Source organism: Pseudolactococcus reticulitermitis, assembly GCF_002260845.1.
GTDB lineage: Bacteria > Bacillota > Bacilli > Lactobacillales > Streptococcaceae > Pseudolactococcus > Pseudolactococcus reticulitermitis.
The window spans coordinates 461,374-576,716 of record NZ_BEDT01000001.1; the positions used below are offsets into that span (position 1 = coordinate 461,374).

A 115,343-nucleotide genomic window follows, 5' to 3' on the forward strand; every position below is an offset into this window, starting at 1 on the left:
ATACTACAAGGATTATAATACTTAGGTTTTTTATTATTAATCTTATTTAATATTTTTTCAGAAATCATAAATATTCATATTCCTTTTTTATCTAATTCATTTTGAATAATCTGAAAAATTTGATCTACTGTACCTGCTTCTTCGAATATTAATTTTTCATCCGGAAAATTTATGGAAAATTTTTCCTCTAATTCGACAACAATATTTATAAAGTTAATTGAATCCAGTCCTTTACCAATTAAACTTTCATCGTTTCTTAGCTTACTTGATCTGTCGTCTAATAAAATATTGTTCAAAATTATATCACGAATTTCTTTCTTTAACATTTTACTTACTCCGTTCTGGAAATAGAATTTTAGAGACTTCATTTTTTTTATTTAAATCAAAAACACGTTCTATTGGAGAAATTTCCCATTCCTTAACCTCTGAATTTTCATCCACATAAATGTTTAAATTTATACTGTCATACTCCATTAACTTATTATTACAATTGATTGTTTTTTCACCTAGTAAACAATTGATTAATTTCATTGAAAACTGAACCTTTTCTAAAATTTTTTGTTTCTCTGAGATATCAAGAACACTATCAAAATCAATTTGATTGAATTTATCCGCCAACAACACAATATCAAAAATACGATTCAGTTGAATCTCCTTGGGATCTCCTCCCGAGAATCCTTTATCTAACTGAAAATAAACTGCTTCATTGTATAAATGACAACACATATGCAAAAAATTAGTTATATTATCAAAAAAATATAATTTACCTTTCTTTACAATATGATCCTTAAAATCATTAATTGTTTTGTTATACAAACTATTCTCAAATCCATTCCATGAAAATAGAAAATTAGTATCAACATTACTAAACCATTCTTTTTCTTTACGAACCATGTTATATATCTCATGAGTAAATGTCTGTTGAAATAATATATCTCTTCTTGAAGCTGTAATAATGCTTTTATGAATTGTGTCAGCTTTTCCAAAAACAAAATCTTCTTTCTTTAAAATCTTCTCTACCTTTTTAATATTTGTTTTTTCAATCAATAAATCAATATCACCATAATATCGTATCCATTTTTTAGGATATAGAAATTCCGAGCAAAATATACCTTTTAAAAACACATGGCTTATATCTTTAATCTCAAATTCCTCTGTTAAACGTTCTGCAATTTCCTTATATTTTTCATTGTGTTCTTCATGAATTCTTTTTTTATTATTTAAATAGTTAAACGATTTTACATCTAAATATTTTTCATTACTTTTGAAGAAATAGAGCATATCTATTTTATGATACTCAAGAAATTTTATATCTAATTTACCACTCCATAAATCTTTAATAAATTTTTCCTTTTTTTTATAGCTTTTAAGTAACTCAATTACAACAACTCTTTCTATTCCTCCCATGCTGGCTTTCCTCCACTTTCTCTAACTTCAATTAATTTTAACCATCGTTCCAAGCCACAACCAACACATCCCGAAACAATAGTTCCATCTTCGTCAAAATTAAATTCTTTACTAAAATGATTTGTATGATAATTAAAAGATGCTAGAGATATTTTTTTATTATCATACTCTGCTACCAACTCCTTTTTAAGTGAATTCTTCAATTGAAATTTCTTTTTAATTAAATTGTTCTTACTTGGATAAAAGTGGTCACTAGCTTCTTCAATATAAACATGATCATAAATTTTCTGAGCATAATTCAACAAAGAATTCATCATATCTTCAAGAAAATCTTCTACAAATTTTGGAGTCCCAACAGCAACAAATTCCCTTACAGAAAAATCCCATTGTCGTGTTTTCTTTTCAAATTTACCTTCTTCATACCTATATACTCTAGCAAATGTAGTAATAATTTTATTTTTAATGGGATGTTTTTCAATCATTGGATATAGATGCAAACAAGCTGCAGGTGTTAAAAAATAATTTGGAGAATTATCATAATCAGATATCCTTGGTAACGATTTCTTTTTTATAAGATCTTCTATTTTTTCTCGATTGATGACACTAACTTTTGTTAATTGATTTGGCATAGTTGAAAAGTATCCACAACGTTCCAAAACATCACTCTCTATCAACGCTGGGATAAACCATTCTTCCATTGTGTCTCTTTTTACAATTTTTTTGAACTCTAAATCTAATTTTTTTAAATTTTCAGTGTCATTTGCATATAAACTACTATATTCATCCGTATTAATATTGCCCATAATATCCTCCCGGTCTTATTAATTCGCTATTTTATTTTTTATATTTTCAAAACCATAAGTCATTCTTGGTAATATGCTATCCTCCGACTCCTCAGAACAAATTATTTCAATGAACTTTAAAGAATTAGATTCACATATCTTTTTCAAGTTCAAGAATTCTTTAATACTATAGGTCTCAGTATTACCAAATCCGGAATACTGAGCAATTTTTTTGAAATTCATAGATTTTGCTAAAGTATGCTCACCTCCAACAGTTAGGTTTCTATGATTATTTAATAAAATATAAGTTAAACTTAAATCATAGTAATCTGGAATTGCCAGGGCACCCAAATGCATTAGTAATGAACCATCTCCATCGATAACTATAACTTTTTTTCGATTTCTTAAAATTTTATTTCCTAAAGCTATACCTGAAGCCAATGATAACGTTTCTCCGAGTGAACCAACCATAGGTAAGTGAGTATATTTTTTTTCATCAGTCGTGTATATTGAAAATTCTCTACTTATCATACCTGTTGAAGTAATAATAATATTTTCTTCATCATCACAGTATTTTGATACTTTATTCAAAATACAACTGTAATCCTTGTTTTTCATAAGGGGACTTGATTTTTCAGTAAAAAACAAATCATCAACTAATATTGCAGCGCTTCTACAATCTTTTCTTATTTTTTTTATTATTTCTTCAATAGGGTCAAATGTATTACTTTCAAAATAATCTCGCTTATATATATCAAATTTACAAAGTTTTAGATTCTCTTCTGTATCTTTTCCACTTCTTATATGTTGAGGTGCATCATTGGTACCAGGTCTTCCTCTCCAACTAATTATATATAGCATAGGGTGATTATACACTTCTGGGGCTACTAAACTTTGCAACGGATCCAATATATTTCCTATTCCTGAATTTTGTAAAAATATTACTGGTAATTTTCCAGTAGAAATGCTGAATCCGAACCCCATCGCTACAGCATTACCCTCATTTGGAACAATGAACAAATTCTCTTTAGGGACTTCCGAAGTTAAAGGATATAATAAAGTGTCTGGAACACCAAAAAAACGAGTTATTTTATTTTTTTCTAAATTATTCAAAAAATCTTTTATATTCATACTTCGATTCCTTTAGGGATTAAGTTTAATACTTCATTAATAGAAATTAAATGATGCTCTACATCAGAGGTTCTACCATTTTTTAAGATGCTTACCGCAACTTTTTCCATTGGTTGTATAATCGCACGAAGTAAATGATTAGCATAAATTACTAAGTTTACCCCCCTATCAAATAGTACTTCTTCTTCAATTTCAGGAAATTTAGTTGGTACAGCCACAATGGGAATACTAGGATATTTTCTTTTTATTTTTTCAATCACCTTAAATAAATCATCTGCTTGACGAGTTATACAATGTATTAACAAGGCTTCTGCCCCAGCTTCAATATATTCAATACCTCTGAATACTGCATCGTCTATTCCTTTACCTAAAGTGAGACTCTCTATTCTCGCAATAATTACTGTATCATCATTAATTCTTGCCTTTAAAGCGATAGATATCTTTTTTCTAAAATTTTCTATTGTATCTTGACATTGTGGATTATCCTTTCCATAAAGTGAATTAAATTTTATCCCTATTTTATCTTCAATCACTATCCCATTAATCCCTCTTTCAGATAGAGTTTTAACTGTATAAAACAATTGTGATATATTCCCTCCACTATCAATATCTACAATAATATCTTTCGATGAAACTGATTTAATTTTTTCAATCATTTGTAATCTATCGGAAATGTCAACTACCTCCATGTCAGGTCTTCCACGAACCAAAGAATCACACAATGAACTAATCCATAAACCATCAAACTCTTTATAATCATCATCTAAACTGAAACTCGCCTGACTCGCAATCATACCACTTAATGCATCATGACACTCCATGATTCTCATTTGTCCATTTATCAACTTTTCTAAAAACTTCACTTTTTCTCCTTCATCTAAACAATGGGACAACAGTCGGTATTATATTTAAATCTTCATACTTCAAATATTGCTTTATTATATCCGGTAAATAATAATGATTTAATGGGGGTTCACCGAAATAATCATAAATTTTTTTTAAAACTGATTGTTGCATTTTTTCTTCAATTTTATTTAAAATAAACTTTTTATCTTTTTCGGTCAAACCCTCAACAGAATTGATAATATTCTTTATTACAAACTCCCCATAAGCTAAATCAATTTGCTCAAATAAATTTCTTAAAGAAAGATCTTTACTCATATCAAAATCCTGATAAATAAAAGTAAAATCTCCATTAGATTCCCTTCTTAAGTTTATATTTTGCATATGGAAATCATATGGAAAAATTAACTTGCCATACTTCAAGGAAATATCTACAAAAAAAGATAAATGTTCAGTTATGGGTAATAAGTAATATTTCAATAAATAATCACTTTTTTTCAATTCATTATAATTATCTTGCTCATAAAGATATTCGAAAAACGACTTTTTATCATCAAAAAAATCAGATTGAAATGCTGCAAATAGCGGGCAAGTTAATCTATCAATTTTCTTTCTTCTAAAAACTATATTATTACCTTCTCTCCTAATGTATTTATAGTCATCTAAAATATCAATAAATTTTAAATTCTTCCGATCCTCCAATTCTTTTTTTACTATTGCTGAAGCGAATATACGATTTTCATTTCTTGTTAAACTTCTGATTTTGTTTGAAATTTTATATGGTACATCAATTTTAAAAAAATAACTATTCTTTTCGTTATAAAATGTTCTATGACTTGCAGTAAAATAAAATTTACGTTTTATTAACTGATTCATTTCGTCTTTGATATATTTCGGAGTATCATTTTTAAAATTTGAAAAATAAATATTTTTAAATAAACTATTTTCCACCTTATAGTTTTCTGGTAATTGATTAATATACATTATTGGATAAATTGTATTCTCATACTCTCTGTTACCTAATCTATTAAATAGAGCAAATCTTAGATCATCATCTGACTGATCAATAATATTTCGGCAATTGTGAATACCATTTTCTTGTAAAAGTTTCCTAGTATTGGTATAAAAACGCCGTCTTCCAAGTATGTTATGCCATTGATGTTCCCAGAATAAATTATTCACTTGTGGATATATAGAAGACAAATAACTCAGCGAAATCTCTTTTGTTTCTTGTATTCTATCTTCAAAAAATTTACGCTTATAATTGTAGTCATTAGGATAAAGTCCCCAAATATATAAAGTCGAGATAATTTTTTTACCTTCGTCAATACTGATATTTAAACTACTCCAACTATGATTTGACAAAATGTACAAACTCCTTTTCATTGAAAAATAAATTATTACACTTTACATATTCCAAAATATTTTTGATTTTTTTTTCGTCTAAACCAAGACTATATTTCGAATTTAGGTACTTAATGTTTCCTTCTCCACTAGTTCTATTAACTCCTACTTCCATTGTCCTACCAAGTACTTGTGGAATATACGGTGTAAATACTGATATCCTATTATCATCTAAAATATTTTCTTTATATATTGCTGCCCCATGTGTTCCTGCACATGTAAAAAATGAATACTCTCCAAAACATGGATAATTTTTAGGTATGTCAATTTTCAACTTATTTTGAAGTAATTTTACTATTTTTCTTAATTCCTTCATATGTATATTACTCGACAATTCATTTTTCATATACAGATTTATTAGCAACTGTTCCGTTGAAGTATTTCCACATCTTTCACCTATTCCTAACATACATGTATGAATCCTTTTTGCTCCTCCTTTGATTGCAGCAAGGCTGTTAGATACTGCCAATCCTAAATCATTATGTCCATGCCACTCAATTATAATATTTCCTCTTAATCTCTTTTTTACAAATGAAACTAGCTTTAGTGTTTGTTCATAATCAGAAATCCCCAATGTATCAGCTAGAGCTATTGAATAAACAGGAAAATCATTTATTAAACTGATTATTTTTTTCAAGAACTTTTCATCCATCCTAGTGGAATCTTCGAGGGCGATACTTACTTGCATTTCATGATCTTTAGCAAAATTCAATACTTTAAAGATAGCATCATATATATATATTTCATCCCATCCCTCTATATACATTCTTTTTCTACTCACTCCTATATACAGAAGTGACGATATTTTTATTTCTAGTTTTTTCGATATACAATTAACTTCTTCTAAATCAGATGTTTTCATTCTACATATAACATACGGTTCAATTCTAAGTTGTTTTGATTTAATAAAAGAAATTAATTCAATAATTTCATCATTTTCACGAACTGAGGAATTAATAAAACCAAGGTTACATGCCTCTATTCCTAAACGGTCAAACAAAATAATAATGTTTTTTTTATCTTCAATGCTAAGATTTGAAAAATTGCAACTTTGCAATCCATCTCGTAACGTCTCTTCAAATATTTGAATTGTCATAATTTTACTCACTCAATTCTTCTATGATTTTAGATGATATATATATATCATTATCAAAATCCGTCCATAAAATTGCATTATCCTTTAAAAATTTAGCTTTTGATTCAATAGATTTATTGTTAGATAAATTAACTTTTTTTGTTTCATATGTTAAATCATTATTTAAAACTTTTTGTTCTTTTAATTTCCATGATAACATCAAATCTATTTTTTCTTGAATTTCATAGCCTTGTTTAGGAATTTTCTTTTGAATATTATACAATTCCCTAAGTAAATGTATGATATTTTCAAATTTTTTTCCACCACTTGAATCCAAAAAATTTTTTATTTCTTTAAAAGAAAAATATAATTGAGATTCCCTATACACCTCTCTTAATGAATCTGATGAATGTACAAGATTATATGTCATATTTATTCCCATTTCACGTAACTGTTTAGAATTACATAACTCAGGATTAGTAGGTCCTTTTAAGCTCAATATTTTTTCACATATATTTTCTTCTTCCCCTTCTAAAAGTATCACTACTAATGGTTTTGAAAAACGTGCTCTAACTGCTGGCCAGCCAATGGAAGGGAACACGGATTTTCCAGTTTGTTCATTCCAAGTGATCAGATGCTCACGATAATGTTTAATTAAAATAGATTCATCAATTCTAGGTAATAGTTTTAATATGGCTTTTTTTATCTTTAATGTTGACAATTTTTTCAATATATCTTCCATTGCATTAATAGAGAAAGCCTCATTAGTTATAATAATAAAACCCAAATTTTTATCCATTATGTATCTCCTTTAAACAATCTTCTAATATGGTATAAATTTCGTACAATTGTTTTTGATTAATAATTAGTGGAGGACAAATAGTCACATGATTATTCACACCTATTTCATTGTTTAGTAACATAAGTCCTTTATCAAAACATAGATCTATAAATCTTTTCGAACTAATTTTATTTGAAAAATGTATAGACCACATTAGACCTTTACCACTTATTTTCGAAATAATAGGAAATTCTTTTTTTAAGCTTTGCAAATATTTGCCCATATATTTGCCCATATCATTCACATTTTCGTAAATTTTGTTTTTTTTCAAATACTCTAATACAGCTAATCCGACTGAACAATCAACTGGAGTAGCATTAAATGTATGCCCTAATATTTGACTTGGTTCAATATTATTCATAATTCTAGGGGATACTAAAACTGCTCCAATATTGGCATATCCAACACCTAATCCCTTCGAAATACAAATAATATCTGGTGAGAATTTTTCATTGAACCCAAAACTCGTTCCTAATCTCCCCATTGAAGTAGCAATTTCATCAAAAATAGTAACGCAATCTCCAATTATAGATTTTGATAATAATTTCTCAATGTAATCTTCTTCTATAATCTTTGAACCAATCGGATTTGTAATCATGCTATCAAGAATTAAACTTGAGAAATCATTAAAATTGTAACAATTTTGAAATTTTTCTTGTTCGGTAGGAATGAATGTTGCAGTAGTAGTATACTCCTCATACATATTAATAAATTTTTCATGACCACTTACACTTAGAGCTCCCAAAGTTGATCCATGATAACTCCCTTCAAAACTCATTACTTTAGTCCTTATATCCCCTTTCATTTTATGGTATAGAAAAGCGATCCTTAGAGAAGCTTCGATACAGTCAGAACCAGATGTAGTTAGGTACACCAGGTAATCTCCAATATGTGATGTCATATCATGTAACTCTATTGATAAGTCAATCGCCGCTTGCGTAATTCCCTTTCCTGTATGCATAAAATTTATCGAATTTAATTGTTCTGCTATTACTTTTTCTAACTCATCTACTTTATATCCAAAATTGACATTCATGGAATTTGAACACCCATCAATTATCTTATTTCCTGATTCATCAATCAGATAAATATTGTCAGCATCAACAATTTTATTATCAAACAAATTTCTTTTAATTAAATAGTCCATCAAAAACTCTTCCTTATTTCATTAAATATTTCAGTAGATGATAATTGATTTTTTTTCAATAAAAATTCATAAGTTCCAGTATCTCCAAAGCATTCACCTACACCAAAACTAGTAATCTTTAAGTTGTTTGATTCGCTATTATAGAATAAGCTTTTTAATTGTGAAGCTAATCCACCTATTTTGCTATTTTCTTCAATAATATATATATGATCATATTTAAATATAATACTTTCATATTGAGCATAATCTAAAGGTTTAACTTTGTTAACTAATATTAAGTCAACTTTTGAATTAATATCATTATCCATTTCATAATCTTTTGATATAAGTGCACCAATATAACCAGTAGAAATTATAATTCTAGAATTTTCTCCAAGTAAGCTACGGTCCATTACGTTACTTATCAAATCATTCTTATTGATTCGAATATACGATGTCCTTTCACTCAACGCTGCTTCTTCGATACTTTCCTTAATAGAGTTTTTATCATAAGGACAATATAATTCTATATCTGGAAATGAACTCATTATGGAAATATCATTTAGAAGTTGATGGCTAGCCCCTTCAAAAGAGGATGAAAATCCTGCATACTCTCCTATCAATATAGCTTTTCTTTTATTAAGTAGTAAACTGTCATTAATTTGCTCAAGTGCTCTTAAAACCAAATGCTTAGAAAATAAACATACCACAGGAATAAATCCAACATAATTTACTCCTGCTGCGATACTTACAATATTTGCTTCAGAAATGCCAATATTAAAATATTTTTCAGGGAATTTCTCACCAAATTTATAACTCAATGTTGAGCTCCCGACATCACCTGTCAAAAGAACTATATTACCATTTCTATTCTCAAGATCAATTAATTTTTCAATTACTGTAGTTCTCACGTTTATTACCCTCCATTTTATTTAAACACTTGTTGGCCTCTTCAAAAAGATATATCTTTTCTTCTTTATTTACTCTATACGAGTGAAAATCAGGATTATTTTCCATAAAATGTACTCCTTTTCCTTTTATAGTCTTCGCTAAAACTACTTGTGGTGTATTACATTTCAATCTGGAAAAAGCATATTGAATTTCATCATAGTCATTCCCATCAATTTCAATAGGGTCTACACCTAAAAAGCTTTTGAATTTACACTTTAAATTATCAAATTTAGAAACTTTATCACAAAAGCCATCTAGTTGCATACAATTTTGATCAACTACAAATACTAAATTGCTCAGGTTTAGACTTTTTGAAGAGTACATCGCTTCCCAAACTTGTCCCTCATTCAATTCCCCATCACCAAGTAAAACAAAAACTTTTCTATCTATATTTTTCAGTTTAAGTGCAAGTGCAACACCAACACCAATCGAAGCTCCCTGACCTAAACTTCCTAATCCAAAACTAATTCCAGGAATTGTTGAACTAGGATGTCCTGTAAGAGTAGAACCGTTACTTCTAAATGTAGTAAGTAGTTCTTTACTAATTATTTTTGATTGAGCTAATTTTGCATACAATGCTGGTGCAGAATGTCCCTTTGACAATATAAATACATCGTTACTTTTTAGAATATATTCTTCATATATGTAATTTATTAAATCTATTGATGACAGTGATCCTCCAAAATGACCTGATTCTGCATTAAAAACCATTTGAATAATATTTTTTCTTAGTTCAATTGATTTTTCTCTCAATTCTTCAATATTCATAATTCGATAAATTTCTCCATATTTTTTATAATTTCAGTAGATGTAAACTCTGACAGATATAAATCTTTTATAAAATTAAGCATTCTATTCTGCGTATTATAAACAATATCATTGATCTTTTTAATAGATACAATACCATTTGTTGTTCCTGTACAGAAAGAACTTTCAAATCCTGATAAATCATCTCTACTAATCGAAGATACATGAACTGATATTTTATATTTTTTGCAAATATCAATAACATGCTGCCTAGTAATCCCCTCCAAAATACCTGAATTCAAATCTGGAGTATAAACAATATTTCCTTTTATAAAAAATATATTTGATCTACTAAGTTCACAGATTTCACCATTATTATTAGTATAGAGCACATCATCAACATCATTGTCTCCAAAAAGCTCAACTCTACTTGTTTCATAATTTGCTGGTGATTTAATTTTATATATAGAATGTCCCTTAATTCTCTCAAAAGAACCTATTCTTATGATTTTCTCAATTAAATTTGCATCATTCCTATGATTCGTATCTAAAATTGATATGATTACATCACCTTCAACTTCTTCTAAAAGTTCTGAGCATTCTAAAGAAAACACATTGATTCGTAATGCAGAATTGTCACTGAGAGTGTGATTTTGAATCAGTTTTTTTATCTGATCTACTATCTCAAAATATGAATACCTAAATTTTATATTTAAAGATTGACAACTCTTAATTAATCTAGAATAATATAATTCAAAAGAAAATAAATAATATTTTTCATTTATATTCACTATCTTTGGAGCTTCAAAAACTCCAATCCCGTATCTAATCATATTCGAAGAAATATTTACTAAAAGTTCTGAATTCTTATACAATTCGTTATTAATAATTATCGAATTATTCACTTCTCAGCACCTCATTATATTTTTCAATTCTATCAAGCCTATCTAATCCACCAGCTTTCAGAAAAGAACCATCTGACGCCATTGCTAAATGTGCTATTACTAAATCTGATGTTTCTGAAGTTCTTTGAGAAAATGCTATCCTAATACCGTTCTCTTCAGCAAATTTGACTACTAATAATGCAGAACTGATACTTCCTACTTGATTAGGTTTAACAACGATTCCATCAACATACTTTCCATATTTTATTAACCTATCAATATTAGTTGCAAAAAAATCATCTCCAAACACCATTAATCTTTCCGGTTTTGACTCTCTAAACCTCTTCCAAGAATTATAATCGTTATCTGAAAAAGCATCTTCAATATACGTTAAATTTATTTCTTTTTCCCAATTTTTATAAGTGCTTTCCAAAAAGTCATAACTTCCTTCTTTTTGAGGATCCCAAGGAATATAATATAAACCAGTTGTTTTATCATAATGATCCGTCATAGCAAGATCTAGCCCCAAAGAATACTTTTCTGCATTTTCGGATTCCTCTTTAACTGACTTCCATATATTTTTTATCACAAAATAAAAATTATCGGTTTCCACAGTCACTGCTCCTTGATTAGATACTGTCACAGTATATCCTTGATTCTTCATTCTTTGTTTTAAATTCTGTTTAATATTTGATATTTCCGTTAATGTTTCCAGTGAGATATTCTCTTCAGAGACTAGTAAAAACTCTATCCCTGTTAGAGAGCTTGAAGGATAACCATCAAAAATATTCACTAAATGTTTGACATTATTTTTATGTAATTGTTCATCTCCCATAACAGAATACAGCGGAACTTTATTATACAGTGCCCATAATTTCCATAGTGCATAAGACGTAGCAACCAATACATTGCCATATTCATTTAACTCCCCTTTCTCAAGCATTTCTAATTCAAATTTTTGAATATTCTTCTTATTAATTGTAGTACCAACTAGTAAAGGTTGAACAATTTCAATAAATTTTTCCTTACAACCTATAAGTTCTGGAGTAAAATTTTCACCTTTTTGAAATTTCTCGTGATACTGGATATCAAAATGTCCAGTAGTTGATCCTCTGGGTGCACTTCCCATCGCTTTTGTACCATCAGATAAAATTATCGTTACCTCTACTGTTTGAAAGCCCTTTGAATCTAGTACATATCTACATTCACATTGTTCAATTATCATTATTATTCTCCTTATTTCTTCTCGCCTCAATACTTAATTTAATTATCTTATCACAAAGACTTAAAAAATTAATCCCTATAGTAGCTGCTTCTTTTGGAAGTAAACTAGTAGGTGTCATACCCGGAATACTATTAGCTTCTATAAAATAAATCTCGTCATAATCATCCACTATAAAATCTATACGTGAATAAACTTCAAATCCTAATTTTTTATGGACTTCTATAGCAGAACTCATTAGCTTATTGCATAATTTTTCAGAAATATTTGCTGGACATATTTCCTGTACAACATTTGAAACATATTTTTTTTGGAAATCATATATTCCTTCTCCAACTATAATTTCAATTGGAGGAAGTGCTAAATCTCCTAAAATTCCTACTGAAAATTCTCTTCCTCTTATAAATTCTTCAATTAAAAACTCCTTCTGATCAATTTCTTGAAGTTCCAAAGGTTCTAGTATCAGCTTCACACCAATACTTGAACCACTATCATTAGGTTTTATAATAACAGGTAAATTATCCCCCCCTATCTCTTTGTCATATTCTTTAGCTACTTTAACAGTATTTGAGACAACAATTTTTTTTGAAACTGATTTATTCATACTTATTGCTGTACTAAAAAATCCATTTCCTGTAAATAAAATTTTTTCAACTTCAAGCAAAGCCTGTAATCTTCCATCTTCTCCGATTCCTCCATGCGTGGCAAGAAATACAATATCTGCTAATTTACACAATTTCAATACTTCTTTAGATATCTCTCTCGTATAATCTTTATCACTTAAAAAATTTGGATTTCTTTTATAATCATTATATAAATTGTCAAAATTATTATTTATTTTATAAGTTCCAATCAACTCAAGAGAAATCACTTTATGTCCGATTTTTTCTAGACTATCTTCAATTAATTTTGCTGACTGCTGTGAAACCTCTCTTTCAGGGCTCTTACCACCATAAAGAATAATAATATTCATATCACTAACCTTTCTTATTTTATATTTTCTAAAATCCAATTTAAATATACAATTGGATTTTAGAAAATCATTAGCATACTTCAAATTTTATATTGAAGTTAAACTGTCATTTTACATATCTTTTTCTCCAACATGTCTATTATAATTATAAAACAAAGTAAGCGCTTTCTTATTAGGGGGATTTATTTTTTTATAAAATATATAAAAACAAATATTTCCTTTTTCCATTCATTTTGTGTTGCTGTTAAGCTATCCCTCTCAAAAATATCTTTATTTGCAAATTTTATTATAGTAAATTTATTCGGAATAACCAAAATCAATTACGTTTTTTCCTATTCTAATTCCTAATCAAAACCCAAAAAAGACTGGGATAAAAATCATGGACCAAATTATTTCTAGTTACTTATAAAATATAAAAGCCGTAAGAAATCAGTTTTCAAAACAAATTTCTTACGGCTCTTTTATTGCTGAGACTTTTGTCCCAATTCCTTTTTATTAAATTTTTACACTAATTCATTTTGTAATTAATAATCCTATATTTGACTAGAGCTAGAAAAAATTTAATAAGTCCCCCCTCTTATCAACAATCACATTTTTTTGAATTCAAGTATCAACCATATATCATACCTATGAAGTTATTCTCATGAAACAATTGTAGCAACACCTGGCTGCAGTAATAAATCAAAAAATTCATTTATGTTATCATTTTTTTGATCTCCACTCGGATTATAATAGTTCACAAGGTTTGACCTTTTTTTACAATATGAGAAGGACATATATCTTTTAGCCCTAGATATAGCAACAAAAAATGCACTTCTATCTGCTTCAGGTTGATTTTTAAAATTCCAAAAAGCCGAGTCTTCAAGTCCCACAAAATAAACTGCTTCATACTCTAATCCTTTGCTTTTGTGAATCGTCATTATAGGAATCGTATTTTCCCCTTGAAATTTTTCAATAGCAACTTTAAATCCATCAATTGAATTGTATTCTTTCCAGAAAAGATCTACAAATATATTCAATACTGTTACTAGATAATTCCCTTGTTCATACTCAGGAAATACTCTACAAATTCTTTCTACCTCTATTTTTTTAATAATTTCTTGTACAAGTACAACAAAATCATTTTTATCAGAAATATCATTTAGTCTATTTTGACAATAATAAATCAATTCATTCAATTCCGTTTGAACAGAATCAAAAGTATGTCCTCCAATCCCTTCGGCTAGACCAGTAATTTTCAACCAAAAATTTTCAAGATTCTCCCACTCATCTGCTGTTTGAATTTTTAAACTTACTTTAAAAATATTTAATATCAATAACACTACTGACTGCTTAAGTGAATCTTGAAAGTCATTTTCTATACGTGCTCTAACACCATAACTTTTCAGCAACGTTATAATTTCTGCAGAATACTTTTCAGCTGTTTGTTTCACTAAAATACAAATATCATCTACTTTTACACCTATAGATATTTTTTAACAATATCAGGTACAATCCTCTCTGCTTCAGCTTTTTCATCTGATGATATAAAAAGTTTAATTTCTCCATCATCAAAACTCCAATTATCCGAAGAATGAGCCTCTAATTCATTTTCTCCTAAAGACTCATACATTCTTTTTTGTAGGTCCACAAGCCTTGGTGCTGAACGATGATTCATAATAAGAGATACTTTATCAGAATTAAAATCCCTTTGAAAATCTAAAAAAATTGTTTTTCGAGCTCCAGCCCATTCCATAATTCGTTGCTTATTATCACCAACTGCTGTTACTATTGAATCTCCATTAAGAAAACAGGCTTTTACTAAATCATATTGTAAATCCGTCGTATCTTGAAATTCATCTAAAAAAACATGTGAATAGGTCATTTGAAGTAAGTCTTTAATTTTAGGATTTGTTATGATTATTCTAGTTGCTAATATATTAATCATTTTGAAAGTAAGACATGCTTTATTATATTCACTATCTCGAAGAAGATCTATCCAAATATCTGACTTCATATTTTTATACAGGGCATTATCAATTGTTGATTTCTTTGATTTTTTTTCCAATTGACTAAATCCTTGAAAATGCTTGGAGAAAACACTTTCAATTATATTCTCATCCTCTACTAAATAATTTTTTTGAGGAATAAGTCCCTCAGGCAGTGCAGTTCTAAATTGATCAAGAACCCTTTTTGAAAACGCATCATATGTCAAAGAAGAAAATCTACTACCATATTCATTCCCGTATCTTTTTACAATTCGTTCCTTTAAATTGTCAGCTGCATCTTTCTTAAAACTGATGGCTAAAATTTTTCTAGGATTTTTACTCAAGTTTGTCTGAAACAAATAATCAGTTTTTTGTGCCAAAAGTTCAGTTTTTCCAGCTCCTGGACCTGCAACAACTAGTAAATGTTGATTAGACTTCACTGCATTTTCAGCAGCAGATTCAAGTATAATATCACCTTTTGGTACCCAATCTGATGACTCAACAAATCTATTCATCGGCATTTCTCCCATTCAGCAACAAATTTGCTCTTTTAATTATTTTACTAATAACTTCAGGAGTTGCTGCTTTCAAATCACTAGCCGAAATTTTTGAAAACATAGAAATATGAGTTGTTGGTTTACCACGTCCTAAGAAAAAATAATTATACCAGACCATTAATCTTTTTTGATTTTCAGTGTAGGTACCACCATTCCCTCCATATTCTTTTAACGCTGAGCGTACTGCTGATTCTTTTTTGTCACTATATTCACTCATAGGAGATTCTAGAAATTCTATATCTTTTACTTTTTCTTGTTTACCATTTATTATTACTATCGGTCCTTCATTTGTAGACAAAGTGCTTTTATAATTTTCTTCATACTTCTCAAGCATCATAAGATCAATATCCAAAGGAGAAGAATAGAATACATCGTATTTCTCAAGTCTAGCTACCCATGCATCCATATTACAAACTTCATCTTCTGATCTTTTATGCATATCATTTAATTTATCATCTGATAAAACTTCGTTATCCTGTATTAGCAAAAGTTCCTTTTTATCTTTACCAACATCTATTAGTTGCTCCAAGGCATACTTAATTCTTCCCCATCCTCCACCATTACGCTCTCTATCTAAATCTAAGAGTGTAATATAAGGAATTTCTAAATCTGATAGTAATCTCCAAAAATGATTTACAAATCTTCCGCTTAGAGGTACGATAGATACTTCAGAAACATCAATATTACCAGCATCTAGCTCAAAAAATTTGGATAAAATTAACTCTTCGCTATCCCCCTCACCTAAAATAACTAGTTTTGAAAAATAAAGTTCCGGGTAGGAGCTTACCGCCTCCTTTACAAATTTATATTGCTCTGAAATTTTTTCTTCCTCTGGTAAAGTGATATTTTTAACGGTCGTTGAATGTGAATTTATATCTAATCTAAAAAATCTGATTTCTTCTGGCTGAATTCTCTTAATAATTGCTGGGGAATGTGACGTTAAAAGTACCTGAGCATTTTCTTTTTTAGATACACTTCTCAATTGAGAAATTAGCTTACCTAATAAATGAGGAGCAATATGATTTTCAGGTTCTTCAACTGCAACAATTGTCAGAATTGGTGATGACAAATCAATTGATTTATCATTACCACCTTTCTCTTCATTCAATATCTTTTCTTCTATATCCAATAAACTTTCAATCATTGAGATATAGAAAAGTGATCGTAATCCATCTCCCATTTCATCTATACTTGATTTTCTAACACTTTTTTCTGATGAAAAGACTACCTCGGCTTTCGTCAACAAACCTTCAATATGATCAGAATTAAAAATCAACGTTGCTTCGGAATATCTACTATCTGATTGATAATTTTTCCATTCTTCGCTAATAGCATTTTTTAAAAGAGCAACTCCTTTTTCTTCTGTTGTTGCCTTATTTAATTCTCCAATTAACCCCTTAATGGTAGTCCGAGTACCATCTTGCCAATTGATACTTTTCATTATTCTATGTAATATACTTCCAGATACATTTTTTAACTGAAGATTCGGATTCCTAATTGCTGGGATATAAATTACACGGATTTTGTTTAAAACATTCCTATTAGCATTTTTCTTATCACTCTCAGTAATTTCGTCATTTTCAGAACAAGTGATAAAATAAACCTGAGAATCAATGGCACCTTCTAGTGTTCCATCTTCTATCCAATTAGCCTCTAATCTAATACGTAAATATGGATTTCCCTCTTGAGAATCAACAACATAGCTATTAAAATAGAGAGGAGTTTCATTAGCATTTATTTCTGCCTTAAAAACTGCCTCAATGTACAATTTTCTCTCACTTACAGTTTCTCCGCTATCTAGTTTTGACTGAAAAAAATCATTTTTAAAAATTATTCTTTCGCTTGAATTTTCCGAAAATAATTTACTTAATGCCAATAATGCTGAGGATTTTCCCGAACTGTTAGCACCAATAAATCCATTTAAATCATCAATTTCAATTGTAGTTTCATTTTCAAATGAACGAAAGTTACAAATTTTCATTTTTGCTAATCTCATTTTTTCATCTCCATTAGTAAAATATAATAACAAAACATAGTTAATATGACCAGTATTACCGTAATATTTGAATTGTGGATAACAGATTGTTACCTTTTATATAGATATATAAATACATAACTACTATAATTATATCACTTTTTACCACTTTGATTTATTTGCATCAAAAATCAACAAGCTGATATTGAGGAGTGATTATTTCCCGAATGAAGATATAATGAATAACTTCAAAATACCGTTTTAGGATTTAAAAACAAAAACAAAAAAAATCAGCTCACAACAAGCTGATTCATTCAATCGGTTTACTCTCTTTTTTGGTGCTAAATTTGGTGCTTTTTAAAGCTGATTTTTCATCAGGTCAATCAATTCAATACTTTACAGGTACCAAATATAATTGTGCCATGTTACCTTTACCTTCGTTTATTATGTACTTAATAGTTTATTGACGCATATTAGTTTCTCATGCGCCTAAATTTTTCATCACTAGGAATAAGCATTTAGCTTACAAAATTATATCACTAATTTTTGAATAAAAAAATAGAGAGCAGATATTTTACTCTCTATTATATCATGTTAGCACTCCTTTTTCAGCGATTCTGGATAATTATACCTAGCTTTTAAGAGACAAATATGATGACACTCAGTTTCAGTTTTTATTTTGTTTGCTCCATGACTAAGGGGTTTAGCAATGTCAAAAGCAATTAAATTCTATCCTTTATGCTTCATAGCCATTCTGTTCGCTTAACTTCTTATACCAAAGCCCACTCTTCTTCACGGAACGCTTGTAATCATTCTCTAAGTCCACTCTATAAAAGCCATAACGATTGCGATAGCCATTAAGCCAAGACCAACAATCTATAAAAGTCCATGCATGATAGCCAAAGCAATTGCTTCCCTCTTCGATGCCTTGATGAAGATAGCTGAGATGATCTTTCATAAAATCAATCCTGTAATCGTCTTGTATCATACCAGAATCGTCTATAAATCGCTCTTCATCAGCGATTCCCATACCATTTTCACTCACATACCACGGAAGATTATTATAGTCATTTTTCATCATCATAGCGACATCATAAATCGCTTCAGGGTAAATCTCCCAGCCTCGATAAGGGTTTATTTTCTTCTCTGCCCAATCATAAGGTTGATAAAAATCTTCTAATGCTTTTGCAGGATATGCTGCCATTTCTGGCGCTTGAACTCTGCTTGGCTGATAATAATTTAAGCCGATAAAGTCAACTGTGTTTTCGGCAATAGCTTTTTGATCTTCTGGCAGTGCATCAGGTAATAGGTCATGCTCTTTGAGAAGTGCTATCAATTCTTGATTCATTTTCCCAAGTGCAACTGGATCAAGAAAACTTTTTATATTAAGCAAATCTGCTGCTGCTTTAGCTTTTAAATCTGCTACTGATTCACTACGTGAATAACTTGGTGAAACATTCAGGATAATACCAATCGATCCCTTAGGTAAAATTTTTCTAAATTCTTGAACAGCTTTTACATGTGCCATTAACGTATGGTAACCGACTTGAACTGCCTTTTTCAAATCTACAATAGCAGGATAATGGAAACCTTGTAAATAACCACATTCTATATGAACCATCGGCTCGTTAAAAGTCGTCCAATCTTCAACCAAATCGCCAAAGCATTCAAAAGCTGTTCGAGCATAAAAGCTAAAAGCATCAACTGACTCTCTAGTCTCCCAACCTCCTTTTTCCATTAACCACATCGGCATATCAAAATGAAAGAGATTGATGATTGGTTTGACGCCATTTTCTTTCATTTTTTCAAAGTAATCCCGATAGAAAGCCACTGCATCAGCATTGACAATTTTGCCATCTGGGAGCAATCGTGTCCACTGAATTGAAGTCCGAATAGAGTTTAATCCGATTGCTTTCATCAATTTACAGTCCTCAGAATAACGTTCATAAAGATTTGAAGTTACTTCTGGTCCTTGACCTTCATTAAATTTTTCCGGGTTTTCTTTAAACCAGTAATCCCAAGTAGAAGCTGATTTCCCCTCTTTCAAGGCATAACCTTCCGTTTGTGGCCCTGATAAGGCAGCCCCCCATAAAAAATCTTCTGGAAATTTTTTCATTTTTAACCCTTCTTATTCTTGTGTAAAATTTCTTCAGATTTTATCCATTTCTTTACAGAATCAGAAAAGAGATGAAGATAGCGTTCGTATAGTATATCCAATTGAATTAAAATAGGAATTTGAGGCGATATATTTCCTGTCGATTCTTCATGCGTAAGTCCAGCTGAAATCAATGTGATATCCGCTTGTTTGATCAGATGTGAATTCGGATTAGAAGTAATGAGTGCGATTGGGATATTTTTCCCCTTTGTTATCATCATAGCTTCTAAAAGATTATTGTCCACTCCCCTTAGTGAAGCCACTATAATCATCTCGCCTTCTCGCGCAAACTCGGCTGACATTAAAATGGATTTTTCTTCCGAAATGACACGGACATATTTTCCGAATCGAGAAAACTTAAATGAAAAATCAGCTCCCGTATAACTGTTAAAACCTTTACCAAAGAAATGAATAATATTGTGTTCCTTTATTAAAGCACAAAGCTTATCAACCTCAACCTCGGAATAAGTATTGTCACTTCTGGTTGCTAAGGCATGATAAATCGCAGTCACCACTGATGAAATTGATGGCTCTTCTTTTTTATCTAAAGAAAGATTGTACAAAAACATGAGTTCTTTATAGTTATCTAACCCTATTTTTTTTGCAAAACGTGTGATTGAAGCCTTAGAGACAACTAAAGTTTGGGCAAGTTTATCTATATTCAGAGGGGCTTTTTTGCTTATAAAATAGTTAGCTATTATTTCCTCGACATAGGTTAATTCTAAACGGTGTGATTCAATTAATATAAAAATATCGTCTTTCATGATTTTTCCTCAATCTATGAAATGGACTGTTTTGATTTGTCCTGCTCTAAAATCTCCTAAATCAATTTTACCATTTTTCTGACGTTCAGTTAGAGCTATTCCTTTTAAATCAACAAATTCATAGAAAAGATCTCGAGGTGAAAGAATAACATTCTCTCCCTTGACAACTTCAAAACTCGGATTATAAACCCGTAAGTCCCATCCCCCATAAAGTTTGTTCTTACGAAGTGAACTAAAGACCAGTTCAGGTGCTTTTAAGTTGATGTTTTCTGGAATAGAAATCTCTTCTTTCAAAGTGTTAGAGACAAAGTATTTCAAAGTCGTTGTGAAAAGATTAAGACCCTGATTCTGATAAAAAGGAAGCGATAAAGCATAATCAAGATATGCTTTACCAATTTGGGCTGGATTGTAGTCATGTTCCAAGTTGATGGCAAATTTAAATGTTAATTTCTCTAGTAATTGACTATCTGGTGTTGGGATATATTTAAAGGCATTTCCAGAAGCTACTCCTGGTCTTCTTAATAAATCAGGACGTCCTAAAAACCCAACACTTCTAAATAAAGTTAAGGATAATTGACGATATTCTTCTCCAGTTAATTGATATTCTTTGATACCTTTGGCAAAGATTGTCCAACTGTTATTGCTATCATGTGCATTTACCCATTTCAGCATTGGATAAATAGATGTCGGTTCTTCTCGCCAGCCTATTTCTTGCCAGTCCTTCAGATGCGAATCTTCTACTTCACGTCTAACTGTTCCAAAAGGAGTGTCTGTGTAAGAATATCGATTCTCAAATGGCAGATTAATCACTGCTCGCATCCGATGGTCCATCACTTTATTATCAATCACTAAGTGGCATTCAACTTGTTGACTTCCTTTTTTCAAAGTGACTTTTAATTCGTACGCTTGTTTTTGATTGCATTCTCCCTCTGCGCGAGCGTTTAAATCCTTAGGAAGTTTCCAAAAACCTGTTAAGAGCATTTCTTGATACTGTTCCCCACAAAAAGTTCTAATTTGGCTGTCGTCAAGTGTCAAATCAAATACTCTATCATCGTGAGCAGGTGAGTAATCATAAGTATCTCCCTCATCCCCACCATCCTCAAAGGATAAAATATTATGATAGATTTTCTTCGTTTTCTTATCTAGTAGCTGAATCTGACCAGCAATAAAACTTAACTGATAATTATCATTTTCAATATAATCTTGTTGATCTATCGCAATAACCTCTACCACATTTTTGTTTTCTGAAACTTGATAATTAACAAGACTTAGAGAAGGAATCGTAACCTCCATAGCTAGTTCATGAATATAATAGTATTTATTCGGATCTTTTTCACTTTCTTCTCGACGAATTTCTCCAGAATATTCTTTTACTCTTTTTATAAGATCAAAAGCAACAACCTTATTTTCTGAATCTCTCAATTGAATATTTTCAAACTCTGTTGAAACTTGCACTTTCACTGTCTTCGTAACTTCCAAAGGAAGCGTATTAAAGAGACTGAGTTGATTGTGGCACACTTTTTCCTGTGATTCACTAATTTTTCTGGTCAAATAATCTACTATCGAATAAGAAAGTTGATCCGCTTCTACAAAACGTTCACGAATAACTCGATTGGTTTTGTCGCTATTGCATCCTCCGGCACTATCATGAGCATGGTTTTTAGCCAGTAATTTCCATATTCTATCAACTAACCCTTGTTTATTGGCAATACCAAGCTTTTCAGCCATAAGAAGCAGTGGTTCTACCTGATAGATCATGCGTCTTTCAAGTTTATCATTTAAATATTTGTGATCATAACGTGAGGAATAGATAGAACGGTGTATCTTTGATACTGAACCAGAAATAAATTCTCCTTCAATAGTGTCCAAATCCTCTTTTTCAAGTTCTGAAAAAAGATCATCATAGTTGCTTTCCTTTAATTCATAGTCACTAAGCTGTTGATTGTAAAAATCGATCCTATCACGGAGATTAAAATCAACATAACGTTGATCACCCCCAACGGGTAAAACGAGATTTTGGCCTACAGCACCATCCTCAATTTGAGACATTAAATCTTGTGCTTGGTCACTATAAATGAGCCCAACCCCTACAAAATAACCATCTTTAATATTAGAGGTTAAGACTTTTGAACCATCCTCAGCTTGCCAATAAAATTCTCGATCTCCTGTTTTTTCTTTTGGTAAACCACGCCAAAAGACCGTACGGTCAATTCCCAAACCCTTATAAATTTTTGGCATGTCTTTACTCTGCCCGAAAGAATCTGGAAGATAACCAATATTCATATAGCTTCCTAAATCTTCCGCTAATGCCATACCCAACGTTAAATTTCTAATGATTGATTCTCCACTTACAATCAATTCATCAGTCTGAGTATACCAAGGGCCAATCCATAGTTTTTGAGATTGAACTAGCTTTTTAATTCTCGCTTTTTGTTCAGGAAAGCTTTGAAGGTATTCATCCAAAAGACTCATTTGTCCGTCTAAGAGATAATAAGAAATTTCATTATTTTCCAAGGCGGTCATTACTTCATCCAAATGATATGACAATTGAACGAAAGATTCGTTACTGGTAAAATACCATTCCAGATCCCAATGCGTGTGGTGAATGACATGTACTTTTTTCTTCATTTTTATTTCCTTATTTATTTTTTTCCAAAAGCCAAATCAAGACGATTTGGTCTTTGAATTAGAAATCAATTTTATCAATAATCTCAGTCAGATGATTAGGATTGTTCTCTGACAAAATAGCTTCACGAAATTGGTCATCAATTAATTTCCTTGCAATCAAGCTCAAAAGCTTCAAGTGTTCGGTAGCACCTTCTTCTGGAATCGTCAAGGCAAGAGCTACTTTTACAGGTTTTCCATCCAGTGAATGCCATGGAATTTCATTTGCAAATTTGACAAAAAACATACCTGGTCTTAAATTTGTCTTATGTTTACAATGCGGAATCGCAATGTGATCTTTAAAGCCTGTGGTAGCTTCTGCTTCTCTTTCTTTTAACCCTTCAAAATACTCTAATTCATTGTCCACAGCACCTAGAGAATGTGCAAACTTGGCAATCACTCCGAATGCTTCTTCCTGTGTTTTTGCTGTTGTATCAAAGAGGATATGCTCTTTATTAAAAACTTCTTTATTCATTTTTTCACTTTCTTATTTTGAGCTTACTTTTACTGTTTTTTTAAATTCAAGGCCTCGAGTAAATCCAATGAGCAATGCTGTTGTCAAAACGCCTGCACATACACACAATATCCAAGTTACAAAAGGTATTGGCTGTTCAATGTAACCAATAAACGTTCCGAGTGGTGAGCCAATTCCGCCATAAAATTTCGAACCCGTTGCTGAGATAAGTCCACCTGCTACAGCTGAACCCACAACATTTGAGAAAATCATTCGTACTGGATGTGCTGCCACAAATGGAATCGCACCTTCAGTAACACCTACAATTCCCATACCAAAAGCAGCGCTGGCTGCAATTTTTTCATCTTTTGAAAATTTATTTTTAAATAATATGGTTGCTAACCAGACACCTAAAGGCGCTACAGAAATTGCTGCTTGAGTTGCTGTTCCTGGAACAAAATTTGCACCTTCTATGCCGTATTTCGCCATTGTATCTGTAAATATTGCTGTGCCAAATATTAAGGCAGTTTTATTAATTGGACCGCCTAAGTCAAACCCAATCATTGCGCCACAGATAGCTCCGATAATGATAGGTGCGCCTGCGTAGTTATTATTTAAATTTGTCAGTCCATCATACATGGCATCCATTCCCATTGAAATTGGATTTCCGAGGATATATAAGACAATCAAGCTGATGACAGCAGTTGCAATAAACGGAATAATCATAATAGGTACAATAGGCAGAACGATTTTAGGCCATTTAATTTTTTTCAACCCTTTGACCATGTAACCTACAAGGAATGCAACGATAATAGCGCCTATAAAACCACCGCCTGCTTCAGTCCCTAAGAATTCTGGGTCATTTACTAGATATGCACCAATCATTGCAGGAGCTATAGCTGGTTTATCAGCTATAGAGTTTGCAACAAAACCTGCAAAAAGTGGAATCATCAACTTAAAACCCATTTGTCCAACATAAAATAGTTTCGACATGAGGAAGCCCATTTGAGTCTTAGTGTCAAAGCCCCAGTTTACAATATGTCCTAAATCATCTCTTTGAAATGCATAAAGATTGGCAAGCGTAAGGAGAAGCCCCGCCGCAATAACCATAGGTACCATGTAGGAAATACCACTCATCACGTGTGTCAAAAAGTTTACTTTATCTTTATCATTCCCGATTTGGATATTACCTACTTTACTCCCTTTTTTACCAAAAACTTCTGCTTCATCAAAAGCTTTTTTAATCAGGAATTCAGAATCCTCAATAGCAGGAATAGATTTCGTTACATAGAGAGGTTTACCTGTAAAGCGAATAGGGTCAATCTTGATATCTGAAGCAACAATTACTAAATCAGCATTTTCAATATCTTCTGGCGTTAAGACGTTCTCTGCACCAATGGCACCGTTAGTCTCCACTTTAACTTCATACCCCATTTTTTTAGCCGCTTTTTCAATAGACTCCGCAGCCATATAGGTATGAGCTATTCCAGCCGCACAGGCTGTAACAGCTACTATTTTTTTTGACATTTTGTTTCCTCCAAAATTTTTCTTTTCATTTTTGTTATATTATTAATATAGCACCTCTCATTTTCAAATACAATAGAAAGTTAAGCGCTTTCTTTATTCGGTTTCTATTCTCATTTTTTTCATTAGACTTGATACTTTTTTCACAAAATACTATAACAGACTCATTTTGAACTGATCAAACTCCAGTTATATAACAAATGGAATAAAATTTATTCCCTGACTATTTGAAATAAAGAGTTTGATTGTAAATGATCAAACAAACAAATACAAGCTGATAATGTGCTTGAGAAATTAAAAACAGTTTAATTATTGCTAAAAGCTATCAAAATCACAAAAGACCTATCAATTTGAGAGTTAGTCTTGCTGATAAGATTTGCAATCAGAGTCGTGTTTCGCAGTAAGTTTAAGATACAACCATCAAAAAAACAAGCTATCATCATCTAGATAGTAGCTTGCTCATCTCTTAATAATTATTTCGTCGTCACTTGACCAACTGTTTGGTTTGGTGTCACGGTTTGACCAAGTTCTGTCAAGGCAACATGAGCAACGACATCACCATTCGTGAAAGCAACGATAATATCTGTGCCTTTACCAGCAGCTTTGACGGCTGCAAGGTCCATGATGGCAATTTCGTCACCAGCTTTGACTTCTTGACCCGATTTAACTTTCATTGTGAAAGGTTCACCTTTGAGGTCAACGGTATCCACACCCATGTGTAGCAAGACTTCAAGACCTGTTGGTGTCATAATGCCCAAAGCATGTTGGGTTGGGAAAATGCTTGAAATTTTACCAGCAACTGGTGTATAAATCGTATTTTCTGTTGGTTGAATGGCATAGCCATCACCCATGATGTTCGTAGAGAACACAGCATCCGCAACTTGATTCATTGGAATCATTGTCCCTTGTGCTGGTGAGTAAACATCAATTGTTACGCCAGCAGTCGTTGGCGTAACAGGTGCTGTTGGCGTGACTTTCGTAGCTGAACTAACAGCTGAAACGACACCGCCATTTTGTTGCATTTTGTTCATTTCATCCGCGACGAATTGAACTTCTGTCCCGACGATGACTTGAATATTTTCTTTGTCAATGACACGAACACCTGGCACGCCAGTTGCCTTGATTTTATCTTGATCAGCTTTGGCTGTGTCTTTCACGACAAGACGGAGACGTGTCGTACAGTTATCAATCGACACGACGTTTTCTGCACCACCAAGACCAGCGTAGATGCGAGCTGCTAAGGCTGCGAATTTATTGTCAGCACGCGCCGCATCAAGGTCAGCTTCTTCTTCCCCTTCGCCTTCTTCACGACCTGGTGTCATCAAGTTGAACGTTTTAATGACGAAAGTAAAGACGAAATAGTAAACAACTGCCATGATCAAACCTAAGACAACGAGCATCAAAGGTTGATTAGCGATTGGCACACGTAAGCTCAAGACGAAATCGACCAGACCGGCTGAGAAGTTGAAACCGGCAGTCCAATGGAAGACAGCTGCGATGAACATTGAAATACCAGTCAAGGCTGCGTGTACCACGTATAAAGGCCACGCGACAAACATGAATGAGAATTCAAGGGGTTCAGTGACCCCAGTAAAGAATGACGCAAAGGCTGCCGCAAGCATCAATGACGCGGTTGCTTTTCTTTTTTCAGGACGAGCTTGACGGTAGATGGCATAAGCACCAGCTGGGAGACCAAACATCATCACTGGGAAGAAACCTGCTTGGTACATCCCTGTGATCCCTTTAGTACCTTGGTTAGCCCAGAATTTACCGATATCATCGATACCTGCAGTATTAAACCAGAACACATTGTTCAAGGCATGGTGGAGACCAGTTGGAATCAGCAAACGGTTGAAGAAACCGTAGAGACCTGCACCCACAGCGCCCATTTTAGCAATGGTTTCACCAAATGCGACCAGTGCGCCAAAGATTGGTGGCCAGATAAACATCAAAGCTGCTGAGACAACGAGCATCAAAGCTGCTGTCACGATTGGCACACAACGTTTCCCACTAAAGAAGGAAAGCGCCATCGGCAATTTGACATTTGAAAAGCGGTTATACATGGCTGCTGCTAGTAAACCTGCCAAAATCCCAACGAAAACGTTACCGTTGTTCATTTTTGTAAAAGCAGCATTGACTTTTTCCACATCAATGTGTTGGAACGCCGCAATGGCTGCTGGATTCAAAAGTTGCATTGGTACCAAGAAAGCGACCAGACCAGTCAAGGCTGACGCGCCGTCCTTGTCTTTTGACATCCCAAGTGCCAAACCAACGGCAAACAAGACACCTAAGTTGGCAAGAATTGAATCACCAGCCTTCAATAAGAAGGCAGCAACAATATTATTGGCGCCCCAACCGGTCGGATCAATCCAGTAACCAATCCCTGAAAAAAGTGCCGCAACAGGTAATGTTGCAACTGGGAGCATCAATGAGCGTCCCATTCTCTGCATGTATGCTTTCATAGCATGTGTTCCTCCATTTAATATAAAAATAATTAAAAATGTAAAGCCTTACTTCTTGATCATCCGCAATCGCTCAATATGGATGGCGAGATAACCTAATTCTTCAGTTAAAACTTGATACTGAAAATCCAGCTGCATCAAAATTTGGATTTTTTTCGCAATCGCATAGCTTTCAGGATACTTTTCTTGGACAAGCCCCATAATCTCTTGATCGAGACCCACATAACGTTTCGTTTGAGAACGTTGAATAAATAATCGCAAATGATTAACCAAACGAGAATACGTTAGCGCAAAGTCTTCGCCGTCAAAAGAAAACTGCAATTCATTTTCTATTAAGCGCACAATTTCTGAAATAATCGTAATTTCACGAATACTTTCACTGTTGTCAGAGTTTTTGCATCTAGCGGTATGAATATGGATGGCAATGTAGCCCGCCTCATCAAAGCTATACGGAATATCCAACTCCCGTTTGAGGTAATCGACTGCCCACTGGGCAATTGAAAACTCTTCGGGATAGAGGACTTCAATTTCTTTCAACAACTTATTGCGGACAAAAATATGATTTTGAATATTTTCAGCTGCAAATGCGATATGATCACACAGACCGATATTGATATGAGGATTTAACTTCTCCCCAAGCACTGCCTCTGCACGAACAATAATATCCTCAGTCGCAAAGAAGAACTTTTCATCAATCTGCCCCAACAGCGTTTGTAGCTTTTTAACCCCCTCAGGTTCCATCACAAACAGGCGTTCAATTACCTCTTGCGCAATTGTTTCACCTGGTCTCGCTTTGAAACCAATCCCTTTACCAATTGCGACTTTTGCCTGTCCTTCGTCAAGGACAAGTACCGCATTTTGATTCAGTGCTTTTTGAATTTCCATCATTTTCTTTCTCCTGCAGAAAAGAAATAAAACATCTCATGCAACCATAAAAAGAGGCATGGCGTAGCCGAAATAGGGTTTAAACACCCTTTTTTCAGACTTGTGCCATGCCTAGTATGATCTAGTCACATGAAATCGTTTACATCTGTTAACAATTTTATTTTAACAGGTCTATACCAATTTGTCAAGCGGATTTTTAAATTTTTTAGATATTTTTTTAAAAATGTTGCCGTATTATTGATTCAAGCATTGACATAACGACTTTACAATGCTTAACTTGAATTTTTCCTAAAAGTATGTCAAAATACTTCTATCATAAGAAAAGAGGAATACCATGATGCCATTTGTCCATGTTGATTTATTTGAAGGTCGCACTGACGAACAAAAAATTGCACTTGCGCACGATATCACTGAAGCTGTTATCAAAAATACCGGTGCCCCAAAATCTGCTATCCATGTTTTTATTAACGACATGAAAGTAGGCACTTACTTCCCAGAAGGTGAGATGAAAAAAGCGACGAACTAAAAAATGAGTTCTGATTTTGATGTCAGAGCTCATTTTTCAGTCAATCTATAGTAAACGGCTACTTTTTAACGAGGACATAGCGATACAGTGTCTTCAATTCATTTTGCGTGTCATTTTCCCAAGACATCACTTCTACAAGAAATGTATTGGTGTATTTTTTCCTAACTATTCCTGTTATTTTTTCTGAGAAAGAAATAGGTTGACAATTAATAATACTACCAATTTTGATCTTACCGACACCCTTCTACATGTTATAATTATATTACATATCGTTATTTGTTTTTTGTCAATGACAACCCTATGACAAAACGGTGAATTATATATTTCACTCCCTTTCATTTTTGTGCTATAATAATAAAAATATATGTGATATAATAATGAAAACATCTCTGAAAGGCTTATCATGCGTATTCTTATCACATCTGGTGGGACGACTGAAAACATTGACCAGGTTCGCGGTATTACGAATTTTGCGACGGGCAGTTTAGGAAAGCTCATCGCCGAACGTTTTTTAATGGCAAATTATGAAGTTATTTTATTGGCTGGTCGCGAGGCTGTTTTGCCTGCCCCCCATCCTAATCTGACCATTCAGACCATTTCTGACGTCTCTGATTTGTTGGCCGCTACTGCTAAATGGGTGCCTCAAGCTGATGTTTTCATCCATAGTATGGCAGTTTCTGACTATACGCCAGTTTATATGACTGACTTTGAGACAGTTGCCGCTTCATCAGATCTTCATGAATTTTTAGTCAAGCAGAATACAGAAGACAAGATTTCTTCTCAGGCTGACTATCAAGTCATGTTTTTGAAAAAGACACCCAAGATTATCTCTACTATTAAAAAGCTAAAGCCAAACATTGTTTTATTTGGCTTCAAGCTCCTGGTCGATGTCTCAAAAGAACAGCTGATTGCTGTCGCCAGATCAGCATTGACCCAAAATCAAGCTGACTATGTGCTGGCAAATGATCTGGCGGAGATTACTGAAACACGGCATCACGGTCTACTCGTCAGTCAAGGGGCAGTTATAGCAGCCGATACAAAACTTGAGATTGCTGACTTAATCGTCAGGAAAAGTGAGGAAACTTATGACAAATATCACACTCGCCATCACCGGTAGCATTTCCGCCTATAAGGCTGCCGATATCACGTCTGCACTGGGCAAACTCGGCCATCAAGTGACCGTTTTAATGACAGACGCCGCACAGGCTTTCATCACACCACTGACGTTGCAAGTCCTCTCTAAACGAGCCGTTCATACAGATGTTATGGCAGAAGACAAGGTTGATAGCGTCAACCACATTGACTTGGCCAAAGAGACGGAGATTTTCTTAGTCGCACCGGCTTCAGCAGATACGATTGCCCGCCTAGCGCAAGGACGAGCTGACGATATCGTCTCAGCTGTTGCGCTGGCTCTGCCACAAGGTGTCAAAAAAATCATCGCACCGGCTATGAATACCAATATGTATGAAAATCCGCTCACGCAGCGTAATATTCAAACCTTGCTTGATTTTGGCTTCATGACCATTGAACCTAAAGTTGCCATGCTAGCTTGTGGTGATGTCGGTCGTGGTGCCTTAGCAGATGTCGCTGATATCGTCCAATATGTTCAGGATAGTTGCAAAGGTTAATGTTTTCATCTGACACTCTCTCCTAAGCTTTATTTTATAGAAAGGAATCGAGTTCTGTGACGTATCACTGGCTCGTACGTATATATGACTTCTCAAAAAAACAACTCCAAAGCTTCTGACATCGCAATCCTTAGTATTTTCATTGCCATCATGGTGGTCATTCATCTCCTATCCAAAATTGTCTATACGTTTTGGCCGTTTCCAATCCAACCGACATTGGTGCATATTCCTGTGATTATCGGCTCAATCGTGCTGGGCTGGCGGAAAGGGGCTTTTCTCGGCTTTATCATGGGGATGATTTCCTTCTTAAACTCAACCATGGCACCCATTCCGACGTCATTTTTATTCTCACCCTTTGCGCCTGATGGGAATGGTTGGTCCCTCTTTGTGGCCTTTGTGCCTCGGATTCTCGTTGGCATTCTGCCATTTTTCATCTATGGACTGGCTAAAAATCGATTTGGTGCTGGACTTGCTGGCTTTCTCGGCTCTGCTACCAATACCATTTTAGTCTTAGGCTCAGCTTTCCTATTATTCAATAATCAACTCAATATGACTTTCAAAGCACTGATTGCCTCTATCATCGCGACAAATTCAATCGCTGAAGCCATTGCTGCAACCATTTTGACAGCAAGCATTGTCCCAATTTTAATCAAATTTAGGAATTAAACTTCGGAAAACGTGAAATTCACGTTTTTTTTTGTTAAAATAGTCTTGTATGAAAATGCTTTCTAAAAATTAAATTCTAAATTAAAGATGCTTACAAAGCGAAAGGAAACCACATGTCTTACAAAGAAACTTACCAACAATGGGCTGATTTTGCCGAACTCCCTGATTATCTCAAAGCTGAGCTTGTGACAATGGACGAGCATACGAAAGAAGATGCTTTCTATACATCACTTGAATTCGGAACTGCGGGTCAACGTGGCTTGATTGGTGTCGGCACGAATCGCATGAATATCTACACGGTTCGCCAAACAACCGAAGGTCTTGCCCGTCTCATGGACGCTAAGGGCGATGCTAAAAAACGTGGCGTCGCAATTGCCTATGATTCACGTCATTTTTCACGCGAGTTTGCGTTTGATGCCGCGCGCGTTCTGGCACTCCATGATATTCCATCTTACGTGTTCGAGTCACTGCGCCCGACGCCAGAGTTATCCTTTGCCATCCGAGAATTGAACACCTTGACTGGGATTATGATTACCGCTTCTCACAACCCTGCGCCTTACAATGGTTACAAGGTTTATGGCGAAGATGGCGGACAAATGCCGCCTGAAGATGCGGATCAACTCACAGATTATATCCAAGAAATTGACGATATTTTCCATATCGCACGTGCTGATGAAGCTAGCGACCTCATCACCATCATTGGCGATGATATTGACCAAAAATATTTGGAACAGGTCAAATCTGTGACGATTAACCAAGCTGTCATCGATGAATTTGGTAAGAACCTCAATATCGTTTTCACGCCACTTCATGGGACTGGCGAAATGCTCGGTCGTAAAACATTGGCACAGGCTGGCTTTGAAAAAATTGCAGTTGTTGAAGCACAAGCCATTCCTGATGGCGACTTTCCAACCCTTAAATCACCCAACCCTGAAAGTCAAGCTGCTTTTGAACTCTCAGAAAAACTCGGTCGCGAAGTCGATGCTGACATGTTGGTCGCAACTGACCCAGATGCTGACCGTATCGGTGTGGAAGTTCGCTTGCCAAATGGTAATTACCAACCACTTTCTGGTAACCAAATCGGTGCTGTCTTGGCTAAGTATATCCTTGAAGCGCACAAGCAAGCCGGCACCCTCCCTGCAAATGCTGCAGTTGTCAAATCAATCGTTTCCACAGAATTAGTGACCGCGATTACCAAATCTTACGACGTTAAAATGTTCAACGTCTTAACTGGTTTCAAATTCATTGCTGAGAAAATCCAAGAATTTGAAGAAACCGGTAGCCACACTTACATGATGGGCTTTGAAGAATCATTTGGTTACTTGATTAAACCTTTCGTTCGGGATAAAGATGCGATTCAAGCGCTGCTTTTGATCTGTGAAGTGGCTGCTTACTATAAATCTCTGGGCAAAACGTTGTATGACGGTATCCAAGATATTTACGCTGAATATGGTTTCTATCTTGAAAATACGATTTCTGTTACCCTTGAGGGCATTGACGGTGCAGCACAAATCAAGGCGGTTATGGATAAATTCCGTGGCAATCAACCAGCGTCATTTAACGGTATCAAAGTTGTCTTGACAGAAGATTTCCTTGAAAACACAGCGACTGCTGCGGATGGGGCTGTTGAGAAATTGACAACACCACCATCAAACGTACTCAAATATCATCTTGAAGACGGCTCTTGGCTTGCGGTTCGCCCTTCTGGTACCGAACCAAAAATCAAATTTTACTTGGCTGCGGTTGGCGAAACTGATACTGTTTCTGCTGCTAAACTTGACGCCTTTGATGCTGAAATCAAAGCGTTCATTAAATAATTTAAACTTGAAAAAATGCCCTCCAAAAGTTAGCGCTAACTTTTGGAGGGCATTTTTTGATGCGATAAGCGTTTTAAATACCAATCCACCAGAACACGCCGAATTTGTCGACAATGTCTGCGCAGAAAGTGCACCAAGGTCGAGGGCCTAAATGGAGCACTTTCCCGCCCTCTCCTAAAATATCATGTACTTTTCTGACGGCTTGCTCTGAACCCATGTCATTAACGTTAAATGCCATCGTTTGCCAAGCTTGTCCGCTTGTTCGTTCAGAATCGGCTGGTGCCTCACTCACACACATGAAAAACTTGCCATTGACTGTCAATTCACAATGTTCATAAGTATTTTCGGAAGATTTAATCTGAAAAGCGATTTCAGCACCAAATGCTTGACAATACTTGTCAACTGCTTCACCACTTCCCTTGACATATACTTGAGCACCTACTTTCATATCATTCTCCTTTCATGATAGTTTCATTATAGCATTAAAATAGCTGATACTGCAAGCGCTACCAAACCTATTAATTGCTTAATCGTCAGTTGAGACTCATTAAATCATGCTCGGTCTAAAGTCCTAATTCTATGGACGAGACAACTTTTTTTGAAAAATCCGTTTTTTTTATGGTAAAATAGGACTATATATATTTTTGGCGCTTTTTATTAGTAGCCATTAGAAATTAGGAAAATCTTGAAAAAAACATCTAAACGACTTTTGTTGTCAGGTTTTATGCTGACAGCACTCCTTTTTTTGACGGGCTGTGTGCAGACAAAAAACGGCAAACCAACTGGCGACGGCTGGGTTTATAAGATTCTCGTTAAGCCAATGAGCGCTGCGGTTGAATTCTTCGCCCATAATCTGGGCTTCGGTTTCGGTCTGGCGATTATTTTAGTCACGATTATCGTTCGCTTAGTCATTTTGCCACTTGGTCTCAATCAAGCCTACAAATCTAGCTACATGCAAGAAAAAATGCGTTATTTGAAACCTGTTTTGGAACCTATCCAAAATCGCATGAAGAATGCAACGACCAATGAAGAAAAAATGGCGGCGCAGTCTGAACTCATGGCTGCCCAAAAAGAAAATGGTGTGAGTATGTTCGGCTCGATGGGCTGTCTCCCACTCTTGATTCAGATGCCTTTCTTCTCGGCACTCTTCTATGCGGCACGCTACACTGACGGCATCTCGACAGCAACATTCCTCGGCATTGACCTCGGTAAATCAAGCATTGTCTTAACTATCGTTGCAGGTATCTTCTACTTCGGTCAAAGTTACATCTCAACGATTGGCATTGATGAAGAACAGAAGAAACAAATGAAAACGATGATGTTCATGAGTCCTTTGATGATTGTCTTCTTCTCATTCAGCTCCCCTGCCGGTGTGACCCTTTACTGGGTTATCGGTGGTATCTTCGGTATCATCCAGCAAGTGATTGTGACCTTTATCATCAAACCTCACTTACGTGAGAAAATTGACAAAGAATTTGAAGCCAACCCACCTATTGTCAAAACGGCTGGCTTGAAAGATGTGACACCTCAAAATGTTGCCAAAGCCAAACAAGACTTTAACAGCGCCATTTCAAGTGGTCATAAGAAAAATCGGAATGCTGGTAAGCAACGCAAATAAGCGCTGACTAACACTAAAAAGCGATGTCGTCTGAATAAATCAGATGACATCGCTTTTTAGTGTTAGAAAAAAATCTATCAAAGTCGTTTCACTAAATAATATCTCGACGTCCCCACATAAGGCACGTCTTTTAATTCGCCAAAGACTGTAAAGCCAAGTTTTTCATAAAATCCCCGTGCTTGGAAATCTTGCGTGTTGAGCGTTATAGTCGTCACATCTTGTTCAATCGCTTTCTCTTGTGCAACCATCATCAATTTTGTCGCTAACTTTTGATGACGATAGCCTTTTTCAATCGCTAATAGACTGATATGCATGACATCATGCCAAATGGTGCAAGTCAAACCACCCGCAAACTGTTCTTGGACATTGATGCTCCAAGCATATTTTTCAGTAACACTTGGCTCATGCCCTGTTTGTTCAACTTCATAAGCTTCAAGTATTTGCATTAAGACACTTTCTGTTTGTTCAAAATCTTGCTCATGTATCAGCATTTGCCCTCCCTCATCAAGCCAACTTATCCAATCAGTCCAATGTCTCAAAACTCAAACTAGGTCGTGCATTTAAGTCTAGTCCTGCTAGATGGCCTTGGTTGTACTCGCAGACACTGGCATAGGCTATCATGCCCGCATTATCGCCACACAGTCTAAGCGGTGGAATGACCACATCAATGTCTGTGATTTCAGCGGCTAAACGTTCACGTAAGCCATGATTTGCTGCGACGCCACCTGCGACCACTAGCATTTTCACTGGAAATTGCTGTAAGGCTGTTTTCGTTTTAGCCATTAAAACGTCCATGACCGCTGCTTGAAAACTTGCGGAGAGGTCTTTTTTATCAAGGGTCTGACCCTTTTGCTCCGCATTGTGGACGGTGTTAATAAAGGCAGATTTGAGACCTGAAAAGCTAAACTCAAGGGCGGGATCGTCGTGTTTCATCATGGCACGCGGAAAATTAAAGACATCTTGACCTTGATGCGCCAAGGCATCAATTTCTTTCCCTGCAGGATAAGTCAAGTTCATCACCCGACCAACCTTATCATAGGCTTCGCCAACGGCATCATCACGCGTTTCGCCAATAATTTTATAATCACCGGGTGCTGCCACATAGACAAGCTCGGTATGACCGCCACTGACAAGCAAAGCCATGAGCGGAAAGTCAAGCGGTTTAACCTGACGCGCCGCCCATAAATGTCCCGCCATGTGATTGACTGGGACAAGGGGCAAGTGATTGGCCCAAGCAAAAGCCTTGGCTGCAGCAACACCCACTAAGAGCGCGCCAACAAGACCTGGCCCTTCAGTAACGGCAACCGCTGTCAAGTCAGATGGTGTGATCTCAGCTTCTGCCAAGGCTTCATTGATACAGGCTGTGATGACTTCGACATGATGACGGCTGGCCACTTCTGGCACGACACCGCCAAAACGTTTGTGACTTTCGATTTGACTCGCAATCACGTTGCTTAACAGCTCTTGACCATTTTTCAAGACCGCAACACTGGTCTCATCACAGGAAGTCTCAAAAGCTAATATATACTGTTCTGTCATTTTTCTCTCTTCATTAAAATCGCATCTTCTTGCGGATTTTGATAGTAATCCTTTCGCTGATAATAGGCTTCAAACTCAAATTTTTCATATAACTTGCGGGCTTTTTCATTTGAGGCACGAACTTCTAGGAAAACTTTGCCGTCAAGTTCTGCCAGTTGTTCAAGTAATAAACTGGCAATCCCTTGCGACTGATAGGCTTTAGCAACAGCGATATTGGTAATTTCAATCTCATCCATGACGACTGACAGCGCTAGAAAACCGAGGACTTTCTGATCTTCTGAAAAAGCCAGATAATAGACCGTCTCTTCACGTAAAAGATCCACAAAAGTCTGCTCAAATGTCCAAGGAGAAACGTCGTATAACTCATCTAAAATTGCCTGAATCTCTACCGCAAAATCGCGATAACAGTCTGTCAAAAAATTAAGTTGTCTAATGCTAATCATACAGCTCGTTTATCACTTGTCGGCGCTAATGCCTTAACCATCCACAGTCCGTCTAGTTGATTGTCATAGTAGCCGGGTAAGATTTCTTTTGTCTCAAAGCCTAACTTCCGATACATGGCTTGGGCGGGTAGATTATCTCTTTTCACTTCTAACGTCAGTGAGTCAACGCCCAGTTGTCGCATCAATTCTGCCAGTCTTTTGACAAGATTTGACCCGATCCCTTGACGTTGGTAGGCGCTATACACGCCTAGATTTGACAAGTGAACCGAATTTTTCTCAGGCACGACACGCGCCCCGATAAAGCCAACGATTTTACCGTCAGCTTCAGCTGTGAGAAAAATCGCCAGATCATTGGTCATAATCTCATGCTCAAAATGCGAAAACGTCCACGGTGTGTCACCCGCATAGACATCGCGCTCAATCGCCAGAAAACTCACGATATCCTCACGCTCAGCAATCCGATAGCGCGCTTGCCCCATCACCACATCCAAATCAACATCATCAAAAGCGCGATACTGCCGAAAATCCTGACCTTCAAATTTTTTGGATATAGTGTGTATCATTGCCTTGATTTTCTGCATGTGTCTCCAACCATTTTTCTTCTGCTTCTACTTTTTTCAAATATTCTGGGACAAATGCGTCCACATTGACTGGCTCATAACCTGCGCCCAAGCGCGCGATTTGATAGGCGTTAGGCAACCTGCGCTCAGCATTTTCCACAAACTTGGCTTGCGGTAAGATCTGTGCAATCAGCTCCCGAAAGTTTGCCAGCTCACCTGTAAAGTACAGGTCTTGCTCGTTTTTCAGTGTCTCCAACAACTGTTCTAATGCCATATGCTGCTCTTGACTGACGCTTGTCCCATTTTCATAAATGCCAGCATAGACATTCTGCCGTCTGGCGTCAATCAGGGGAACAACTTTGCCTGTGACAGTAACATTTGCCGCAATCGCAGCTAGGCTTGACACGCCAACAAGGTCGATGCCAAGGGTGCTAGCCAAGGTTTTAGCCGTCGTGACGGCAATCCGGAGTCCTGTATAGCTGCCGGGGCCTTGTGCCACAGCGATTCTGTCCAGTTCTTCGGGCCGAATCGCAGCGTTTGTCATCAGAAAGTCAATCGCTGGCATCAGCGTTATACTGTGATTTTTCTTGATGTTTAAATCAATCTTCCCAAGCAGGTGCTCGTCTTCTGTCAATGCGACAGACAACGCCTGACTTGAGGTGTCAAAAGCTAATAGTTTCATTTCTTGCGGTGTCTTCCTAAGGTTTACAGCCTGACTTATCGTGTTAATCTGGTTGAGATGTGTGCAGGTTGAATATATTACTATTTTATGCTAAAATTTAAGTAATTGCAATAATGCGACCTGTATTAAAGGTGCACCTGTAAAAATATACAATTATACTGGAGAAAAAACATGCTTTTCAAAGTCTTTTATCAAGAAACTAAAAAACGTAGCCCTAAACGCGAAACAACACACTCACTCTACTTAGAGCTTGATACAACTGACGTGCGTCAAGGTGTCATTCAAGCCCGCGAAATTATGCGTGACAATACCGATTGCCATGTTGAATTTATCGACGCCATCAGCGATGCACAAGCCGCATACGAGAAAGAATCTGCAGGCTTTAACATCACAACCTTTTAAGCAACCTTACAACTTGTGAGATTCGTCACAAGTTTTTTCATAAACCCAAAAATATATCATACAAAATAAAAAATTAGAAAAGAGAAAGATGACTACTAACAGCTACACCACTCTAAACATCAAACCCGATGAAGTCGCGGTTTTCGCCATTGGCGGACTCGGCGAAATCGGTAAAAACACTTACGGTGTCGAATACCAAGATGAGATTATCATCGTTGATGCCGGCATCAAATTCCCAGAAGACGATTTGCTCGGGGTTGACTATGTCATTCCTGATTACAGCTATATCGTTGAAAATCAAGACCGTATCAAGGGTGTTTTTATCACCCATGGTCACGAAGACCATATCGGTGGCATTCCTTTTCTGCTTAAACAAGCCAATGTGCCGATTTATGCTGGCCCCTTATCCCTTGCCTTAATCCGCGGTAAACTTGAAGAACACGGTCTCTTGCGTGATGCCAAACTCTTTGAAATTCACCCTGATGATACGATTGCTTTCAAACATTTAAAACTGTCATTCTTCCGCACCACTCACTCAATTCCTGAGCCTATCGCCATGGTCATTGATACACCGCAGGGTAAAATCGTTGCCACGGGTGACTTTAAGTTTGACTTTACACCCGTTGGCGAACCTGCTGACTTGCACCGTATGGCTGCGCTTGGCGAGGAAGGCGTGCTCCTGCTCCTTTCTGACTCGACAAATGCTGAGATTCCAACTTTCTCACATTCTGAAAAAGTGGTCGGCGCGTCTATTCAAAAAATCTTTGAGCGCATCGAAGGTCGGATTATCTTCGCCTCATTTGCCTCAAATATCTTCCGTTTACAACAAGCCGTTGAGGGTGCCGTTAAGACTGGTCGTAAAATCGTTGTCTTTGGTCGTTCAATGGAGAAAGCCATTGTCAATGGGATTGAACTTGGTTATATCAAAGCACCAAAAGATACCTTTATCGAACCTGGCGAGGTCAATCAATACCAACCCCATGAATTACTAATCATGTGTACTGGCTCACAGGGTGAACCAATGGCTGCGCTCAGTCGTATCGCCAATGGCATGCACCGTTTTGTGACCTTGCAAATGGGCGACACCGTTGTCTTCTCGTCTAATGCCATTCCCGGCAATACCCATGGCGTTAATCAGCTGATTAACCGTATCGCTGAGGCGGGTGCTAAGGTCATCTATGGTAAGATGAACAATATTCACACGTCCGGTCATGGTGGTCAGCAAGAGCAGAAACTCATGCTCCGCTTGATTAAGCCGAAATATTTCATGCCCGTCCATGGCGAATATCGGATGCTGAAAATCCATGCTGGGCTTGCCCAAGATACGGGTGTGCCGAAAGACAACTGTTTCATTTTTGAAAATGGTGATGTTCTGGCACTGACCGCTGATTCTGCACGTCCTGCAGGTCACTTCAATGCCCAAGATACCTACGTCGATGGCAATGGGATCGGCGATATCGGCAATGCTGTCCTTCGCGATCGTCATGAATTGTCAGAAGATGGTGTCGTCCTTGCCGTTGCGACGGTTGACTTCAAGAGCAAGATGATTTTAGCGGGGCCTGATATGCTCAGCCGTGGCTTCATCTATATGCGTGAGTCTGGCGATTTGATTCGCTCAGGCCAACGTGTCTTGTTCAATGCCATTCGTAAAGCCATGACTGATGAAAATGCCAATGAGGCTAGTGTGGCACGCGCGATGACTGAAGCGATTAAGCCTTTCTTCTATCGTGAGTTAGAACGTGAACCGATTATTATTCCGATGGTCTTGACACCTGATAAGAAATAAGTGATAACAAAAGCCCTACAAACGTCTGATAGGTTTGTAGGGCTTTTTATTGGCTTTTGTTGACCTTGGCAATCCTAACTCATCAAGCCTTTCAGAGCCATCAACTACGATTGGTTTCTCTTACAGAGATTCAATTTTTCACAAGACCAGTTTTATAACTAGCTTTACTCAGTGGCTTTAAGTTTTATGTCTCAATTCCTTTAATGCCAAAGCAAAATTACCTAACGTTGCAGCACCATTATTGGCAATTGATGTGACTTGTAAATAGTCTTCCAGTGGTGGCGTCATAACATAACCATTTAATAAGGCTTTGAAGTGCGTTCTGACACGTGTCATCATATGCTCTTGTGCCATCACACCGCCACCAAAAATAAGCTTGCTTGGTGCTAAAGTTAAAGTTGCTGATATAGCTGCTTGGGCAATATAATAAGCTTGAATGTCCCAAACTTCTGAATCCAGTGCAATATCTTCGCCAGAAATACCCGTACGTGCTTTAAGACTGGGGCCTGAGGCGACACCTTCTAAACAATCTCCATGAAAGGGGCAAATTCCTTTAAATGCCAAATCTTTTGGGTGGCGTTTAACAAATTGATGCCCCATTTCTGCATGGGAGATGCCACCAATGAATTGACCTTGCTGAATCGCCGCCGCACCGATGCCAGTTCCAATAGTAAAATAGACCAAATTTTGGATTCCTTGTGCAATCAGCTCGCCATAAGCAGAGGCATTAACGTCTGTTGTAAAGTACATTGGCACAGCCAATTGAGATTTCAAAAAGCCCATAACATCCGTATTAGACCAATGAGGTTTAGGGGTTGTCGTCATATAGCCGTAAGTTTTTGACTCACGAATCATATCAATTGGACCGAATGAGCCAACCCCAATCGCGGCAACGTCATATTGTTTAAAATAATCAATGGCTTGCTGTAAAGTCTCCCCCGGCGTAGTTGTTGGAAAGTTAATTGAGTTTTGCACTTCAAATTTTTCATCGCCTACCGAGCAGACGAATTTTGTACCACCCGCTTCAATACTACCTAGTAACATTTTTCACTTTTCCTCCTAGTTATCACAGCCTATTACTTAAAAATGATCAATACGCTACTTCTCCATCTCAGAATCTGAAATCTCAAGACTTGATGTCTTCGAAAGTTCTCTAAAAAAATAGGCTGACTTTTTCAAAGCCTTTTCTTGCGTATGGTAATTAACAGAAATTAAACCATAACGATTTCGATAGGAATTACGCCAGCTAAAGCAATCAATAGGGGCCCAAAGGTGGTAGCCAAAACAATTTGCGCCTGTTTCTATCGCCTGATACAGATAGTAAAGATGTTCTTTAATAAAGGTTATCCGATAGGCATCGTGAATCATCCCATCCTCAGCTAAATAGCGTTCTTCTTGACTGACCCCCATGCCATTTTCTGACACAAACCAGGCGATATTACCATAATTTTCTTGAATATTTTGAGCAATATCGAAAAGTGCTTTAGGATATATTTCCCAACCTTTATCAACGTTCATTCGAACACCACGTTTGTCATAGGCTTCAAAATATTTATTGGGTAACCAATCAACAGCAAGCGAATCTGATGAATATCTGGGTGCCTGCGCCCTATTGGGATGATAAAAATTGATGCCTAAATAGTCCACTGTGTTTTGCCGAATGATTTCTAGTTCCTCTTTCGAACTGGTCCAGATAACCTCATCCCTTGTTAAAATATCGACTAGCTCTCTTGGAAATTCGCCATTGACCGAAGCATCCATAAATAACCGATTTTGCCATAAATCTGCAAAATGGGCTGCAGCTTGGTCACTTTCAGAAGTCGTCGCAGGATAGTTAGGGGTGAGATTAAGGACAATACCGATTTTCCCGTCAGGATGCTGATTAACCTGACGAAATGCTGCAATAGCTTTTGAAGAGGCAAGCTGCAAATTATAGGCAACTTGTACAGCTTTTCGGCCATCGACAATATCTGGATAATGAAATTGATAGAGGTAACCACCTTCAACCACCACCATCGGTTCATTATGTGTCACCCAATCCGATACCCGATCAGAAAACAGGTCAAAACATTTTTCTGCAAATGCCACATATAGCTCAACAACCTGTTTAGACTCCCAACCTCCATAACGATGCAGAAGTGCGACTGGTAAATCAAAGTGGTGCAAATTAATAACAGGTCTAATCCCATTTTTGATAAATTCATCAATGACGGCATTATAAAAACTGACCGCTTCTGAATTGACCGTCCCTGTTTCTAAATCATCAATGAGTCGTGTCCATTGGATTGATGTTCTGACGGAATTTAAGCCTGCTGCTTTCATCAGGGCAATATCTTGTTTGAAATCATGATAGAAATTTGATGCTGTATCTGGACCAATACCGTGCCAAAAATGCTCTGGAAATTTCTCAAAATCATAATCAAAGATATTGGCATGTGACTTCTGAAATCGACCTTCTGTTTGTGGGCCAGATGTCGCAGCACCCCACCAAAAGTTTTTTGGAAATTCAAGTCTTGTCATACATCTTCTTTCTATTTTGTTTGATATGAGGCGATTGATAACGTTAGTCTTCCTTTATTTTATCTACCATCATCAAGAACGGTAGATAGATTAAACCAACGACAATCATCTGCACAATTTGAAGTAGACTTCCCATGATTGAATTGGTCGCAAGAAATCCTGAAATAACTGCTGGCATTGTCCAAGGGACTTGTGCCCCAGTTGTCAGTGGGACAATACCTGAGGCAAAGCCGGCATAAGCAATGATGACTGATACAATCGGCGCAAGCAACCATGGAATGAATAGTGAGGCATTCATAACCATTGGTAGCCCGAAAATAACTGGCTCATTGACATTAAATATTCCTGGTGCAATGGCTAAGCGTGCCACTTCTTTATACTGTTTCTTGGTCATAATGATCATAATCAAAATCAAGACAATCAAGGTTGAGCCTGAACCGCCTAATGATACTGTGAAAGTATCCATAAATGATTTTGTGACAATGTGACCGTGTTCTTGAAGGGTCGCATTTCCTTTTTTAAGTAATTCAGCATTATCAAGACCATTTGTTTGCCAAAATGGCTCAAAAACAGAGTTGACAATAACCTGACCATGGAGACCAAAAAACCAAAGAAATTGAACAAAGAAGATGGCAATAACTGTCCCGACTAATGATGTCCCAAGACCTGTCAGTGGTTTTTGGATGATATTGTAAATCACATCATGCAAATTTGTATCAAAAACACCAATCATCACGGCATTCCCAATTAAAAATGGTAAAAGTGTTCCCAAAACTGGAATCAGGGCTGAAAAAGATTTAGCAACGGCAGGCGGTACACCATCAGGCATGGTAATCACAAGACCTTTTTGGGTCAAGTAAACATAAACTTTTGCCGCTAAAAAGGCTGCAATCATACCCAGAAACATCCCTTTAGCGCCAAGTCTATCTAGTGATAATAAACCAGTCGCTTGAATTTCTTTTTTCCCATCCATAACCGTCATGAAAAAGGGTGTTAAAATCAGAAATGATGCGAGTGAAACGACTGCGCCAAAAATGGCTTCAACTTCTTTAGCTTTTGAAAAATAATAGCCTATCCCTAATGTGACAAATACGGTCATAATTGACATCGTCGCATTTTGACCATTACCAAACAAATTTGAAAACTGTGTTTTAACTGAATCCGACCAAAATGGTAAATTGTTAAAGACGACGATAAAGGAGCCAAACATTGTGAGTGGAAAACTGAGCATAAAAGCATCTCGGAGTACCGTCAAATACAGGTTAGCACCGATTTTTTGAGCAATTGGTGCTATTTTGGCACCGAGTGCATCCATAAAGTGATTCATAAGAAACCTCCAACATTATTTTATGTCCTCATGATAACGCTTTCAAACTCGGATTGCAATAGCATTTTTTATAATGTATAGCTCTTATGGCAGTATTTTACTGTTAAAGATAGGTTTTCCTACTCCAATGTATAGATTAAATTTTGCGTGTCAAGATAACTTCTAGACTAAATTCTTCACCTATATGTGTGACCCTTGAATATTCAAATATTTGTCCTGTTAAAAATCGTGCGGTCTGTGTTGTTAAAACAACGGGTTTGCCAATCTCCATTTTCAGCAACTCCGACTCTTGTTCATCCGCTACATGAACCGCAATTCTTCTATGAGACTCTTCAATAATATAACCTAACTGTTGTTCAATATACTCATAAATGGAATTTTCCACATGCTCTAATTTCAAATTTAGAATCAGATTGACTGGCATCCACATTTCTTCAAGAACAAAGGGCTTATCATCCTTGCTCCTCACGCGTTTGATATGGTAAACTGGCTCATCTGCTGTCTTAAAATTTAGCTTTTGCCGAACCAGCTCATCCGCAGAAACAATTTCAAAAACCAACACATTAGAGATGACCTTTTTATCTGCAAACAAAGCTGTTGAGCCTCTAAAATAATTAATTTCCCGTCTTCTATCTAGCGATGCTTTCGTAAAATCATTGACAAACGCACCTTTTGCCTTGACTTTTGTAATCAGTCCCTCATCCATTAATAAATCTGTCGCCTTTTTTACCGTCATTTTAGACGCCTGAAAAGTTTCAATCAGTTCCCGTTCATAGGGTAATTTACTTTTAACTGGGAATTCCCCCGACAGTATTTTATTTCTGAGAATGTTTGCAATCGTCAAGTATTTTTGTATTTTCATGCTTTAATTTTAGCATAAATTTCAAATATTTTTTACATACATCTGCCTATAAACTCAATTAAAATTCTTTCGCCAATAGCTCACGCTGCTCCTGCGACATGAAACTTGCCTCAAAGGCATAACGCGTAATCTGGCGAAAGTCTGTTTCACTCAAGTCATACCAGTCTGCAATTTTTTCATATTCATCATTCAAAGTTGTATCTGAAACCGTCCGGTTATCGGTGTTAATCGTTACCCTGACACCCGCATCAAACAGTTTTTTGAAGGGATAGTTGGCCAAGGTATCCACCGCCTTGGTCTGAAAATTAGAGGTTGGTGCCATTTCAATGGTAATCTTGTTTGCAGCCAAATCTGGCCAGCTTTCAGGGATGTCTTTTAAGGCCACACCATGACCGATTCGACTGGCACCCGCCTTAATAGCCCCTAAAACATTTTGGGCACAGCCACATTCGCCAGCGTGCAAGGTCAACGGAATCTGTTCAGACCTGACCTTTTCTAAGACTGGGGCGAAATGCTCTGGAAAGCCATCTACCTCTACTCCCGCTAAATCAAAGCCCGCCAGATGCGTCAAGCCACCGTCTGCAAATAACTCGACGACCGTCAGAATACTGTCGACAGATTCGTGACGCATGCCGCAAAGCAAGGCATTCGCTTTAACCTGAAAATCGCGTTCGCCTGCGACTAAGCCACGTGTGACTGCCGCAACGATTTGGGGTAGCGTCAAGCCACCTGCCGTGTGCAAAGTTGGGGCAAAGCGGATTTCCATGTAGCGGATATTGTCTTTTTGCGCTTGCTCGAGAATATCATAGGCCGCCAGTTCAAGCGCTGCTTCAGTTTGCAACATGGGCAAGACGAAGTCAAAGGGCGCTAGATAGGCCAGCAAATTGTCAGCATCTTGAGGGGCTGTGATTTTTTGGCGCAAATCATCATCTGAAACAGGCAACTCAATCCCTGCCTGTTGCGCTAAACGCCGAATCGTTGGCATGGCAATCGACCCGTCCAGATGACAGTGCAACTCCACTTTAGGCAACTGCTCAATTTCTAATCGTGTTATCCGCATGCTCGCAGCACTCCTCTCATTCACTTCATTTTTTGACCAACACCTGTCAGATAATCAATCTGATAGCCGGGCTGAACGTTGAAAATATAGACATTGATATCACAGGCTTTGCCATCATCTTCGATTGATTTCGCCATCAGCTGCACGCCACGCGGCAGCAACTCCTTGCCCTGATAAACCGGCGTCACCTGATAGCGCACGTGTAATTTCTTATAGTACAAGACATCCGAAATCTGCGTCTCGAAGTCCTGCATGCCTGGCGAATTCATCGCCCGCGTGCCCGTCACCAGATTTTCCTTGCTCCCCGCATCGCCCGAAAACATCCACGCCACCAAATGACTGCGATTATAAAGCGTGACCTTGCCACCATTAAAATCAATCTGCTGATTATTTGATCGACCATTGTAGGCCCAACCCGCAGGATTATTGGGAATTCTCGGTCGAACCATGGTTTTGACTTGCATATAGCGATCATAACTCAGGCGTGCATTGGCTTGATTGGCTCTGCCTAGGCTATCAAGGGGCGAAAACTTCAGCCAGTCATCCTGATTGGAATCCTGTGATAATGCCGCAGCTGAAAAGGTTGATTTACCACCATTTATCTTGACAAAATAACGATCAGAACCATCCCATTTGAGTTTGAGCAACTCCCCAGCATTGGTCGCCTTAATGATCTTTTCTTGTGAAGATAGGTTATGACCACCTGACTGTGCGAAGATAAAGTAGCCTGCAACACCAATGACTAGCACAACTAAAACGATCAGTTGCTGCGTTTTTGTCAGACGATTGAACACTTTCTCGCCTGATTTGATTAATTTTTTCTGATCAGATTTTTTCAATGCTGACTTCCTTTTCTATCTCGCGTTAAGTCTAATTGTAATTTGCCACGACATTTGCCACAGCGATATTTTTTCAGATTAATCCGCCGCCGTCTGAGGTAGCTCTGACCACATCTTACACAGTGATAGCTTAAGCTTTGAACATCTGGCAAGGGTGGCGCAAAGCGTAAGCCCCCTACTTGTGCGAGCAAGTTTTTAAAATCTTGATTGCCATGTTTATAGCCCCGTCCCTCACGATAAAGATGGTAATGAACCAGTTCATGCTGGACGATTTGCCGAAAAATATCCTCTGAAAAAGCATCATACATCTTTTCATTGAAGTCCAGATGTAAATCTTTTGGAAAAAATCGGCCACCTGTTGATTTCAGTCGACCATTAAACTTCACGTCATGCTCAAAAGGTTTGCCAAAATCTGTTAGCGAGACCCATTTCACAAAGGCCAGTAGTTCATCATTTTTGTTTGTCATTTGTTTCAGGTAAGTCTTTTGGTTCAACCATTGACAAGCCAACTTTGCTGCCACGGCTTTGGTCGATTTGGTAGACCCAAACGGTTACGATTTGCCCAACAGCGACGACACTTGACGGATCTTTGACGAATTTTTTAGCCATGCGAGAGACATGGACCAAGCCGTCTTCTTTAATGCCAATGTCAACAAAGGCACCAAAATCAACGACATTACGGACAACACCCTCTAGTTTTTGGCCGACACGCAAATCTTTGACAGATAAAACATCCGAGCGCAAGATTGGGGCATCAAAATCATCCCGCAAATCACGACCGGGTTTCAGCAGGTCTGAAATGATGTCTTTCAGTGTGGCTTTACCAACTGCCAGTTTATCCGCGAGTTGATTCAGGTTTGCTTTTTCCAGTTTGGCACGCGCTGCATCGTCCAACTCCTGAATGCCAAATTCTGCGAATAATTGGTCAACAACCTTGTAAGACTCTGGGTGAACGCCTGTGTTGTCAAGGATATTAGCACTGTTTGGAATCCGCAAGAAACCAGCAGCCTGTTCGAAAGCCTTAGCCCCCAAACGTGGCACTTTATTGATTTCCTTGCGTGACTTGATGACGCCATTTTCTTCTCGGTAGGCCACGATATTTTTGGCAATGGTGGCATTCAAACCTGCAACGTGTGACAGCAAGCTAGCGCTTGCCGTATTGACATTGACACCGACTTGGTTGACCACTGTCTCAACGACGAAATCTAGATTTTCTGTCAATTTTTTCTCAGACACATCGTGTTGATATTGTCCGACACCGATCGCTTTTGGCTCGATTTTCACTAATTCAGCTAGTGGATCTTGCAGACGACGGGCAATAGAAATGGCTGAACGTTTTTCGACGGTCAAATCAGGAAATTCTTCTCGCGCCAAGGGACTGGCTGAATAGACAGACGCCCCACTTTCCGACACGATGACGTATTTGGCAGATAAGTGATTGTCTTTGATAACGTCTGCGACAAACTGCTCACTTTCTCGCGATGCTGTCCCATTGCCAATGGCAATCATTTCCACTTCGTAATCTGTAATCAGCTTCGTCAGCTCCACTTTTGCCAGCTCAATCTGCTTAGCAGAGGCTGGTTTGACAGGATAAATCACCGTCGTCATCAGCATTTTACCAGTTTTATCGACGATGGCGATTTTAGCGCCCGTTCTAAAGGCAGGGTCAAACCCAAGGACAACCTTGCCTTTCAAGGGTGCGACAAGCAAGAGATTACGCAGATTTTTACCGAAAGTTTCAATCGCGCCGTCTTCCGCACGCTCTTTCAGCTCAGCCCGAACATTGCGCTCCATGGCAGGAATAATCTTCGATTTAAGCGCCTCATTAATAGCCGTTTTCAGGTAAGCGTTGGTCTTAGCATTGTAGCGACTCTCAAACATGAGCGTCATCTTGTCGACATTATGCTCAAACTTGACCGTCAAAATGCCGAGTTTTTCGCCCCGATTAACCGCCAAAACCCGATAATTCGGAATTTCAGACACTTTATCCGAAAAATCATAGTAAATCTGAAAGACATTCTTCTCATCCAGACTGCTATCTTTTTCAGACGTCGTCAGGCGTGAGTTTTGCTTGATTTCATTGAGCACCCAAGCCCGCATCTTCACATCTTCAGAAATGGCCTCAGATAAGATATCAAGCGCACCTGAAATCGCATCGTCAGTTGATAGCACCTCCTCGTTTAGATAGCCCTCAGCACTCCTTGCAACATCACCATTTTGCATGATGACCTTGGCCAAGCCAAACAAGCCACGCTCCTTAGCAATCATCGCTTTGGTTCGGCGTTTGGTTTTGTAAGGCAGGTAAAATTCTTCAACTTCTGACAGTTTTTCAGCCGCTAGGATATTTTTCTTGAGATCATCTGACAGCTTGCCCAGTTCTTCAATTTTCGTAAGAACTGCTGTTTTACGCTCATCTAGTTTGATAGCACGGTCATTTTCGTCCACAATCGCCTTGATTTGAACCTCATCCAAATCCCCCGTTGCTTCTTTCCGGTAACGTGCGATAAAGGGAATCGTATTGCCCTCACTCGTCAGGTCTAGAACTTGCTGGATTTGCTTAGGTGAAATTGATAGTAAAGCTGAGATTTTCTCGATTTGTTCATTAGTTTTCATTGGTTTATTATACCAAAAAAAGACGTTTTTTGCCTTTTATCTGCTGCTATAAGTGTCAATGAATTATGATATGATTCTATATCAAGCTTAAAATATATTAACACATCAATAATTTATTGATTATAATACTTCTCTCCTCAGCACCTACAAAAGGGTATTTTTTATGCACTGATTTTTTCAATAACTTTAGCATCCTAACATCATTTTATGTAAAATGCTGATTTTGAAAAGCAATTAAGATGAATTAACTATCATAGTATACACCAAATGTTTTAATATATATGGTATTTACTATCTCTTATTCTAAATGCAGAAGGTGTTCCCTCTAAAATATCCTGAATTTTTTTGTTAATTTCTTTACTCTCAATCCCTCCTGAAATATAGCTGAATCTATTTTTATTTTCTTTATCTATACTAACGTTTATTACCAACTCTGCATCAGAAACTACTGCTAAATTTGGATTATGTGTTACCATAATTATCTGTCTTCTTTTCTTAGCCCTTTTGATATATGGTACAAGAATATTAGCAACACTTTGATTATCTAAATTATCTTCTGGCTGGTCTATTAGCAATGGAGAAATATCCTTATCTAATAGTAAATAGAATATTAGCAACACTGCTCCCCTTTCTCCAGGAGATAGCTGTTCTAATTTCTTTTCCCCCAATCTTAAATCAAACTCGTTGTTCACGTATTCTAGACCAAATATATAATCATAGAGTACTTGCCTATCATTGACAAGTGTCGACAAATCTGTTTTTTGTTTCCCTTTTCCTTTATCTACAAATTTCAAACTCTCAACTAATTTATCTAGTAAAACATCTATCTGTGAAAAATTTGAATCTTCGCTCAAATAGTTATCAATTAATTGTTTAAGATATTCTTGTCCATCAACTGCACCTTTGTAACAACTTACTACTCTTTGATTAATTTCAAATAAAAATTTTTTCGAAAAATCTAAATTAAAAAAGAAATCATTTATTACCTTTATGCTATTTTCCCTATTTTCATTCAAAGTATCTTGCAGTGAATTTGTAGTTACCTTAATTTTATTTAAAATCGTCAACTTTTCACTCATTATTTTTATAGAAAGGGTTTTACGTTTATTTTCTAAAACAGCTAAATCACGATCCAATTCTTTTTCTATATAATCAATTTCTCTAGTCAAATAATTTATAGTATCTTCATTTGGCTCTTCAACTGTTCCAGTTAACTGTTCTTTCTTAAGTTCCCACTTATTATATTCATTTTCTAATCTTTTGGACTCTCTGACAGCTTTACTTTCTTTAGATAGAATCTTAGAAATTTTTTCCTGACAATATGAAATTTTTCCTTTAAGAGAATTCCCTCTATATTCTGTTCCTTGAGATTCTTTATCTAGATACTGATTATATCTATTAATTTTTATTTCAAACCCCTTCTCTTTGTCAATTAACATATTTTCATTGAAATTATACAAAAACAATTTTTGAGGGTTGATATCAACATCTTCAAGAAAGTCCATATTTAAAGAAATATATTTTTTTAGTTCGTTAATTTTTTCTGTAAGTTCAAAATTAAATTCATTAATTTTCTGTCTTTTTATTGCAATCTTTGTTAATTCCTCTAAAATGTCTTTTTTAAAATCCTCTAAACGTTTCAATCTATATTCAAATTTTTCTAACTCTGATTCAACAACTTGACTATCTTTTTGAACCTCTGCTTTTATAGGTTTCTTCTTTAAATGCTCTTGTAAGCTTTTCTTCTTCTCTTCTAAATCTGCTTTTAACTTGTCAACCCTCCTACTATCCGAACGGTTTTCAAGACTAATTATTTTTGAATTTAAAATAGATATTTCCTTTTGTATTCCTTCAATCTTACTTTTTTCAATAACACTTAATGATTTTCTATACTCTTTAAATGATTTATGCCCCATTTTTTCAACATCTGACAGATATTGAAATATTACATTTTCTATCTCTAATCGAAATTTTTCTACTTTTTCAACTTCATTTGTTATATTTTCAAAGTATGACTGTGGTAAATATTTAACTGATTCCGTTTTTTCTTGTACAGAATCCGCCAAACTTTTTTGGGAAGTTTCAACATTGTCTCTATAAATCAATTTAGCAAATGTTTTCCTAGCAAAAGAGGTATTCTTAAATTTATTCAAAAACACAAAATCACTAGTTTTATCTGAATTACCACACAAACCAATTATATCAGCTAAAGCCGTTTTCCCTGCTCCTTTATTACCAATAATGACATTCAACTGGGGATTTAATTCTATTATCTCATCACTAAACCACTCATTATCACTACTATTCTTTAGTTTGAATAGCTCAATATTTTTTATAATTTTTCTGGATTTTCTATTATTCTATTTAATACAGATGGTCTCTCTCCGATAAAAACTCTATCTTCTGGATCTGTCAAAGTTTGTTTTAATCCATCAAATGTAATTTCTGATTTGATATAACAATATCTTTTAAGGTCAGGTTCAAATACTTTTTCAAGACAGTGGGCATCAGAACCATGAAAACAAGGCATTACTCCCCCATACTTACTTCTCATTTCTTCTGTTGTATCCGCTTTCTTTCCTAAAAAGTAATCAACATCGTTTGGATTTCCAGAAAAAATAGCATCTGCAATTGTATAAATTGCTTTTCTTGTTCCTTCAAATTGACTATTTTTTAGCCCCGATACACCATCAGTTTCATTATTTGCTACAACCCAAATAGTATTTTGCCGTAAATCATCATCTTTTAACATATCTTGCAAACAAGATAACTCAATTACAAAATTTTCTACACCTTTTTCTAAAGCTTTATTATCATCTTTTATTTTAGAGTCAATACTTTTTCCAAGAGCAATTAGCTCTTTTCGTGTAGCAGAGTAGTCTCTTCGTCCATCATTAAATTTAAGTCGCGAAAAAAATCTATCCTCTAATTCATCTACAATATCAGGATTAAATATACAATGAATATTTATAGGTGTTTTTCCACCTTTTAAATTTAGACGCATTTCAACATTAGGTAAAATCAATTCTATTGACTCAGGAAGTTGCTTATCCTCTCTAACTTTAATATAATTATCAATTGAAAGATAGTCTGTCACACCAATTGCTTTTATATTTTTCTCGGGAATATTAGTATCTATATATTCATTTATACGTTTGTAATACTTATTCCACTGCTCATCACAATTCTTTCCTTCAAACTGAGAATTTTTCTTAGTTTGAGGAGTATGTATATGTAATTCCCATCTATACCATTCTGAACCGGCCACTTTAAAACCTCCTTGATGAAATCAAAATTTATTTAATTATGTTCTTTGACATATATCTAGTATCTTCAGATTGTTTAAATATTGACTATTCAACTACTTTTATAAAAATAGCCTTCAATAATAAAAATCTCATGTTTACTAGTGTATCAACATTTAAACTCATACTCACTGTATTAAAATCTCACATATTGTATTATATTTTTTAAGTTTAGTAAAGTTATTGAGATGTTATATAAAAAATTTTGCTATATTAGTTATAATAGAAACAACATTGCTCGCAACACCAGTGTATTTAGACAATGTTTCAATTATTTTATTTTTATCCTTCTCTGTAGTTTTTCCTTGCGAAAGTTTGTAAATAAAGCTCTCTACATATATTTTATCGTTACTTTCAATATTAATATCATTTAAAAAATTTTTTAGTTGGTTTATAACTACTTCTGTATTGTTATCATTTTGATATACATTATTATTTTGATTCCCCACCCCATTATGAGTGAAATTATTTATAACTGATTTTCTTATTTCAGCAACTTTGTAATATACTCTAAATTCCATTTTATAAAAAGCTTCTCTTTCTCCGCTACTAAAAATTTTATTTGTCACAATACTATATGTTGCTGTATCAGTTACAACTAATTTATCATTAATATTTCCTCCCACAGGGAACATTTGGTACAGAACATTCAACTTGTTCTTTTGCCAATAATAATAATTTATTCCATAATAAAATTTCCCATAATCGTCTGCTCTTTTCTTCAACTTTTTATATAATTTTTCTTTGGAATATGTTTTTTTAAAGTCTCTTTTTTCTAACATTTTTTCTATCTTTAGTATAACCAAAATACTCACAACTCCAAATACAATAATTCCCACAATAATATACCAATAATACTTCTGAAATTTTTCCATAAATCACTCTCCTTTTTAATTATTATATCAAAAAGATACATCTTTATGTGTTATTTACCAGTTTCTGTTGTCAATACAATATATACAAAATTATTTTCATCATATTTCAAATTCTTGAACAATGGTACTTCTTAAGTACTCCACTACTTCCTATAATAAATCAATTTATCAGATCAATTTTCCACTTTATATTCAATTTATGAAGACAAATGTAATTTTCATAATCACCAATTTCATTCTTCATTTTCATTTTTTTATTCTTCTTTCCATCTTAGTGTCAATTTGATTAGTTTTATATTTTAAAAATAAAAAAAACGCTGTTATACCAACGTTCTTTACCACATTTGTATTCTACCCCACAGACCCTTCCATTTCATAACTAATCAAACGGTTCAACTCAACCGCATATTCCATCGGGAGTTCTTTTGTAAAGGGTTCAACGAATCCCATGACGATCATTTCTGTCGCCTCAGATTCTGTCAAGCCACGACTCATGAGGTAGTAGAGCTGTTCTTCAGAAATTTTAGAGACTTTTGCTTCGTGCTCAAGCGCGACTTGCGAATTGTGAATCTCATTAAACGGAATCGTGTCAGATTTCGAGATATCATCCATGATAATCGTATCACATTCAATATGGCTGACAGATTTCTTGCTGGCTGGATTGAAGGTCACCTGACCACGGTAGTTGACCTCGCCACCACCTTTGGCAATGGACTTAGACACAATCGAGCTGGATGTATTTGGGGCATTGTGGATCATTTTAGCCCCAGTATCTTGGATTTGTGACCGATTGGCAAAGGCGATAGATAACATGGTACCGCGTGCGCCAGGGCCATCCAAATAAACGGCTGGATATTTCATGGTAATCGCAGCACCTAAGTTACCGTCAATCCATTCAACAGTCGCATTGCTCAAAGCACGCGCGCGTTTGGTTACCAAGTTATAGACATTATCCGACCAGTTTTGGATCGTTGAGTAACGCACGTAGGCACCGTCAAGGGCAAAAATTTCAACGACTGCCGCGTGAAGCGAGTTACTGTTATAAGTCGGTGCGGTACAACCTTCGACATAATGCACACTGGCACCTTCGTCAACGACAATCAACGTCCGCTCAAACTGACCTGTATTTTCGTTGTTAATCCGGAAATACGTCTGCAACGGAATATCAACTTTAACGCCTTTTGGTACATAGATGAAAGTCCCACCTGACCAAACCGCTGAGTTAAGGGCTGCCAATTTATTATCGGTTGGTGGTACCAATTTTGCGAAATATTTCTTGAAAATTTCAGGATATTCTTTCAAGGCTGAGTCCGTATCGGTAAAGACGATACCGAGTTTGGTGAACTCATCTTTCATGTTATGGTAGACCACTTCTGACTCATACTGAGCAGAAGCCCCTGCCAAATAAGCACGTTCTGCCTCTGGAATCCCAATCCGTTCAAAGGTTTCTTTGATTTTCTCAGGGACATCATCCCATGAGCGAGCTGGTTTATCAGATGCTTTTTGATAATAAATAATATCATCAAAATTGACACCTGATAAATCTGGTCCCCATTTAGGAAGGGGTAATTTATGATAAGCGTCTAAAGCTTTCAAACGGAAATCAAGCATCCATTGTGGTTCTTCTTTTTCAGCTGAGATTTCACGAACGACTGCTTCAGTCAAGCCTCGACCTGTCGAATAAATCGGTGTCACGTCATCGTGAAAACCAAATTGATAGTCACCTAAGTCGACTTCTTCAATGTTGGGTTTGATAATATCTTCTGCCATATTTTTTGGTGCCTTTCATTTTTTAATTTAGTGGTTTATTGCCATTCTGCTGGACTGGTATAGAGAAAATCGCGAGCACGTTCCTCGCCATAATAACGAACTAAAAAGTCACGTTTATAAGCCCAGAAAGCAGCGTCCGATTCGTTTAATTTCTGACGAATCTCTTCTACTGTTCTCACCACAAAGCGTTCATTATGAATACTTGCAAGGACCATGCCCGTCACTTCATTTGCCTTAAACAAATGGCGGAGATAGGCTTTGGTATGGTTCTCACAGGTATAGCAATCACAATCGCGATCAAGTGGTGTGAAATCTTCTTCAAATTTTTTGTTCTTAATGTTGATGCGACCGTCATAGGTAAAGATAGCACCATTTCTGGCTTGACGGGTCGGAGCGACACAGTCAAAAGTATCACAGCCGTATTCAACACCGAGGAATAAATCCGCAGGCTGTGCCCCCATCCCCAATAAATGTCTGGGTTTCCCTTCTGGTAGGGTCTCATTAATCCAAGTTAGCACATCTGGCAATTCCTCTGGTTGAAACGTCCCGCCAATCCCGAAACCGTCAAACTGCTCACCATTTTCAAGGGTTAAGCTGCCTAGAAAACTAGCACTTTCGCGGCGATAGTCTGCTTCACGAGCGCCTTGGACGACACCGAAGAGAGCCTGTTGGCATTCATTTTTTTCGGCGTGAATCGCATTCAGCTCCGCATGACGGCGCAATGAGCGTTCTGCCCAGGCGTGTGTCGTATCAAGCGCAGATTTGATCTGCTCACGACCCGCTAGAGGCGAGGTCAGCTCGTCAAAGGCCATGTGAATGTCGGCAGCTATTTTGTGTTGCAACTCCATGGAGTATTCTGGCGTCATGAAAATCTTATCGCCATTGAGGTGACTCTTGAACCAGACGCCTTCTTTTTCAACCTTGGTCAGCTGGTCTGCGCTCATCACGGCATTTTCAGCTGCCCCCTTAGTCGTATGACTGGTCGCATCCAAGCCTTTTTTAAAAGCCATACCGAGTGAGTAAACCTGAAAACCACCTGAATCGGTGTACATGGGCTTGTGGTAATTCATAAATTTGTGAATGCCACCTGCCTTAGCCAGCAAATCAGCACCCGGACGTAACATCAAGTGATAGGTATTTGACAAAATTGACTGGGCGCCAAGCGCGTCAATTTCGGCATTGGTCAAGGTTTTCATGGTTGCGGCTGTCGCAGCGCCAATGTAGGCCGGCGTTTGGATCTCACCGTGTGGGGTTGAAATCGTGCCACTCCGCGCCAAGGTATTGGGAATTTGACGTTTGATAGCAAACGATAAAGCTTCTTTATTTTGCGTCATTTAAATTTCACAGTGTCCTGATAAATTGGCAACTTCAGAGCTGCCGTTCGTATTTTCTAAGGCTTTTTTCAAAGCGTTCCATGCTAGCGTTGCGCATTTGATGCGTTGGGGGAATTTGGCAACGCCAGATAATAAAGCACCGTCGCCCAATCTTTCCTGACGGTCATCGGTTTTGCCTTGCACCATTTCTGAAAAAATATCAGCCAGTTCAAAGGCTTCTCCTGCTGTTTTACCAATCACAGCATCGGTCATCATCGACGCTGAGGCTGTTGAAATGCTACAACCTGAACCATCAAAGGCGATGTCTGTAATCGTATTCCCGTCCAATTTCAACGAGAGTCTCATCACGTCGCCACAGGTTGGGTTATTCAAATCTACCGTTTCACCGTCCTGTAATTGGCCGTGGTGATGCGGGTGACTTGAATGATCAAGAATCACCTGACGATAGAGGTTATCTAATTTAGAAAGCGCCATGGTTACTCCTTTGGTAATAGGCTAGCATTGTCGTTTGGTAGAATCTGTTTAAGTATTGCACCCTCAAACGCCAAAAAATGCCTTGGTTAATTTAATCGCTTCGACTAACTTATCACAGTCAGCAAAAGTGTTATAAATGTAAAAACTAGCACGTGCTGTCGCAGGCAAGCCAAGATGATCAATCAAAGGCTGCGCACAGTGATGACCTGCACGGACAGCCACACCTTCCATATCAAGCGCAGTCGCGACATCATGGGGGTGCAAGCCCTCTAGATTAAAGGCAATCACACCGCCACGGCGTTGATTGTCTTCTGGCCCATAAATCGTTAAGCCCTCAATTTCACGCAATTTAGGCATGACATAATTCAGCAAGTCTTGCTCATGTTGGTGGATATTATCAAGCCCAATTTCAGTCAGATAGTCAACCGCCGCACCCAGTCCGATAGAACCTGCAATATTTGGCGTTCCCGCCTCAAATTTCCAGGGTAATTCTTTCCAAGTCGCACTTTGTTCATAGACAAAATCAATCATCTCGCCACCAAACTCAATCGGGTGCATCTGATTGAGCAAGGCTTCTTTGCCATATAGCACACCGATACCGGTAGGTCCCGCCATTTTATGACCAGAAAAAGCGAAAAAATCACAGTCTAGGTCTTGCACGTCTACCGTCATGTGGGGTGTCGATTGGGCACCGTCTACGACCATGATTGCCCCATGTTCATGAGCAATCTGGGCAATTTCCTTTACAGGATTAATCACACCCAAGACATTCGAGACATGGGTCATGCTGACAAATTTCGTCTGAGCTGTGACCTTAGCCCGCAAATCAGCCATATCCAGTTCGCCATTTTTCAGGTAAACGAATTTCAGGACTGCGCCTGTTTTTGCTGCCGCTTGTTGCCAAGGAATGAGATTAGAATGGTGCTCCATGATTGAAATCACGATTTCATCGTCAGGCTGTAAAATCTGCTCCGCAAATTTTGCCACCCAGTTCAGGGCAGTCGTTGTGCCACGGGTGAACAATACTTCCTTACGCGAGCTGGCATTGATGAAAGCACGTACTTTATCACGGCTGGCTTCATAGTCAGCGGTTGCCCTTTCTGCTAAGGTATGCACCCCACGGTGGACATTCGCATTATCGCGCTCATAATAAGCCCGAATAGCGTCTAAGACTTGTTGAGGTTTCTGCGTTGTTGCCGCACTATCCAGATAAACCAAAGGCTCATCGTTGACGATTTGATCCAGAATTTTAAAATCTTGTCGAATTTTTGCGATTTCTATGGTCATCTTGCCTCACTTCTACATTGAACAACTTAACGTTTATCTAGCTTACTTTCAATCACATCAATCATTTCTTGACGCACAGCCTGAACCGGAATTTCACCGATAACCGCGCCCAAGAACCCACGAACGACCAAACGCTCAGCCGTATCTTGATCCAGCCCACGGCTCATGAGGTAGTACATATCTTCTGGGTCAACTTGACCGATCGACGCCGCATGACCTGCCGTCACATCATTTTCATCAATCAAAAGAATGGGGTTAGCATCTGAACGTGCCTTATCTGACAACATCAAAACGCGTGATTCTTGTTGCGCATCCGCACCTTTGGCACCGCGGATGATGTGGCCAATGCCGTTAAAGGTCAAGGTACCGGCTTCTAAAATCACACCATGTTGTAAAATATGCCCAATCGAATGTGGCGCATAGTTGGTCACACGCGTATCAATCCCTTGAATTTGTTTGCCTGAAGAAATCGCCACAGCTTTGAGTTCTGCGTGACTACCTTCACCGACCAAGTCACTGTCAAAATCAGCAACGACATTGCCCTCGTTCATGACGCCAAGGTTCCAGTCGATTTGTGCATTCTTATCTAAACGCCCACGACGACTGATGAAAGTTGTCAAATTGCTACCTAAGCGGTCAATGGCTGAAAACTTCACTTGAGCACCCTCAAGCGCCACAACTTCAACTGCAATATTAGCGGTGTTTTTAACGCTATCTTGGCCAAGGCTTTCAAAACGTTCTAAGTAAGACAATTTTGAATGTTTCCCAGCGATAATCAAGACGTGCTTGTTAAAAGGTACCGCTTCATCAGAATTTTGATAGAAAAGCCCTTCGATTGGTACATTGACTTCAACATTATCTGGGACATATAAAACGGCCGCAGAGTTAAAGTAAGCGGTATGGTAAGCTGTTAATTTGTCTTCGTCAAAAGGCAAGGCTGTCCCAAAATACTGCTCGACGATTTCTGGTATTTCTTCTAGGGCTGAATAAAAGTCTGTGAAAATCACACCTTGATTCGCCAAATCTGGTGATAGTTGTTCAAAAACAGTGGTCGTGCCGACTTGAATTAACTTGGGATTTTTTCCCAAGTTTGTAAAATCTGGCACATTTGAACTGTCAAGAGATTCAGTGATGTCGTTATTACCAAAGTGCCAACGGTCAAGCTTGACCCGCTGAATCACTGGGAGTTTTAAATCACTGATTTTATCAAATGCCGTTTGACGGCGCACTTGCAACCATTCTGGCTCCGCATGTGCCTGTGAAAAAGCAATAATATTTTCTTTCGCCATATTATGCTCCCTCTTAGACTTCTTCTTTGTACTCGATACCAAGGTCTTTCGCGATGCCATGGTAACCTTCAGTTTCCAAGCGTGCTGCTAATTCAGGGCCACCTGTCATCACGACGCGACCTTCCATCATCACGTGGACAACATCTGGTGTGATGTAGTTCAAGAGGCGTTGGTAGTGGGTGATAATCAAGGCACCGAAGTTTTCACCACGGATGGCATTGACACCTTTAGACACGACTTTCAAGGCATCAATATCGAGACCTGAGTCGATTTCATCTAGAATCGCAAATTTGGGTTCCAGCATGAGTAATTGGAGAATTTCATTGCGTTTTTTCTCACCACCTGAAAAACCTTCGTTGAGATAGCGTTCAGCCATGGCTTCATCCATATTGAGCAGTGCCATTTTGCTGTCCAATTTTTTCAAGAAGTCCATGACCCCAATTTTGTCATCTTCTTCACGGCCAGCATTCATGGCAGCACGCATAAATTCAGCGTTGGTAATCCCAGCAATTTCACTTGGATATTGCATGGCCAAGAAAAGACCTAAACGCGCGCGTTCGTCTACTTCAAGCTCTAAGACATTGATACCGTCCAGCAAAATTTCGCCTTGTGTCACTTCAAAATTAGGGTTACCCATAATGGCAGCAGAAAGGGTTGACTTCCCGGTACCATTTGGCCCCATGATGGCATGAATCTCGTTAGTATTGATTGTCAGGTTCACACCTTTAAGGATTTCTTTTTCCTCAACACGGACGTATAAATCTTTAATTTCTAATGTAGACATAGCTTCCTCCAAAATAATCTTCTTCTCACTATTCTAACAAAAAAACAGACAAAAAAACATGATTTTGTCTGTAAACTTTTACATTTTTCGGCGTTTTTTGACTTCTTGACGATAGTCACTATTGCCGATAAATTTAACGATGTTTAATAATGGTGTTCGATTTTCGCCTAGCACGCCAATTAACTCAATCAACACCTCTAACCCAATCAGACTAAAAATCAGCAAGAAAGTGCCACCCCAGCGCGACGAAACGTTGAGAATTAAAGCGATAAAGGAGAAAATACCTGCAATCCCATAAATCACTAAAACCGCCGCGTGCTGCGTCAATCCTAAGCTCAACAGTCGATGATGCAAGTGCATCCGATCCGCCTCGACCATACTGCCGCCATTAAGCTTGCGGCGAATCATCGCCACGACCGTATCGGTCAATGGCACACCTAAAATCAGCATCGGTGTGACGACAGCCACAGCTGTCGCATTTTTCAAGCCTTGTAAAGATAAGACAGAAATCATGAAACCTAGGAATAAAGCACCCGTATCCCCCAGATAAATAATGGCAGGTGGAAAATTATAAGGGAAAAAGCCCGCAATAGCAAAGACCAGCACAAAAATGGTAATTGGCAGATAAACGTTAGTCGTACCCAAGAAGAAATAGGCGACTAATCCCATGGTTGTCAGACTAATAATCGACACACCACTCGCTAAACCATCCAGTCCATCAATCAGATTGACCGCATTGGTAATCGCTAGAATCCAGAAAATCGTAGCTATAAAAGACAGCCAATCTGGAAAGACCAAAAGTGGCCCACCAAAAGGGATTTTGAAATTATCAAAATGACTGGTCGTGAGAAACCAGATCACACAAGCACCCGCGATTTGTCCTGCTAATTTACTTTTTGCCCCAAGCTCCATGATGTCATCAATTAAGCCTGTCACAGCCACGATACCGCCGCCTAGAACGAAAGGCCAGACATAGTCAAAATACGTCTCATTAATACCTTTATAATTTGGTAAACCGACAAATCGTGGTAAGACGAGTAAAGTAATCGCTGAAAACGCCACAAAAATCGCAACGCCACCAGCTGATGGCATCGGTTTGACATTAATGCGGCGCGCATTTGGATTATCGACTGCCCCGATTTTTCGAGACACCACGACCATAATCGGCGTCAAAATCAAGGCAATGATTGCCGTTACTAATAAAATAATAATATATTTGACCGTAAATGGAAATTCAGATAAGTTATGCATATTAGTATTATTATATCATATTCTTTAATTTTTATAGGGGTCAATTTATTTTCAGAAACCCTATTTTAATAACAGACAAGGCTTAGCTTTCCCAGCCATATGAGGACACAAAAAATAGCGATAACTCGCTATTTAACTGATAATACGTCATCAATTTAGACCTGTTGCAAATTCTCAAGCGCTTCTTCTCGGAAAATCGTCTGCGCATGTTCCAACAAAGCTTCCCGTGAAAAATCAGATGGCTCACCGTATTCTAACATTCTGGCACGTAACAGGCTCACTTCTTTAAAGCCTTTACGTTTTTGATTATCAAGAATCGTCAGGTAAAAATGGTCTTGGAATTGAAAGAGTTCTGATTCTTCCACATCGTCAATCACCGCCTGACTCAGCTTGACGGCATCCGATATTTTGTTGAATTTGAGGATAAAATAGACAAAGTCTGCATGGTCATCCATGACATCAAAGTTCGGTTTACTTGCCAGATTATCCATCAGACTTGCCATATCGCCCATCTGCTCCATGGCTTCATCCATCATTTCCTGGAGACCTTCTGACCCTTCAGGAAACTGCATGTTATCCATGTTTAACTCCTCAGTCACGAGCAAATCCACACCTTTCGGATGCGGGCGCACTTGGAAAGTCATCATGCCTGTATTGGCAAATTTATCTTCAATTTCTAGCTCACTGACCAATTCATAAAATAACTTTTCAACCATGCCTTGATTGACCAGAAAGTCACTCATTTTAATATCATGCGCCTTCAAATCTTCAAATGTCAGGGAAATTTTTATCGTTTTATCATTAATTTGTTTATATTCCATCGGACTAACCTCTCGTTTCGTTTCAGAGCAAGTCAAACTATCCCCTGAACTTCTATTATACCATAAAAGCGCTAAAATTAGCGCTTTTATGTGATTGCGATACTCATTTGGTTCTTATAAAACTTGAGCCAGAAAATCCTGTGTCCGCTGTTCTTTAGGATGTTCAAACAGCTCAGTTGGCGTGCCACTCTCGACGATTTTACCGTCTGCCATAAAGATCACGCGATCTGCTACTTCCTTGGCGAAGCCCATTTCATGCGTCACGATGACCATGGTCATCCCATCTTTTGCCAAATCTTGCATGACATTTAAAACGTCCCCGACCATTTCAGGATCGAGTGCGGATGTCGGCTCATCAAACAGCATGACGTCAGGGTTCATCGCAAGCGCTCTGGCAATGGCGACCCGTTGTTGCTGACCGCCTGACAAACTTTGAGGATAGGCCTCAGCTTTTTCAGACAGACCAACTTTAGCTAGTAACTCAATCGCAACTTCAACCGCTTCTTCTTTAGATAATTTGCCAGTCGTAACTGGTGCTAAAATCAGGTTATCAAGGACTGTCATGTTTGGAAAAAGATTAAACTGTTGGAAAACCATGCCCATTTTTTCGCGGTGTTTAAAAACGTCAACTGACTTATCCGCAATATTTGTACCCTCAAAATAAACCTCGCCTTTGGTCGGCGTCTCTAATAAATTCATCGTCCGAAGAAAAGTCGATTTACCTGATCCAGATGGGCCAATCATGACAACCACTTCGCCGCGTTTAATCTGGATATCTAAGCCTTTCAACACTTCATTTTTACCGAAATATTTATGTAGGTCTTTAATTTCAATCAAATTATGTGTGGTCATTTTGCATAGCCTTTCCCTAGTTTTTTCTCAAGGAGATTGATCAGACGACTGGTGATAAAGGTTACCACGAAGTAATAAACAGCGACCAGTAACCAAGGTGACAGACTTTGATAAGTCGTTGAGCTGGTCGTTTGGGCGCCATTATAAAGTTCCATGACCCCAATCGTTGCCAGAAGCGAACTATCCTTGATGATGGTCACAAATTCATTCCCCAAAGCAGGTAAGATATTGCGGATGGCTTGTGGTAGAATCACTTTCAGCATCGTTTGATGTGGGCGAATCCCGAGTGAAAAAGCTGCCTCTGTCTGTCCTTTCGGGACAGCGTTAATCCCACCACGGACGATTTCAGCGACATAAGCGCCTGAGTTCATTGACAATACGATAATTCCTGGCACTAGGCGTGACAAGTCCTCTGTCAAAATTCCTAACTGAAATTCTGGTAATGGCATTTTGCCTAGGATTTGGAAACCAATCATGATTTGCACCAACATCGGTGTCCCACGAAAAACTTCAACGTAGATATTCGCCAGCCAACGTAAAAATCTGACCTTCGATAATTTAGCTAAAGCAATCAAAGTCCCTAGCACAGTCCCAATCAGGACGACAAAAGCTGAAATCATCAAGGTCACAAGCAGACCGTCATTAAAATAAGGCAGGAATTTATTAATAAAATTAAAACTCATAAGATTCTACTTTCTGAAAATAGTGATATTTCCTATTATATCACAATATGCCAATCCTTTATTTAAATTCTCCGAGATAAAATTCAATTTGACTGCCAGCCTTGACTATCGTTTCTGTCACACCTTTGTCCGCGAGCTTACCATTGACCTTAAAGAGCCAGTAGCGATTAGCTGACTCGATTTGGGAAACGTTGTCGATTTCCGTGATAATGCCTGATTTTAGAGTTACTCTCGCTTTTGATTCTAAGAAGTCCAATACCGTTTCGTCGGTTTTGATTGGCACATTTTCATAAGTTTTAACTGTTGCCTTATCAAATTTGACGATTAAAGTCGCTGTGCCATGCTGTTCAGATTTAACAGCCTTGTGGCAAGATGCTAGAACGACAAGTGATAGAAGCAAAAATAAACTGACTAAAAATTTTTTCATAAGCCTATTTTATCAAAAAATGGAGTTGACTACTAACGATAGAAACCATCATCTAAAAAAAACGCCATTGGCGTTTTTCAGGAAGATTCAATTTAACCGATAATGCGTTGTTCAGTCTCGAAATCAAAGAAATGGCCTTTATTGACTTTGAAAGTCAAGTCAACTTCATCACCCGGTTGACGGAAGTCACGGGCATCGACTTTCGAAACAAACTCAGTATCACCAATCTTAGAATAGAGCATCGTTTCAGCACCCAGCAATTCAGAAACGACAACTTCCGCTTTCACATTTTGATTCGGGAAGACTTCTTGGACGATGCCATCAGCTGAAATATCTTCCGGACGGATACCAAACCAAACTTTTTTCTTATCGTATCCAGCATTTTTAAGGACTTTTTGTTGGCCTTCTGGAATGGCAATATCAAGACCAGCACCATTTGTCATGCAAGCCCCATCAACTGTGACTTCAAAAAAGTTCATGGCAGGACTACCGATAAAACCAGCGACGAATTTGTTAGCAGGTTCGTTATAGAGTTCTTTCGGCGCACCGATTTGTTCAATACGACCAGTTGTGCCGTCAGGGCTCTTAGACGCACTCATGATAACAATCCGATCCGCAAGGGTCATCGCTTCTGTTTGGTCATGGGTAACATAAATGGTTGTTGCCCCAATCCGACGGTGAATTTTCGCAATTTCTGCACGCATGGAAACCCTAAGTTTAGCATCCAAGTTGGACAAAGGTTCGTCCATAAGGAAGACTTTGGCATCACGGACAATGGCACGTCCCATGGCCACACGTTGGCGTTGACCGCCGGACATATCAGCTGGTTTACGGTCTAGAAGCTCAGTCAAACCAAGGATCGCTGCCGCTTCTTCGACACGTTTTTTGATTTCATCTTTTTTGTATTTGCGCAATTTCAGACCAAAAGCCATGTTGTCGAAGACAGTCATGTGCGGATAAAGGGCGTAGTTTTGGAAAACCATGGCGATGTCACGGTCTTTAGGTGCTACGTCATTCATCCGCACACCGTCAATCGTGAATTCACCACTTGTGATGTCTTCAAGACCTGCAATCATCCGAAGGGTTGTTGATTTACCACAACCTGAAGGTCCGACGAAAACGATAAATTCTTTATCTTTCACATCCAAATTGAAATCTTCTACGGATTTGATTTTGGCGTTGGGATATACTTTGTCTACATGTTCTAATTTAAGGGTTGTCATTGTGTCTACCTCTTTTTTATTTGATAGGTTTATTTTAACGCAAACGCTTTCATTATATGATAGACAAACTGCACACTATTTATATACAGATTGAACATCAAAATTTTTATCTAACAAAAAACGATCTAATCTGCAACGACTAGATCGTTTTAAATGTTCAAACTTCAACCGAAGTCTCACCCTTTCTTCGTCTCCTTAGCTTTCTCATTGCCAATAGCAAATATATAAGGAGCAAAATCACGAGTAGACTGAGACCAAACCATAACCAGAGATGATTGGTTTTCTTGCTTGCTTGCATCGCTTTGACTGCTTTTAACATGCTCGGCGTGAAAGGGACACGTTCTCCCGTTACCAACAAGCGATGGCTATTGATTCCGATTGGGACGCAAGTGACCAAGGTCGTTTGATCTTTGTCTGCCTCATGGCGAATGGCTGTGGCATTATCTGCCGTAACTTTGCTGATTTTAGAGACCTTATAGGCTAAGTAGTTGCCTGCAACCTTGTAAATGATGAGTTCTCCTTTTTTGAGTTTCGGTACCTCATTAAACAAGGTTGCACTGGGAATACCGGAGTGACCTGCGACAACGGAATGATTGCCCGTCCCTCCAGAAATCGGACTGCTTGTCGCAAGCCAAGTCGCCCCAACTTGTAGAAACTGCTCACTGCTATTATCGAAAATCGGCAGATATTGCTGGATTGTTGGCAGATAAATCTCACCAATCATGTGCTTGACATAAATCGGTAGGGTAATCGGATCATAGGTCAGTTCATTCAGACTTTCTTGCGAATAGGGATCTTCTAGCGAATTTTGGCGTGCCACTTCTTGACGTTTAGCCATCTGATCACTAATTTCTCGCGCACTTTTTTGTTGCCTTTCCTGAACTGACATCATCCGTTCAACCAGCACATCATTAAGGCTATTGCGCACCATAGGATAGACGAGGGAACCGACACCAACTAAGACACAGATGACAATCCCAAGCGTCAGCAAGAAATCCTGAAACCTTTTTTTAGATTGTGTTTTTGGCGTCTTTTGGGTCATCCTCCCCAACCTCCTATTCCTTTAAGTTAAGCTGCTTCCTGCGCGTTTTTACGTTTCAAGTAGTAGAGCACACCGGCACCGCCCAAACCAGCGACAGCAACAAGACCAAAGATGGCAAAGCCACGACCACCGGTTGATGGCAAGAAGTTGTTAGGTGTGTTATAAATGTTGTGGTTAGCATCTGTTTTATTGCCATTCACAGCTAAGTCAGTGCCAGAATCATAAATATCTGACTGATTCGGTTGGAAAGCGATAGATGGTTCTAAGAGACGATAACCAGCTGGCGCAGTCACTTCTGTTAATCCATAGACCAAGTCTGGGTCAAGACCTAGCAAGGTCAAGGTCCCATCAGAACCGACTGATAATATATCAACACCAGTTGCACTCGCTGTTACCATATAAACCCCGCTACCTGAAGTCCCAATTTCTTTGAACCTCAGATTACCTGTCACACCATCACCAACTGAGAAAGTTGCCCCAGTCAATGGATAACCTGTGTTGGCATCATTTTTTTGGAATTTATATTTGGCAGTGATACTCTTGACCTCCCCTTCATCAGGGACGACTTCAAAGCCATTATCTTCTGTCACTTTATAGTTGGCTTTGTTTTTGATGTCCATCAAGATATTTTCTGGATGGGCTTCAAAGTAAGCTTCATCCAACCAACATGCTACTGTAAAGGTCAAGGTTTTGCTCGCAAGTTCAGCCCATTTTGTCGTATCACCACTTGGTGTCATTGGAGAAATCGTCAAACTAGCTTTTGACCCCCCATCTCCTACAAGGCTTGTTGTCGGATTAGCGACTGCTGTCAAGTCATATTGTGACAAGAAATCGTTCAATGATTGTGTCTTAGTCCCATCATTGACCAGCGTTGTCGGCTCATCGTAGCCACCGAAAATCAAGCCTAAACCTGGCATTTCATTGACCGTGAATGATTTGTACTTGAGATTTCCTGTCGCAGCAATTCTTTCACCCAAATCGCGTGGTAATTTAAGGGAAATGTCATAAGAGATGTGTTGTGCCAGAGAAACATGCGCGTCATTTGAATTGGTAAAATCTTTGGTTAATTGTCCGACTTCATTTTTAGGATAGATGTTAATTATCGGCTCAGTCCCATTCAAGGGCATAGCAACCAATGTTGGAATGGTACCGATAACATTTGACCCGACTTCTCCAGCACCGATAGTGGTCACAGTATTTTTAGGTCGTGTCGTTTCGACTACGGCATAGATGGCATCCTTACCACTACTTGTTTTGGTTGGCAGGTCTGCAAAGGTCACTTGACCATCTGCAATCCCATCAGCGTTTTTACCTGTCGCTGCATCGACTTTTTCAGTCCCGACAATTGTACCACGTGCCTTAATTTCAGCATTACTTTCATGTTTAATCAGATTAAAGTAATCACTGTAAATTTGAGCTGGTGTCTTGCCAATCCCAGCTGGCGAAATAGCATAAGTATAGTATTTTTCCGATACATCAACAATTGTAAACCCTGCACCTGGCAGATAATCACCGATTAAACTGCTGGGTCTCGTATTCCCATTATTTTCATGAATGGTGTCGTCCCCATTCTCAATCTTGTGAATGACCAAATCTTTGGTCGTCGTCCCATTTCCTGCCGCCTGTACGACATGTGGTAGGACAGCTAAACTCCCTAGGGTTACTAGCGACAGCGCTGTCAAGATGACCGCTTTTTTTCTTACTCTCGTTTCCATCGTACCTTCTCCTTTTAAGATGCTGGGATGTTGCATCAAGGGCTTAAACCCGGCGCAACATCACTTCTTGTCGACCCATAACGGGATCTCTGCCTATTTTTTTCAAGATCTAGTTAAAAGCTTAACGTTTTTTCCCTCCTCTTATCTCATTAAATTTCGTGTTTATAGGTGCGACTCTTTTGTTTAAAGTGATACAAGAACACCGCACCTGCTACAGCTAAGGTCATGATAAGCAGGGATAGCTTGAAGCCAGGCCCACCTGTGACAGGTAATTTAGCACCTGTGCTTTGGTTAATAATCGTAGTAAAGGCAGCTGTCAAATCACTGTTAGAGGCTGTAGATGGCACTGCAGTGAGCGCGGTATAGTCTGCTGCATTACTGTCAAATTCTGCTAGGAGATTGTCGCCTGCTAATGTGTAAGCACCCGTTTCCTTGACGTAGTAAGTATAGGTATCTCCACCACTCGTTGCCTTGTCAAGCAGCGCACTTGACCACTGCCAAGTATTGCTGGCGTTCAGTGTAACGGTCATCAGGTACTGATAATCGCCAGTTGCTGTCTTCCGATAGAGCTCAACCTCGACATGATCAATGCTACTGATTAAGCTGGCATCCCCACGAAACTCCTTCTTAAAGCCAACCTTGACAAAATCGCCAAGTTCGCGTTCTTCAACGGTATTTTTCAGGATAATGTAGTAGTTCCCATTGCTATCGTTGACAATTCGGTTGGCACTGTCGTAGGTGTCAGAACCGATGGTTAAGCTACCGATTGCCTGATCATCGCCACCACTTGTTTCAAAGTTTGGCAAGATAGACTGACCTGTGCGTGAGTCGACAATGTCCACTTCACGCACATAATAATGATAAGTTGCCGTACCCGTCATATCCGTCATCGGCAAGTCAGTAACCGTCGCCTTAAAGTCATTAGCCTGTGTCAACTCAAGACTTGCGATTTTCGTTGGCAAGGTATCGCCGATTTGTCCTGTCCCATCGCGATAGACATCGACTTTGACGACATAGTAAGGGAGATCTTCCGAGATAACGAAAACATTACTAGCTGAGAAGTCCCATTGTTTTTCAACGGTTAGATTACGTTTGAGTTTTTCATTATTCAAAATCAGTTGTTTTGAAGCATCAAAGGTGAAGTTCGGATTGTCAATGACTTGACCGTTGACAGCCACTTCCTGCCAAACGGCTTGTCCGCTAGGAGCGGTAAGTCTGAAGTAGACGGGCTCACTTAAAAGTTGATACCCGTCTGGCGCTTGTAGCTCAGTCAAACGGTAGTAACCTTGGGTCAAGCCCTCACGGGTAATCTGACCACCTGTGATGTCAAACTCACCGAGAGCGTTAGCTCCCTCTGGATAGATGGCTTGATAATCGCCACCCATTTTCTTTTCAAGTCGGACACGCGCGCCGCTCAATGGATTGACACCTTCAAGGTCACCATCGTCTTTGACAAGGGTCAGATTAAAATTGACACCTTGCGCACCACCGCCAGCGCTTGAGTAGACATGCTCAACTTCTTCACCTTGACGAATCGTGATTTGATCCCACATGGCAACTGTTGCTTCATTTTGAAGCTTAGAAGGGGTTGCTCCTGCTTTGACTTGTGTCACATACTCGACGATAAAGGTCCGATTATCACGCGCTTCATCATCGCCGTAGACACGGTTCTCCCCAAAGGTGAGTTGGAAGTATTCATCTGGTGTATTTTTAATACGGGCTTCTGTGAAGTCATTGCCATAATTAGCTTCATAGCCTGTTTGACCGCCAGTTCCTGTAAAGAAGCGATAACCTAGCTCGGCTATCCTCTGAAGATGACCGCCATAGCTTGCTTCTGCAACACCTGAGCTAACCGCACCAGCGCCCCATATAAAGCGGTTTGATTGCGGTTGAGGGGTATAAGAACGATATTGCGTCGTCCCATTGACCCCATCAACTGGCATTGGTGCCCAACCGTCCTCCCCTGGATCCTGAAGGTCACGATTCCAGTACTGGAAGATTTTACCATCTGCTGGATTTTGAGGTGTTATATTAGGATAAGCTGGCAGACTACCTTTCTTAGCTGCCATATTGGCCATCGCATTTTCATCAAAGTGTTTACTGCCCATGCTGACCGCGATATTTTTCGGCATGAGTTGATAGTCTGTTCCCGCTGTTAAGAGCTGACCTTTAGTCAGGTTACCTGTGCCATCCTTAACGGCCTCATAAACATTGATAAGCGGTAGACCGCTAGCATCTTTGAGATAGGTTTGCGCAGCATCTATTTCATCTGTGAAGAGGAGTTGTTGGAAAGCATAGCCACTTGGATTGACCTGAACTTGCCAAGTCGCCAGATCTTTTTCGCCTTCTTCAGTGCCTAGGGTACCGATTTTATTGACCAAATTTGTTTCAAAGTCCCAAGCCCCCTCGGTACTGGTTTCCATATCGTTCCCGAGACCCGGCACGGCCAACTTGGCGATATTTTTATAGTTTTGATTCGTCAGTGGATCTTGACCCAGAGGATTATCATGGGTCATGGTCATGAGGAAGATGACATTAAAGGTCTTGTTAGTTGCTTTGAGAAAGACTACCTTGAGCACCTTAGTCTGCTCATCATACTGGACTTCGTAGTCAACGCCCTCTATGAAGTCATAGCTTGGTCTATTTTCAGCACCATTGGCTATCGCCTCTGGTGTCACACGACCGATTGCTGCGTAGAGTGGGTTATGTCCCCAACCATAAATACCAAAAACGCCAACAGATTCTACGACCCGAACAGATCCAGGCACATAGTGGTAACTCGTTTCATTTTGTCCTAGATCAGCAGTTTCCAGATGAGACAAATCATCACTAAAGACTGTGCCAGCAGGTAGAGGGGCTTGGCCAGTATTAAAGGTCGTCGTAAATCCGACCATTTCCTCGCTAGCAGTCCCTTGATAAAGCGGTGGTTCTTGTGAGCCGTCAGCACTATTATCAGCAATCAATCCATCCCAATTCCAAGAAAGCGCCATTTTCCTCACGCGACCAAACAAGTAAGCGGCCTCATTGACATCTAACCCGCCAATAGCCTGATCTGGTCTGCCTTCAAAGTCATACCCCTCAGGGACACGAAAGGCTACTTTTTTCCCGTTCAAATCATTATAGATTTCAAGCCAGCCAGTACCAACGTCATCCCCATCTTTTTTAGAATTTTCTTGGTTTTCACCCCAGTAACCTATTACTTTGTTAAAGAAACGTAGATCCGGATTGATGTCCCAATTCCAAGGGTCATTTGGCATCCACCCTCTGTCTTTATGGCTCCAATAATCATGGTAAGTCTCTAGTCCTGGCCAATCATAGTTAGCATTAGCGTTGGGTTGTGTATCCCAGGAGTTGAGATAGCCTTTGTAGGCGCTAACGCTTTCATGGGCATCAAAGGTGATGAGCAAATCTTCACTCAGGAGTGTCTTATAAGCCCCTAAGAGTTGAATTTCAAAGCCACTTTCATAGCCTAATCCAGCGTATAGCTTGGTGCCATCAGGTAGCAATAAATTTTCATCATCTAGGTTTCTCATTTTCAAGGTATAATCAACATCTTTAACTAAGAGATGATCTGCTGTGCCATCCGACTTAGTCGTTGAAACTTTTAATGTTTCAGGCAAGAGTTCCCGTTTGTAATAAACCCATTTATATTTACTATAATTATATTCGATAATCGTCCCTGGTTCATATTTTTCCCACTCGTTTCGATAGAGGATATAAGAATCAACAATTTTACCATTAACAATGGCTTGGTCGGTTGTATTATACCTAATCCGCCAGCTGCTGGTCATATGGTTGGCTGGTGATGGATTCTTGGTAAATTCCTTTTGGATGCCAAACTCACCCTCATCTCCGGGCACAATATAGCCACCATCACCTGATTCCCCGATTCCCGTGATCTTGGCGTGGTTGCCCAGAGCAATCGTTTGGTCTGGATGATCAGTCATGTAACCTGCATCTTTCGTGAACCGTGTCGTATAAGTCACTTGATAGTTGCGTTTGGCAAAGAAAGGCGCTTGTGGTGGCGTGATGGTCATCGTAGACTGACCACTACTATTCGTCCCAAATGACTTGGTGAAGCTCAAGGCATCTGCTTGACCGTTTAGTGGTGTGATGATGACACTTCCTTGTTCATAGGTATGTGTCCCTGCTCCTGCCGGTGTGACTGACAAGTCATCTTCTATGGGGTTATTAAGACTACCATCTATCGGATAATAAGCTTTAATCGTCCAGTAGAGGAGGGCGTAGGCATAATCTGTCTTGGTGCCTGGACTGTTATCCGCTTTGAAGTACTTGATTTTATCCTGACCATTTTCTTCGTCAAGTCTTTTGGAGATAACACCTGTCCCTTGGGCAACGTCGAATTCGCCAGAATTAACCTCTTCCCAAGCATCGTTGCCAGATTTGAAGCTGGCTTTATTGGTAAATTTAGTCGCAGCAGGATTGGTGATATGCGTCTTAACTACCACTTTATAGCTGGCACGGCTCTGACTGCCATCTTGCGGTTGAATCGTCCAAGTCACCTCATGATTGGTGGTGTTATTCATCTCCGTATAACCACTCGGTTTTAAGAGTGCCTCCCAGTCACTCGCACCTTTTTCTTTTTTAGAAAGTGCTGCTGAGACAAATTCTTGGTCAGTCCCATAGTCATCTTTGATAATCAGATTAGATAAGGATTGATTTTGACCCGTTCCTTCATTCACAAGGACTTCCCAAGTGATGATACCTGTGTCTTTATCATAGGCCGTCTGTGTCTTGGTGATTTCAGCGTCACCATCCGGCTGTGGATTAATCGTCACGGTGTTGCCACCGACATGCCCCAAATCAATCGTTTCATTGGTATCTGTCTGACTAAACTCGAACCAAGTATTAATAGCGAGATGACCTGAGACATTATCGAGACTGAGCACGATTGGCATCCAAGTCAGGGTAATTTTGCGATCCGACGTGATGGTATAGGTCGCAAAAGGTGTATTGCTAAAAGCGCCCTGCCCATAGATTGTCCCAGACATCCCCCCACTTGGCATGTGGAAGTAGCTCGGTAAATTCTCGAAAACAGTTGGTGTGCTAAGGATGCTTGCTGTTTTCAAGTCATTGTCTAGCGACCAGTTGATAATCATCCTGACATTGGTTTTGTCCGCCACGGTGGCACCATTGCCAAGCGTCAGATAAGTGCCGTCTCCTTCAGGGTCGATTTGTAACGTGGTCGAGTCGGTTCTAAAAGCCCCACCACTATTTTGCGTGACTTGGAAGTCACCTGCATCTGCCAACACCTTGGTCGGTAGATAGCTAAGATTGAAAAATTGAGGCACCAAAACGCTCAATAACATCAGAAGATGAACGATTTTGGTCTTAATTTTAACTATTTTTTTCATCGTGTGTCACCTCCAATCTCTTTTGGATTGGTTTCGAGATGTTGTTTGCGCTTACAAATCAACAAAATGATGAGCAAAAGTAAGCCACCACCCAGCGCTGTGTAGCCGAGCAATTGTTCCCCAGTTATGGGCAACGTGCCTGCTGGTGTTTGGGGTGGTTGACCAGGTGTCTGTGGTAATTCGCCTCGGAGATTGTCAACCACGGCATCGGGCATGGTGGTCGTTTTACCGTCAACGGTAATCGTTACCGGTTGCGTTGAATCTGCGGGTACTGTGACTTTGACTTTAAGTGCCGCATCGGTAATCTGATAACCATTAGGTGCTGTGACTTCCTCAAAGAAATACTCCCCAATCGGCAACCAGTGATTACCAGTTGTCACTAGACCCTTGTTATCAGATGTCATGATGGTCACCTTGGGATTCGTCACATCCACCCATTGATTGTCATTGTCTAGCCTATCTTCATGAAGATAGAGTTTTTGACCAGTTGCATCGACCTTATAAAGTCTAAAGCTTGCACCTGCTAAAACACCTAAGTCATTGCCTTGACTATCCTTACCATGTTTGTAAAAATAGGGATCCCTCACATACTGATAGTTTTTCGGATAGAGATGGATCGGATTCGCAACATCTGAACTAAACGGTAGCGTTAAGAAAATCGGTTGAGAAATCTCTAACTTGGCAATCGCGGGATGCGTCGTTTCAATAATCAAATACTTAGCATATTGCCCATTTGACTGTTCCGGTAACTGGAAAGTCGCCAATCCCTTGGTGCCAGTCGTCCCTGTGATTTCAGTGGCAACTTTTAAGCCTTTGTCGTCAAAGTAGGATGCCCCATAGGTGTCATTGAGTTGATAAAGGTCACTTTCTGTCGCGCCACTGTCGACTAATGTCGTGACATCGTAAACTGTAAAACCCGCACCATTCAACAAAAAATTATCATCAATAGGCAGTTCTGTACCTTGATTGTCATACTTCGTCGTCGTGTCATTTTCGTCCAACAACACCTTATGTAGCCTGACAGTCACGGTCGTATCAGCGTCTGCCTGTACCGCCTTTACGCCCGTTACTAGAAACAAGATTGCAACAACGAGCCCTACCATATCCAGTAAGCGTCGCCGGCACCTTGTCATCCTTATTTTTTTCATCGCCCCACCCTCCTTAATTTCTCACAATTTCATCTGATTTAATCTATTGCCTCACTTTTCTTCCTATAAAAATGTTTATCTTATCACATCTATATTATACTCTTTTTATTATTTTTTTACAAATAATCTTTCTATTCAAACTATTTCATTTTAATTCTAAATATCTATAATATAAAAACGTTTTATGTCTAAAAATATCGAAAATATGAGGTGACTATTGGTAAATTAGCCAGATTGCTTCCTTTTAGAACGACTATATCACTATTGTTATCAATCCTATTTAACATAAAAAGATTAGCTAAACGCTATAAAATAAAGCTATATCATCGATAAATAACAAAAATATAACACTTTTCTAATAAAATCGTTTTTTTATTTTTAAAATTTCACTGACAAAACATCACCTCTTTTCTTACTTTGAAATAAACCTCGTGTTATTTTAAAAAATTTTAATGCCCTTTTCAGCCAACAGGTTGCAGCGCGTTATCCTGACCTCAATGTGAGGACTCAAAAAACGTCTAACCTTTAATCGGTCAGACGTTTTTAGTGTTTACTTAAAAAGATTGTCGCTTGGCTTTCCGTTCGGCACGACCTTGTGCACGACCTGCAATCCGTTTCTTAGCTTTCTTCTGTTTATCAATTTCCCAGCCGATTTTTTTCTTGTAGGCGGGTTTAATTTTTTTCTTTTTCTTCTTCACCAGCCCAATCATCGTAATATCAAGGGCTTCTTTAGATTTCTCACGTTTGTCACGACGGTCGCGATCGTAAGAATCTGTGATTTCACCATTTTTGATAACTTTTGGTGTGAATTTAATGCCTGTTTTTTCCAGTTCCTGAATCGCAGCATCATCAGACGGTTGATAAAGCGTAATCGCTGTTCCCGTCATCCCGTTTCGACCCGTCCGACCGACACGATGGACGAAGAATTCCAAATCGCGGGGGATACCGTCATTGAGAATATGACTGACACCCTCGATGTCAATCCCACGCGCCGCCAAATCAGTTGCGACCACGTATTGGTAGTCGAGGTTTTGCACCGCCTTCATAATCCGTTTACGCTCACGCGGTGGCACCCCTCCATGAATCTTCGCGACTTTAAAACCATTATTGGCCAAAAAGCTGTGAATCTCATCGGCTCGGTCTTTCGTATTGGCAAAAATCATCGCCAAATAAGGATTAAGCGTCTGCAGGACTTCGAGAATGGCGCTGTTATTGCCGCGCCCCTTGGTCGAAATCAACCAGTTGTCAATCGTATCGCTAATGACGGTTTTGGTCGCGATTTTTTCCATAACGGGGTTATTGAGATATTTCTTGAGGAAAGGCTGGAGTTTTTGCGGAATGGTGGCTGAGAATACCAGCATCTGCACCTTTTTGTCAAAGGTCCCTGCGATTTGGTCCACTTCATTTAAGAAGCCCATGTCCAGCGTCATATCCGCTTCATCAATCACGAAAAGATTCGCCGTATAAGTTTTCAAGGCTTGGGCATTGATCAAGTCTAAAATCCGACCGGGTGTGCCAATCACGATATGGGGCTGATTGCCAGCTAATTTTTCAATCTGACGTTTTTTATCCGTGCCACCGACAAAGTTTGAGATGCGGATGCTTCCGTCAAACTTGGTAAATGCTTGCGCCGCATTGTAAATCTGCGTCGCCAGTTCGCGTGACGGTGCAGTAATCACAGCCTGAACGCCATCAAGCGCTGTGTCTAGTTTTTGAAAAATCGGGAGTAAAAAAGTATGGGTTTTACCAGAACCTGTTTTAGATTCGCCAACAATATCACGCCCGTCAAGCGCAATCGGTATCAGCTTTTCTTGAACGGGCGTCGGCGTTTTAAAATGGATGCTTTCTAAAGTCTCATTAATAAAGGGTTTAAAATTAAAATCTGTGAATTGCATAGTTTTTCTCGTTTTTCTAGTAGTCGTGCTTTTATTATACCACAAAAAAATCGCCAAATTCGGCGATTTTTCATTATCGGTAACCCAGACGATTACGAGCTTTAAACTTTATTTTTTTTATAAGCCGCTAGGCGATTATAATTTTCACTACGTTCTGTCATGACATCGACTGTGTGCCGCAACATATCTTGCACTTCTTGCTCGTCTTTCTTCACGCTACGTAGGGCAGAGAAACGGGTTTGTTTTTCAAGGAAATCTGACATTTTACTGAAGTCAGATTTTTTGTAATCAATCCGCATCGGATCCTTGCCTTTAGCAGCAAGGCGTGGATCATAACGGTAGAGTTGCCAGTAGCCAGACTCAACCGCTTCTTTTGATTCCTGAATGGTTTGGCTCATCCCACCACGCAGCCCATGATTGATACAAGGTGTGTAGCCAATAATCAGAGATGGTCCAGGATAGCTTTCCGCTTCCTGAATGGCTTTGATGGCTTGCATCGGATTGGCTTCAATGGCAATCTGCGCCACATAGACATCATGGTAAGAAATCGCCATCATACCCAAATCTTTTTTCTTGGTCTTCTTACCACCCGCCGCAAACTTAGCAATCGCTGACGTCGGTGTGGCTTTAGACATTTGCCCACCGGTATTGGCATAAACTTCATTATCCATGACAAAGATATTGACATCTTCGTCAGTCGCTAAGAGATGGTCAATCCCTGCAAAACCAATGTCATAAGCCCAACCATCACCACCGATGATCCATTGACTTGGTTTCACCAGCATATCTTCATCAGCAAGAATCGCTTGCAAGTCTGCATTCGTTTCCGTTTGCAAGGCTGCCGCAAGTTTGGTCGCCCTTTGTCGACTACCTTCACCCTCGTCTTTGTTCGTCAACCAATCTGCTAACAAGGCTTGGGTGTCAGCAGTTCCCACCTCAGCCGCAAGCGCTGCACTCACTTTAGTCGCCAAGCGATCCCGCTTCATTTGATTGGCGATGTGCATGCCTAAACCGTACTCCGCATTATCCTCAAAGAGTGAGTTACTCCATGCTGGTCCTTGACCCGCCGCATTTGTCGTATAAGGCGTCGCCGGCGAAGACGCACCCCAAATAGACGAGCAACCTGTGGTGTTGGCAATCATCATCCGATCCCCATAAAGTTGCGTCAAAAGTTTGACATAAGGCGTTTCACCACAGCCGCTACAAGCCCCTGAGAACTCGAGCAAGGGTTTTTCAAACTGAGAACCCTTAACAGAGAATTTCTTGACAGGGTTGATTTTTTGGCGCAAGGTCATGGCGAATGCCCAGTTAATAGCTTGTTCCTTTTGGGCATCGTAAGGCTTCAAGGCCAAGGCTTTTTCTTTGGCAGGACACACTTCGACACAGAGCCCACAACCTGTACAGTCTTCAAGTGAGACCTGAATGCGATATTGCAAGCCATCTGCGCCACGCATTTCACGTGTGATAAAGCCTTCCGGTGCGTCTTTCAATTCTTCGTCATCAGCTAGGAATGGCCGAATTGCAGCATGTGGACAGATAAAGGCACACTCGTTACACATGGTACATTTATCGACTGACCACTCCGGCACTTCTAAGGCAACGCCACGTTTTTCGTAGGCTGCTGTGCCCATGGGCATAAAGCCGCCCAACATGCCGTTGTCAATCAAATCGCCAACTGATAAATCATTGCCTTCTTGCCGGTTGATGGGTTCCAAGATATTGGTGACATAGCTTGGTTTGCCAGTCATGTCGCCTTTTTCTTCTGGCACTTCAAGCGTCGCCCATTCAGCGGGGACTTGAACTTGTGTCAAGGCATCAAAGGTTGCGTCAATGGCTTGCCAGTTAATCTCAACGATTTTCATCGATTTCTTGCCGTAAGCCGCCTTGATTTCATCTCGCATTAAGGGTAAGAAAGTCTCTCTATCCATGATGGTCGACAGTTCAAAGAAGGCTGCTGACATGACGGTATTAATTCGACCCTGCAAGCCCAAACGTTGCGCAATTCCTGCGGCATTAATCGTGTAGAACTTGATATTGTGTTCTGCCAAATAACGTTTGAGGCGTTTTGGCAAATGTTGTTTGACCTTTTCCTCGTCCCAAACGGTATTGAGCAAGAAAGTCCCGCCATCTTTGAGCCCTTTAATCAAATCATACTTATGGAGATAAGCACTGTTATGGCAACCGATAAAGTCGCTTCGGTCGACATTATAAGTCGATAAAATCGGCTCCTGACCAAAACGAATATGAGAAATCGTCAAGCCACCTGATTTTTTAGAATCATAGGCAAAGTAAGCCTGTGCATAGTAATCCGTGTGGTTTCCGATGATTTTAATGGCTTGCTTATTGGCACCGACGGTACCGTCTGAACCCAATCCCCAGAATTTGGCTTGGAAAGTGCTGTCTGGTGTCAAGTCGAGGACTTCTCCCATTGGCAAGGACAGATTTGTCACATCATCCACGATACCAACCGTGAAACGCAATTTCAACTGGTCAGCCGGCAGCAACATATGGTCATAGACCGCCACAATCTGATCTGGTGTGATTTCTTTTGAGGCGATACCATAACGCCCACCGATGACAATCGGACGGTTTTCGTGACGGTAGAGCACACTTTGCACATCTAGTAAGAGTGGCTCGCCATCTGAACCAGGTTCTTTTGTCCGGTCTAAAACAGCAACGGTTTTCACTGTTTTCGGTAATTTGGCCAGCAAGTTTTCAGCAGGGAATGGGCGATACAAATGAATGTTGATATGCCCAACCTTGCGACCTTGCTTATTCAAATAATCAACCGTTTGTTGAATTGTCGGCGACACTGATCCCATCGAAATGATGACTTCTGTCGCTTCTGGATCACCATAATAATCCGTTAAATCGTAAGACGTACCACGCAAGTTGTTGATTTCTTGCATGTATTTTTGAACAATGGCAGGCATGCGGTCATAAAATTGATTGACCGTTTCACGTTGTTGGAAATAGATGTCTGGATTTTGCGCTGTTCCTGAAACCGTTGGATGATTGGGATTCATCCCTTGGGCACGAAATTCTGCTAGAGCCTCCCAATCAACCATAGCTTTCAAATCGTCGTAGTCTAAAACTTCTATTTTTTGCAACTCATGACTGGTTCTAAAGCCATCAAAGAAATTCATGAAAGGCAATTTGCCTTCGATACTCGCCAGATGCGCCACAGCTGATAAATCCATGACTTCCTGCACACTGGCTTCTGCCAACATACAAAAGCCAGTCTGACGCGCCGCCATGACATCACTGTGGTCTCCGAAAATACTGAGGGCATTTGTCGTCACAGCACGCGCCGCCACATGAAAGACGCTCGGCAAGAGCTCACCAGCAATTTTAAACATATTAGGAATCATCAAAAGCAGCCCTTGACTCGCCGTATAAGTCGACGTCAAAGCCCCTGTTTTCAGCGACCCATGAACTGTCCCAGCTGCACCGCCCTCGCTTTGCATCTCAACGACACGAACGGTTTCGCCAAAGATATTTTTTTGCCCTTGTTCAGCCCATTCATCTACATATTCTGCCATTGTCGAGCTAGGCGTAATGGGGTAAATCGCCGCAACTTCTGTAAACGCATAAGAAATATAGGCCGCCGCCGCATTCCCATCCATTGTTTTGGTTTTCTTCATTTATTTTCACCTCTTTTGAGCGCTTAGTAGTATTTTAAAATATTACTTCAAAACTGATGCGCGCAACATCTCAATTCATCGGTCACAGCAAAGCCGCGACAAAAGCTTTTAAAGTGTCAATATCGTCATCCTCAGCGGCATTTTCGATTTTTACCGTGTCTGCGCCTTTAGTTGCCCCTGTTGCTTCAAAAGCTTTCTCAAAATCAATGGCTGCTTGACAGAAAGCATCTGGATAAAGTTCGCTATCGCCACTACCGACAACGCCAAACACTTTACCGTCTAAGTCAATATCAGGCAATTCTTCATAAAATTCTTGCAGGTTGAACGGAATTTCGCCATCCCCATCTGTGTAAGTTGCGACGACGCAAACATCCGCGTCTTCAAAGACATCCTCGTCGACATCATCATCCGCATCAATGACTTCAACGTCAGCGTCTAAGGCTTGGAACTCTTCTTCTAAAATTTCGGCAATGCCTTCAGTGTTGCCTGTTGTGCTTGAAAATACGATTTTTACTGCTGTCATGTGTTTTACGACCTTTCTGATTTTTCCAATATAATCTAAAATATGTTTTGACGTTTTTAAACTTAATTTTTCTCTATTGATTGGATTGCTTTAGCCAAACGTGGCAAGATAAGCATGGCAATCACACCACCAATCACAGCTGTGATTAATTGAGGCATGCCAAATTGTGCCAGTAAAGCTACTTTGACTTGTGGTTTTTTAGCGACAATCCCTTTTAGCATGACCGGCAAGATATACCAAGCCACTGCCAAATAGAGAAAGGCAAATTTCGTAAGCGATGACACAATCGTTGCCATCACATAGCTAATCAGGGATTGTATCTCCTTAACATGGCGCACAATCAGCCACCACAAAAGGACAAAAACGAGATTGCCAAGTGCTACAACAGGCGCTAGGACTGGCATCGCCAAATGCCCTGTCACGACCGCTAAGACTGGGGTGAAAATACTAATTAGGACCCCTGCGGGTAAGCCAACCAAAAGGGTTGCCACGACTAAAATTAAGTTGACAATGGACCCTTTGATTAAGATATACTGGGGACCGACCATTAAATACTCGATCACGACAATCAGAGCTAATAAAACGGCTGTTTGGGTAAGTGATAAGGCTTTTTTGCTCATAAATATTTGATAGCTCACATGTCTCAGAAACTACCATTTACCTCTTTCTATTTAGGATACTTAGACACTAATATCTGCTTGCACAGACGGTTTGCTTAAAATTCTCGACTGGATAGCGGTGCTTAATGCTTGCAATTCTGCTTTTGTCAGCTCTCCGCTTTTGATTAAGGCTAATGTTTTTTCAAAATCCGACATGTTTTTCCTCCATTTTATTCAATCATCATGACTTGACGCGCTTACTTTATCCGTCTATTCCTCTATTGGACTCCGAAAGCTCGTATGCAAGATGTGGTGTGCTTGATGACTACCTGGTGCTTCAAGAAACTCTTGATAAATTCGTTGCAGGACTGGGTTTTCATGCGACCGCCGCAAACCTTTGCCACGATCCTCAGCATAAAGTGCTTGCGCCCGCTTAGACCGCAAATCGACGAAGTTCCGAATAGAACCGGGCTGTACCGGTTGCCCACCACCATTGACACAGCCACCCGGGCAAGCCATGATTTCAACAAAGTGATAGAAGGCTTCGCCCTTTTCAATTTGTTCAATCAAACGTTTGGCGTTATTGATGCCCGATGCAACGGCGACTTTGACGGTTTGTCCGCTCATCTCATAAGTGGCTTCTTTGATGCCTTGTGTACCACGGACTTCGACAAAATCAACGGCTTCAAGTGCATGCCCTGCTAGGGTTTCACTCGCTGTCCGTAAGGCTGCCTCCATCACGCCACCTGTGGCGCCAAAGATATAGCCTGCACCTGTCGCATCACCTAGTGGCTGATCAAAGGTTTCGTCTGGCAGGTCGTTAAAGCGAATCCCGACTTTATCAATCATCCGCGCCAATTCACGGGTTGTCAGGGCAATATCGACATCCGTGAAACCTGCTGCTGCTTGGTTTTCCCGTGTGACTTCAAATTTTTTCGCGGTGCAGGGCATGATGCCGACGACGAAAATATCTTTGGGGTCGATATTGTTTTTCTGAGCATACCAGGTTTTGATGAGCGCGCCGAACATTTGTTGAGGTGATTTACAACTTGATAGGTTAGGAATGAGCTCTGGATGATAGGCTTCACAGTATTTGACCCAGCCCGGTGAGCAGGATGTGAACATTGGAAACGGGCCGTTGTTTTCGACGCGTTGCAAGAATTCTGTTGCTTCTTCCATGATGGTAAAGTCTGCCGCCACGTTAGTATCGAAAACACGGTCAAAACCAATCCGGCGCAAGGCTGCGACCATTTTGCCTTCAACATTTGTGCCAACAGGCAACTCGAAAGCTTCACCTAGAGTCACGCGCACACTCGGTGCGGTTTGAACGACGACATGCTTAGTCGGGTCTTGCAGCGCTGCCCAGACTTCTTGTGTCTGGTCTTTCTCAGCGATCGCACCGGTCGGACAGACCACGATACATTGCCCACAAGAGATACAGTCGACATCGCCTAGATTTTGCTCATAGGCACTACCGATGTGGGTGTTGAAGCCGCGATCATTGGCACCGATGACGCCAACTGCCTGTACTTTTTTACAAACAGAGACGCAGCGGCGACACAAAATACATTTATTATTGTTGCGGTACATATGAACGGAGCTATCATCAAACTCATATTCACAGTTTTCGCCATTGTAAAAGTCTTCGTCGTCAACGTTGAACTCTTTACAGAGCTTTTGAAGTTCGCAGTTCCCATTGCGGATACAGGACAAACACTTCCGCTCATGCGTCGATAAGATGAGCTCCAGATTTGTTTTTCTTGATTTGAAAACACGATCAGAGTTGGTCTTAATCGACATGCCCTCAGTAATCGGGTAGACACAGGAAGTCACGAGGTTATTGACCCCCTCAACTTCTGTCAGACAAATCCGGCAGGCTCCAATTTCATTGATTTCCTTCAAAAAACAAAGCGTCGGAATATCAATGTTATTCAAGCGCGCAGCCTCAAAAATGGTTGAGCCTTCTGGCGCCGTGTAAGCGCTGCCATTGATTTTAATTGTTACTTCTTTCACTGACACACCTCCTTTTAGACAATATTAATGGCATCAAAGCGACACGTGTCATAACAAACGCCACATTTAATACAGATTTCTTGGTCAATCTCATGTACTTTTTTGACTTCGCCATTAATCGCCGCAACGGGACAATTTCTAGCACAAGCCGTACAGCCGGTACATTTATCTGGCTGAATTTCATAGCGAATGAGATTTTTACAGACACCCGCTGGACAGCGTTTGTCCACAACGTGTGCCACATACTCATCTCGGAAATAGCGGAGAGTTGACAGGACTGGATTGGGTGCGGTTTGTCCTAAACCACATAGGGAATTCCCCTTGATATGGTCGCACAATTCTTCCATTTTATCCAAATCTTCTAGCGTTGCTTTCCCCATGGTAATCTTGTCAAGGATTTCGAGTAAACGCTTGGTTCCAATCCGACAAGGGACACATTTGCCACAACTCTCCTCAACCGTAAACTCAAGGAAGAACTTGGCGATATCAACCATACAGTTGCCTTCATCCATGACAATCAATCCACCAGAGCCCATCATCGAGCCGATTTCAATCAGATTATCATAGTCAATTGGAATATCGTAATGTTGCACCGGAATACAACCACCAGACGGGCCACCAGTTTGGGCAGCCTTAAATTGTTTCCCATCTGGAATCCCGCCGCCAATATCTTCAACGATTTCTCTCAGAGTTGTACCTAAAGGAATTTCAACCAAGCCTGTATTTTCAATCTTGCCACCAAGGGCAAAGACCTTGGTCCCTTTTGATTTTTCCGTGCCCATACTGGCAAACCATTCCGGACCCTCCAAAATAATTTTCGGAATATTAGCATAGGTTTCGACATTATTGACAATCGTCGGCTGACCAAACAAGCCTTTTACCGCTGGAAACGGCGGCTTCGGTCTAGGCTCGCCACGGCGCCCCTCAATACTTTCAAGGAGCGCTGTTTCTTCGCCACAGACAAAGGCACCTGCGCCTAAACGCAAATCAATGTCAAAATCAAAGCCTGTGCCAAAAATATTTTGCCCCAGTAGCCCCAAAGCCCGAGCTTGCTCAATGGCAATCTCTAACCGTTCAACAGCCGTTGGGTATTCGGCACGGACATAGATATAGCCTTGATTGGCACCGATTGTAAAGCCTGCAATCGCCATGGCTTCAAGAACGGCGTGTGGATTACCTTCTAGGACAGAGCGATCCATAAAGGCGCCCGGATCGCCCTCATCGGCATTACAAATGACATATTTCTGATCTGAAACACTCGCCCTGGCAAATGCCCATTTGCGGAAAGTCGGAAAACCACCGCCGCCACGGCCACGTAGGCCCGAAGTCTCTAATATATCGATAATATCATCTGCCGAATACTCATTGACAACTTTAGCCAAGGCTTGGTAGCCGTCAAAAGCGATATAGTCCGAAATTTTTTCTGGATCGATGCGCCCACAATTATCAAGCGCTACCCGCTTTTGTTTGTGGTAAAACGGTGTATCCATCAGCTTATTCACAACCTCTTTTGTTTTGTGGTCATGATACAAGAGTTTTTCAACATACTCGCCTTTTATCAAATGCTGACTAACAATTTTCTTGGCATCTTTTGGCTTGACTTGATGGTAGAAAACCCCATCTGGGTAGACAATAACAATCGGCCCTTGCGCACAAAGGCCGAAACAGCCCGTCCGAACGACATTAACCTTGTCTGTCATATCATTTTTAGCTAATTCTTCTTTGACTGCTGTGACAAAATCATCACTTTTTGAAGAAAGGCAACCTGTCCCTGCACAGACCATAATTTCAAAATCAAAGGGGTGCTCACCCGTTTCTTCCATCCGCATGGCAACGGATTGCCGATTGACATTTCGCAAGTCAGATAATTGCTTCCAATTTTTGATCAACTTTACTTACTCCTTTCTGCGATTTCACTTTGTGAAATCTTGAAACTTGACCTACGCTGACGCTCCGCTCAAGCTGGGTCATTCGCGAACTATACCGGCCGCTCAAAGGCTTTCTGCGATTTCACTCTGTGAAATCTTGAGACTTGACCTAGGCTGACGCTCCGCCCAAGCTGGGTCATTCGCGAACTATACCGGCCGCTCAAAGGCTTTCTGCGATTTTACTTTGTGAAATCTTGAGACTTGACCTAGGCTTCTTTTTGATAGGTCGCAAGGACTTTTTCGCTTTTCTTCTTGTTCAATCGGCCATAGACTTCTTCGTTGACCTTTAATACAGGTGCCAAACCACAAGCGCCGATACACCGACAAGATTCCAAAGTAAATTTCTTATCCTCTGTTGTTTCGCCAGATTTGATTTTTAAGATATCGGATAGATCATCTAAAATATCGCCAGCACCTTTAACATAGCAAGCCGTTCCCATACAAATACTAATCGTATAGTCGCCTTTAGGGACAAAAGAGAATTGGGAATAAAATGTTGCTGTGCTGTAGAGTTCTTCTAAAGGAACGTCTAATGCCCTCGCAATTCGTTCTAACAATTCTTGTGGTAGATAGCCATAAATACGTTGCGTTTCCTGCAATAAAGGCATCTGTGCCCCTCGTTGACTTCTTAATCGTGAGAGTGCCTTTTCAAATTCTTCTTTTTGACTTTCTGTTTCGACAAAATCAGCCTGAACAACCTTTTTTTCAATCACAATTTTACTCCTCTCAAATTTGTTATTTATAAACACCGCATTTTAACATTTAAAACCAAAAGGTAAGCGTTTACAATTCTTATAGTTTTATTATATCATGTTTTCAACTACAAAAAAACGAATAACTGTGTTCTAATCCGATAAAATAAGGGTTTTGTCTAATATATTTTACATTTTATGATTTTTTTAGGTAAAATTAGACAAAAATATTTCGCCTTTTTATTTTAATTTGTTAGATAAATGTCATTTACAAACCTTATAAAAAAATCACTGAAATATGATCAGTGATTTTCATCATGATTAAAAGATAGCTTAATCTACTAAAAATAGTTTTACTTTATGGCGCTTCCTTTAGAACTTCTTTAATTTCACTTTCAGTCAGTTGTCGCCAAGGAGAATCACTGGGTTTAATGATAGCCTTTTCTGGTGTTTCATTCTGATTCCACCATTTGGCAATATAGCCATTACCACCTAACATCACACGGTCTCCAGCCTGATAGGCCTTTTCATTTCCCCACGCTTCATAAGTGCCCTCTTTGAGGATAGGTATGCTAACCGGCGTTTCACCTTTTAACACGGGACCTAGTAATTCCCAAGGATTGGCATCAGCATTTGTCAACGGAACGTTAGGTTCATCTCCTGTTGTCCACCACTTTGCCTGATAAACGTTATGCTGCCAAACTACTTTTGTCTCGGATAGATAAGTCTTATCTTTTGACCAAATCTGGTAAGGTGATGTTTCAGGATGATCCATTAAATCTTCTTCTGTTAAGTCTGATACCGTTTCTTTCGTCGTGTTTGCTAACAGACTACCATCAAAGCCAGCCCTTAATATCTTGGAAAATGCTTGATCCTCTTGCTCAACGCCACTATAAAAATTGGACACGACATTCGTATGCACACTACTTTTAGTCGAGGCTCTATCCCGATTAGCCGACCATATTGACAAACGCCCCATACCATTTTTCTGTGCGAACTGATTTAATTCATTCGCATCATCCAATGTAAAAACTTCAGTTAATATATCATTTTGACCAATCATTGGTGTTGCGCCAATTTTTGCCCAGACAGCGCTATCGCTCAGTAATATCTTTTTTTGTTGATAAATATTTTTGAGTTGTGCATGCAATGCTTGCAACGCATGAATAGCATTTTTACCCATCGAGAGATTAGACTTACGTGTCTCCCCAAAATTCATGGTCATCCCATTGACACCAGCTAGTTCGACATCTTCATCTAATAATATTTTGACAGCATTTACCCCATCAGATGTTAACCCATCTGTACTGACTGGCAATGTTACCCAGACTGATAATGGCTTTGATTCTTTTTTCCTTTTTTTCTGTAACTCTGCAATTGCTTTTGCACGAATCTTACCTGCGGTGGCATCAGTCAAACCTTCATTCTCTAAATCCAGATCAATGGCATTAACCGAATACCGCGCAACTACTGATTCATAGGCAGACATCAATGCTTTAGAATCCGTATAATTTTGGGCTAATTCATGATTAACGAGACCACCAAAGGAAATCATCACATCCCTATTGTTTTGACGAACTCTTGCAATACGACGCTTTAAGTCGAGTGACGTTTCAGCTTCATTTAATGAATAGGCGTTCCCCCAACTCGGAGCATTATCTTTATCTGATGCGACAACAAAAGACAAAACAAGATTGCCCTCGACTTGTTCAAAATCAAACTGTGGCATAAGCGTGACATCAACATAAGATGCAAACCATGGCTTTTCTTTTATCTTTACTTTGCTAATAGTTCTGGGTACCAGCTGATCAATATTTAAATAGAGTAAACCTCCTGCAATTATTAGCCCTAACAAAATGACTAATCGCAAAAATGATAGTTTCTTTTTCATACTGTCCTTTCAATCAATCATGTGCCTTATGATGCTCGATTGCTACACGAAGTGACAACTTCTCTTCTTTTTCACCATAATATAGGATTGAACGCCAATCAATTTCTTCACTTTGTTCTGTTGCATTTTCTATCTTTTCACTTTTTTCTTCAACCAAAAGCCAATTCAAGAAATTATTTAAAATATCTTTGACCATATTCATCAGTCCGATATAAGATATCGTTGCCCACAAAGCGGCAACCGTATTAAATCCTGCAAAGAGTGCATTCGGCCAATTGCCATCCTGATAAGATGTCAAACAGGTCAACACTGAATAAACAATAATCGCAATTGGCGCAAAAACATACCAACCATGTACAGAGGTTCTATTATCAACTTTTGGTGTTCTAGCAAAGGGAATTTTTTTATTCGTCAAACCTTGCTGGATTGATTTAAAGACGCCTGCCAAGTTAACGGGTAATAAGAGTAAATTAAAGCCATAGATACCGAAAACATCTAACCGCTTATAGCGCAAATACTTCAAATCACTCGCCATTGCCATAAAATAAGGAATCGCAGAAAGGAGAATAAAGAGACTCAGTAATTTTGAGTCAAAGGGATAAATTAATAGAAAGAGTAGGCCAAAACTTGCCCAGGCCACGGAACACATATAGTTCACTCGGATCAAAAATTCCAAGCGTCTCATCGGCTTACCTTCTCGTTTCAGTTGTTTTCTAGCGGATAGTAATTTAGGTAAAATCAGCAAGCCACCATTGGCCCAACGCCCCCTTTGAATCACTAAAGACCCAAAATCTGGTGGTGTTGCGCTATAACTTAGTCTTTCCGGATAATTATATAAACGCCACCCTTTTCGACGCAAGTCAATACTTGACTCCGTATCCTCAATAACTGTTCTATCTTGGATAAAGCGTTGGAAAACAAAGCCATGAATGTCATCGACTTCAGCAATTTCTTCTAATGCTTTCTTGCGAATCACAGCATTAGCACCTACCCAAAAAGTGGCTTCAAAATGTGTGCTACCTTGATGCAGTAAATGTTGGATATCTGTCGTTGAACCGGTAATTCTTTCGATTCGCGTTGGCGAACCACGGAAAGAAGAATAAGGTGTTTGTGTCACCGCTATTTGCTCATTTTGCTTTTGATCCATTAAATAGACCAACCGCAAACAATACTCCATCAATAAAATCGAATCCGCATCAAGCGTTAAAATATACTCACTATCTGGTACTTCTAAACCAAAAGATTCATTTTCTTGAACAGGTAATAAAACTTTATTATTTGCTATTTTTTCAACCTTATATTTCCCACCCATTAAATTGATGTAGGAATTGAGATTCATCGCCTTATTGGCTTCATGAGAAAGCGACAGATAGTCTTTTCTTTGAAAAAAACTGATGTTAAACGTAAAAATCCAAATTAAACGGCAATGCAATTGATGAATCCGTTCATAGCTCATTGCAGCTTCTTCTGAAATCGCCTTATTAATGGCACTTGACGTCAAATACAAATTATCTGCTAAAGCTTTTATCACTTTATCAACAAAAAAATGATCGACATGATCAGCTGCCTTTTCAGAATTTGCAAGCGCCATTAACCAGTCAGCAGCCCACTCATATTCCTGCACTAATTTTTGAGTCGCTTCAAAGCCATGGTCAACTTGAGACTTCTTTTTGCTCTTTTTCTTATTTTCAAACGACCGCAATGACTGCTTAAACCGTTGACTTGGTCCTTCAAAACGTTTGCTAATATCTAAGACAGCCGCTTTCGTGCTTTCTAACTTGTCTATCGCTTCTTGATGACCAGATTTTGGTTTATCATCAAGTAAAAGCACAATATGAATATCTGGATATTCTTGAAGCACAGCCGATAATAAGGTTTGACGAATGACTTTAATCTCTTCATCATAAGAAGGCACTAGCACCATCATTTTAGGTTGTCTTTTTGAAAAATGAGCTTCCATATTTTGACGTGGCACTCTCGTATGCTGCTCAAACCTTTTCAAAGCCCCTTCTCTTTCAATTAAATACATCAAGGCAGAAAAATCAAGGAGGGTAACGATTACAATATAGAGAATCGTTTCAACAGCAGATCTGAAATTTGGCGTCACTTCAATCATCTGTTTATAGACTGTTGAGGAAACATAACATACCCAAAAAAGCAGCGTAACCACGATAAAAATACGATTGATACTCAATTTTCGATTGTTTTCTTTCATGTGTCTAACGGGCAGAGCAAATAAATCTTTTTCTGTCCCAAATTGTCTTTTTCTAACTGTCACTTGCATTACTCCCTATAAAAAATTCAATTATTCAATCGAATATGACAACATTCTTTAACTAATACCAACTACTCAGTTAGTATTTTCAAATCGCTAACACGACCTATCGTGAATTTCATAAAGCTAAAAACAACACATTTATTCCAAAAAATCCCCCTCCTTTTTAACGACAGTTTTTAAACAACTTGTACGTACAAGTTGTTTAAAAACAAGTGTATCACAAATGTGTCAATAAAACAAACATTTTTTTCATTTTATTAAAAGTATTGTGGTTTCTATGTCAAAAATAAAAGTATCAAACCCGTAAAAATCATGATTTTTACGGGTTTTTTCTTACAAAAAAAGCGCTTCTAACTACTTCCTGTAGTCAAAAGAGCTTATTTTATTTATTGCCAATATCTTGGTCGTTGTTTTTCATAAGCTGTAATCAATTCCTCATACTGCAAAGTAATCCCGATATCATCAAGTCCATTAACAAGCTTGCGTTTCCATTCTGCATCAATCTCAAACATAAACTCACCTTTTGAGGTTTTGATGACTTGATTGGGTAAATCAATTTCAATCATTTCATCCGGCGATAAACCTGCTAGAATTTCACGAGTCTCTAAAGGCTGCACAATCGGTAAAATCCCGTTTTTCAGCTCATTATTATAGTGAATATCTGAAAATGAGCCTGCAATAACAGCACGAAAACCATAATCTTTAATCGCCCAAGCTGCGTGTTCACGAGATGATCCAGAGCCAAAATTATCCCCTGAAATCAAAATCGTTGCCTGTCGATATTCTGGATGATTGAGGACAAAGTCAGGATTTTCAGCCTCTCCATCACTCAGATAACGCCATTCAAAAAACATATTTTTGCCAAAGCCTGTTTTATCCGTTGCCTTCAAAAACTGTTTGGGGATGATTTGATCCGTATCGATATTATCATTCATCAAGGGCACGGTGGTGCCTGTATAAACAGTAAATTTTTCCATTAAGCCAGCACCTCCCGTGCATCTACAAATTTGCCATTGATGGCCGCCAATGCCGCCATGGCTGGACTACAAAGGTGTGTCCTTGCACCATAGCCTTGACGCCCCTCAAAATTACGATTTGACGTTGAGGCACAGTGAACCCCCTCAGGTACATGGTCAGGATTCATGCCCAAACACATAGAACAACCTGGCTCGCGCCATTCAAATCCTGCATCGGTGAAAATTTTATCCAAACCAAGCGTTTCGGCTGCTTTTTTAACAGGACGACTGCCCGGCACGACAATCGCCGTCAGTTTGTCAGAAATTTTATGCCCCTTGACAATCTCAGCCGCCAGCTGTAAATCGCTGAGACGGGCATTGGTACAAGACCCGATAAAAACATATCCTAAATCAATATCACTTGGCTTGCCACCTGGTGTTAATGCCATGTATTGATAGGCACGTTCATCATTGAAATCTTTGATTTCTGGGAAAGTTTCTGTAAATTCAATCCCCATTTCTGGGTTAGTCCCCCAAGTGACCATCGGTGCAAGTTTTGAGACATCAATCGTGATGATTTTATCATAAACTGCGTTCTCATCAGACGGTAAAGTCTGCCAGTCTGCAATCGCTGCTGCCATGTCTTTCGGTGCAAATTCACGACCAGTCACATAATCATAAGTTTTTTGGTCAGGATTCATCAGCCCCATTTTCGAGCCAAATTCAATGGCCATGTTACAAATCGTCATGCGTTCTTCCATCTCAAGCGCCGCAATCGCTTCCCCTGTAAATTCGACGGCATAGCCCACCCCTGCATCAACACCATATTTGGCAATCAGCGCTAAAATAAAGTCTTTCGAGTAAACACCGTTGGCAGGTTTACCAACAAACTCGACCTTCATTTGCTTGGGTTTGACTTGCCATAAAGTCTGTGTCGCAAAAACATGCTCAACTTCACTCGTCCCAATCCCGAAAGCAATCGCACCGAATGCGCCGTTGGTTGCCGTATGTGAATCCCCACAAACGATGACCTTACCAGGCTGCGCATTGCCTGTCTCAGGCCCCACCATATGCACAATCCCTTGACGGTCTGAGCCATGTGTCGCGGCATCAATGCCAAATTCTTGAACATTGCGCGCCAGCGTATCAATCTGATTTTTAGAAATCAAATCTGAGATATTGAAAATGTCAACCGTTGGCACATTATGATCAGTTGTGCCAAACGTTAAATCTGGCCGACGTACCTTGCGCCCAGCTTCGCGTAACCCTTGAAAGGCTTGCGGGCTGGTCACCTCATGAATCATATGAAAATCTACATAAAGGAGCTGTGGTTCACCCACTTCGCCCGTAATCACATGGCGCTCCCAAAGCTTATCAAATATTGTTTGTCCCATATCTACTCCTTATCCTAACGCAATATCATTTGTTTTTTAATCTAAATATGATAACCAGAACATCCACTATAAGGCCCAGCCACCAAACGATTTGAAAATACCATTTCCTTGTTTTATGGTGGCAAATATGTGCTGAAACAATCGCACCAATCCCGCCAAAACAAAACGCCAAAAGCAATAAAGTCTTTTCACTAATCCGCCAGAGCCCACGCTGGGCACGACGTTTGTCTTCGGCATAGAGACCGAAAACCACTAAATTCCAGAGGATCAATGATCCAAGTAAGATTTTTGTCATCATAAATTAGCAATAATCGCTGCTGTCATCTCTGACAAACTCGCTGTCCCTCCCAAATCTTTGGTCAACACACCCTCTAACAGAGTTTTATTGACCGCATTTTCAATGTACTGAGCCCCTGCTGTTTCGTTAAAGCTTTCCCGCAACATCATGGCAACGGACAAAATCATCGAGATGGGGTTGGCAATGCCTAACCCTGCAATGTCAGGCGCTGAGCCGTGGATTGGTTCATAAAGGCTAGGACCATTGTCCGAATGAGAGGCAGATGGCATCACACCTAAAGTTCCCGGCAGCACACTGGATTCATCCGACAGAATGTCGCCAAAGAGATTTTCGGTGACGATGACGTCAAAGTCACTCGGATTGGTAATCATCTTCATGGCGAGACTATCGACGAGGGCATGCTCCAAAATAACATCTGGGTAACTTTTTGCGACATCATCAGCGACGATACGCCAGAGTTTAGAGGTCGCAAGCACGTTTTGCTTATCGACCGAGGTCACTTTCTTACCGCGACCACGCGCCATCTCAAAAGCGATTTTGATAATCCGCTCAATTTCTTCATAGCTATAGTCATTGACATCACGCGCACTGCGTTCTTTCAAGGTATGCTCACCAAAGTAGATCCCGCCCGTCAATTCACGGACGACGACAAAGTCGACACCCTCAATAATTTCAGGTTTCAAGGGCGATAGATGTTTAAGCGCCTCAAAAATTTGCACCGGTCGGATATTGGCAAACAGCCCCAGTTCTTGACGCAAGGCGAGCAAGCCCTGCTCTGGTCGAATAGCCGCATCGTTGTACTGCGGACCGCCAATGGCTGCGAGAAGTATGGCATCTGCTGCTTTTGCTGCGGTCAAAGTTTTTTCTGGTAGCGGATGACCCGCAGCATCAATGGCTGCACCACCAAAATGCTTGGCTTCGACTGTATAGTCAAACTTAATTTTAGGTGCAACAGCTGCTAAAACCTCAAGACCCGCTGCCATGATTTCTGGCCCAATCCCATCACCTGCTAAGGTTACAATTTTCTTTGTCATTTTTTCATTCTTTCTATTCCTGGCAATCTACTTAATCCTCTGGATCCTCTGGATTAGCCTTTTCAGAAATTTTCTTGGTAATAATGCCCGCATTTTCACGTTGCACCAAAGTATTAGCATTGGCATAAGCAATCGCACTGGCACGTAAAACGTCAAAATCAAGACCACTGGCATTGAAGATTGTGCCGGTGTCATTATTTTCAACGGTCACATGGACTTCTGCCTGCGCATCAATCCCTTCCGTCACGGCAATAATGTTGTAACTGTCTAGTTTCACAGATTGATTGAAGAATTGGTCAATGGCGTTAAAAATTGCTTCTACCGATCCACTACCATTGGCAGTCGTTTCGATGATTTCTTGACCTTCATTTCTCAAGCTGATGGTCACCGTCTGTGTACCATCGTCATTAGATCTAATCGCAAGGTTATCAAACTGAAAGCCTTCTGGATTTTCAACCGTTGTCCCAGCGACTAAGGCGCGAATATCTGCATCTGTAATCTCGTTTTTCTTATCAGCCAGCACCTTGAATTTAGAGAAGAGTTCCTTCATCTCAGCATCTGTTACCTCATCAAAGCCAAGTTCTTGGAGTTTCGTAATAAAAGCATGACGACCTGAAAGTTTACCGAGCGGTAGTGAATTTTTCTTAACGCCGACTAGTTCAGGTGTGATAATTTCATAGGTTTCAGGATTTTTAAGGACGCCATCTTGATGAATGCCGGATTCATGAGCAAAGGCGTTGCCACCAATAACTGCCTTATTTTTAGGGACTGGAATGCCTGAGAAACGTGAGACAAGCTCAGATGTTGCAAAGGTTTCATTGAGGACAATATCTGATGTCGCTTGGTAATAAATCTCACGAATTTTAAGCGCAACCGCGACTTCTTCAAGTGCCACATTGCCCGCCCGTTCGCCGATACCATTGACCGTCCCTTCGACACGTCCCGCACCAGCTTTAATCGCCGCTAACGTATTGGCTGTCGCCATCCCAAGGTCATCATGGCAATGGGGACTGAAGACGATGTCACGGTCAGATGTCACATTATCAATCAAAAATTTGAAAGTCTCATAGTATTCAGTCGGTGTGGTGTAGCCGACTGTATCTGGGATATTGATGTAGGTTGCGCCCGCGTCCACCGCTGTTTGAACCGCTTTGAGCAGGAAGTCTTTTTCTGTCCGCGTCGCATCTTCTGGTGAAAATTCAACAATCTCAACCAGACTTCTAGCATAGGTGACATGTTCCGTAATTGAAGCAATGACTTCATCTGGTGTTTTTTTTAGCTTGTACTGCATATGCACAGGACTGGTTGCAATAAAGACGTGGATTTGTGGATATTTGGCATTTTTCAAGGCGTCAAAAGCTGCATCAATATCTGATTTGACAGCACGCGCCAGTCCAGTGACTGCCGTTTTGGTCAAGGTATTCGCGATCTCTTTAACCGCTTCAAATGAATCAGGGCTAGCAGCTGGAAACCCTGCTTCAATCGCTGAGATGCCCCATTTTTCTAATTGTTTAGCAATCGCCACTTTTTCTTTGATCGAAAAATTAACGCCGGGTGTTTGTTCACCATCACGAAGACTGGTGTCTAGAAATTCAATTTTACGCATAGTATTCTCCAATTTTGATATTTTTTATAAAAGAAAAGCGTCTCACTTATTAAGCAAGACGCTGAACCTGTCCCACTTGATGAATGAACGCCAAACAGGACACAACAATAAGAGAAACCTCTTAGCGTGTGCCCTTCACCAACAATCGCAAGTTTGTGTTTGTCGTTTTCATTCAATCAACCGTAGACCCTTTCTTATTTTATTCTAGTTTACCGTTTCATGTTGACTTTGTCAAGAAAAAAGCGGAAAAATTTCGAATTGTTAGACAATTTATATATCATTTCGTGAAAATAATAGTAATAAAAAGAACTTCTATTTAGACATAAAATAGAAGTTCTTTGTGTCAAACATTTTTATTTCCCTGGGTAAACATCTTCAGAGAACCATTTTTCAGAGATTTTTTGGAATTCTCCGTCTGCATGGAGTGCTTTAAAAGCTTTGTTGATGTTGTCAACCAATTTTTTATCTGATTTGCGGGCACCAACTGCAAAATTTTCTGAGCTATAACCCGTTTTGAGAATATTGTAATCCTTAATCTCACCATTTTTAGTCAGATAATAATCAGCATAAACATTGTCAATCAGCAAACCATCAATGCGATCAGCTTTCAAATCAAGTAGCGCTGAGTCGAAATCATCATATAAAGTCGCATCATTGTCTTTGACAATATCCATGAGAATTTTAGGCTGTTTGGTAAAGGCGTCATAGCCAGAAGAACCCGTTTGAGCCCCCAAGGCTTTATTTTTCATCTCCGCAACCTTATCAATTTTACTTGATTTTTTAGTCACGAGCACTTGCTCATTTTTCATGTAAGGATTGGTAAACAGCACCTTTTTCTCACGTTCTGTCGTCACCGAATAACCATTCCAAATCAGATCAATCGACCCGTTTTCTAATTCAGTTTCTTTCATGTCCCAATCAATCGGTTGCATTGTCACTTTAACCCCGTACTTTTTGAAAACAGCGTCAGCGAGGTCAATATCAAAGCCGACATTTTTGCCTTCTTTATCCTTGAAGCCCATGGGTACAAAGGTGTTGTCAAAGCCGATAACGACTTCTTTTTTATCTTTAATCTCAGCCCAACTATCCTTAGCTTCTTTTTTACCACAGGCTGCCAATGTCACAAAGGTTGTTAAAACAGCTACTATTCCTAAAAACTTTTTCAGTTGCATTTGTATTTCTCCTATTTGTTTGTTTAGCTCAACACCTATCAGTCTACTTTAGCATTGACCTTGATAATGGTATCAGCGATTTTTTCAGCAAAATCCATATCGTGGGTGACAACGATTTGTGTCATCCCCAATTTTTTATTTTCCAAAATGAGATTAGCCACTTGATCACGCAAGGCTGGATCAAGGGCTGAGGTCGGCTCATCATAGCCAATGATTTTAGGGTCAATCATCATGGCGCGCGCCAAGGCAACCCGCTGTTTTTGCCCACCTGATAAACTAAAAGGATAGGCATTTTTTTGCTCGATGACTGCCAAATTGGTCAACAATTCTTCAGCTTTGGCAATCGCAACCTCTCTGGAGATTGACATCGTTTTCATGGGTGAAAGCACCAGATTTTCAAGCACCGTCATATGAGGAAAAAGCTGGAAATCTTGGAAGACAAAGCCCAGTAGATTACGTGTAATCAAAGCATCTAATGCGACAGTTTCACCATCAAAAATGACTTGCCCCGCATCAATCGTTTCTAACCCTGCCAGCATTCTGAGTAGCGTTGTCTTGCCACCACCTGAGGGACCCGCAATCGCAACCACTTCGCCACTCGTGATGGTCAAATCAAAGCCATCAAAAATCACTTTGTCGCCAAATTTTTTGGTAATATTTTTTAATTCTAGCATCTGATCTCCTATTTATAGTAATCAAAACCTTGTTCAATTTTCTTCGATAGAATGGTCAAGATACCAATGAAAATCAAATAAATCAAAGCAGCCATCATGATTGGCACTAATGAGACATCACGGCTCATGGCAATTTTGCCTGCCCGCAATAAGTCGCCCAGTCCAACCACATAAATCAAGGAAGAATCTTTAACAAGCGTGATGATTTCATTAAAGACTGACGGCAAAACAATTTTCATCACTTGTGGCATTTGAATATAACGAATCGTCTGCCACTTGCTGAGTTTTAACACCTTTGCTGCTTCCAATTGACCATTGGGCACGGCCTTAATCCCGCCTCGGAAGATTTCGGCAAAATAAGCCGCATAATTCAATGTGAAAGCCAGCAAGGCTGCTGGAAAGCGTGGCAAGGTTGGGCCAACCATGGGGAGGGCATAAAAAATGATAATCAGCTGTACCAAGAGTGGCGTGCCGCGCATGATCCAAACATAGAGGTTGACGAACCATTTGACAACCGGAATCCGTAGCAAGAACGCCATAACCATGCCGAGGGGAATGGCTAAAATGAGCGTTAAAATAAAGACGAGGACTGTCAATTTCAGACCATCTAATAATTGGGGTAAAATTTCTATAACGTAAGACATATTCTCTCCATTGTGTAATATATTCAATTATAGCATGATTTCTGAAAATTGTGACAGAGTTTCTGATTTATCCTCAAAATAGGTCTTTTTTTTAGAAAAACAAGTTGGATTATGATAGAATAGAAACTATGAAAACTAAAAATAATTCTCTATGGCTAATTCTCATGGTTGCTGCTTTTGCAGTTATCACGATTGGATTGGTCTTTATCGCAAACAAACCTAGCAAAGAGTCTACAACTCCAGCTACTAGCCAAGCTGCCGGTCAAACTAAAAACGAGATGCAAGTCTTTACTAAACTTGCCAAAGCGAAAAAATTTGACGCAGCGAAAGTAAAAGAGCTCAAAGTTGAAGAGCTCAAAGCTGGCACAGGTGACGTTGTCGCTGAGACAGACACAATCAAAGCCAACTACACAGGTTGGAATGCTAAAGGTGTGATTTTTGACTCAACTAAAAAATCAAAAGATGCAGCTTTAGCACCGATTGAATTCCCATTATCAGGCGTTATTTCTGGTTGGACAAAAGGTTTAGCTGGTAAAAAAGTAGGCGGCGTCTACAAATTGACAATCCCAGCAGACATGGCTTATGGTAATCAAGCACCAACAGCTGAAGCATCAGGCCCACTCGAATTCGTCGTTGAAATTATTTCTAAAAAATAAGGATTGACGTCGTTCAAAACAAAATTTAAAAATCTCCTAGCAAGATTGAATTGCTAGGAGATTTTTTGTCCGCATCACTTATTTTCAACAAGTAGGTAACATTTTATGACCTGATTTTCTTTCAATAAAACTGATTTCTTTTTTAGTAGTTGGGATGACAATAATTTCTGAAGTTTTTAATTTATCAACTATTCGCATTAAAGCTACTCCTAAACAAATCCCTGCCAAACAATGGTGATAGAGCTTTAAAATCAGAGGATGCAGAAACTGGATTATCCTCTTTTTTTGTTTATGCTATCAACAACCTTATCTACGGTAAAAGCTTCTATAAAATATGACGACTATCAAAAATACAATCTTCCAAAAATCTGATGGATAGTTGATATGTCTGGATATAAAAACAGTTATCGAAATGATTATTAGCAGAATAACTGCTTTGCTAACAGGTGTTTTCCCCGTGATATTTTTTCCGTTATACTGTCTTCCGTAGTGCGTTACAGTACGAGAGAAGAAGTTATAATCAAACCACCAACCAGAGCTAGTTTTTAAAGATATCCTTAAATATTATTCCAACCTTTTAACCTGTTTCATACTACCTGCAAAATATGCTAGGCACACAACGCATAAAGAAATACAGCATTCCCACCAAGTCCATTTGCAAAATACAGTGAGCCCCAATATGATGAAAAGACAAATAGCCAGTATAGCATCTTTAGGTCCAATCGGTAAATTTGTGTACATAGTCTTTTATCCTCTATACCCACCAGGATTAGCTATTCCGCCAATTCCACCTGCAATGCCATTAACTAAGTTATGACCAATAGCAGTAGCAGTCTGTCCCCAATTGACCCAACAATGATTTTTATCGCAATTTAAACCATTCCCACCAGGAATGACTCTTCTTGATTGAATAAAATAGTTGCTATCATATTGAACAGCGTTTTCTTCTTCAATGTCTGTTAATGTTATTTGTACTTGAGTTTCGTTGGAGATAACATCATCGGCATGTACATCTGTTCCTGTGTAAAGAAAAATCCCCAACGTCATAACAAGAGCTACAGCTAAGTAAATAAACTTAGAATACTTTAAATTTTGAGTTTCCATAAACGAATAATACCTTCTTATATTCATATTAGTGCAGTTAGCTACTGCCAAAGCCCAAGTTCTAAACTTGGAATGTATGCTGTAGATTAGTACTTACCTCTAATCGCCTAGACGATTTTGGAAAGACTCTAACTACAGCTTTTTGTTAAATTGGTAATCAGTTTGATAACGCTCAGACGTTTTATATCGAATAAGAATACAAGACAAAAAGCGAGTGAGTCTAACAACAGCTACACAATCAAAATAGATATGGAGACTATCATTATGACACTTTACGTTGGGATTGACGTCGCTAAAACAAACATGACTTAGCTATCTTGGGAGAACGTGGTGAGATTATAACCTGACACTTCCAACTCGTTAACTCGTGTCAAGGATTCAAAGCAAGGATTCAAAGCCTTGAAAGAACATTTAGAACAACTTAATCAACCAACACCTAACATTTGTATCGCTTGAAATCTTACTTTATTCTTAACTTTTAATATAGTTTGTCTTTCCTTTTCTGATAATTAAATAAAATGCCACTCATAAGCTCTCACTTACTGCAATAGATTAGAAACAAAAACTAGCTAGTTAGAAAAATTTTTCTTGTTCCCCATATAAGTCGTTCGAACTAACTTACAAAATCAATTTTATCATACCAAAAACATTAAATTTAAAAAGTTGTGAATCTGCAACACTTTAGTTCCAAGTGTTGCGAATTCACAACTTCGCTCTAATATTTTAAAGAGAAAGAACGAGAAAACTATGCTACATTTTTCTTAGTGTATCATATTTCTCTAGTAAGTTGCTTATTACGAATTAATTAGCAATATTTTTCAATCTCCATGGCAAATCGATTAGCCATGCCAGTTGCACCTAATTTTTTCAACATGTCAATATCACTCTGAACTTCTTTCAAAAGCTCAGAGTTTTTTTCTTTTTTATATTGCGAAAATTTCTTAAAAATATGTAGCGAAATTTTTTCCTCTATATCCCATTCTGTTAATAGATTATTAATTTCTTTTTCAATTCGCTCAGCTCGTCTGTAATAGCCTTTAAAAATCAGATAAACATAGAGATTTATCGCTGTTTTTTTTACAATTTTTCCATTGAAAGCAATGATTTGAGATAATTCCTGACTTGCTAACATATCTTGTCCTAGATCATAAATTTCGTCATCATCTAAAATCTCTAAACATCTACCCAAAATTTTGACTTCGAAAAATGTCCATTGCGGTATGCTTAATAAATATTTTTCGAGAAATTTTTTCTCAGCAGTTGTTATCAAATTCTCCTGAGATATATCAAGTATGGCTGATTTAGCTAGGATATTGAAGATTTTTTCCATTTTCAATCTAGCCTTTGGCTTTATCAAAGCTTTTAAGCCCTCTATGTCGCCTACCATGACATATGCTCTTATCTTTTTATTAAATACACAATATTGACTTGGCTCTATTGACATCAAAGCAACAAATTCACTTGCGGTCATATTAAGCCCATTTATCGCTGCTAAAAATCTGTCAGCTGAAAGCATACTTTCCCCACTTTCAAAACGAGATAACTGCGATTTATCAAGATAACTACTAGACATTGCAACATCAGAGAGCGTATAGCCTCGTTCTTCTCGAACTTGCTTATAATATGCGCCAATTTCTTGTGTTTCTACCACTTTTTTTGACATCTTTTCCCTACCTCTATAAGTTCAACAGTGTGTAAAATCAAATAAAATAACGATTAAAAACATTTCCCCCTTTAAATTATACTGTTTTTATAGCTTGTTATCAATTATGTTTTAACGATATAAAAAAACACTGAAAGAAAGTTCATCTCAGTGTTCTTTAAAGTATTTTAATCATAAAAGATAAACAATGCCACACGAATCTTTCGTCAGAAGAAATGAATAAAAATCCCAGCGATAGAAAAGTAGATAAAGACGCTAGTCAAATCTGACATGGTTGAAATAAATGGACCTGAGGCAACAGCAGGGTCAAAGCCTAAGCGATCCATAGCAACCGGAATCAAAGAACCTGCCAGATTTGCCACCGTAATGGCACAAAACATGGCGACACCAACTGCAAGACCAAGCATCATGTTACCTTTCCAGAGACTGACGACGATAAAGATTGTCAAGCCAGTCACGGCACCTGTCACAAGACCCGTCGCTATTTCCGCCAAAATCAAGCCAAAAAATGAGCGATTGGCATCATCATTGATTGAAATTCTGCGGACTGAGACCGCAAGAGATTGCGTACCAGCATTACCGGCTGTTCCGGTAATCAGACTGATAAAAATCGCCAGGACGGAAGCCTTGCTGACCAAACCGTCAAAATGGTCAATCAAACTCGCCGTTCCCATTCCCAAAAAGAGGAGGGCGACCAGCCAAGGCAGGCGTTTTGCCGCAGACTGAATCGGGTTTTGATTGACATTGTCAGTATTAACGCCGGCCAAACCTGAGTAGTCACTTTGCGCTTCGTCGTCGATAACGTCAATGATGTCATCGACCGTCACAATTCCCAGCATGATATTATCATGACTCACAACTGGCAGCGCCAACAAGTCATAGTCCCGAAAGTAACGGGCAACCCGCTCCTGCGGTTCATCAACATCCACCTTGATGATGTGTTCATTGACAATATCTGAAATCAGCGTGTCATCATGAGAAATCAAGAGACTTCGCAAGGAAATCACGCCCAGAAGTTGCTTGTCATTGTCCAAGACATAGACATAGTAAATCGTTTCGGCATCTTCGGCTGTCGCTTTGATGACTGTCATGGCTGAGCTGACGGTTTGATTGGCGACGACCGCGACAAATTCTGTTGTCATCAAAGAGCCGGCTGTTTCCTCATCATAATGCATGAGGTTACGAATCTCCGTCACATTTTCAGGCGCCATCTGTGAAAAGATAGCTCTGCGTTCACGTTTGTTCAGATTCGTTAAGATGTCCGCAGCATTATCTGACGACATCTCATCAAACATAGCTGACAAGTACTCAGGCGCAATTTCCTGAAGATAAGGCTTAATATCAACCGCATCAAAATCAATATTCTCAAAAATCTCTGATAATTCTTGAGGGGATAAGATGCTGTAGAGTTCTAAACGCTCATCATCTGTAAAATCAAGATAAAACTGCGTTTGATCATAGATATGGTGATCCAAAAAAGCTTCTCGAAACGCTCGAATCTCATTATGATTTAGGAGTTCCTGCAAATTTTCGAAAACATCTTGTGTTATTACATCTTCATTGTTCATTTGTCTGAAAAACTCCTTTCTGCGATTTCATTTCTTGAAGTCTTGAAACTTGACATCCGCTTTCGCTCCTGCCAAGTGGGTTCATTCATCATTTATCCATCAAAAAATCCGTACATCACCATAAGTTGATTTACAGATTTTCATCTTTTGTACACACACCTATCGTTGAACTTTAGCACTATACAACGTAAGAAAACTTCTAGCTACATTGCCCTTCACGAGCACATCTATTTAACCAGATTAGCGTCTCTAGACATTTCGAGGCTGTACCATATTTCCAGTATAGGAGCTACATCTAACAATGATTTTTATTTGAAACAAAGCATATTTGACTATACTCTGAAAATTGGTAGTCCCTTATTGTCTTATTCTACTACACTTGTTACCACTTTATTGTATCATTTTCTATTCTGCTTGGCTAGATATTTATGATGAGAAAAATTTTTTACTGAAGTAAAATATGTTTTCTGATTCTATACATGATAATTTTTTTGAACCGAAAAATAACCATTAGCAACAAGTTCTGAAGTTTTATCACAACTCATCAATAAAATATTTACCAGCTCCAATCAATACTGAATTGATTGACTGATTAAAGCTATCAACTGCTTTTAAAATACTATCTTTCGCTTCTTCTTCACTCACACCGACGGTTTGGTAGGCATAATTAATAGCTCTAGTACATGAGATAATGGCACCCAATCCTTTTTCGTTAAATGCTGCCTCCAATAATTTAATATCACCTCCTTGATAGCCAATTCCGGGTACTAAAAATAAACTATTGGGCAATATTTCTCTGAATCTAGCCAAGTCTTTCGCGTATGTCGCACCAATAACTGCGCCAACATCTGAAAAGCCGTATTTGCCAATCGGATTTGAGCAGCTATTAATATAATCACAAACTAATTCTGAAATACACTTCCCATTATTTTCAATAATTTGATCCTGAAGTTCTCCTGAAGAAGGATTACTTGTTTTGACTAAAATAATAGTTCCTTTATCATTACCACTACTTAAATCAACAAATGGATCTAACCCATCACTTCCCAAATAAGGATTTACAGTCACAGCATCTACCGCTACAGATGACATCCATTCATCCTCAGTACTTTTATAGAAGGCCTCCGCATATGCTTGTGATGTCGTGCCTATATCCCCTCTTTTAGCATCCGCAATGACAAGCAACCCTCGTTTTTGGGCATATTCTACTGTTTGCCAAAAAGCTGCCACGCCAAAATGATCATATTTTTCATAATAAGCCAGTTGTGGTTTTACTACTGGGACTTTATCAGCAATAGTATCTATGATCAGTTTATTAAATTCAAAAATAGCATAGCCAGCACCTTCGGGCGTTTTACCATACATTTTTTCTGCTCTTTCCAGAAGGACACTTGGAAACTTGTCCAAGATAGGGTCTAACCCAACACAAAGATGTGATTTTGTTCTAATCACTCGTTCCATATACTTATCTGCAAACATGATTTCTCCTCTTTCATTTCTTGAATTTTACTTTAAATCCTATATTTTTTAATCTCCATTGACATCACTTCTACTAAAAATAACTAATACGATTAAAATCACACAGACATTATTCATAATATAAGCCCAGTCAGCACCTATTTTTGAGGCTAGAAAACCAGAATAGGTCACACCAAGCGGAACAGAAAATCCAGAAATAAAACTCAAAAGTGCAAAAACACGACCTTGATAACCTACAGGTACCACACTTTGAAAATAAGAAGTCATCGGAACGTTGATGAGTATCGTGATAAAACCGATGACAAATTCTAGTGCTAAAAACAGGGAAAAGAAAAGAAATCTTGCTTGACCTTGAAAAACAACCGACAACAAACCCATGACGACCATCACGCTCGAATTAACAATAAATAATTTTGAGAGAAAATGTCGTGAATTGCTTTCAGATTTTTTGGCTAAATAGACTCCTGACAAAATAACTCCTAGCGTATAAATAACTAAAAGTAAACCGAAAAATTGTGATGAAATATGATATTTTTGAATCACAATTCCTGGAAAAATGACTTCTTCTTGATTCGCCACAAAAAAATTCAAGGCAGATGCCAAAAGGTAAAAATTCCGAACGCCTTTGTGTGCCTTGACAAATCGCAAGCCTTCTTTAAAATTGCCAATAAAGCCAACAGCATCGTTTACCTCTTTATCACTATTGACCTGATAACTCATTTGTGACAGAACAAAACTGGCAATTAAATACATCATGGCGCATAGTAGGGCGACAAATTTGAAACCAAAAAAACCATAAATGACAGTTGATAACATGGGGGCACCGAAAGTAGCAATGTTGTCCCAAACAGATTTAAGACCATTGTATTTTTCAAGTTGATTTTTGGGCACAATTTCTGTAAATAAAACCTTAGTGGCAAGCTCAACTGTTACTGCAAGTAAGCTCATCAAGGCTGAAATCATCCCAATCACGATGAATGGTCTAAAGCCCAATAGCAAAATCAAAAATTCTAGCGCTGTTAGTATGAGTAAGCCTAATAAACTAAACATAGCGACTTTTTTCTTTGACTGCTTTTCAATCCACACGCCAATAACTGGCATCAAAAACATCTGTGGCAGCATGGCACACGTAAAAAATAGTCCTGAAATAGCAAGCGAATTCGTCAGTTTCAAGATAAATAATGGCAGTACCACTGGATACATCGCTCTTGCAAATTCGCTAAAAATGCGAGAGAGAAACAGTATCTTTAGATTTTTAGACATTTTGTATTTCCTTCAGATACAATAACTTTAACGCATATGATAGTTTTTATGACAAATTCAAAAATAAATGGCTTTAAATGAGATAGACGACATACTTAGCACACACGTAACAATCTGATTATATAACACTTTCCATCTATTAGCAAGCGCTTCCTGCCATAAAGACCGTCATTTGTCATATTTTAAATTCAAAGGTATTGCTACCAATAATCTTCAAAACTTAAAAAGGACCTCTCATCATGAGAAATCCTTTTATTTAATATCATTTTATCAACGCTTATCTGTCACACCTTATCCAGTAGCACCTGCATATCCTGAGGCAAGGGAGACGCTAAGCAAAGTTCCTCATCTGTAAATGGATGTCTAAAACTCAGAAAATGACAATGCAAGGCTTGGCGTGCAATCTTATCCCGCTTGCCACCATACAAATCATCTCCCAATAGCGGCGCGCCCAAATGTGAAAAATGAACCCTAATCTGATGCGTCCGACCCGTATGGAGCTGAATATCCACCAGGGTAAAATGCGCCTGTGACTGGATAATCTCATAAGACGTATGGGCAAATTTAGCCGTTGGATGCTCGCTATCGACCACTGCCCGTTCAATAATCGAGCCATCCTTCCGACCAATCGGTACTTGAATATCAGCCGATTGGTCAAGCTGATTGGAGGTGTGAACCAAGGCAAAATATCGCTTGGTCACCCCTTTTTGCTGCAACATTTTATCCAATACACTATGAGCGTAACCATGTTTCGCAAAAAGCATAAGGCCTGACGTATCTTTATCTAGTCGCGTGACGACATGGACTTTTTGATTGTCATAGCCTTGTGCTTTTAAATAACCTGCCACATAATTACTCATGGTGCTATCTGGATAATTGACGCCCGTAACACTGGCAATCCCTGCTGGCTTATCCAACACGAGAAAATGGTCATCTTCATAAACAATGGTTAAGGGCATTTCTTGCTGTTTCAAGGTCACTGTCGCTGTTTCCGATGGGATATGAATAGTGACCTTATCTCCCTCAGAGACATGATAAATGGCGTTTTGTTTGACACCATTGACCTGCAAATCCCCGCCAGCAAATTTGATTTTAGCCAGTAGATGCTTTGAAATGCCATGTTGCTTGAGAAATGTTTTGAGTAGGATACCGTTTTGATTGGCAGCCACTAAAAAGTCAAATCTCATTTGACTTCACCAATGAATGAATTTTTGACGCGGTGCCAAAAGCCAGTATGCCCCCCATTAACAAAGGAAATCTCTCCGCCGTCCAGACTATAGGTCACAGAAGCGATTTGATCATAAAAATACTCTAGCTGATCCACCGTTAATAAATAGTCATCAGCATTTTCCAGCTCAATGGTGACGGTATCTTTTTCAGCGATAATCATGGGCGCGCCAAGTGTTCGGTAGACCAAATTATTCAGTGAAGCAACCTCCGTCACTTGAAAGGCATGGACACGCGGGTGCATGACAGCACCACCAATTGATTTATTATAGGCCGTTGAGCCAGTTGGTGTCGAAACTGACAGACCGTCGCCACGGAATTTTTCAAATAGAAAGTCTGAAATCTTGACATCTGCGACCAGCGTTTTTGATACCCGTTTAATGACCGACTCATTTAAGGCGAGATGCGTCTTGAGGCGACCATCTGTAAAATGGATTTGCACTTTCAAGAGTTGATATTTAAAAGCTTCTTCAGGTTTCTCGTTTTGAATGGCTTCAACGACTTGCGTCAACTCATGCTCTTGAAAATCTGCATAAAAACCCAGATGGCCTGTGTGAACCCCGATAAATCTCACTGTATCTAACTGCGCTTCATAGTAATGGAGCGCAGCTAATAAAGTCCCATCGCCACCGACTGAAATGATAATTTCGGGATTTTTTTCATCAAAAATAAAGCCTGCCGCCAAACACAATTTTTCCAATTCTGTCGCAATCATTTGCGTTTTTTTATAGGTATTTTTAACGATCCAAATCTTTTTACCAGTTGTGTTCTTCATCAAAATCATCCCGATTTTCTACACCATCATCAACTTTATGCCGTGATGGATTAAACAAAAGCTGTGCTTCCTGAATTTCTTCGCGAATGGTACTCATTTCTTCATCCAAGGCATAGGCAATTTTCGCCGTCACAGCCAAACGGTTGCGCAGCTCCTCAGGAAAAGCGCCTTGATATTTGTAATTGAGCGAGTGTTCAATCGTCGCCCAAAAATTCATGGCCAAGGTCCGAATTTGAATTTCTGCCAAAATATTTTTTCTGCCATCAACCATTTCAACTGGATACTCGATAATCACATGGTAACTGCGATAGCCAGATTCCTTTTGATGGTTGATATAATCCCGTTCCTGAACGATTTTAAAATCCTTGCGCTGACGGAGCAAGTTTAACACTTCTTCTACATCTTCCACAAACTGCACCATCACGCGCACACCTGCAATATCTTGCATTTCTGTGATATTTTCAGGTGTAAACCCACGCAAGCGTGCCTTGTTTTTGATGGATTCAGCAGGTTTCACACGCCCCGTCACAAATTCAATCGGCGAATGACGATTTTGCTTTTGATATTGTTTACGCGCACCGCGCAGCTTGATTTTGAGTTCACCGACCGCTTGAATATAGGGATCGAGAAAAGCTTCCCAGTTAAATTTATCTGTCATATGTGGTCTAGATCGCGCATTTTTACAAGTCACAGCTTAAAGACTACTAGCTCTAAGTCTCCCTAGCGGTAAAAATTTGCTATCTCTCCTTTTTTTCAGTACAATAAAATCAATAATTACAACCTATTCTACCATAAAAAAAGAGGATTTTCTATGCAAACCAATCTTGAGATTGAATACAAAACCTTGCTCAGCCTGTCTGAATTTGATCAGCTGAGTAAACGGTTTAGCCACATTACACCAGTCCGCCAGACCAATCATTACTTTGATACGCCTGACCTGCAACTCCGAGGGAATAAACTGTCCCTGCGCATTCGCACATTTGATGATGATGCCGAAATGACACTCAAAATCCCACAAAAAGTGGGGAATTTAGAACATAATATTGCCTTGACGTCTGAAGAAGCCTATGCCATTTTAGACCTGAAAAAACTCCCGCAAAATGGCATCAATATTCAAAGCATTCTTGAGCTTTTAAAAGGCTATGCAATTGACCTCGCTGCGATTTCTGTTTTAGGTTCTCTAACCACAACCCGTCGTGAATATGAAACGACTATCGGGCTCATGGCACTGGATAAAAATGAGTATTCAGGCAAAGTAGACTATGAACTGGAATTAGAAGTGGCCGATGCCCCAAGCGGGGAAAAGCATTTCAATCATTTCTTGAAAGATAATCAGATTGAATACCGTTATGCCCGCAGTAAAGTCGTTAGATTTTTAGAGTCTATCGGCAAGATGCCTTAATTTTTTAAAATAACATAAAAATATACCCATTCTTCCCAAAACCCTTTAATACCAATGAAGTAATCGTTTTCAGTCACATTTTCCGTAGCAAATTACTTTAGTCTCAACCAATATTTTGGTAGAATAGTATTAAGAAACATCGGAAAATTTTTTTCAGATGCCAGACTATTCAGAAACTCAGGTATAATCATGACGAGTGAAATCCAACACTACTTTACACTTTTTAATGATAGCTTCAACCATTTCGAAACTGGCGAGCATGATTGGTTTTTAAACCCCGTCGTGACGCCAACCGCCATCAGAGACATTCGAGATGCTTACCAACTGACCAAGGATGTGGCCACCTACAACGCCGTCCTTGACCGAGTTTATAAGGCTACCCTTGACTTTATGACTGTCAGTTTTGCAGGACGTCAAACAGGACGCCGCTTCCTCTTAGTACTTCAAGCTGAAATGGTAAGAAAAACGCCACTTGATTATAACAATCAAGTCCTCTGCAACATCTTACACCAGCTCAACTTCAAAGTCTCTGACTTTGTTAAACAGTTCCCCTTTGCTAGAGCTAGCTTAGTTCGTAGTCAACGTGATTTTCATTCAGAAAAACTAAGTACTTTACCGACAACTTTCATTTACTTTGAAGATGATGCCGTTAAAATTGAGCATCTCCCGCAGAGTCAAATCTTTGCCTATCTCAATCAAAAAAGCAGCTGAATTTTAAAGTTCAACTGCTTTTTGATTTTCTTGATTTTTAGCTGCTTGGACAGTCTCTTGGAAAGCACTTGAAAAATCCCGATTCAGATGATCAAATTCTGAAACCTTGACCGCCTTAACAAAATGCAAAGCCATAAGTTTAGGCACAAGCGTCTCAAGCGTCGCCGTATCCACATATAATAGCGCATAACGCACTTTCTTACTGCTATAACCCAGATCGCCAAACCGGCTCAATTGGCGCACATATTTATAACTGCTATAATACACATAAATCGCCGTCCGCCCCACAATCTCGAGTGGCGGAATTGCCTTTTTTTCAAACTCAGTGGTGATGTCTACCATGGTGACCGCCTTTCTTTAGGGGAAGATTTTCGTCGACAACGATTGCATCAGAAACCACGTTAGAAATGGCTTTAGCCAACTCCGAAAGCCTCGTCTGCACATCATTTTCCGCTAATTTCAGCTGGTAAATGGTGTCAGTCATTAAGATTTCCTGCTGCAAAGCACGAATTTCGGGTCGATAGGTGATGTAGGCTCTGTTTTCTTCTAAGGTCTGTAATTTTTGCTGTAGGTCAGCGTCGGATTCAAAGGCCAGTTTTCGTGCCTTAAAATCAGCTACCACATCCAACTTCATGAACGTAGCTGCCACCCTATCTGCCAAGTCATCTAATTCTATTATTTTTTCATCAATTATCAACATTAGGTCTATTATATCAAAAATTAAAGCTTCTGACCAACCCTCAAAAAAAGCCTAAGCGATTAAGCTCAGGCTTCTGTCAGAGTTGCTTATTTCAAGTCATTACGGTTCATGATTTCATCAATGAAGCCATATTCTAAGGTTTCTTCTGCTGACATCCAACGGTCACGTTCGGCATCTTTATGGACTTTATTGACCGTTTGACCAGAGTTATCTGCCAAGATTTTTTCCAATGTTTTACGCGTTCTTGACAAGTGGTCTGCAACAATTTGCATATCTGTTTGTTGCGTACCACCACCAGTACCGCCCATTGGTTGGTGAATCAAATATTCAGCATTTGGCAGCATGAAACGTTTCCCTTTGGCTCCTGAAGACGCAATAATCGTGCCCATAGATGCCGCAACACCCATGACAATGGTCTGAACATCCGATTTGATGAAATTCATGGTATCGACAATGGCAAGACCAGCAGAAACTGAGCCACCTGGTGAATTGATATAGAGATAAATATCTTTTGTTGAATCTTGGGCATCTAAGAATAAAAGTTGGGCAATGACGGCATTGGCCATATTATCTTCAACTTCACCTGTCAGCATAATGATTCTGTCTTTCAAAAGACGTGAGTAAATATCATACGCGCGTTCACCGCGGCTTGATTGTTCAATGACTGTAGGAATGAGTGCCATGTGAGTAACTCCTTTATTTTCTTTTTGTAACTCCTATTATAGCGCATTGGTCAAAAATGGTCAAAGATTTAGACCACAAAACTTTATCTGCGCTTTACTGCTTCTAATTATAGCAAAAGTCAGACTATTTTTCTGAAACAAAGTCAGTCATCCCCCTCAAATGCCTGCTCCCGCAATTTTGCCAACCGATTCTCCCGCTTTTTAGTCAAATCACGGACAGCGCCACGTGGGATGATGTCTTCATAAGTGACCTGACTTTGCGCTGTCTGACCATCAAATTGTTTCAAATACTCCATGACTTCACGCACAATCGCAGTTGGTGTCGAGGCACCTGCAGTCACGGCGACTGTCGCCTCCTCTGACAACTCAGTCAACCATTCTGGTTTGATTTCGGAAACATCTGCCACCCGATGAGCTGGTACACCCGCCTGATTGCGGGACACTTCTGCTAAACGGTTGGTGTTATTTGAGCGCGGATCGCCAACGACGATTGTCAAATCACAGCCAACTGCTTGCTCAGCGACAGCTTCTTGGCGCTCAGACGTGGCTTGACAAATATCGCTATGCTCGACGACTTGCGGAAATTTCTCATGCACCGCTGCCATAATATCTGACACATCCCACATGCTCATGGTCGTCTGATTGGTCATGAAAATTTTGCCAGTCAGCTCAAGCGCCTCTAAATCTTGTAAGTTAGACAAGAGATGGATACGGTCTGGGTCAATGCCCAGCACGCCTTCTGGTTCTGGGTGGCCTTTCTTGCCGATATAGATGATTTCATAGCCATCTGCCAAACGTTCCCTGACGATTTCATGCGTAATCAAAACATCCGGACAACTGGCATCAACTACCGTTAAGCCTTTTTCAGCGGCTCGCTGTCTCACGGCGTCTGAAATACCATGCGCTGTAAAAATCACTGTCCCATGGTCAATAGTTTCTAAAATCGCTAGGCGATTTTCGCCGTCTATCGTCTGCACCCCAATTTTTTCAAAACTTTCCGTGACATGGTGGTTATGCACAATCATCCCTAGAATATAAATAGGGCGCGGTAAATCTGGACTCTTGGCGACATTCTTGGCGATAACCATAGCGTCAATAACACCATAACAATAGCCCATCGGCGTGATATGTTTGATCTTCATAAATTTTTTTTATACCCGTTTTCGTTTTTTGATAAGCCGAAAATTTTTTTAAGCTGTATAATAGTATTATAAACTATTTACTAACATTTTGGAGGACACGGATATGTCAAAAATTTACGACAATATTACAGATTTGATTGGCGGGACACCCATCGTCAAATTGCGTCATGTTGACGAAGACTCGGCTGATGTTTACGTCAAGCTAGAAGCCTTTAACCCTGGTGGCTCTGTCAAGGACCGTATTGCCCTGAACATGATTCGTGCCGCCGAAGCTGACGGCTCGCTCAAACCCGGCGGTACTATTGTTGAACCGACTTCTGGGAATACTGGGATTGGGCTGGCATTCGTTGGTGCGGCACTTGGCTATAAAGTCATCATCGTCCTCCCTGAAACCTTCTCTATCGAACGTCGTCGCCTCATTCAGGCTTACGGCGCAGAGCTCGTCTTGACCCCCGCTGCTGGCGGCATGGGTGCTGCCATTGCTAAAGCCAAAGAACTAGCTGAAGACAATGGCTACTTTTTACCGCTGCAATTTGAAAATCCAGCCAATCCACGCATTCATGAAGAAACAACGGGGCCTGAAATTATCGCCGCCTTTGGCGAACATGGTTTAGATGCCTTTGTGGCAGGTGCTGGCACTGGCGGCACGGTGTCTGGTGTATCACATGTCCTCAAAAAAGCTAATCCGACTATCGGAATCTATGTTGTAGAAGCTGATGAATCCGCGGTTTTCTCTGGTGAAAAACCTGGTCCACATAAAATCCAAGGCATCTCACCGGGCTTTATTCCCGGTACACTTGATACGAAATCTTATGATGAGATTATCCGCGTGACCTCTGATGATGCCATCGCAACGGGTCGTGCCATCGGTGGTCAAGAAGGGTTCCTCCTTGGTATTTCTGGTGGAGCTGCTGTTTACGCAGCCAAACAAGTCGCCAAAAAACTCGGTAAAGGTAAAAAAGTCCTCGCTGTCGCACCTGATAACGGCGAACGTTATCTGTCTACTTTCCTTTATGATTTTGGGGAATAAACTCTGCAATCTTTCCTAATCAAAAAACGCCTTATTTGGCGTTTTTTTGTTTGTCTACACGATTTAAAACTGACCGTAAGCACGTATCAAAAAAAGAATATCAACTGTGATATTCTTTTAGACTACTTTGATTGATTTATTTAGCTGTTGCGTAAAGTTCGTTGACTTTATCCCAGTTGACAAGTTCAAAGAATGCTGCGATGTAGTCAGGACGAACATTATGGTATTTAAGATAGTAAGCATGTTCCCAAACATCCAAACCAAGGACAGGTGTTTCACCATCTGTAATCGGATTGTCTTGATTGGCTGTTGATGTGACTTTAAGCTCACCATTGGCATCCACTACCAACCATGCCCAACCGCTACCGAAACGACCAGTTGCGGCTGTTTTGAAGACTTCTTTGAAAGCATCAAAGTCACCAAATTTAGCAGCGATGGCGTCACCGATTGCACCAGTTGGCACACCACCAGCATTTGGTGCCAAGATTTCCCAGAAGAAACTATGGTTGACATGACCACCACCATTGTTTTGAACAGCAGTACGGATGTCATCAGGAACTGAAGCCAAATTTTTAACGAGTTCAAGCGCTGATTTGTCAGCCAATTCAGGATGTTTGTCAAGCGCTGCGTTCAAGTTTGCGACATAAGTTGCATGGTGTTTATCATGGTGCAATTTCATCGTTGCTTCATCGAAAAATGGTTCGAGTGCATCATATGCGTAAGGTAGTTCTGGAAGTGTGTGTGCCATGTTGGTACCTCTTTCTTTGATTTGATGAGATTTGTTATACCCTTATTCTACTCTAAAAAATAGGAGATAGCTAATTTTTTGATTGCTATTTTTAGTTAAAATAACTATCCATTCATTTAGAATTTTTGCTTATGAGAGTTGATGATAACTTTGATAAAGCTCCTGCCGCACCAAGCCACGTGTTTTAGCGACTTTTTTGATGGCAGCGTTAGGTTTCTCTCCCGCTTGAATCAAGGCTTCAACAGCTTCTAAATCGGTCAATTCTGTTGCGTCGTCCAGTGCAACATCATCAGACCCACTGACAATAATCAAACACTCCCCCTTAATCGGATGTGTCTCAAGCGATGCCAAGACTTCAGAAATCCGACCACGGCGATATTCTTCGAAAAGTTTGGTCAACTCCCGCACAAAAGCCACCTCACGATCACCGTAAACAGTCAATAGATTGGTCAGGGTCGCAGCCACCCGATGCGGAGACTCATAAAAAATCTGACTTTCAGGATAAGCCAACTTTTCAGTCAAAAAAGCGACTTGTTCTGACTTCTTCCGAGGTAAAAAACCGTAAAAAACATGCGGTTGTGGCGCAATGCCAGAGGCAATCAAGGCCGTAATCCC

Annotated in this window: 102 protein-coding genes and 1 riboswitch (2 of these 103 only partly in view); of the genes, 12 read left to right on the forward strand and 90 right to left on the reverse strand. The window is 39.2% G+C overall.

Annotation, left to right across the window (positions count from 1 at the left end; translation table 11 throughout):
* The 25 genes from RsY01_RS02250 to RsY01_RS02370 all read right to left on the reverse strand — a co-directional run.
* A protein-coding gene (locus RsY01_RS02250) for a cysteine peptidase family C39 domain-containing protein (protein ID WP_094783936.1) crosses the window boundary here: on the reverse strand, positions 1-68 show its 5' end (the start). Its footprint begins 1,018 nt before the window's first position; the window shows 68 of its 1,086 coding nt (coding positions 1-68); it begins with the start codon at positions 66-68; its stop codon lies off the left edge, out of view.
* Positions 69-74: 6 nt separating this feature from the next.
* Positions 75-326, reverse strand: coding sequence for an acyl carrier protein (locus RsY01_RS02255; RefSeq protein WP_157905768.1), 252 nt, complete (start codon positions 324-326; stop codon positions 75-77).
* A gap of 1 nt (position 327) precedes the next feature.
* Positions 328-1,407, reverse strand: a complete 1,080-nt coding sequence (locus tag RsY01_RS02260) for a nucleotidyltransferase family protein (RefSeq protein WP_094783938.1) — start codon at positions 1,405-1,407, stop codon at positions 328-330.
* Positions 1,395-2,210 carry an aminoacyl--tRNA ligase-related protein gene (locus RsY01_RS02265; RefSeq protein WP_094783939.1) on the reverse strand — a complete coding sequence of 272 codons (816 nt, stop codon included), beginning with the start codon at positions 2,208-2,210 and terminating at the stop codon, positions 1,395-1,397. Before RsY01_RS02265 ends, RsY01_RS02260 begins: the two co-directional genes overlap by 13 nt.
* Positions 2,211-2,228: 18 nt before the next feature.
* A complete protein-coding gene (locus RsY01_RS02270; RefSeq protein WP_094783940.1) occupies positions 2,229-3,320 on the reverse strand; it encodes a thiamine pyrophosphate-dependent enzyme in 1,092 nt (363 codons plus the stop codon).
* Entirely contained in the window at positions 3,317-4,183 is an 867-nt protein-coding gene (locus RsY01_RS02275) for an isocitrate lyase/phosphoenolpyruvate mutase family protein (protein WP_238594933.1), read from the reverse strand. Before RsY01_RS02275 ends, RsY01_RS02270 begins: the two co-directional genes overlap by 4 nt.
* A 10-nt stretch (positions 4,184-4,193) precedes the next feature.
* Positions 4,194-5,528, reverse strand: a complete 1,335-nt coding sequence (locus RsY01_RS02280; protein WP_094783941.1) for a hypothetical protein — start codon at positions 5,526-5,528, stop codon at positions 4,194-4,196.
* Positions 5,515-6,675: a LeuA family protein gene (locus RsY01_RS02285; RefSeq protein ID WP_094783942.1), complete on the reverse strand. Its 1,161-nt coding sequence runs from the start codon at positions 6,673-6,675 to the stop codon at positions 5,515-5,517. The genes RsY01_RS02280 and RsY01_RS02285 overlap by 14 nt, the downstream gene beginning before the upstream one ends.
* Positions 6,668-7,441, reverse strand: coding sequence for a nucleoside-diphosphate kinase (locus tag RsY01_RS02290; RefSeq protein ID WP_094783943.1), 774 nt, complete (start codon positions 7,439-7,441; stop codon positions 6,668-6,670). Before RsY01_RS02290 ends, RsY01_RS02285 begins: the two co-directional genes overlap by 8 nt.
* The gene (locus RsY01_RS02295) at positions 7,434-8,630 is read right to left on the reverse strand and encodes an aminotransferase class III-fold pyridoxal phosphate-dependent enzyme (RefSeq protein ID WP_094783944.1); all 1,197 of its coding nucleotides are present in this window, start codon (positions 8,628-8,630) and stop codon (positions 7,434-7,436) included. Before RsY01_RS02295 ends, RsY01_RS02290 begins: the two co-directional genes overlap by 8 nt.
* A complete protein-coding gene (locus tag RsY01_RS02300; protein ID WP_094783945.1) occupies positions 8,630-9,520 on the reverse strand; it encodes a transketolase family protein in 891 nt (296 codons plus the stop codon). Before RsY01_RS02300 ends, RsY01_RS02295 begins: the two co-directional genes overlap by 1 nt.
* Complete coding sequence (locus RsY01_RS02305; protein WP_094783946.1) at positions 9,501-10,328, reverse strand: transketolase; 828 nt, start codon at positions 10,326-10,328, stop codon at positions 9,501-9,503. The genes RsY01_RS02300 and RsY01_RS02305 overlap by 20 nt, the downstream gene beginning before the upstream one ends.
* The gene (locus tag RsY01_RS02310; RefSeq protein ID WP_094783947.1) at positions 10,325-11,212 is read right to left on the reverse strand and encodes an aminotransferase class IV; all 888 of its coding nucleotides are present in this window, start codon (positions 11,210-11,212) and stop codon (positions 10,325-10,327) included. Before RsY01_RS02310 ends, RsY01_RS02305 begins: the two co-directional genes overlap by 4 nt.
* Positions 11,205-12,416 (reverse strand): hypothetical protein, encoded by a 1,212-nt coding sequence (locus RsY01_RS02315; RefSeq protein WP_094783948.1) that lies wholly within the window; start codon positions 12,414-12,416, stop codon positions 11,205-11,207. Before RsY01_RS02315 ends, RsY01_RS02310 begins: the two co-directional genes overlap by 8 nt.
* Complete coding sequence (locus RsY01_RS02320; protein WP_094783949.1) at positions 12,406-13,386, reverse strand: D-alanine--D-alanine ligase family protein; 981 nt, start codon at positions 13,384-13,386, stop codon at positions 12,406-12,408. The genes RsY01_RS02315 and RsY01_RS02320 overlap by 11 nt, the downstream gene beginning before the upstream one ends.
* Before the next feature lie 641 nt (positions 13,387-14,027).
* Positions 14,028-14,819, reverse strand: coding sequence for a 3'-5' exonuclease (locus RsY01_RS02325; RefSeq protein ID WP_094783950.1), 792 nt, complete (start codon positions 14,817-14,819; stop codon positions 14,028-14,030).
* Between the two features lie 29 nt (positions 14,820-14,848).
* On the reverse strand, positions 14,849-15,868 hold the full coding sequence (locus tag RsY01_RS02330) for a UvrD-helicase domain-containing protein (protein ID WP_157905769.1): 1,020 nt from the start codon (positions 15,866-15,868) through the stop codon (positions 14,849-14,851).
* Entirely contained in the window at positions 15,861-17,906 is a 2,046-nt protein-coding gene (locus tag RsY01_RS02335; protein WP_094783952.1) for an AAA family ATPase, read from the reverse strand. The genes RsY01_RS02330 and RsY01_RS02335 overlap by 8 nt, the downstream gene beginning before the upstream one ends.
* 715 nt (positions 17,907-18,621) lie before the next feature.
* Positions 18,622-20,001, reverse strand: a complete 1,380-nt coding sequence (locus tag RsY01_RS02340; RefSeq protein ID WP_094783953.1) for a glycoside hydrolase family 1 protein — start codon at positions 19,999-20,001, stop codon at positions 18,622-18,624.
* A gap of 2 nt (positions 20,002-20,003) precedes the next feature.
* A complete protein-coding gene (locus tag RsY01_RS02345; RefSeq protein ID WP_094783954.1) occupies positions 20,004-20,804 on the reverse strand; it encodes a MurR/RpiR family transcriptional regulator in 801 nt (266 codons plus the stop codon).
* Positions 20,805-20,813: 9 nt separating this feature from the next.
* Positions 20,814-23,432 (reverse strand): glycoside hydrolase family 38 N-terminal domain-containing protein, encoded by a 2,619-nt coding sequence (locus RsY01_RS02350; RefSeq protein WP_094783955.1) that lies wholly within the window; start codon positions 23,430-23,432, stop codon positions 20,814-20,816.
* 58 nt (positions 23,433-23,490) lie between these two features.
* Entirely contained in the window at positions 23,491-23,943 is a 453-nt protein-coding gene (locus RsY01_RS02355) for a PTS sugar transporter subunit IIA (RefSeq protein ID WP_094783956.1), read from the reverse strand.
* Positions 23,944-23,955: 12 nt separating this feature from the next.
* On the reverse strand, positions 23,956-25,449 hold the full coding sequence (locus RsY01_RS02360) for a PTS fructose transporter subunit IIC (protein ID WP_094783957.1): 1,494 nt from the start codon (positions 25,447-25,449) through the stop codon (positions 23,956-23,958).
* Positions 25,450-25,919: 470 nt separating this feature from the next.
* Entirely contained in the window at positions 25,920-27,908 is a 1,989-nt protein-coding gene (gene nagE / locus RsY01_RS02365; RefSeq protein ID WP_094783958.1) for an N-acetylglucosamine-specific PTS transporter subunit IIBC, read from the reverse strand.
* Positions 27,909-27,956: 48 nt separating this feature from the next.
* Positions 27,957-28,793, reverse strand: coding sequence for a PRD domain-containing protein (locus RsY01_RS02370; protein WP_094784227.1), 837 nt, complete (start codon positions 28,791-28,793; stop codon positions 27,957-27,959).
* A gap of 337 nt (positions 28,794-29,130) precedes the next feature.
* On the opposite strand from RsY01_RS02370, the gene RsY01_RS02375 reads away from it, so the two are divergent.
* From RsY01_RS02375 to RsY01_RS02395, 5 genes are all read left to right on the forward strand, one after another.
* Positions 29,131-29,319, forward strand: coding sequence for a 4-oxalocrotonate tautomerase (locus RsY01_RS02375; protein ID WP_094784228.1), 189 nt, complete (start codon positions 29,131-29,133; stop codon positions 29,317-29,319).
* 403 nt (positions 29,320-29,722) lie between these two features.
* Positions 29,723-30,436, forward strand: coding sequence for a phosphopantothenate--cysteine ligase (locus RsY01_RS02380; protein WP_094783959.1), 714 nt, complete (start codon positions 29,723-29,725; stop codon positions 30,434-30,436).
* Positions 30,405-30,947, forward strand: a complete 543-nt coding sequence (gene coaC, locus RsY01_RS02385; RefSeq protein ID WP_094783960.1) for a phosphopantothenoylcysteine decarboxylase — start codon at positions 30,405-30,407, stop codon at positions 30,945-30,947. Before RsY01_RS02380 ends, coaC begins: the two co-directional genes overlap by 32 nt.
* 84 nt (positions 30,948-31,031) lie before the next feature.
* A complete protein-coding gene (locus RsY01_RS02390; protein WP_094783961.1) occupies positions 31,032-31,613 on the forward strand; it encodes an ECF transporter S component in 582 nt (193 codons plus the stop codon).
* A gap of 113 nt (positions 31,614-31,726) precedes the next feature.
* The gene (locus RsY01_RS02395; protein WP_094783962.1) at positions 31,727-33,430 is read left to right on the forward strand and encodes a phospho-sugar mutase; all 1,704 of its coding nucleotides are present in this window, start codon (positions 31,727-31,729) and stop codon (positions 33,428-33,430) included.
* A 73-nt stretch (positions 33,431-33,503) separates the two neighbouring features.
* On the opposite strand, the gene RsY01_RS02400 is transcribed toward RsY01_RS02395, so the two are convergent.
* Positions 33,504-33,878 (reverse strand): VOC family protein, encoded by a 375-nt coding sequence (locus tag RsY01_RS02400; RefSeq protein WP_094783963.1) that lies wholly within the window; start codon positions 33,876-33,878, stop codon positions 33,504-33,506.
* Between the two features lie 237 nt (positions 33,879-34,115).
* Between RsY01_RS02400 and yidC the strand changes: the two genes are divergently transcribed.
* Positions 34,116-35,048, forward strand: coding sequence for a membrane protein insertase YidC (gene yidC / locus RsY01_RS02405; protein WP_094783964.1), 933 nt, complete (start codon positions 34,116-34,118; stop codon positions 35,046-35,048).
* A gap of 77 nt (positions 35,049-35,125) precedes the next feature.
* Here the strand turns inward: yidC and RsY01_RS02410 are convergent, their stop codons facing one another.
* From RsY01_RS02410 to tsaB, 5 genes are read right to left on the reverse strand one after another with little or no spacing between them, the layout of a single operon-like run.
* Positions 35,126-35,539: a GNAT family N-acetyltransferase gene (locus RsY01_RS02410; protein ID WP_094783965.1), complete on the reverse strand. Its 414-nt coding sequence runs from the start codon at positions 35,537-35,539 to the stop codon at positions 35,126-35,128.
* 31 nt (positions 35,540-35,570) lie between these two features.
* On the reverse strand, positions 35,571-36,587 hold the full coding sequence (gene tsaD, locus RsY01_RS02415; protein WP_094783966.1) for a tRNA (adenosine(37)-N6)-threonylcarbamoyltransferase complex transferase subunit TsaD: 1,017 nt from the start codon (positions 36,585-36,587) through the stop codon (positions 35,571-35,573).
* Positions 36,584-37,030, reverse strand: a complete 447-nt coding sequence (gene rimI, locus RsY01_RS02420; RefSeq protein WP_094783967.1) for a ribosomal protein S18-alanine N-acetyltransferase — start codon at positions 37,028-37,030, stop codon at positions 36,584-36,586. The genes tsaD and rimI (RsY01_RS02420) overlap by 4 nt, the downstream gene beginning before the upstream one ends.
* A complete protein-coding gene (rimI, locus tag RsY01_RS02425) occupies positions 37,027-37,593 on the reverse strand; it encodes a ribosomal protein S18-alanine N-acetyltransferase (RefSeq protein WP_238594934.1) in 567 nt (188 codons plus the stop codon). Before rimI (RsY01_RS02425) ends, rimI (RsY01_RS02420) begins: the two co-directional genes overlap by 4 nt.
* Complete coding sequence (gene tsaB / locus RsY01_RS02430) at positions 37,565-38,272, reverse strand: tRNA (adenosine(37)-N6)-threonylcarbamoyltransferase complex dimerization subunit type 1 TsaB (protein WP_094783969.1); 708 nt, start codon at positions 38,270-38,272, stop codon at positions 37,565-37,567. The genes rimI (RsY01_RS02425) and tsaB overlap by 29 nt, the downstream gene beginning before the upstream one ends.
* 171 nt (positions 38,273-38,443) lie before the next feature.
* Here tsaB and RsY01_RS02435 point away from each other — a divergent pair, with 171 nt between their 5' ends.
* Together RsY01_RS02435 and rnjA are read left to right on the forward strand one after the other, a co-directional pair.
* Positions 38,444-38,674, forward strand: coding sequence for a DNA-directed RNA polymerase subunit epsilon (locus tag RsY01_RS02435; RefSeq protein ID WP_094783970.1), 231 nt, complete (start codon positions 38,444-38,446; stop codon positions 38,672-38,674).
* A gap of 88 nt (positions 38,675-38,762) precedes the next feature.
* The gene (gene rnjA, locus RsY01_RS02440) at positions 38,763-40,460 is read left to right on the forward strand and encodes a ribonuclease J1 (protein WP_094783971.1); all 1,698 of its coding nucleotides are present in this window, start codon (positions 38,763-38,765) and stop codon (positions 40,458-40,460) included.
* Between the two features lie 177 nt (positions 40,461-40,637).
* Here rnjA and scrK read toward each other — a convergent pair whose 3' ends face one another.
* The 45 genes from scrK to RsY01_RS02660 form a co-directional block, all read right to left on the reverse strand.
* Positions 40,638-41,504: a fructokinase ScrK gene (gene scrK, locus RsY01_RS02445; protein WP_094783972.1), complete on the reverse strand. Its 867-nt coding sequence runs from the start codon at positions 41,502-41,504 to the stop codon at positions 40,638-40,640.
* 54 nt (positions 41,505-41,558) lie between these two features.
* The gene (locus RsY01_RS02450) at positions 41,559-42,980 is read right to left on the reverse strand and encodes a glycoside hydrolase family 1 protein (RefSeq protein WP_094783973.1); all 1,422 of its coding nucleotides are present in this window, start codon (positions 42,978-42,980) and stop codon (positions 41,559-41,561) included.
* A 43-nt stretch (positions 42,981-43,023) separates the two neighbouring features.
* Entirely contained in the window at positions 43,024-44,307 is a 1,284-nt protein-coding gene (gene celB, locus RsY01_RS02455; protein WP_094783974.1) for a PTS cellobiose transporter subunit IIC, read from the reverse strand.
* Between the two features lie 136 nt (positions 44,308-44,443).
* Positions 44,444-45,169 carry a GntR family transcriptional regulator gene (locus tag RsY01_RS02460; RefSeq protein ID WP_238594935.1) on the reverse strand — a complete coding sequence of 242 codons (726 nt, stop codon included), beginning with the start codon at positions 45,167-45,169 and terminating at the stop codon, positions 44,444-44,446.
* A gap of 58 nt (positions 45,170-45,227) precedes the next feature.
* Positions 45,228-46,229: an adenosine deaminase gene (gene add, locus RsY01_RS02465; protein ID WP_094783975.1), complete on the reverse strand. Its 1,002-nt coding sequence runs from the start codon at positions 46,227-46,229 to the stop codon at positions 45,228-45,230.
* A 20-nt stretch (positions 46,230-46,249) separates the two neighbouring features.
* The gene (locus RsY01_RS02470) at positions 46,250-47,068 is read right to left on the reverse strand and encodes a DNA/RNA non-specific endonuclease (RefSeq protein WP_094783976.1); all 819 of its coding nucleotides are present in this window, start codon (positions 47,066-47,068) and stop codon (positions 46,250-46,252) included.
* Positions 47,065-47,535 carry a SprT family protein gene (locus tag RsY01_RS02475; protein ID WP_094783977.1) on the reverse strand — a complete coding sequence of 157 codons (471 nt, stop codon included), beginning with the start codon at positions 47,533-47,535 and terminating at the stop codon, positions 47,065-47,067. The genes RsY01_RS02470 and RsY01_RS02475 overlap by 4 nt, the downstream gene beginning before the upstream one ends.
* On the reverse strand, positions 47,519-49,681 hold the full coding sequence (locus tag RsY01_RS02480) for a Tex family protein (protein WP_094783978.1): 2,163 nt from the start codon (positions 49,679-49,681) through the stop codon (positions 47,519-47,521). Before RsY01_RS02480 ends, RsY01_RS02475 begins: the two co-directional genes overlap by 17 nt.
* Positions 49,682-49,953: 272 nt before the next feature.
* Positions 49,954-52,020 (reverse strand): TrlF family AAA-like ATPase, encoded by a 2,067-nt coding sequence (locus tag RsY01_RS02485; protein ID WP_369688797.1) that lies wholly within the window; start codon positions 52,018-52,020, stop codon positions 49,954-49,956.
* A complete protein-coding gene (locus RsY01_RS02490) occupies positions 52,014-52,949 on the reverse strand; it encodes a hypothetical protein (protein ID WP_094783980.1) in 936 nt (311 codons plus the stop codon). Before RsY01_RS02490 ends, RsY01_RS02485 begins: the two co-directional genes overlap by 7 nt.
* 228 nt (positions 52,950-53,177) lie before the next feature.
* The gene (locus RsY01_RS02495) at positions 53,178-53,861 is read right to left on the reverse strand and encodes a hypothetical protein (protein ID WP_094783981.1); all 684 of its coding nucleotides are present in this window, start codon (positions 53,859-53,861) and stop codon (positions 53,178-53,180) included.
* A 351-nt stretch (positions 53,862-54,212) separates the two neighbouring features.
* Positions 54,213-55,631: a Fe-S cluster assembly protein SufB gene (sufB, locus tag RsY01_RS02500; RefSeq protein WP_094783982.1), complete on the reverse strand. Its 1,419-nt coding sequence runs from the start codon at positions 55,629-55,631 to the stop codon at positions 54,213-54,215.
* Positions 55,632-55,666: 35 nt separating this feature from the next.
* Complete coding sequence (gene tgt, locus RsY01_RS02505; RefSeq protein ID WP_094783983.1) at positions 55,667-56,965, reverse strand: tRNA guanosine(34) transglycosylase Tgt; 1,299 nt, start codon at positions 56,963-56,965, stop codon at positions 55,667-55,669.
* Entirely contained in the window at positions 56,966-57,439 is a 474-nt protein-coding gene (gene sufU, locus RsY01_RS02510; RefSeq protein ID WP_094783984.1) for a Fe-S cluster assembly sulfur transfer protein SufU, read from the reverse strand.
* Between the two features lie 63 nt (positions 57,440-57,502).
* Complete coding sequence (locus tag RsY01_RS02515; RefSeq protein WP_094783985.1) at positions 57,503-58,726, reverse strand: cysteine desulfurase; 1,224 nt, start codon at positions 58,724-58,726, stop codon at positions 57,503-57,505.
* A 26-nt stretch (positions 58,727-58,752) separates the two neighbouring features.
* Positions 58,753-60,015: a Fe-S cluster assembly protein SufD gene (gene sufD, locus RsY01_RS02520; RefSeq protein ID WP_094783986.1), complete on the reverse strand. Its 1,263-nt coding sequence runs from the start codon at positions 60,013-60,015 to the stop codon at positions 58,753-58,755.
* A gap of 13 nt (positions 60,016-60,028) precedes the next feature.
* Positions 60,029-60,799 carry a Fe-S cluster assembly ATPase SufC gene (gene sufC / locus RsY01_RS02525; RefSeq protein ID WP_094783987.1) on the reverse strand — a complete coding sequence of 257 codons (771 nt, stop codon included), beginning with the start codon at positions 60,797-60,799 and terminating at the stop codon, positions 60,029-60,031.
* A gap of 78 nt (positions 60,800-60,877) precedes the next feature.
* Positions 60,878-62,050, reverse strand: a complete 1,173-nt coding sequence (locus RsY01_RS02530) for a glycosyltransferase family 4 protein (protein ID WP_094783988.1) — start codon at positions 62,048-62,050, stop codon at positions 60,878-60,880.
* A gap of 155 nt (positions 62,051-62,205) precedes the next feature.
* Positions 62,206-62,871, reverse strand: coding sequence for an adaptor protein MecA (locus tag RsY01_RS02535; RefSeq protein WP_094783989.1), 666 nt, complete (start codon positions 62,869-62,871; stop codon positions 62,206-62,208).
* A 114-nt stretch (positions 62,872-62,985) separates the two neighbouring features.
* On the reverse strand, positions 62,986-63,723 hold the full coding sequence (locus RsY01_RS02540; protein WP_094783990.1) for an amino acid ABC transporter ATP-binding protein: 738 nt from the start codon (positions 63,721-63,723) through the stop codon (positions 62,986-62,988).
* The gene (locus tag RsY01_RS02545; RefSeq protein ID WP_094783991.1) at positions 63,720-64,406 is read right to left on the reverse strand and encodes an amino acid ABC transporter permease; all 687 of its coding nucleotides are present in this window, start codon (positions 64,404-64,406) and stop codon (positions 63,720-63,722) included. Before RsY01_RS02545 ends, RsY01_RS02540 begins: the two co-directional genes overlap by 4 nt.
* Positions 64,407-64,464: 58 nt before the next feature.
* On the reverse strand, positions 64,465-64,833 hold the full coding sequence (locus tag RsY01_RS02550) for a DUF4430 domain-containing protein (RefSeq protein ID WP_094783992.1): 369 nt from the start codon (positions 64,831-64,833) through the stop codon (positions 64,465-64,467).
* 92 nt (positions 64,834-64,925) lie between these two features.
* Positions 64,926-66,056 carry an ABC transporter ATP-binding protein gene (locus RsY01_RS02555; protein WP_094783993.1) on the reverse strand — a complete coding sequence of 377 codons (1,131 nt, stop codon included), beginning with the start codon at positions 66,054-66,056 and terminating at the stop codon, positions 64,926-64,928.
* Between the two features lie 157 nt (positions 66,057-66,213).
* The gene (locus RsY01_RS02560) at positions 66,214-67,098 is read right to left on the reverse strand and encodes a class C sortase (protein WP_094783994.1); all 885 of its coding nucleotides are present in this window, start codon (positions 67,096-67,098) and stop codon (positions 66,214-66,216) included.
* Positions 67,099-67,124: 26 nt separating this feature from the next.
* Entirely contained in the window at positions 67,125-68,813 is a 1,689-nt protein-coding gene (locus RsY01_RS02565) for a SpaH/EbpB family LPXTG-anchored major pilin (protein ID WP_094783995.1), read from the reverse strand.
* 149 nt (positions 68,814-68,962) lie between these two features.
* Positions 68,963-74,188 (reverse strand): MSCRAMM family protein, encoded by a 5,226-nt coding sequence (locus tag RsY01_RS02570; protein ID WP_094783996.1) that lies wholly within the window; start codon positions 74,186-74,188, stop codon positions 68,963-68,965.
* Positions 74,185-75,336, reverse strand: coding sequence for a pilin N-terminal domain-containing protein (locus RsY01_RS02575; protein ID WP_107490437.1), 1,152 nt, complete (start codon positions 75,334-75,336; stop codon positions 74,185-74,187). Before RsY01_RS02575 ends, RsY01_RS02570 begins: the two co-directional genes overlap by 4 nt.
* A 554-nt stretch (positions 75,337-75,890) precedes the next feature.
* Entirely contained in the window at positions 75,891-77,231 is a 1,341-nt protein-coding gene (locus RsY01_RS02580) for a DEAD/DEAH box helicase (RefSeq protein WP_094783998.1), read from the reverse strand.
* A gap of 101 nt (positions 77,232-77,332) precedes the next feature.
* Positions 77,333-80,875 (reverse strand): pyruvate:ferredoxin (flavodoxin) oxidoreductase, encoded by a 3,543-nt coding sequence (nifJ, locus tag RsY01_RS02585; protein ID WP_094783999.1) that lies wholly within the window; start codon positions 80,873-80,875, stop codon positions 77,333-77,335.
* Positions 80,876-80,957: 82 nt separating this feature from the next.
* Positions 80,958-81,398 (reverse strand): flavodoxin, encoded by a 441-nt coding sequence (locus tag RsY01_RS02590; protein WP_094784000.1) that lies wholly within the window; start codon positions 81,396-81,398, stop codon positions 80,958-80,960.
* 62 nt (positions 81,399-81,460) lie between these two features.
* Positions 81,461-82,018 carry an ECF transporter S component gene (locus tag RsY01_RS02595; RefSeq protein ID WP_094784001.1) on the reverse strand — a complete coding sequence of 186 codons (558 nt, stop codon included), beginning with the start codon at positions 82,016-82,018 and terminating at the stop codon, positions 81,461-81,463.
* A gap of 60 nt (positions 82,019-82,078) precedes the next feature.
* Positions 82,079-82,213 (reverse strand): hypothetical protein, encoded by a 135-nt coding sequence (locus RsY01_RS11085; protein WP_274519414.1) that lies wholly within the window; start codon positions 82,211-82,213, stop codon positions 82,079-82,081.
* 54 nt (positions 82,214-82,267) lie between these two features.
* Entirely contained in the window at positions 82,268-84,010 is a 1,743-nt protein-coding gene (locus tag RsY01_RS02600) for an NADH-dependent [FeFe] hydrogenase, group A6 (protein WP_094784002.1), read from the reverse strand.
* A 14-nt stretch (positions 84,011-84,024) separates the two neighbouring features.
* Positions 84,025-85,899 carry an NADH-quinone oxidoreductase subunit NuoF gene (locus tag RsY01_RS02605; protein ID WP_274519415.1) on the reverse strand — a complete coding sequence of 625 codons (1,875 nt, stop codon included), beginning with the start codon at positions 85,897-85,899 and terminating at the stop codon, positions 84,025-84,027.
* A gap of 245 nt (positions 85,900-86,144) precedes the next feature.
* Positions 86,145-86,651 (reverse strand): NADH-quinone oxidoreductase subunit NuoE, encoded by a 507-nt coding sequence (gene nuoE, locus RsY01_RS02610; RefSeq protein ID WP_094784003.1) that lies wholly within the window; start codon positions 86,649-86,651, stop codon positions 86,145-86,147.
* Positions 86,652-86,988: 337 nt separating this feature from the next.
* The gene (locus RsY01_RS02615; protein WP_094784004.1) at positions 86,989-88,521 is read right to left on the reverse strand and encodes a chitinase; all 1,533 of its coding nucleotides are present in this window, start codon (positions 88,519-88,521) and stop codon (positions 86,989-86,991) included.
* A gap of 13 nt (positions 88,522-88,534) precedes the next feature.
* Complete coding sequence (locus tag RsY01_RS02620) at positions 88,535-90,799, reverse strand: glycosyltransferase family 2 protein (RefSeq protein ID WP_202971652.1); 2,265 nt, start codon at positions 90,797-90,799, stop codon at positions 88,535-88,537.
* Positions 90,800-91,185: 386 nt separating this feature from the next.
* A complete protein-coding gene (leuD, locus tag RsY01_RS02625; protein WP_094784006.1) occupies positions 91,186-91,776 on the reverse strand; it encodes a 3-isopropylmalate dehydratase small subunit in 591 nt (196 codons plus the stop codon).
* On the reverse strand, positions 91,776-93,149 hold the full coding sequence (leuC, locus tag RsY01_RS02630; protein WP_094784007.1) for a 3-isopropylmalate dehydratase large subunit: 1,374 nt from the start codon (positions 93,147-93,149) through the stop codon (positions 91,776-91,778). Before leuC ends, leuD begins: the two co-directional genes overlap by 1 nt.
* A 25-nt stretch (positions 93,150-93,174) precedes the next feature.
* Positions 93,175-93,444 carry a DUF1294 domain-containing protein gene (locus RsY01_RS02635; protein WP_094784231.1) on the reverse strand — a complete coding sequence of 90 codons (270 nt, stop codon included), beginning with the start codon at positions 93,442-93,444 and terminating at the stop codon, positions 93,175-93,177.
* Positions 93,444-94,481 (reverse strand): 3-isopropylmalate dehydrogenase, encoded by a 1,038-nt coding sequence (gene leuB / locus RsY01_RS02640; RefSeq protein WP_094784008.1) that lies wholly within the window; start codon positions 94,479-94,481, stop codon positions 93,444-93,446. Before leuB ends, RsY01_RS02635 begins: the two co-directional genes overlap by 1 nt.
* Positions 94,482-94,512: 31 nt before the next feature.
* Entirely contained in the window at positions 94,513-96,087 is a 1,575-nt protein-coding gene (locus tag RsY01_RS02645; protein WP_094784009.1) for a 2-isopropylmalate synthase, read from the reverse strand.
* Between the two features lie 353 nt (positions 96,088-96,440).
* The gene (locus RsY01_RS02650; RefSeq protein ID WP_094784010.1) at positions 96,441-97,259 is read right to left on the reverse strand and encodes an amino acid ABC transporter substrate-binding protein; all 819 of its coding nucleotides are present in this window, start codon (positions 97,257-97,259) and stop codon (positions 96,441-96,443) included.
* 38 nt (positions 97,260-97,297) lie between these two features.
* A complete protein-coding gene (locus RsY01_RS02655; protein WP_094784011.1) occupies positions 97,298-97,933 on the reverse strand; it encodes an amino acid ABC transporter ATP-binding protein in 636 nt (211 codons plus the stop codon).
* Positions 97,934-97,941: 8 nt separating this feature from the next.
* Entirely contained in the window at positions 97,942-98,577 is a 636-nt protein-coding gene (locus RsY01_RS02660; protein ID WP_094784012.1) for an amino acid ABC transporter permease, read from the reverse strand.
* A gap of 128 nt (positions 98,578-98,705) precedes the next feature.
* Here RsY01_RS02660 and RsY01_RS02665 point away from each other — a divergent pair, with 128 nt between their 5' ends.
* Positions 98,706-99,233, forward strand: a complete 528-nt coding sequence (locus tag RsY01_RS02665; RefSeq protein WP_094784013.1) for an FKBP-type peptidyl-prolyl cis-trans isomerase — start codon at positions 98,706-98,708, stop codon at positions 99,231-99,233.
* Between the two features lie 747 nt (positions 99,234-99,980).
* Here the strand turns inward: RsY01_RS02665 and RsY01_RS02670 are convergent.
* From RsY01_RS02670 to yjbM, 8 genes are all read right to left on the reverse strand, one after another.
* Positions 99,981-100,337 (reverse strand): leucocin A/sakacin P family class II bacteriocin, encoded by a 357-nt coding sequence (locus tag RsY01_RS02670; protein WP_094784014.1) that lies wholly within the window; start codon positions 100,335-100,337, stop codon positions 99,981-99,983.
* An 805-nt stretch (positions 100,338-101,142) separates the two neighbouring features.
* The gene (locus RsY01_RS02675) at positions 101,143-102,000 is read right to left on the reverse strand and encodes a helix-turn-helix domain-containing protein (protein ID WP_094784015.1); all 858 of its coding nucleotides are present in this window, start codon (positions 101,998-102,000) and stop codon (positions 101,143-101,145) included.
* 206 nt (positions 102,001-102,206) lie between these two features.
* On the reverse strand, positions 102,207-103,568 hold the full coding sequence (gene mgtE, locus RsY01_RS02680) for a magnesium transporter (protein ID WP_094784016.1): 1,362 nt from the start codon (positions 103,566-103,568) through the stop codon (positions 102,207-102,209).
* Between the two features lie 150 nt (positions 103,569-103,718).
* A riboswitch (M-box (ykoK) riboswitch) is annotated at positions 103,719-103,878 on the reverse strand.
* A gap of 224 nt (positions 103,879-104,102) precedes the next feature.
* On the reverse strand, positions 104,103-105,047 hold the full coding sequence (gene pyrF / locus RsY01_RS02685; protein ID WP_094784017.1) for an orotidine-5'-phosphate decarboxylase: 945 nt from the start codon (positions 105,045-105,047) through the stop codon (positions 104,103-104,105).
* A 48-nt stretch (positions 105,048-105,095) separates the two neighbouring features.
* Positions 105,096-106,310, reverse strand: a complete 1,215-nt coding sequence (locus RsY01_RS02690) for an MFS transporter (protein WP_094784018.1) — start codon at positions 106,308-106,310, stop codon at positions 105,096-105,098.
* Between the two features lie 284 nt (positions 106,311-106,594).
* Positions 106,595-107,497 carry an RluA family pseudouridine synthase gene (locus tag RsY01_RS02695; RefSeq protein WP_094784019.1) on the reverse strand — a complete coding sequence of 301 codons (903 nt, stop codon included), beginning with the start codon at positions 107,495-107,497 and terminating at the stop codon, positions 106,595-106,597.
* On the reverse strand, positions 107,494-108,312 hold the full coding sequence (locus RsY01_RS02700) for an NAD kinase (RefSeq protein WP_094784232.1): 819 nt from the start codon (positions 108,310-108,312) through the stop codon (positions 107,494-107,496). The genes RsY01_RS02695 and RsY01_RS02700 overlap by 4 nt, the downstream gene beginning before the upstream one ends.
* Positions 108,293-108,970: a GTP diphosphokinase gene (gene yjbM, locus RsY01_RS02705; protein ID WP_094784020.1), complete on the reverse strand. Its 678-nt coding sequence runs from the start codon at positions 108,968-108,970 to the stop codon at positions 108,293-108,295. Before yjbM ends, RsY01_RS02700 begins: the two co-directional genes overlap by 20 nt.
* 153 nt (positions 108,971-109,123) lie before the next feature.
* Here yjbM and RsY01_RS02710 point away from each other — a divergent pair, with 153 nt between their 5' ends.
* Together RsY01_RS02710 and RsY01_RS02715 are read left to right on the forward strand one after the other, a co-directional pair.
* Complete coding sequence (locus RsY01_RS02710) at positions 109,124-109,714, forward strand: CYTH domain-containing protein (RefSeq protein ID WP_094784021.1); 591 nt, start codon at positions 109,124-109,126, stop codon at positions 109,712-109,714.
* A 189-nt stretch (positions 109,715-109,903) separates the two neighbouring features.
* On the forward strand, positions 109,904-110,425 hold the full coding sequence (locus RsY01_RS02715) for a DsbA family protein (RefSeq protein ID WP_094784022.1): 522 nt from the start codon (positions 109,904-109,906) through the stop codon (positions 110,423-110,425).
* 3 nt (positions 110,426-110,428) lie between these two features.
* Here the strand turns inward: RsY01_RS02715 and RsY01_RS02720 are convergent, their stop codons facing one another.
* The 4 genes from RsY01_RS02720 to RsY01_RS02735 form a co-directional block, all read right to left on the reverse strand.
* Positions 110,429-110,767: a DUF2129 domain-containing protein gene (locus RsY01_RS02720; protein ID WP_094784023.1), complete on the reverse strand. Its 339-nt coding sequence runs from the start codon at positions 110,765-110,767 to the stop codon at positions 110,429-110,431.
* Complete coding sequence (locus tag RsY01_RS02725) at positions 110,748-111,125, reverse strand: hypothetical protein (RefSeq protein ID WP_094784024.1); 378 nt, start codon at positions 111,123-111,125, stop codon at positions 110,748-110,750. The genes RsY01_RS02720 and RsY01_RS02725 overlap by 20 nt, the downstream gene beginning before the upstream one ends.
* An 86-nt stretch (positions 111,126-111,211) precedes the next feature.
* Positions 111,212-111,808 carry an ATP-dependent Clp protease proteolytic subunit gene (locus RsY01_RS02730; protein ID WP_061775221.1) on the reverse strand — a complete coding sequence of 199 codons (597 nt, stop codon included), beginning with the start codon at positions 111,806-111,808 and terminating at the stop codon, positions 111,212-111,214.
* 143 nt (positions 111,809-111,951) lie between these two features.
* Positions 111,952-112,950, reverse strand: a complete 999-nt coding sequence (locus RsY01_RS02735; RefSeq protein ID WP_094784025.1) for a 4-hydroxy-3-methylbut-2-enyl diphosphate reductase — start codon at positions 112,948-112,950, stop codon at positions 111,952-111,954.
* A 103-nt stretch (positions 112,951-113,053) separates the two neighbouring features.
* Here RsY01_RS02735 and cysK point away from each other — a divergent pair, with 103 nt between their 5' ends.
* Entirely contained in the window at positions 113,054-113,980 is a 927-nt protein-coding gene (cysK, locus tag RsY01_RS02740) for a cysteine synthase A (RefSeq protein ID WP_094784026.1), read from the forward strand.
* A gap of 136 nt (positions 113,981-114,116) precedes the next feature.
* On the opposite strand, the gene RsY01_RS02745 is transcribed toward cysK, so the two are convergent.
* Entirely contained in the window at positions 114,117-114,728 is a 612-nt protein-coding gene (locus RsY01_RS02745) for a superoxide dismutase (RefSeq protein ID WP_094784027.1), read from the reverse strand.
* 129 nt (positions 114,729-114,857) lie between these two features.
* A protein-coding gene (gene rsmI / locus RsY01_RS02750; protein WP_094784028.1) for a 16S rRNA (cytidine(1402)-2'-O)-methyltransferase crosses the window boundary here: on the reverse strand, positions 114,858-115,343 show its 3' portion. 381 nt of this gene lie beyond the right edge of the window; the window shows 486 of its 867 coding nt (coding positions 382-867); the start codon falls outside the window, past its right edge; its stop codon occupies positions 114,858-114,860.

Excerpts from the sequence above, each read along its gene's own strand:
- RsY01_RS02590 (WP_094784000.1), bottom strand. The coding sequence starts at position 81,398 with ATGACAGCAGTAAAAATCGTATTTTCAAGCACAACAGGCAACACTGAA.
- RsY01_RS02670 (WP_094784014.1), bottom strand. The coding sequence starts at position 100,337 with ATGGAAACTCAAAATTTAAAGTATTCTAAGTTTATTTACTTAGCTGTA.
- RsY01_RS02335 (WP_094783952.1), bottom strand. The coding sequence starts at position 17,906 with ATGAGATTAGCAAAAATGAAAATTTGTAACTTTCGTTCATTTGAAAAT.
- RsY01_RS02345 (WP_094783954.1), bottom strand. The coding sequence starts at position 20,804 with ATGAAAGACGATATTTTTATATTAATTGAATCACACCGTTTAGAATTA.
- RsY01_RS02255 (WP_157905768.1), bottom strand. The coding sequence starts at position 326 with ATGTTAAAGAAAGAAATTCGTGATATAATTTTGAACAATATTTTATTA.
- RsY01_RS02555 (WP_094783993.1), bottom strand. The coding sequence starts at position 66,056 with ATGACAACCCTTAAATTAGAACATGTAGACAAAGTATATCCCAACGCC.
- RsY01_RS02350 (WP_094783955.1), bottom strand. The coding sequence starts at position 23,432 with ATGAAGAAAAAAGTACATGTCATTCACCACACGCATTGGGATCTGGAA.
- RsY01_RS02460 (WP_238594935.1), bottom strand. The coding sequence starts at position 45,169 with ATGAAAATACAAAAATACTTGACGATTGCAAACATTCTCAGAAATAAA.
- tsaD (WP_094783966.1), bottom strand. The coding sequence starts at position 36,587 with ATGACAGAACAGTATATATTAGCTTTTGAGACTTCCTGTGATGAGACC.
- celB (WP_094783974.1), bottom strand. The coding sequence starts at position 44,307 with ATGAATCACTTTATGGATGCACTCGGTGCCAAAATAGCACCAATTGCT.
- RsY01_RS02645 (WP_094784009.1), bottom strand. The coding sequence starts at position 96,087 with ATGCGTAAAATTGAATTTCTAGACACCAGTCTTCGTGATGGTGAACAA.
- RsY01_RS02730 (WP_061775221.1), bottom strand. The coding sequence starts at position 111,808 with ATGGCACTCATTCCTACAGTCATTGAACAATCAAGCCGCGGTGAACGC.
- rimI (WP_094783967.1), bottom strand. The coding sequence starts at position 37,030 with ATGATTAGCATTAGACAACTTAATTTTTTGACAGACTGTTATCGCGAT.
- RsY01_RS02710 (WP_094784021.1), top strand. The coding sequence starts at position 109,124 with ATGCAAACCAATCTTGAGATTGAATACAAAACCTTGCTCAGCCTGTCT.
- RsY01_RS02395 (WP_094783962.1), top strand. The coding sequence starts at position 31,727 with ATGTCTTACAAAGAAACTTACCAACAATGGGCTGATTTTGCCGAACTC.
- leuD (WP_094784006.1), bottom strand. The coding sequence starts at position 91,776 with ATGGAAAAATTTACTGTTTATACAGGCACCACCGTGCCCTTGATGAAT.
- leuC (WP_094784007.1), bottom strand. The coding sequence starts at position 93,149 with ATGGGACAAACAATATTTGATAAGCTTTGGGAGCGCCATGTGATTACG.
- RsY01_RS02675 (WP_094784015.1), bottom strand. The coding sequence starts at position 102,000 with ATGTCAAAAAAAGTGGTAGAAACACAAGAAATTGGCGCATATTATAAG.
- RsY01_RS02370 (WP_094784227.1), bottom strand. The coding sequence starts at position 28,793 with ATGGAAATTCAAAAAGCACTGAATCAAAATGCGGTACTTGTCCTTGAC.
- RsY01_RS02295 (WP_094783944.1), bottom strand. The coding sequence starts at position 8,630 with ATGGACTATTTAATTAAAAGAAATTTGTTTGATAATAAAATTGTTGAT.
- RsY01_RS02270 (WP_094783940.1), bottom strand. The coding sequence starts at position 3,320 with ATGAATATAAAAGATTTTTTGAATAATTTAGAAAAAAATAAAATAACT.
- RsY01_RS02330 (WP_157905769.1), bottom strand. The coding sequence starts at position 15,868 with ATGAATAGATTTGTTGAGTCATCAGATTGGGTACCAAAAGGTGATATT.
- RsY01_RS02650 (WP_094784010.1), bottom strand. The coding sequence starts at position 97,259 with ATGCAACTGAAAAAGTTTTTAGGAATAGTAGCTGTTTTAACAACCTTT.
- RsY01_RS02450 (WP_094783973.1), bottom strand. The coding sequence starts at position 42,980 with ATGACAAGACTTGAATTTCCAAAAAACTTTTGGTGGGGTGCTGCGACA.
- RsY01_RS02320 (WP_094783949.1), bottom strand. The coding sequence starts at position 13,386 with ATGAATATTATTATTCTTTATGGTGGTAAGAGCCCTGAAAGAGAGGTT.
- RsY01_RS02480 (WP_094783978.1), bottom strand. The coding sequence starts at position 49,681 with ATGAAAACTAATGAACAAATCGAGAAAATCTCAGCTTTACTATCAATT.
- RsY01_RS02690 (WP_094784018.1), bottom strand. The coding sequence starts at position 106,310 with ATGTCTAAAAATCTAAAGATACTGTTTCTCTCTCGCATTTTTAGCGAA.
- RsY01_RS02595 (WP_094784001.1), bottom strand. The coding sequence starts at position 82,018 with ATGAGCAAAAAAGCCTTATCACTTACCCAAACAGCCGTTTTATTAGCT.
- RsY01_RS02340 (WP_094783953.1), bottom strand. The coding sequence starts at position 20,001 with ATGAAAAAATTTCCAGAAGATTTTTTATGGGGGGCTGCCTTATCAGGG.
- RsY01_RS02745 (WP_094784027.1), bottom strand. The coding sequence starts at position 114,728 with ATGGCACACACACTTCCAGAACTACCTTACGCATATGATGCACTCGAA.
- sufC (WP_094783987.1), bottom strand. The coding sequence starts at position 60,799 with ATGTCTACATTAGAAATTAAAGATTTATACGTCCGTGTTGAGGAAAAA.
- RsY01_RS02515 (WP_094783985.1), bottom strand. The coding sequence starts at position 58,726 with ATGACCATAGAAATCGCAAAAATTCGACAAGATTTTAAAATTCTGGAT.
- RsY01_RS02715 (WP_094784022.1), top strand. The coding sequence starts at position 109,904 with ATGACGAGTGAAATCCAACACTACTTTACACTTTTTAATGATAGCTTC.
- sufB (WP_094783982.1), bottom strand. The coding sequence starts at position 55,631 with ATGGCAGAAGATATTATCAAACCCAACATTGAAGAAGTCGACTTAGGT.
- RsY01_RS02530 (WP_094783988.1), bottom strand. The coding sequence starts at position 62,050 with ATGCATAACTTATCTGAATTTCCATTTACGGTCAAATATATTATTATT.
- tsaB (WP_094783969.1), bottom strand. The coding sequence starts at position 38,272 with ATGAAACTATTAGCTTTTGACACCTCAAGTCAGGCGTTGTCTGTCGCA.
- cysK (WP_094784026.1), top strand. The coding sequence starts at position 113,054 with ATGTCAAAAATTTACGACAATATTACAGATTTGATTGGCGGGACACCC.
- coaC (WP_094783960.1), top strand. The coding sequence starts at position 30,405 with ATGACAAATATCACACTCGCCATCACCGGTAGCATTTCCGCCTATAAG.
- yjbM (WP_094784020.1), bottom strand. The coding sequence starts at position 108,970 with ATGACAGATAAATTTAACTGGGAAGCTTTTCTCGATCCCTATATTCAA.
- RsY01_RS02700 (WP_094784232.1), bottom strand. The coding sequence starts at position 108,312 with ATGAAGAACACAACTGGTAAAAAGATTTGGATCGTTAAAAATACCTAT.
- RsY01_RS02305 (WP_094783946.1), bottom strand. The coding sequence starts at position 10,328 with ATGAATATTGAAGAATTGAGAGAAAAATCAATTGAACTAAGAAAAAAT.
- leuB (WP_094784008.1), bottom strand. The coding sequence starts at position 94,481 with ATGACAAAGAAAATTGTAACCTTAGCAGGTGATGGGATTGGGCCAGAA.
- RsY01_RS02375 (WP_094784228.1), top strand. The coding sequence starts at position 29,131 with ATGCCATTTGTCCATGTTGATTTATTTGAAGGTCGCACTGACGAACAA.
- mgtE (WP_094784016.1), bottom strand. The coding sequence starts at position 103,568 with ATGAACAATGAAGATGTAATAACACAAGATGTTTTCGAAAATTTGCAG.
- RsY01_RS02495 (WP_094783981.1), bottom strand. The coding sequence starts at position 53,861 with ATGGAAAAATTTCAGAAGTATTATTGGTATATTATTGTGGGAATTATT.
- tgt (WP_094783983.1), bottom strand. The coding sequence starts at position 56,965 with ATGACGCAAAATAAAGAAGCTTTATCGTTTGCTATCAAACGTCAAATT.
- RsY01_RS02260 (WP_094783938.1), bottom strand. The coding sequence starts at position 1,407 with ATGGGAGGAATAGAAAGAGTTGTTGTAATTGAGTTACTTAAAAGCTAT.
- add (WP_094783975.1), bottom strand. The coding sequence starts at position 46,229 with ATGCGGATAACACGATTAGAAATTGAGCAGTTGCCTAAAGTGGAGTTG.
- RsY01_RS02580 (WP_094783998.1), bottom strand. The coding sequence starts at position 77,231 with ATGCAATTCACAGATTTTAATTTTAAACCCTTTATTAATGAGACTTTA.
- RsY01_RS02725 (WP_094784024.1), bottom strand. The coding sequence starts at position 111,125 with ATGTTGATAATTGATGAAAAAATAATAGAATTAGATGACTTGGCAGAT.
- RsY01_RS11085 (WP_274519414.1), bottom strand. The coding sequence starts at position 82,213 with ATGTCGGATTTTGAAAAAACATTAGCCTTAATCAAAAGCGGAGAGCTG.
- RsY01_RS02360 (WP_094783957.1), bottom strand. The coding sequence starts at position 25,449 with ATGTCAAAAAAAATAGTAGCTGTTACAGCCTGTGCGGCTGGAATAGCT.
- nifJ (WP_094783999.1), bottom strand. The coding sequence starts at position 80,875 with ATGAAGAAAACCAAAACAATGGATGGGAATGCGGCGGCGGCCTATATT.
- rnjA (WP_094783971.1), top strand. The coding sequence starts at position 38,763 with ATGACTACTAACAGCTACACCACTCTAAACATCAAACCCGATGAAGTC.
- RsY01_RS02635 (WP_094784231.1), bottom strand. The coding sequence starts at position 93,444 with ATGACAAAAATCTTACTTGGATCATTGATCCTCTGGAATTTAGTGGTT.
- RsY01_RS02535 (WP_094783989.1), bottom strand. The coding sequence starts at position 62,871 with ATGGAATATAAACAAATTAATGATAAAACGATAAAAATTTCCCTGACA.
- RsY01_RS02720 (WP_094784023.1), bottom strand. The coding sequence starts at position 110,767 with ATGGTAGACATCACCACTGAGTTTGAAAAAAAGGCAATTCCGCCACTC.
- sufD (WP_094783986.1), bottom strand. The coding sequence starts at position 60,015 with ATGGCGAAAGAAAATATTATTGCTTTTTCACAGGCACATGCGGAGCCA.
- pyrF (WP_094784017.1), bottom strand. The coding sequence starts at position 105,047 with ATGTTTGCAGATAAGTATATGGAACGAGTGATTAGAACAAAATCACAT.
- RsY01_RS02695 (WP_094784019.1), bottom strand. The coding sequence starts at position 107,497 with ATGAGATTTGACTTTTTAGTGGCTGCCAATCAAAACGGTATCCTACTC.
- RsY01_RS02540 (WP_094783990.1), bottom strand. The coding sequence starts at position 63,723 with ATGACCACACATAATTTGATTGAAATTAAAGACCTACATAAATATTTC.
- RsY01_RS02565 (WP_094783995.1), bottom strand. The coding sequence starts at position 68,813 with ATGGAAACGAGAGTAAGAAAAAAAGCGGTCATCTTGACAGCGCTGTCG.
- RsY01_RS02575 (WP_107490437.1), bottom strand. The coding sequence starts at position 75,336 with ATGAAAAAAATAAGGATGACAAGGTGCCGGCGACGCTTACTGGATATG.
- RsY01_RS02655 (WP_094784011.1), bottom strand. The coding sequence starts at position 97,933 with ATGCTAGAATTAAAAAATATTACCAAAAAATTTGGCGACAAAGTGATT.
- RsY01_RS02400 (WP_094783963.1), bottom strand. The coding sequence starts at position 33,878 with ATGAAAGTAGGTGCTCAAGTATATGTCAAGGGAAGTGGTGAAGCAGTT.
- RsY01_RS02550 (WP_094783992.1), bottom strand. The coding sequence starts at position 64,833 with ATGAAAAAATTTTTAGTCAGTTTATTTTTGCTTCTATCACTTGTCGTT.
- RsY01_RS02410 (WP_094783965.1), bottom strand. The coding sequence starts at position 35,539 with ATGCTGATACATGAGCAAGATTTTGAACAAACAGAAAGTGTCTTAATG.
- RsY01_RS02390 (WP_094783961.1), top strand. The coding sequence starts at position 31,032 with ATGACTTCTCAAAAAAACAACTCCAAAGCTTCTGACATCGCAATCCTT.
- RsY01_RS02435 (WP_094783970.1), top strand. The coding sequence starts at position 38,444 with ATGCTTTTCAAAGTCTTTTATCAAGAAACTAAAAAACGTAGCCCTAAA.
- RsY01_RS02570 (WP_094783996.1), bottom strand. The coding sequence starts at position 74,188 with ATGAAAAAAATAGTTAAAATTAAGACCAAAATCGTTCATCTTCTGATG.
- RsY01_RS02735 (WP_094784025.1), bottom strand. The coding sequence starts at position 112,950 with ATGAAGATCAAACATATCACGCCGATGGGCTATTGTTATGGTGTTATT.
- RsY01_RS02545 (WP_094783991.1), bottom strand. The coding sequence starts at position 64,406 with ATGAGTTTTAATTTTATTAATAAATTCCTGCCTTATTTTAATGACGGT.
- scrK (WP_094783972.1), bottom strand. The coding sequence starts at position 41,504 with ATGTTACTAGGTAGTATTGAAGCGGGTGGTACAAAATTCGTCTGCTCG.
- RsY01_RS02615 (WP_094784004.1), bottom strand. The coding sequence starts at position 88,521 with ATGAAAAAGAAACTATCATTTTTGCGATTAGTCATTTTGTTAGGGCTA.
- RsY01_RS02380 (WP_094783959.1), top strand. The coding sequence starts at position 29,723 with ATGCGTATTCTTATCACATCTGGTGGGACGACTGAAAACATTGACCAG.
- nagE (WP_094783958.1), bottom strand. The coding sequence starts at position 27,908 with ATGAAAGCATACATGCAGAGAATGGGACGCTCATTGATGCTCCCAGTT.
- rimI (WP_238594934.1), bottom strand. The coding sequence starts at position 37,593 with ATGATACACACTATATCCAAAAAATTTGAAGGTCAGGATTTTCGGCAG.
- RsY01_RS02560 (WP_094783994.1), bottom strand. The coding sequence starts at position 67,098 with ATGACCCAAAAGACGCCAAAAACACAATCTAAAAAAAGGTTTCAGGAT.
- RsY01_RS02290 (WP_094783943.1), bottom strand. The coding sequence starts at position 7,441 with ATGGATAAAAATTTGGGTTTTATTATTATAACTAATGAGGCTTTCTCT.
- RsY01_RS02355 (WP_094783956.1), bottom strand. The coding sequence starts at position 23,943 with ATGAATAAAGAAGTTTTTAATAAAGAGCATATCCTCTTTGATACAACA.
- sufU (WP_094783984.1), bottom strand. The coding sequence starts at position 57,439 with ATGGCGCTTTCTAAATTAGATAACCTCTATCGTCAGGTGATTCTTGAT.
- RsY01_RS02660 (WP_094784012.1), bottom strand. The coding sequence starts at position 98,577 with ATGTCTTACGTTATAGAAATTTTACCCCAATTATTAGATGGTCTGAAA.
- RsY01_RS02475 (WP_094783977.1), bottom strand. The coding sequence starts at position 47,535 with ATGACAAACAAAAATGATGAACTACTGGCCTTTGTGAAATGGGTCTCG.
- RsY01_RS02665 (WP_094784013.1), top strand. The coding sequence starts at position 98,706 with ATGAAAACTAAAAATAATTCTCTATGGCTAATTCTCATGGTTGCTGCT.
- RsY01_RS02265 (WP_094783939.1), bottom strand. The coding sequence starts at position 2,210 with ATGGGCAATATTAATACGGATGAATATAGTAGTTTATATGCAAATGAC.
- RsY01_RS02315 (WP_094783948.1), bottom strand. The coding sequence starts at position 12,416 with ATGATAATTGAACAATGTGAATGTAGATATGTACTAGATTCAAAGGGC.